The 115,343-nt window shown below is 42.0% G+C and carries 102 protein-coding genes, 1 pseudogene and 1 riboswitch (1 of these 104 running past the window's edge); of the genes and pseudogenes, 39 read left to right on the forward strand and 64 right to left on the reverse strand.

Going from position 1 to position 115,343, the window contains the following annotated elements; all coding sequences use genetic code 11:
* Positions 1–10: 10 nt before the first annotated feature.
* Both AC1DQW_RS00730 and AC1DQW_RS00735 read left to right on the forward strand, forming a co-directional pair.
* The gene (locus tag AC1DQW_RS00730; RefSeq protein WP_477452386.1) at positions 11–1,003 is read left to right on the forward strand and encodes an L-histidine N(alpha)-methyltransferase; all 993 of its coding nucleotides are present in this window, start codon (positions 11–13) and stop codon (positions 1,001–1,003) included.
* Between the two features lie 555 nt (positions 1,004–1,558).
* Positions 1,559–3,013: a family 43 glycosylhydrolase gene (locus AC1DQW_RS00735; RefSeq protein ID WP_477452387.1), complete on the forward strand. Its 1,455-nt coding sequence runs from the start codon at positions 1,559–1,561 to the stop codon at positions 3,011–3,013.
* A gap of 77 nt (positions 3,014–3,090) precedes the next feature.
* On the opposite strand, the gene AC1DQW_RS00740 is transcribed toward AC1DQW_RS00735, so the two are convergent.
* Positions 3,091–3,912: a phytanoyl-CoA dioxygenase family protein gene (locus tag AC1DQW_RS00740; RefSeq protein WP_477400372.1), complete on the reverse strand. Its 822-nt coding sequence runs from the start codon at positions 3,910–3,912 to the stop codon at positions 3,091–3,093.
* A 124-nt stretch (positions 3,913–4,036) separates the two neighbouring features.
* Here AC1DQW_RS00740 and AC1DQW_RS00745 point away from each other — a divergent pair, with 124 nt between their 5' ends.
* Positions 4,037–4,933: an AraC family transcriptional regulator gene (locus AC1DQW_RS00745; protein ID WP_477400371.1), complete on the forward strand. Its 897-nt coding sequence runs from the start codon at positions 4,037–4,039 to the stop codon at positions 4,931–4,933.
* Positions 4,934–4,936: 3 nt separating this feature from the next.
* On the opposite strand, the gene AC1DQW_RS00750 is transcribed toward AC1DQW_RS00745, so the two are convergent.
* From AC1DQW_RS00750 to AC1DQW_RS00810, 13 genes are all read right to left on the reverse strand, one after another.
* Positions 4,937–5,593 carry a response regulator transcription factor gene (locus tag AC1DQW_RS00750; protein ID WP_477413061.1) on the reverse strand — a complete coding sequence of 219 codons (657 nt, stop codon included), beginning with the start codon at positions 5,591–5,593 and terminating at the stop codon, positions 4,937–4,939.
* A gap of 43 nt (positions 5,594–5,636) precedes the next feature.
* Positions 5,637–6,311 (reverse strand): sensor histidine kinase, encoded by a 675-nt coding sequence (locus AC1DQW_RS00755; RefSeq protein ID WP_477452388.1) that lies wholly within the window; start codon positions 6,309–6,311, stop codon positions 5,637–5,639.
* A gap of 137 nt (positions 6,312–6,448) precedes the next feature.
* Positions 6,449–7,096: a hypothetical protein gene (locus tag AC1DQW_RS00760; RefSeq protein WP_477452389.1), complete on the reverse strand. Its 648-nt coding sequence runs from the start codon at positions 7,094–7,096 to the stop codon at positions 6,449–6,451.
* Between the two features lie 18 nt (positions 7,097–7,114).
* The gene (locus tag AC1DQW_RS00765) at positions 7,115–7,612 is read right to left on the reverse strand and encodes a hypothetical protein (RefSeq protein WP_477452390.1); all 498 of its coding nucleotides are present in this window, start codon (positions 7,610–7,612) and stop codon (positions 7,115–7,117) included.
* 410 nt (positions 7,613–8,022) lie between these two features.
* Positions 8,023–8,979, reverse strand: coding sequence for a methylenetetrahydrofolate reductase [NAD(P)H] (metF, locus tag AC1DQW_RS00770; RefSeq protein ID WP_477400366.1), 957 nt, complete (start codon positions 8,977–8,979; stop codon positions 8,023–8,025).
* A gap of 132 nt (positions 8,980–9,111) precedes the next feature.
* Positions 9,112–12,801 (reverse strand): methionine synthase, encoded by a 3,690-nt coding sequence (gene metH, locus AC1DQW_RS00775; protein WP_477452391.1) that lies wholly within the window; start codon positions 12,799–12,801, stop codon positions 9,112–9,114.
* Positions 12,802–12,960: 159 nt separating this feature from the next.
* Positions 12,961–13,071, reverse strand: a riboswitch (SAM riboswitch).
* Between the two features lie 133 nt (positions 13,072–13,204).
* On the reverse strand, positions 13,205–13,936 hold the full coding sequence (locus AC1DQW_RS00780) for a Bax inhibitor-1/YccA family protein (RefSeq protein WP_477452392.1): 732 nt from the start codon (positions 13,934–13,936) through the stop codon (positions 13,205–13,207).
* A gap of 178 nt (positions 13,937–14,114) precedes the next feature.
* Positions 14,115–15,107, reverse strand: a complete 993-nt coding sequence (locus AC1DQW_RS00785; RefSeq protein WP_477452393.1) for a YihY/virulence factor BrkB family protein — start codon at positions 15,105–15,107, stop codon at positions 14,115–14,117.
* Between the two features lie 84 nt (positions 15,108–15,191).
* Positions 15,192–15,875: a M15 family metallopeptidase gene (locus AC1DQW_RS00790; RefSeq protein ID WP_477452394.1), complete on the reverse strand. Its 684-nt coding sequence runs from the start codon at positions 15,873–15,875 to the stop codon at positions 15,192–15,194.
* A gap of 9 nt (positions 15,876–15,884) precedes the next feature.
* Complete coding sequence (locus tag AC1DQW_RS00795) at positions 15,885–17,111, reverse strand: alanine dehydrogenase (protein WP_477413077.1); 1,227 nt, start codon at positions 17,109–17,111, stop codon at positions 15,885–15,887.
* 53 nt (positions 17,112–17,164) lie between these two features.
* On the reverse strand, positions 17,165–17,581 hold the full coding sequence (tsaE, locus tag AC1DQW_RS00800; RefSeq protein ID WP_477413079.1) for a tRNA (adenosine(37)-N6)-threonylcarbamoyltransferase complex ATPase subunit type 1 TsaE: 417 nt from the start codon (positions 17,579–17,581) through the stop codon (positions 17,165–17,167).
* Between the two features lie 211 nt (positions 17,582–17,792).
* Entirely contained in the window at positions 17,793–20,303 is a 2,511-nt protein-coding gene (locus tag AC1DQW_RS00805; protein WP_477452395.1) for a TonB-dependent receptor, read from the reverse strand.
* A 77-nt stretch (positions 20,304–20,380) separates the two neighbouring features.
* Complete coding sequence (locus AC1DQW_RS00810; RefSeq protein WP_477452396.1) at positions 20,381–20,707, reverse strand: hypothetical protein; 327 nt, start codon at positions 20,705–20,707, stop codon at positions 20,381–20,383.
* Positions 20,708–20,884: 177 nt separating this feature from the next.
* Here AC1DQW_RS00810 and AC1DQW_RS00815 point away from each other — a divergent pair, with 177 nt between their 5' ends.
* From AC1DQW_RS00815 to AC1DQW_RS00825, 3 genes are all read left to right on the forward strand, one after another.
* The gene (locus AC1DQW_RS00815; RefSeq protein ID WP_477413085.1) at positions 20,885–21,232 is read left to right on the forward strand and encodes a hypothetical protein; all 348 of its coding nucleotides are present in this window, start codon (positions 20,885–20,887) and stop codon (positions 21,230–21,232) included.
* A 244-nt stretch (positions 21,233–21,476) separates the two neighbouring features.
* Positions 21,477–22,193, forward strand: a complete 717-nt coding sequence (locus AC1DQW_RS00820) for a peptidylprolyl isomerase (RefSeq protein WP_477452397.1) — start codon at positions 21,477–21,479, stop codon at positions 22,191–22,193.
* Positions 22,194–22,310: 117 nt separating this feature from the next.
* Entirely contained in the window at positions 22,311–23,078 is a 768-nt protein-coding gene (locus AC1DQW_RS00825) for an exodeoxyribonuclease III (RefSeq protein ID WP_477452398.1), read from the forward strand.
* A 23-nt stretch (positions 23,079–23,101) separates the two neighbouring features.
* Here the strand turns inward: AC1DQW_RS00825 and efp are convergent, their stop codons facing one another.
* The 7 genes from efp to AC1DQW_RS00860 all read right to left on the reverse strand — a co-directional run bounded on the left by efp (position 23,102) and on the right by AC1DQW_RS00860 (position 31,349).
* Positions 23,102–23,665 (reverse strand): elongation factor P, encoded by a 564-nt coding sequence (gene efp / locus AC1DQW_RS00830; RefSeq protein ID WP_477400347.1) that lies wholly within the window; start codon positions 23,663–23,665, stop codon positions 23,102–23,104.
* Positions 23,666–23,898: 233 nt separating this feature from the next.
* Positions 23,899–24,942: an NAD(P)-dependent alcohol dehydrogenase gene (locus tag AC1DQW_RS00835; RefSeq protein WP_477452399.1), complete on the reverse strand. Its 1,044-nt coding sequence runs from the start codon at positions 24,940–24,942 to the stop codon at positions 23,899–23,901.
* Between the two features lie 781 nt (positions 24,943–25,723).
* Complete coding sequence (locus AC1DQW_RS00840) at positions 25,724–26,344, reverse strand: ABC transporter ATP-binding protein (protein WP_477452400.1); 621 nt, start codon at positions 26,342–26,344, stop codon at positions 25,724–25,726.
* A 184-nt stretch (positions 26,345–26,528) separates the two neighbouring features.
* Positions 26,529–27,314, reverse strand: a complete 786-nt coding sequence (lpxA, locus tag AC1DQW_RS00845; RefSeq protein WP_477402182.1) for an acyl-ACP--UDP-N-acetylglucosamine O-acyltransferase — start codon at positions 27,312–27,314, stop codon at positions 26,529–26,531.
* Positions 27,311–28,717 carry a bifunctional UDP-3-O-[3-hydroxymyristoyl] N-acetylglucosamine deacetylase/3-hydroxyacyl-ACP dehydratase gene (locus AC1DQW_RS00850; RefSeq protein WP_477402184.1) on the reverse strand — a complete coding sequence of 469 codons (1,407 nt, stop codon included), beginning with the start codon at positions 28,715–28,717 and terminating at the stop codon, positions 27,311–27,313. The genes lpxA and AC1DQW_RS00850 overlap by 4 nt, the downstream gene beginning before the upstream one ends.
* 86 nt (positions 28,718–28,803) lie before the next feature.
* A complete protein-coding gene (gene lpxD / locus AC1DQW_RS00855) occupies positions 28,804–29,847 on the reverse strand; it encodes a UDP-3-O-(3-hydroxymyristoyl)glucosamine N-acyltransferase (protein ID WP_477452401.1) in 1,044 nt (347 codons plus the stop codon).
* Positions 29,848–30,122: 275 nt separating this feature from the next.
* Positions 30,123–31,349 (reverse strand): HD domain-containing protein, encoded by a 1,227-nt coding sequence (locus AC1DQW_RS00860; RefSeq protein WP_477452402.1) that lies wholly within the window; start codon positions 31,347–31,349, stop codon positions 30,123–30,125.
* 163 nt (positions 31,350–31,512) lie between these two features.
* On the opposite strand from AC1DQW_RS00860, the gene porX reads away from it, so the two are divergent.
* Positions 31,513–33,066, forward strand: a complete 1,554-nt coding sequence (gene porX, locus AC1DQW_RS00865; RefSeq protein ID WP_477413100.1) for a T9SS response regulator signal transducer PorX — start codon at positions 31,513–31,515, stop codon at positions 33,064–33,066.
* A gap of 388 nt (positions 33,067–33,454) precedes the next feature.
* Here the strand turns inward: porX and AC1DQW_RS00870 are convergent, their stop codons facing one another.
* The 8 genes from AC1DQW_RS00870 to AC1DQW_RS00905 form a co-directional block, all read right to left on the reverse strand.
* A complete protein-coding gene (locus tag AC1DQW_RS00870) occupies positions 33,455–34,192 on the reverse strand; it encodes a DUF4197 domain-containing protein (protein ID WP_477452403.1) in 738 nt (245 codons plus the stop codon).
* A 41-nt stretch (positions 34,193–34,233) separates the two neighbouring features.
* Positions 34,234–35,244, reverse strand: a complete 1,011-nt coding sequence (locus AC1DQW_RS00875; protein ID WP_477452404.1) for an inorganic phosphate transporter — start codon at positions 35,242–35,244, stop codon at positions 34,234–34,236.
* Between the two features lie 20 nt (positions 35,245–35,264).
* Positions 35,265–35,915 carry a DUF47 domain-containing protein gene (locus AC1DQW_RS00880; protein WP_477400951.1) on the reverse strand — a complete coding sequence of 217 codons (651 nt, stop codon included), beginning with the start codon at positions 35,913–35,915 and terminating at the stop codon, positions 35,265–35,267.
* 47 nt (positions 35,916–35,962) lie between these two features.
* Positions 35,963–37,027 carry a sensor histidine kinase gene (locus tag AC1DQW_RS00885; RefSeq protein ID WP_477452405.1) on the reverse strand — a complete coding sequence of 355 codons (1,065 nt, stop codon included), beginning with the start codon at positions 37,025–37,027 and terminating at the stop codon, positions 35,963–35,965.
* 9 nt (positions 37,028–37,036) lie between these two features.
* On the reverse strand, positions 37,037–37,735 hold the full coding sequence (locus AC1DQW_RS00890) for a methyltransferase domain-containing protein (protein WP_477452406.1): 699 nt from the start codon (positions 37,733–37,735) through the stop codon (positions 37,037–37,039).
* Between the two features lie 18 nt (positions 37,736–37,753).
* Entirely contained in the window at positions 37,754–38,878 is a 1,125-nt protein-coding gene (locus tag AC1DQW_RS00895; protein WP_477452407.1) for an NAD(P)/FAD-dependent oxidoreductase, read from the reverse strand.
* A gap of 6 nt (positions 38,879–38,884) precedes the next feature.
* Positions 38,885–39,994 (reverse strand): type III polyketide synthase, encoded by a 1,110-nt coding sequence (locus AC1DQW_RS00900; RefSeq protein ID WP_477452408.1) that lies wholly within the window; start codon positions 39,992–39,994, stop codon positions 38,885–38,887.
* A gap of 73 nt (positions 39,995–40,067) precedes the next feature.
* Positions 40,068–40,598, reverse strand: coding sequence for a YceI family protein (locus AC1DQW_RS00905; RefSeq protein WP_477452409.1), 531 nt, complete (start codon positions 40,596–40,598; stop codon positions 40,068–40,070).
* 142 nt (positions 40,599–40,740) lie between these two features.
* Here AC1DQW_RS00905 and AC1DQW_RS00910 point away from each other — a divergent pair, with 142 nt between their 5' ends.
* Complete coding sequence (locus AC1DQW_RS00910; RefSeq protein WP_477452410.1) at positions 40,741–41,625, forward strand: UbiA family prenyltransferase; 885 nt, start codon at positions 40,741–40,743, stop codon at positions 41,623–41,625.
* 13 nt (positions 41,626–41,638) lie between these two features.
* The gene (locus AC1DQW_RS00915) at positions 41,639–42,121 is read left to right on the forward strand and encodes a hypothetical protein (RefSeq protein WP_477452411.1); all 483 of its coding nucleotides are present in this window, start codon (positions 41,639–41,641) and stop codon (positions 42,119–42,121) included.
* On the opposite strand, the gene AC1DQW_RS00920 is transcribed toward AC1DQW_RS00915, so the two are convergent.
* From AC1DQW_RS00920 to AC1DQW_RS00935, 4 genes are all read right to left on the reverse strand, one after another.
* Complete coding sequence (locus tag AC1DQW_RS00920) at positions 42,118–43,428, reverse strand: carbohydrate porin (protein WP_477452412.1); 1,311 nt, start codon at positions 43,426–43,428, stop codon at positions 42,118–42,120. The two genes, AC1DQW_RS00915 and AC1DQW_RS00920, sit on opposite strands and share 4 nt — an antisense overlap.
* A gap of 35 nt (positions 43,429–43,463) precedes the next feature.
* Positions 43,464–44,111: an HD domain-containing protein gene (locus AC1DQW_RS00925; RefSeq protein ID WP_477452413.1), complete on the reverse strand. Its 648-nt coding sequence runs from the start codon at positions 44,109–44,111 to the stop codon at positions 43,464–43,466.
* A 51-nt stretch (positions 44,112–44,162) separates the two neighbouring features.
* Positions 44,163–44,405 (reverse strand): helix-turn-helix domain-containing protein, encoded by a 243-nt coding sequence (locus AC1DQW_RS00930; protein WP_477452414.1) that lies wholly within the window; start codon positions 44,403–44,405, stop codon positions 44,163–44,165.
* 148 nt (positions 44,406–44,553) lie between these two features.
* Positions 44,554–45,672 carry a DUF4407 domain-containing protein gene (locus AC1DQW_RS00935; RefSeq protein WP_477452415.1) on the reverse strand — a complete coding sequence of 373 codons (1,119 nt, stop codon included), beginning with the start codon at positions 45,670–45,672 and terminating at the stop codon, positions 44,554–44,556.
* Between the two features lie 210 nt (positions 45,673–45,882).
* On the opposite strand from AC1DQW_RS00935, the gene AC1DQW_RS00940 reads away from it, so the two are divergent.
* The 4 genes from AC1DQW_RS00940 to AC1DQW_RS00955 all read left to right on the forward strand — a co-directional run bounded on the left by AC1DQW_RS00940 (position 45,883) and on the right by AC1DQW_RS00955 (position 47,717).
* Positions 45,883–46,197: a rhodanese-like domain-containing protein gene (locus AC1DQW_RS00940; RefSeq protein WP_477413129.1), complete on the forward strand. Its 315-nt coding sequence runs from the start codon at positions 45,883–45,885 to the stop codon at positions 46,195–46,197.
* Positions 46,198–46,200: 3 nt separating this feature from the next.
* Entirely contained in the window at positions 46,201–46,389 is a 189-nt protein-coding gene (locus tag AC1DQW_RS00945) for a DUF6358 family protein (RefSeq protein WP_477452416.1), read from the forward strand.
* A gap of 9 nt (positions 46,390–46,398) precedes the next feature.
* A complete protein-coding gene (locus tag AC1DQW_RS00950) occupies positions 46,399–47,304 on the forward strand; it encodes a prohibitin family protein (RefSeq protein WP_477452417.1) in 906 nt (301 codons plus the stop codon).
* 107 nt (positions 47,305–47,411) lie between these two features.
* Positions 47,412–47,717 carry a hypothetical protein gene (locus AC1DQW_RS00955; protein WP_477452418.1) on the forward strand — a complete coding sequence of 102 codons (306 nt, stop codon included), beginning with the start codon at positions 47,412–47,414 and terminating at the stop codon, positions 47,715–47,717.
* A 338-nt stretch (positions 47,718–48,055) separates the two neighbouring features.
* On the opposite strand, the gene pyrH is transcribed toward AC1DQW_RS00955, so the two are convergent.
* From pyrH to rplM, 6 genes are all read right to left on the reverse strand, one after another.
* Positions 48,056–48,760, reverse strand: coding sequence for a UMP kinase (pyrH, locus tag AC1DQW_RS00960; RefSeq protein ID WP_477452419.1), 705 nt, complete (start codon positions 48,758–48,760; stop codon positions 48,056–48,058).
* Positions 48,761–48,885: 125 nt separating this feature from the next.
* Positions 48,886–50,007 carry an N-acetylglucosamine-6-phosphate deacetylase gene (gene nagA / locus AC1DQW_RS00965; RefSeq protein WP_477452420.1) on the reverse strand — a complete coding sequence of 374 codons (1,122 nt, stop codon included), beginning with the start codon at positions 50,005–50,007 and terminating at the stop codon, positions 48,886–48,888.
* A gap of 179 nt (positions 50,008–50,186) precedes the next feature.
* Positions 50,187–51,038 (reverse strand): translation elongation factor Ts, encoded by an 852-nt coding sequence (tsf, locus tag AC1DQW_RS00970; RefSeq protein ID WP_477400926.1) that lies wholly within the window; start codon positions 51,036–51,038, stop codon positions 50,187–50,189.
* 161 nt (positions 51,039–51,199) lie between these two features.
* Positions 51,200–52,066: a 30S ribosomal protein S2 gene (gene rpsB / locus AC1DQW_RS00975; protein WP_477400925.1), complete on the reverse strand. Its 867-nt coding sequence runs from the start codon at positions 52,064–52,066 to the stop codon at positions 51,200–51,202.
* An 18-nt stretch (positions 52,067–52,084) separates the two neighbouring features.
* Complete coding sequence (gene rpsI / locus AC1DQW_RS00980; RefSeq protein ID WP_477413142.1) at positions 52,085–52,471, reverse strand: 30S ribosomal protein S9; 387 nt, start codon at positions 52,469–52,471, stop codon at positions 52,085–52,087.
* A gap of 26 nt (positions 52,472–52,497) precedes the next feature.
* Positions 52,498–52,935 carry a 50S ribosomal protein L13 gene (gene rplM / locus AC1DQW_RS00985; protein WP_290327650.1) on the reverse strand — a complete coding sequence of 146 codons (438 nt, stop codon included), beginning with the start codon at positions 52,933–52,935 and terminating at the stop codon, positions 52,498–52,500.
* 245 nt (positions 52,936–53,180) lie between these two features.
* Between rplM and AC1DQW_RS00990 the strand changes: the two genes are divergently transcribed.
* On the forward strand, positions 53,181–54,467 hold the full coding sequence (locus AC1DQW_RS00990) for a BamA/TamA family outer membrane protein (RefSeq protein WP_477452421.1): 1,287 nt from the start codon (positions 53,181–53,183) through the stop codon (positions 54,465–54,467).
* A 107-nt stretch (positions 54,468–54,574) separates the two neighbouring features.
* Here the strand turns inward: AC1DQW_RS00990 and AC1DQW_RS00995 are convergent, their stop codons facing one another.
* Positions 54,575–54,985 carry an SPW repeat domain-containing protein gene (locus AC1DQW_RS00995; RefSeq protein ID WP_477452422.1) on the reverse strand — a complete coding sequence of 137 codons (411 nt, stop codon included), beginning with the start codon at positions 54,983–54,985 and terminating at the stop codon, positions 54,575–54,577.
* Positions 54,986–55,298: 313 nt separating this feature from the next.
* On the opposite strand from AC1DQW_RS00995, the gene AC1DQW_RS01000 reads away from it, so the two are divergent.
* Complete coding sequence (locus AC1DQW_RS01000; RefSeq protein WP_477400920.1) at positions 55,299–55,430, forward strand: hypothetical protein; 132 nt, start codon at positions 55,299–55,301, stop codon at positions 55,428–55,430.
* A gap of 156 nt (positions 55,431–55,586) precedes the next feature.
* Here the strand turns inward: AC1DQW_RS01000 and AC1DQW_RS01005 are convergent, their stop codons facing one another.
* Positions 55,587–57,230 carry a S8 family serine peptidase gene (locus AC1DQW_RS01005; protein WP_477452423.1) on the reverse strand — a complete coding sequence of 548 codons (1,644 nt, stop codon included), beginning with the start codon at positions 57,228–57,230 and terminating at the stop codon, positions 55,587–55,589.
* A 24-nt stretch (positions 57,231–57,254) separates the two neighbouring features.
* Positions 57,255–58,796 carry an L-piperidine-6-carboxylate dehydrogenase gene (gene amaB / locus AC1DQW_RS01010; RefSeq protein ID WP_477452424.1) on the reverse strand — a complete coding sequence of 514 codons (1,542 nt, stop codon included), beginning with the start codon at positions 58,794–58,796 and terminating at the stop codon, positions 57,255–57,257.
* Positions 58,797–59,036: 240 nt separating this feature from the next.
* Between amaB and AC1DQW_RS01015 the strand changes: the two genes are divergently transcribed.
* Positions 59,037–60,440 (forward strand): tetratricopeptide repeat protein, encoded by a 1,404-nt coding sequence (locus AC1DQW_RS01015; RefSeq protein WP_477452425.1) that lies wholly within the window; start codon positions 59,037–59,039, stop codon positions 60,438–60,440.
* A gap of 430 nt (positions 60,441–60,870) precedes the next feature.
* Here the strand turns inward: AC1DQW_RS01015 and AC1DQW_RS01020 are convergent, their stop codons facing one another.
* Complete coding sequence (locus AC1DQW_RS01020; RefSeq protein ID WP_477452426.1) at positions 60,871–62,784, reverse strand: TonB family protein; 1,914 nt, start codon at positions 62,782–62,784, stop codon at positions 60,871–60,873.
* A gap of 2 nt (positions 62,785–62,786) precedes the next feature.
* Positions 62,787–63,158, reverse strand: a complete 372-nt coding sequence (locus AC1DQW_RS01025) for a BlaI/MecI/CopY family transcriptional regulator (RefSeq protein WP_477400913.1) — start codon at positions 63,156–63,158, stop codon at positions 62,787–62,789.
* Between the two features lie 167 nt (positions 63,159–63,325).
* Here AC1DQW_RS01025 and AC1DQW_RS01030 point away from each other — a divergent pair, with 167 nt between their 5' ends.
* The 3 genes from AC1DQW_RS01030 to AC1DQW_RS01040 are packed head-to-tail and all read left to right on the forward strand — an operon-like array spanning position 63,326 to position 65,733.
* The gene (locus AC1DQW_RS01030; RefSeq protein ID WP_477452427.1) at positions 63,326–64,729 is read left to right on the forward strand and encodes an MBL fold metallo-hydrolase RNA specificity domain-containing protein; all 1,404 of its coding nucleotides are present in this window, start codon (positions 63,326–63,328) and stop codon (positions 64,727–64,729) included.
* Positions 64,730–64,789: 60 nt separating this feature from the next.
* On the forward strand, positions 64,790–65,281 hold the full coding sequence (parS, locus tag AC1DQW_RS01035; protein WP_477452428.1) for a type II RES/Xre toxin-antitoxin system antitoxin: 492 nt from the start codon (positions 64,790–64,792) through the stop codon (positions 65,279–65,281).
* A 2-nt stretch (positions 65,282–65,283) separates the two neighbouring features.
* Complete coding sequence (locus AC1DQW_RS01040; RefSeq protein ID WP_477452429.1) at positions 65,284–65,733, forward strand: RES family NAD+ phosphorylase; 450 nt, start codon at positions 65,284–65,286, stop codon at positions 65,731–65,733.
* Positions 65,734–66,038: 305 nt separating this feature from the next.
* Here the strand turns inward: AC1DQW_RS01040 and AC1DQW_RS01045 are convergent, their stop codons facing one another.
* From AC1DQW_RS01045 to AC1DQW_RS01060, 4 genes are all read right to left on the reverse strand, one after another.
* Positions 66,039–67,601, reverse strand: a complete 1,563-nt coding sequence (locus AC1DQW_RS01045; protein ID WP_477452430.1) for a M28 family metallopeptidase — start codon at positions 67,599–67,601, stop codon at positions 66,039–66,041.
* A gap of 143 nt (positions 67,602–67,744) precedes the next feature.
* Positions 67,745–68,437 carry a response regulator transcription factor gene (locus AC1DQW_RS01050; RefSeq protein WP_477452431.1) on the reverse strand — a complete coding sequence of 231 codons (693 nt, stop codon included), beginning with the start codon at positions 68,435–68,437 and terminating at the stop codon, positions 67,745–67,747.
* Between the two features lie 97 nt (positions 68,438–68,534).
* Positions 68,535–70,334: a sensor histidine kinase gene (locus AC1DQW_RS01055; protein ID WP_477452432.1), complete on the reverse strand. Its 1,800-nt coding sequence runs from the start codon at positions 70,332–70,334 to the stop codon at positions 68,535–68,537.
* A 172-nt stretch (positions 70,335–70,506) separates the two neighbouring features.
* A complete protein-coding gene (locus AC1DQW_RS01060; RefSeq protein WP_477400901.1) occupies positions 70,507–70,872 on the reverse strand; it encodes a DUF3127 domain-containing protein in 366 nt (121 codons plus the stop codon).
* A gap of 82 nt (positions 70,873–70,954) precedes the next feature.
* On the opposite strand from AC1DQW_RS01060, the gene AC1DQW_RS01065 reads away from it, so the two are divergent.
* Both AC1DQW_RS01065 and AC1DQW_RS01070 read left to right on the forward strand, forming a co-directional pair.
* Complete coding sequence (locus AC1DQW_RS01065; RefSeq protein ID WP_477452433.1) at positions 70,955–72,127, forward strand: THUMP domain-containing class I SAM-dependent RNA methyltransferase; 1,173 nt, start codon at positions 70,955–70,957, stop codon at positions 72,125–72,127.
* Positions 72,128–72,142: 15 nt separating this feature from the next.
* A complete protein-coding gene (locus AC1DQW_RS01070) occupies positions 72,143–72,640 on the forward strand; it encodes a hypothetical protein (protein ID WP_477413174.1) in 498 nt (165 codons plus the stop codon).
* Positions 72,641–72,644: 4 nt separating this feature from the next.
* Here the strand turns inward: AC1DQW_RS01070 and cysM are convergent, their stop codons facing one another.
* A complete protein-coding gene (cysM, locus tag AC1DQW_RS01075) occupies positions 72,645–73,517 on the reverse strand; it encodes a cysteine synthase CysM (RefSeq protein WP_477452434.1) in 873 nt (290 codons plus the stop codon).
* A 27-nt stretch (positions 73,518–73,544) separates the two neighbouring features.
* Complete coding sequence (gene epsC / locus AC1DQW_RS01080; RefSeq protein ID WP_477452435.1) at positions 73,545–74,375, reverse strand: serine O-acetyltransferase EpsC; 831 nt, start codon at positions 74,373–74,375, stop codon at positions 73,545–73,547.
* 242 nt (positions 74,376–74,617) lie between these two features.
* Between epsC and AC1DQW_RS01085 the strand changes: the two genes are divergently transcribed.
* The 3 genes from AC1DQW_RS01085 (at position 74,618) to AC1DQW_RS01095 (ending at position 76,956) form a co-directional block, all read left to right on the forward strand.
* Complete coding sequence (locus tag AC1DQW_RS01085; RefSeq protein ID WP_477452436.1) at positions 74,618–75,502, forward strand: sugar phosphate isomerase/epimerase family protein; 885 nt, start codon at positions 74,618–74,620, stop codon at positions 75,500–75,502.
* Positions 75,503–75,617: 115 nt separating this feature from the next.
* Positions 75,618–75,794: a hypothetical protein gene (locus tag AC1DQW_RS01090; protein ID WP_477452437.1), complete on the forward strand. Its 177-nt coding sequence runs from the start codon at positions 75,618–75,620 to the stop codon at positions 75,792–75,794.
* Positions 75,795–75,822: 28 nt separating this feature from the next.
* Entirely contained in the window at positions 75,823–76,956 is a 1,134-nt protein-coding gene (locus AC1DQW_RS01095) for an alpha/beta hydrolase fold domain-containing protein (protein ID WP_477452438.1), read from the forward strand.
* A gap of 134 nt (positions 76,957–77,090) precedes the next feature.
* On the opposite strand, the gene AC1DQW_RS01100 is transcribed toward AC1DQW_RS01095, so the two are convergent.
* The 4 genes from AC1DQW_RS01100 to AC1DQW_RS01115 form a co-directional block, all read right to left on the reverse strand.
* Positions 77,091–78,437 carry an MFS transporter gene (locus AC1DQW_RS01100; RefSeq protein WP_477452439.1) on the reverse strand — a complete coding sequence of 449 codons (1,347 nt, stop codon included), beginning with the start codon at positions 78,435–78,437 and terminating at the stop codon, positions 77,091–77,093.
* 100 nt (positions 78,438–78,537) lie between these two features.
* The gene (locus AC1DQW_RS01105; protein ID WP_477452440.1) at positions 78,538–79,332 is read right to left on the reverse strand and encodes a molybdopterin-dependent oxidoreductase; all 795 of its coding nucleotides are present in this window, start codon (positions 79,330–79,332) and stop codon (positions 78,538–78,540) included.
* Positions 79,313–80,023 carry a cytochrome b/b6 domain-containing protein gene (locus AC1DQW_RS01110; protein WP_477452441.1) on the reverse strand — a complete coding sequence of 237 codons (711 nt, stop codon included), beginning with the start codon at positions 80,021–80,023 and terminating at the stop codon, positions 79,313–79,315. The genes AC1DQW_RS01105 and AC1DQW_RS01110 overlap by 20 nt, the downstream gene beginning before the upstream one ends.
* Before the next feature lie 94 nt (positions 80,024–80,117).
* The gene (locus AC1DQW_RS01115) at positions 80,118–80,915 is read right to left on the reverse strand and encodes a DUF1223 domain-containing protein (RefSeq protein ID WP_477452442.1); all 798 of its coding nucleotides are present in this window, start codon (positions 80,913–80,915) and stop codon (positions 80,118–80,120) included.
* A gap of 256 nt (positions 80,916–81,171) precedes the next feature.
* Here AC1DQW_RS01115 and AC1DQW_RS01120 point away from each other — a divergent pair, with 256 nt between their 5' ends.
* From AC1DQW_RS01120 to AC1DQW_RS01130, 3 genes are all read left to right on the forward strand, one after another.
* Entirely contained in the window at positions 81,172–81,744 is a 573-nt protein-coding gene (locus AC1DQW_RS01120) for a sigma-70 family RNA polymerase sigma factor (protein ID WP_477452443.1), read from the forward strand.
* A 12-nt stretch (positions 81,745–81,756) separates the two neighbouring features.
* Positions 81,757–82,035 carry a hypothetical protein gene (locus tag AC1DQW_RS01125; protein ID WP_477413197.1) on the forward strand — a complete coding sequence of 93 codons (279 nt, stop codon included), beginning with the start codon at positions 81,757–81,759 and terminating at the stop codon, positions 82,033–82,035.
* A gap of 171 nt (positions 82,036–82,206) precedes the next feature.
* Entirely contained in the window at positions 82,207–82,851 is a 645-nt protein-coding gene (locus tag AC1DQW_RS01130) for a DNA-3-methyladenine glycosylase family protein (RefSeq protein ID WP_477452444.1), read from the forward strand.
* 89 nt (positions 82,852–82,940) lie between these two features.
* On the opposite strand, the gene cphA is transcribed toward AC1DQW_RS01130, so the two are convergent.
* Positions 82,941–85,568, reverse strand: coding sequence for a cyanophycin synthetase (gene cphA, locus AC1DQW_RS01135; protein ID WP_477452445.1), 2,628 nt, complete (start codon positions 85,566–85,568; stop codon positions 82,941–82,943).
* Positions 85,569–85,837: 269 nt separating this feature from the next.
* Here cphA and AC1DQW_RS01140 point away from each other — a divergent pair, with 269 nt between their 5' ends.
* The 5 genes from AC1DQW_RS01140 to AC1DQW_RS01160 all read left to right on the forward strand — a co-directional run bounded on the left by AC1DQW_RS01140 (position 85,838) and on the right by AC1DQW_RS01160 (position 91,575).
* A complete protein-coding gene (locus tag AC1DQW_RS01140) occupies positions 85,838–86,758 on the forward strand; it encodes a cyanophycinase (protein WP_477452446.1) in 921 nt (306 codons plus the stop codon).
* Between the two features lie 155 nt (positions 86,759–86,913).
* Entirely contained in the window at positions 86,914–87,756 is an 843-nt protein-coding gene (locus AC1DQW_RS01145) for an isoaspartyl peptidase/L-asparaginase (protein WP_477452447.1), read from the forward strand.
* Positions 87,757–87,910: 154 nt separating this feature from the next.
* Entirely contained in the window at positions 87,911–88,552 is a 642-nt protein-coding gene (locus AC1DQW_RS01150) for a hypothetical protein (protein WP_477452448.1), read from the forward strand.
* A 184-nt stretch (positions 88,553–88,736) separates the two neighbouring features.
* Positions 88,737–90,881, forward strand: coding sequence for a carboxy terminal-processing peptidase (locus AC1DQW_RS01155; RefSeq protein ID WP_477452449.1), 2,145 nt, complete (start codon positions 88,737–88,739; stop codon positions 90,879–90,881).
* 232 nt (positions 90,882–91,113) lie between these two features.
* Entirely contained in the window at positions 91,114–91,575 is a 462-nt protein-coding gene (locus AC1DQW_RS01160; protein WP_477452450.1) for a MaoC family dehydratase, read from the forward strand.
* 196 nt (positions 91,576–91,771) lie between these two features.
* Here AC1DQW_RS01160 and gcvP read toward each other — a convergent pair whose 3' ends face one another.
* A complete protein-coding gene (gene gcvP, locus AC1DQW_RS01165) occupies positions 91,772–94,681 on the reverse strand; it encodes an aminomethyl-transferring glycine dehydrogenase (protein ID WP_477452451.1) in 2,910 nt (969 codons plus the stop codon).
* A gap of 126 nt (positions 94,682–94,807) precedes the next feature.
* Here gcvP and AC1DQW_RS01170 point away from each other — a divergent pair, with 126 nt between their 5' ends.
* Both AC1DQW_RS01170 and AC1DQW_RS01175 read left to right on the forward strand, forming a co-directional pair.
* A complete protein-coding gene (locus AC1DQW_RS01170; RefSeq protein WP_477452452.1) occupies positions 94,808–98,299 on the forward strand; it encodes a T9SS type B sorting domain-containing protein in 3,492 nt (1,163 codons plus the stop codon).
* 19 nt (positions 98,300–98,318) lie between these two features.
* A complete protein-coding gene (locus AC1DQW_RS01175) occupies positions 98,319–101,717 on the forward strand; it encodes a T9SS type B sorting domain-containing protein (protein WP_477452453.1) in 3,399 nt (1,132 codons plus the stop codon).
* Positions 101,718–101,757: 40 nt separating this feature from the next.
* Here AC1DQW_RS01175 and AC1DQW_RS01180 read toward each other — a convergent pair whose 3' ends face one another.
* A complete protein-coding gene (locus tag AC1DQW_RS01180; RefSeq protein WP_477452454.1) occupies positions 101,758–102,483 on the reverse strand; it encodes a pyridoxine 5'-phosphate synthase in 726 nt (241 codons plus the stop codon).
* 128 nt (positions 102,484–102,611) lie between these two features.
* Here AC1DQW_RS01180 and AC1DQW_RS01185 point away from each other — a divergent pair, with 128 nt between their 5' ends.
* The 4 genes from AC1DQW_RS01185 to AC1DQW_RS01200 all read left to right on the forward strand — a co-directional run bounded on the left by AC1DQW_RS01185 (position 102,612) and on the right by AC1DQW_RS01200 (position 105,293).
* Complete coding sequence (locus AC1DQW_RS01185; protein ID WP_477452455.1) at positions 102,612–102,947, forward strand: tRNA-binding protein; 336 nt, start codon at positions 102,612–102,614, stop codon at positions 102,945–102,947.
* Positions 102,948–103,430, forward strand: coding sequence for a nucleoside deaminase (locus AC1DQW_RS01190; protein ID WP_477452456.1), 483 nt, complete (start codon positions 102,948–102,950; stop codon positions 103,428–103,430). It abuts the gene before it with no gap.
* Positions 103,431–103,587: 157 nt separating this feature from the next.
* Positions 103,588–104,199 carry a superoxide dismutase gene (locus tag AC1DQW_RS01195; protein ID WP_477403239.1) on the forward strand — a complete coding sequence of 204 codons (612 nt, stop codon included), beginning with the start codon at positions 103,588–103,590 and terminating at the stop codon, positions 104,197–104,199.
* A gap of 65 nt (positions 104,200–104,264) precedes the next feature.
* Positions 104,265–105,293 carry a 2Fe-2S iron-sulfur cluster-binding protein gene (locus AC1DQW_RS01200; RefSeq protein ID WP_477452457.1) on the forward strand — a complete coding sequence of 343 codons (1,029 nt, stop codon included), beginning with the start codon at positions 104,265–104,267 and terminating at the stop codon, positions 105,291–105,293.
* Between the two features lie 398 nt (positions 105,294–105,691).
* Here AC1DQW_RS01200 and AC1DQW_RS01205 read toward each other — a convergent pair whose 3' ends face one another.
* The 3 genes and pseudogenes from AC1DQW_RS01205 to AC1DQW_RS01215 all read right to left on the reverse strand — a co-directional run.
* Positions 105,692–106,291 carry a hypothetical protein gene (locus tag AC1DQW_RS01205; protein ID WP_477452458.1) on the reverse strand — a complete coding sequence of 200 codons (600 nt, stop codon included), beginning with the start codon at positions 106,289–106,291 and terminating at the stop codon, positions 105,692–105,694.
* A gap of 83 nt (positions 106,292–106,374) precedes the next feature.
* Positions 106,375–107,169 (reverse strand): ankyrin repeat domain-containing protein, encoded by a 795-nt coding sequence (locus AC1DQW_RS01210; RefSeq protein WP_477452459.1) that lies wholly within the window; start codon positions 107,167–107,169, stop codon positions 106,375–106,377.
* A pseudogene (locus tag AC1DQW_RS01215) lies at positions 107,162–107,593 on the reverse strand (Tle-like phospholipase domain-containing protein); the annotation flags it as partial. The gene AC1DQW_RS01210 and the pseudogene AC1DQW_RS01215, both read right to left, overlap by 8 nt.
* Before the next feature lie 38 nt (positions 107,594–107,631).
* Between AC1DQW_RS01215 and AC1DQW_RS01220 the strand changes: the two are divergent.
* Positions 107,632–107,919 carry a nuclear transport factor 2 family protein gene (locus AC1DQW_RS01220; RefSeq protein WP_477452460.1) on the forward strand — a complete coding sequence of 96 codons (288 nt, stop codon included), beginning with the start codon at positions 107,632–107,634 and terminating at the stop codon, positions 107,917–107,919.
* A 285-nt stretch (positions 107,920–108,204) separates the two neighbouring features.
* On the opposite strand, the gene AC1DQW_RS01225 is transcribed toward AC1DQW_RS01220, so the two are convergent.
* The 4 genes from AC1DQW_RS01225 to AC1DQW_RS01240 form a co-directional block, all read right to left on the reverse strand.
* Positions 108,205–108,375, reverse strand: a complete 171-nt coding sequence (locus AC1DQW_RS01225; protein ID WP_477452461.1) for a hypothetical protein — start codon at positions 108,373–108,375, stop codon at positions 108,205–108,207.
* Positions 108,376–108,765: 390 nt separating this feature from the next.
* Entirely contained in the window at positions 108,766–109,272 is a 507-nt protein-coding gene (locus AC1DQW_RS01230; RefSeq protein WP_477452462.1) for a hypothetical protein, read from the reverse strand.
* A gap of 2 nt (positions 109,273–109,274) precedes the next feature.
* Positions 109,275–113,219 (reverse strand): DUF6443 domain-containing protein, encoded by a 3,945-nt coding sequence (locus tag AC1DQW_RS01235; RefSeq protein WP_477452463.1) that lies wholly within the window; start codon positions 113,217–113,219, stop codon positions 109,275–109,277.
* A gap of 26 nt (positions 113,220–113,245) precedes the next feature.
* Positions 113,246–115,343, reverse strand: partial view of a PKD domain-containing protein gene (locus AC1DQW_RS01240; RefSeq protein WP_477452464.1) — the 3' portion only. Its footprint extends 1,700 nt past the window's final position; 2,098 of the gene's 3,798 nt are visible here — the last part of the coding sequence; the start codon falls outside the window, past its right edge; it ends in the stop codon at positions 113,246–113,248.

A 115,343-nucleotide genomic window follows, 5' to 3' on the forward strand; every position in this document is an offset into this window, starting at 1 on the left:
ACAGGAAGATATGGACTCAACCTTAATTCAAACCGAATTGAACCCAACAACAGGCACTAAAACTGATTTGTTTTATAAAGATGTTATAGCCGGGTTACAATCGTCGCCCAAACGTTTAAATTCAAAGTATTTTTACGATGCCAATGGCGATAAGCTTTTCCAGGAGTTGATGAACTGTGAAGAATACTATCCAACCAATTGCGAACTGGAAATATTTTCTGAAAGTACCGATGAGATCACCAATGCACTCATTGCTTCGGGAGATGCTTTTGACCTGATAGAGCTTGGTGCAGGCGATGCAATGAAGTCGACTTACCTGCTGAAAGATTTGCTGGCTAAAAAAGCCGATTTTACCTATTTGCCTATCGATATATCTGAAAATGTAATATCATATCTTAATATCACCCTGCCGGTAACTTTGCCGGGTTTAAAGATTACCGGGCTTAACGGCGAGTATTTTGATATGCTGAAAAAAGCAGCTTCGATATCGTCAAGACGAAAAGTAGTTTTGTTTTTAGGATCAAATATTGGCAATATGCCGGTGCCAGAGGCAATCGAATTTTGCAGGGAGTTAAGAAATAACTTATCAGAAGGCGACATGGTGCTGATTGGAATGGACCTTAAAAAGGATCCTAAAATAGTGCTGGCTGCGTATAACGACAAAGGCGGGATTACCAAAAGATTCAACCTTAACCTGCTGAAGCGCATCAATCGCGAACTTCGGGCAGATTTTGATCTGACCAAATTTGATCATTACCCAACCTATGACCCCGAAACAGGTGCATGCAAAAGTTACCTCATCAGCCTGGAGGATCAACAGGTGAAGATAAACGGAAAGGAAACGATCACGTTTATGAAAGATGAATACATCTTCATGGAGATCTCTCAAAAATTCACGCTCATGCAAACCGACCAGATAGCCATAAACGCCGGTTTTGCACCGGTAACCCAGTTTTTTGATGGTAAAAAGTGGTTTGTTGATGCGGTTTGGGTAGCGGGGTAAATTTTGGTGAATTGCGAAAGACATAATTTTACAAACGCTTTAGGTTGTCGGTTTTAACTGGCAACCTTTTTTCATGTTAAAGCCTGCCAGTTTGGTTTTTTCGACAATTCAAATCACTCGCAAAAAACAGTTGATTTTTTTTTAGAGAAGCATACGGATATAAATTGCCGGTAAACTTTTGTTCTTAATAAAAGGATTGTGGTCATTTAAATTAATATTTGTTGTTAACACAATTATTAATTATATAATTAAGTTTTATGCCATTACCTATATTATATACTATCTATAAGCCCATCAAACATAAAAAATGTCACTAAATGCCTTTTGCGCTGTTTAACAGGCTATTGTGTGAGATAAATGGTGCCGCTCAAGTGTATTATTTACACTATTTCAAACATCAAAATAATTATTAAAAGTTTTCTTTCTATTAATTATTTAATTATAATTGTTAAATAAACACTAATAATTACTTGCATGTAAGTTTGCAGTTTCTCCAATTATAGACGAAGCCGAAAATCTTAAGAGTAGGCACCAACCAATTTTATCTATTTTTTTATGAAAAGAAATTTTTCACTGGCCGCGCATTGCAAAGTTTTAGCGGTAGTAACAATTATGATGGTACTAAGCTGTAAAAAAAATGAGCGGGTCAAAACCATCGCCGAAGTGGAAACTACGGCAACAAGTAAAACTAAAACTATAAATTCTTTAGCAGGCGCCACTGGTATTCATGATCCTTCAACTATAATTAAACGTAACGGGGTTTATCATGTTTGGGGTACAGGCAACCAAATATATCATCTTACCTCAACTGATTTAATAAAATGGACGGCAGCTTCAACCGTATTCGCTTCGGGAACATGGCCCAGCTGGATAAATTCATATGTATCTGGCTTTGGAGGAAATTTTTGGGCCCCCGAATGTGTATACATGGGAGGCAAATATTATATGTATTACTCTGTTTCGATGGGTGCAAAGCCTTGCGCAATAGGGGTAGCAACCAGTACCGACTTAATTACATGGACAGACCAGGGGATGGTTGTTTACTCTGATAATAACACAGTTTATGGCTCCATTGACCCTGCGGTATTTGCAGATGCCAGTGGAAATTACTGGATGACATTTGGATCGCACTTAACCGGTATCTGGATAGCTCAGATAAATCCTGCTACAGGTAAAAGGCTTAACAGCACTGTTAAAAATATAGCCGGCAGCAGCAGTAGCGAAAATGAAGCATCGTACGTGATCAGGAATGGCAGTTATTATTACCTGTTTTATAATAAGGGCATTTGCTGCAACGGCACCAGCAGCACCTATTACGTTCAAATGGGCAGATCAACCAGCCCTAATGGTACCTATGTAGATAAAAACGGTGTAAACCTGCTTAGCGGCGGTGGTACTACGGTATTAAGTACTTCGGGTAAATATATAGGACCCGGGCAAGTGGGCCTTTATTCCGAAAACGGGTATAATTTTGTCACCTATCATTATTATAGCGGCGATAATAATGGTACGCCGACGTTGGCGGTAGGTAATATGGGTTGGTCTGGCGGCTGGCCTTTTATTACGCAAGACTGGATTGCCGCTGGTCGTTTTAAAATTATAAATAATAACAGTGGTAAGGTTTGGGATGCGTGGGGTTGTACAGGGGCTTCACAACAGGCTATTGCACAAGGCACCAGTAACGGGCTTTTATGCCAGCAATGGGACTTTACAGCACTTGGCAACGGCATTTATAAAATAACATGTGTACAAGGCGGTTTGGCTGCAGATGTTACCAATTGTAATGCGGCAAACGGCGCTCCGTTAGATTTGTATGCCTACCTGAATAATAATTGTCAAAAGTTCAATTTAGAAAGGGCCGCAAATGGCGGTTTGGTATTTACATCGTTAAATGGCAACCGGGTAGTAGAGGTACCCAATGCTTCAACTGCCGATGGCGTTCAGCTGGCATTATATGATTATAATGGCGCCACCTGCCAACAGTGGACATTAGGCACCGCCGGCCAATAAAAACCGCTTATTTAAAAGCGCAATACTGAATACTAAAAAGACTGTACTCTTGATAAGAGACAGTCTTTTTAGTAATACTATAGCAATTTCGGATTAAGTTTTGAATCTATCAGCCCACCAATTGGTTTACCCTTTAGCCATTTATGGTGATCTTTTTTTTGCCATTCGTTTTTATATGGGGTAATGCGCGCTCCATCAGCCACGTAAATAACGGTCATCACCTCGCGCATTTTATTGGAGTTGTTACCGGGCGCGTTGTGTATAGTAAAACCACGGTGCCAGGTGGCATCGCCAGCCTTCATGTTTCTTGCGCGACTTATCGGGAAGTTATTATCTTTCACATAGTCGTCAAATGCAGATTCCGACTCGTCTGAGATTTCATGGTTAAAAACGGCTCCCTTAGTATAAGAGTTTGATGCAAAGGTGAGCATACCCATATCTGCATCAATATCAACCAGCGGCATCCACATGGTTACCGTATTATTGGTATCAATTGGCCAGTAATATTGATCCTGGTGCCATGGGGTGGGGCCACCCCACGCTTCTTTAAACAGGGCCTGGTCATGATAAATTCTTACATTTTCAACCCCCATGAGGTCGGCGGCAATTTTGGCCAGTCGTTTAGCAAACACAAACCTTTTTACATCGGCATCAAGCGTCCACAGGTTCATGATCTGTAAAAAAGCCTTGCCGTAAGTATCTCTGTCTTCCAGTTTGCGTTTCTCGGTATTATACCTATCGACAGCGCCAACAATTACAGGCCTGTAAGCTTCTATTTCTTCTTTTGAAAGTATGTTTTGAATCAGGGTGTGCCCCTTTTCCCGGAATTCGTGAATGCTTTCTTCCGGTAATTTTATAAAATCGTCCAGCAGTAACAGATCAGAAACCTTGGTATTCATATTTTTTTAGTTTATATTCAAAGTAAGTTTAACTTTAGCCGATAAAAAATGAAAAGAATGGTGTAATTATGGATTATTTTATCCGTAACTTAACATATAAATAAATTCTACGTTAAAATATGCAATGATAAAGGCATCGTACGAAGTTCTTCAGCCCTCAAGTAGTCAATCATTCTTGGTCAGAAAATTTGATAAACTGGCATTTGATGCCCCTTATCACTTTCACGAGGAATATGAGCTAACCTGCATTATAAAAGGAAGCGGCAAGCGATATGTTGGCAGCCACATGGAAGATTTTGTATCTGGCGATGTTGTGTTGCTTGGCCCAAACCTGCCGCATTGCTGGAAACTGGAAGCAGGTGATTCAATAGCAGCCGAAGCGGGAGCAATAGTGATCCAGTTTAATGATGCTTTTTTAGGAGATGATTTTTTTAATAAGTTTGAGTTGCAGCATATCAAAAGGCTTTTTCAACAAAGTGGCTGCGGCATTTCATTCCACTCAGATACCCAGGTTGAGGTTAAGCAGCTTTTGTTGAACCTGGTAGAAGAAAAAAGTAATTTCAGGATACTTATAGGCTTATTGGAAATACTGCAGCGCCTGGCCTCATCAGATGAGTATATTTTGCTCGATCAGCACCGTATTGTAGCCGAGCGCTTATCTGCTGAGCGGGAACGCATACACCCGGTATTTGCTTACTTGGTTGAGAATTTCAGAAAACAGGTATCATTGGATACGGCCGCAGGTATAGCCAACATGACCACAAATGCTTTTTGCAAATACTTTAAAAAAGTAACCCGTAAAACATTTATGGAAACTATAATTGAATACAGGCTCAATTATGCCATTCAGCAATTGGTACAAACAGACAAACCCATATCAGAAATTTCATATGAAAGCGGCTTTGGCGATGTTTCACATTTTTATAAAATGTTTAAAGCCAAAATGCATCTTAGCCCCCTTAATTACCGTAAAAAGTTTATGCATAACCTAATCAGCAGCGCCAAAAAGTTATCGGCTTAAAAATCAGGTTACATTAATGATGCCGCGTTTAATAGCGTAAATAACCAGGCCAACCAGGTTTTTTGAACCGGTTTTTTCAAATAAGCGGGCGCGGTAGCCTTCAACGGTACGTACACTCAGGAAAATCCTATCGGCTATTTCCTGGTTTGAGCATTCCTGGCAAACCAGTTTCAGCACTTCTATCTCGCGTTCATTAAGGTCGGCTTTATTTTGAGTTACACTTTCGGAGTGATCATTGCCCATCAACTGTTTAATAAGGGTGATGGATAAGTGTTCATTAAAATAAAAACCCTTATTATGTACGGTAGATACTGCTTCGATAATCTCTTCAGGCTCGGCATTTTTAAGCAGATAGCCCGATGCCCCGGCCTTCATCATATCCACAATATACTTATCCTCGTTAAACATGGATAGCGCCAGTATCTTGATGTTTTTATAATGCTGATGAACAGCTGAGGCCGTTTGGATGCCGTCCATCTCGGGCATTTTAATATCCATCAATAGTACATCTGGGGTTTGGGTTGTTAATAAACCCATCAATTCTTTGCCGTTTGATGCTTCAAGTATAAGGTCAAAATCTTCGCAATCTTCAAGTGTGGCTTTTAGTCCATTCCTGAAAATTTTATGGTCATCTACTATACCTAATTTAATTGTACTCATTGATTAACAAATAGTTGGATAAAGATAGATTAAAGATACAAAACTATGTTATTTTTAATTTAATAGTAGTAAGTGTGCCGTTTAACGGTTTGCTGTAAATATTAATTTCGCCGTTAATGAGCTGTACCCGGCTTTCAAGGTTTTTAATTCCAAAGCCTTGCGTTACTCCACCCTGGTTAAAACCTACTCCGTTATCCTTAAATTCCATCACCATATAATTGCCCTCCTTATTTATAGACAGGTAAATAACAGTGGCATCAGAGTGTTTAATGGCGTTGCCAAAAAGCTCCTGCGCTATGCGGTAAAGGGCAAGTTCAATTTCATGTGGAAAGCGCTGATCGGGCATGTTTTTGCTAAACTTCACCTTAATGTGAGTGTTTTGCTCAACCTTACTGCTCAGGGCTTCAACAGCCACAAGTAATCCATAATCGGTAAGTACAGGGGGCAAAACATTGTGAATAATATTGCGAATCTCCTGAATGCATTCATCAGTAAGCCTGCGGGTATCGGCCAGCAGGGGCTGGGTTGTTTCACTGATGCAGTTTTTATCAAGCCTGTGCAAATTAAGTTTTATAGCCGATAATACCTGCCCTACACTATCGTGCAAATCCTCAGCCAGGCGTTTGCGTTCGCTTTCCTGGGTTTCAAAAACAGCAGCCATCAGATCGCTTTGCCTTGCATCATGCAAGGCCCGCAATTCAAGCTGGTTCTTTATCATTTTACGCTGATAAATAATCACGAAGAAAAATAAGCAGGTAATCAAAACAACCACTACCAGCGTACCGATTATTAATATCGGGATTAAACCGTTTTCTGTAGCTGGCAAAATGACCTTACTGATTTTTAATGTCGGACTCAAGTTGTTTTTTGTGGCTTGCAAAGTAATCCTATTGAATATATAACGTTGGCAATGATATTGGTTATACTGAATATAACATAATAGTCAGCCTTATCTTTATCGGGTATCTGGCTAAAAAGCATAAATAGAAAAATATTTACAGAAGAATAAACCAACACTCCAGCATTGACCCAAAATAAACCTTGTTTTTCTATTTGGATAAATTTTTGCGGATTTAGCAGTTGGTAAAAATAAACTAACGACAAAATAATTAGCAAAATACTAGATGCGGTATTTGATATTGTTGGATACTCAAAAATGTTCCTGGTATTATAAAGCACTATTAGCATTACAATTGTCGAAAAAACTAATGTAATTTTCTTAAGTACCGATTTTAAAAACGAGTTATAATATATGACGCCAAAAAACACAATACTTGTAACTACACTAACGTGAAGTAATGGTATTGTGTTTAATGGGGTCTTGCTATTTTGACCAAGATTATAGGCTAACCACATAGTAAAGTCAAAGGCCCCGGATATCAATAAATACAGAGCTAATATTTTCATCAGCTTATCTAAATGCTTATAGTTATAAATTGTAGCGAGTAACGGAAATACAGCCGATAAAACAGAAATATTACTTAATAGCAAACTTATAAGCATGGTTAGCTCAATTATTAATTACGATTGGGTTAACACATTTTGAGGACACCCTGCCGTGCCAGGGCATGGCATAGCCTGCTCTCCAACTAAATAAGTTGAGGAGGACGCTGCTGCCAACTTTAAAGATTTTAATCCAACATGTCCAGATGGTGTTGATATCTTCCCGCTTTTCATATCGGGTAGTTGATCTTCGCCGTCAGCTGTTACCCCTGTGATAATGAAGTGTTTTTGGCCTTTAACATTAGCAAAAACGGATAAAATAAAATTGCTTACCGATACCCAGAATTTTTGCCATCCACTAAGGTTTTCATCATTAGCATAGTAGATACGTATGCCCATGCAGCCATCCTGTTGCAGGATATGGTTAAGGATTTTGTTGCCGAAAAATTGCGAAACAGTGTCATTGGGATGCCTGTGCCGGTGATTTCGTGTCCACTGAGCTGCAAGTTCAAGATCGATTGCGGCTCCTTCTTCGCCGGTGATTGGGCTGGTGTCCCTTGTTGGTTTTGTTTCCATGATTGAATTTAATGAGGGTTAGGAATTAATTTGGATAAAACTAAGATTAATAAGTTATTAATTCAACAGGACAACATGCCTTAGCCGAAATACAAGCCTGGGTTTGCTATTATAAGTTGCTCATTTACAATAATTAGTGTTTTTGATTGCTTGTTTCACCGGGTATATATTGCGTATTTCTACGCAAGCGAAACTGTATTAGTACGTTTTATATACCGAACGATCACAAGCTTATAAAAACAGTAGTAGCAACCTGTTTAAAAAGGCAGCTTTCACCATGGGTTCGTGCTTGATGACCAACAAAAAGTTGAAATCATTATAGAAACAGGAAAAGCATGTATGTTTAAACAAAAAACGATGCACTTATTTAAGAACATCGTTTTTTGTTTATACGGATATTTAAAAACCGATTAAAAAATCGCTTCAGCTATCCTTTTAGTCGGCCCGGCATTGCTCATAGTATAAAAGTGTAGTACGGGTACGCCAAAGGCCATCAGCTCGCGGCATTGGTTTATCATCCACTCCACGCCGATATCCTTTACATCCTTTTCAGACTTGCAGCCATTAACCGCATCGCACAAGTCTTCGGGCATATCAATATGGAAAGTTTTGGCCAGGTTAATCAGCTGCTTTGATGTGGTAACCGGTTTTAAGCCCGGAATAATAGGTACGGTAATGCCATTGGCCCGGCAATTATTTACAAAATCGAAATACTTCTGGTTATCAAAAAACATCTGGGTAACAATAAAATTGGCGCCCATATCCACCTTTTGTTTCAGGTATTTAAAGTCGGTTTTAAGGTTTGGTGCTTCAAAATGTTTTTCAGGATAACCGGCAATACCGATGCAGAAATTGGTTTTCAGGCTCGCATCATTATGCTCGTGGAGGTAAATACCATTGTTCATATTTACCACCTGTTGCAATAGATCAGTAGCGTAGTTGTGTCCGTTTGGAGTTGGCACAAAAGAGGCATCACCACGGCGGGCATCGCCACGAAGTACGAGTACATTCTCGATCCCTAAAAACTGTAGGTCGACTAAGCCATTCTCAGTTTCGTCCCTGGTAAAACCTCCACACAACAAATGCGGTACGGTATCAACCTTATATTTATTCATGATAGCTGCGCAAATAGCAATGGTGCCGGGGCGTTTGCGGTAGCTTAGTTTCTCCAGCAGGCCATTATCATGCTGCTTATATATATAATCCTCGCGCAGCGAAGTAACATCAATAAACGGCGGCTTAAATTCCATCAAAGGGTCGATGGCATCATAGATTCCTTGAATGCTTTGACCTTTTAGTGGCGGGATAAGTTCGAAAGAGAATAGTGTTTTGCCTTTTGCGTTAGCAATATGGTCCGTTATCTTCATTGTTAATTATGGTGCGGGTTTCTTATTATATCCGTCATTGCGAGGCACGAAGCAATCCCCGATTTGCAAGTCCGCTCTGTATAGTTGGGGATTGCTTCGTGCCTCGCAATGACGGTTTGTTGTGTGTTATTATCAATAATTTATATTTGGACCAAGCCAGCGTTCTACGGTTTCAATATCCATATTCTTGCGTACAGCATAATCTTCAATCTGATCCTTGCTTATCTTCCCCAAACCAAAATACCTTGCCTGCGGGTGCGCGAAGTAGAACCCGCTTACCGCCGCAGCCGGGGTCATGGCTAAGCTTTCAGTCAGGTACATTTTAGCATTATCTTCGGCCTTTAACAATTCAAATAAGGCAGTTTTCTCCGTATGATCCGGGCAGGCGGGATAGCCTGGTGCCGGGCGGATACCCTGGTATTCTTCCTTGATCAGTTCGTCGGCATTTAGTTGCTCGCCTTTGCTGTAACCCCAATATTCCTTGCGCACCAATTCATGCATTTTTTCAGCAAAGGCTTCGGCAAGGCGGTCTGCAAGTGCTTTGGCCATAATGCTGTTGTAATCATCATGGTCGGCCTCAAATTCTGCAACCAGTTCGTCGCAACCTATACCTGTAGTCACGGCAAATCCTCCAAAATAATCGGGCACACCGCTTTCTTTTGGTGCGATAAAATCCGACAGTGCATAGTAAGGGTCGCCTTTAACCTTTTCGGCCTGCTGACGAAGCGTATGGATGCGGGTTAATAAAGTAGTACGGCTTTCATCTGTATACAGTTCAATATCATCCCCAACACTATTGGCCGGCCAAAAACCAATCACACCATTGGCGTGTAATAGTTTCTGATCTACAATTTTCTTTAACAGCTCCTGTGCATCATCAAAAAGCTTTTTGGCTTCATCGCCCACAAACTTATCAGCAAATATTTTGGGGTAGCTGCCGCGTAGCTCCCAGGTATGGAAAAACGGTGTCCAATCAATATAGGGAACAAGCTCTTCCAGTGGGTACGATTCAAATACCTTAGTGCCGGTAAAGGTTGGCTTTGGCGCAACATCACCGTCAAGGCTGATCTGGAAACGGGCCTGCCTTGCCTGCCCGATAGTTACAAAACGCTTATCCGACTTTTTATTCAAATGCGCTTCGCGCGATTTGGCATATTCTTCCTTAATGTTCCGGATATAAGCATCTCTGCCCTCTCGATTCATCAGGCTGCTACAAACAGTAACGCTGCGTGATGCATCCAATACGTGGATGGCAGCACCGGAGTAATGAGGATCAACCTTAACTGCCGCATGGATGCGCGAGGTGGTAGCCCCGCCTATGATGAGCGGAATAGTAAAACCTTCACGTTCCATTTCCTTGGCAAAATGCACCATTTCATCCAATGAAGGGGTAATCAGGCCACTCAGGCCGATAATGTCTACGTTTTGTTTTTTTGCTTCCTCGATGATTCTTTGGGCCGGTACCATTACGCCCAGGTCAATTACTTCGAAGTTGTTACAGGCCAAAACTACGCCTACTATATTTTTACCAATATCGTGCACATCGCCTTTTACGGTGGCCATCAATATTTTACCGGCATTGGCACGGCTTCCGCTGGAGTCTTCTCCGGCATCAATAACCCTTTGTTTTTCAAGCTCGATAAATGGCAGCAGGTAAGCCACGGCCTTTTTCATTACCCGGGCTGATTTTACCACCTGTGGCAAAAACATTTTGCCGGCGCCAAACAAATCGCCTACTATGTTCATGCCATCCATCAATGGGCCCTCAATAACCTCCAAAGGTTTATCATAAGCCAGGCGCGCTTCTTCCACATCATGATCCAGGTATTCAATAATGCCTTTTACAAGTGCGTGCGATAAACGCTCCTGTACGGTTCCCTTGCGCCATTCTTCATCGCGCACTACCTCTTTACCTTTGCTTTTAATGGTATCGGCATACTCTACCAGGCGCTCGGTGGAATCATCTCTGCGATTAAGCAATACATCCTCTACCAGTTCGAGCAGGGTTTTATCTATTTCTTCATAAACTTCCAGCATCCCCGCATTCACAATTCCCATATCCATACCTGCTTTAATGGCATGGTACAGAAATGCCGAGTGCATTGCCTCCCGCACTACATTGTTTCCCCTAAACGAGAAGGAAATATTACTAACCCCACCGCTTACTTTGGCGTGTGGGAGGTTCTGTTTTATCCAACGCGTGGCTTCAATAAAATCAACCGCGTAGTTGTTGTGTTCTTCAAGGCCGGTAGCAACAGTTAATATATTAGGGTCGAAAATGATATCCTGCGGAGGGAAACCGACCACGTTAACCAATATATCATAGGAGCGTTTACAAATCTCGGTACGGCGCTGTAATGAATCGGCCTGGCCGGTTTCGTCAAAGGCCATCACTACTGTGGCAGCGCCATAGCTTAATATTTTGCGGGCATATTCAATAAACTTTTCTTCGCCTTCTTTTAGGGAGATAGAGTTTACAATACCCTTACCCTGGATGCATTTTAAGCCAGCTTCGATAACCGTCCATTTAGACGAATCTATCATGATAGGCAGTTTGGCAATATCAGGTTCGGAGGCCACCAGGTTCAGGAATTTTACCATTACCGCTTCCGAATCAATCATACCCTCATCCATATTGATATCTATCACCTGGGCACCGCCCTCCACCTGTTGCAGGGCAACAGCTAATGCGGCTTCATAATCCTCGGCTAAAATAAGTTTCGAGAACTTTGGCGACCCTGTGATATTGGTACGTTCGCCCACATTCACAAAAATACTTTCGGGCTTTATGGTAACGGCTTCTAAACCGCTCAGGCGCAAATCGGGTTCAACTTCAGGAATTCTTCTTGGCGGGTATTTTGCAGCCCGTTCGGCAATACACTTAATATGCTCCGGTGTAGTGCCGCAACAGCCCCCCACAATATTAACCAGCCCGGCTTTAATAAAATCATCAAGCTGATGCGCGGTTTCATGCGCGGTTTCGTCATACTGACCAAACTCATTTGGCAAGCCCGCGTTGGGATAGGCCGAAATAAATACGTCGGCTTTTTCAGAAAGCTCAGCCAGGTGCGGACGCATTTCTTTAGCACCCAAAGCGCAGTTTAATCCTACCGAAAGCAGGTTGGCATGGCGTATCGAGTTCCAGAAAGCTTCAACAGTTTGCCCTGATAAAGTACGACCTGATGCATCAGTAATAGTACCCGAGATCATGACCGGCAAATGCTTACCCGATTCATTCGCATAACGATCTATTGCAAACAGGGCAGCTTTGGCGTTAAGGGTATCAAATATGGTTTCAACCAGTAACAGGTCCGATCCTCCATCAACCAGGCCGCGAACCTGATCGTAATAGGCGTTAGCCAGGTCATCAAAAGTAACGGCACGGTAACCCGGGTCGTTAACATCGGGCGATAAAGACGCGGTACGGTTGGTTGGCCCAACAGCACCAGCAACAAAACGCGGTTTTGATGGATTTTTTTTAGTGTATTCGTTGGCTACTTCGCGGGCAAGGCGTGCGCCTTCGTAGCTCAGCTCATAAGCCAGTTCTTCCAGCTTATAATCGGCAAGCGAAATTATTTGTGTGCTAAAGGTATTGGTCTCGATGATATCTGCGCCGGCATCCAAATATTCGGCATGAATAGCTTTAATGATATCTGGGCGTGTAATGTTCAGCAGGTCATTATTTCCCTGAAGATCGCTGATATGATCTTTAAATCTTTCCCCACGAAAATCCCGCTCGGTAAGCTGGTACCGCTGTATCATGGTACCCATAGCCCCGTCAATTATAAGGATTCGTTTTTCTAATTCTTTTCTAATGTCCATTTTGGTATCAAGTAGCGAGTATCAAGTATCAAGTACGGGAAATTCCGGTGCTTGATTTTAAATTAGCCATAGCACAAAACAAAAATGTCTTGATACCTGATACTAACTACTTGATACTTAAAAAACTTATTTCGAAAAGTCGGGTGTTATATTGACTTTCGCTTATCTTTCCCAGGGCCGTATGGCTTGCTGAGTAGAATGTAGCACCTTGTGAAGCACAGGTTGCTAAGACATCGCAGGGTCTAATCCCTCCGTCTTTCTCCATAAGCAATGCAAAGGTGCATAATAAAGCGGTAAAATGCAATAGTGCATAACCCTTCAATCTGTATGGTGCGTAAATTTATGTGTACAAAAAAAGCCGCCATTGAAGGCAGCTTTTAATAATACATGTTTTGCGGGGTTATTATCTTCTTCTGCCAAATAAACGCAGTATCATCAGGAAAAGGTTGATAAAATCAAGATATAGCGTTAAGCCCCCTAAAAGCGCCATTTTGCCGGCCGAAGCATTGCCATACTCAAGGCCTGCACCAATGCGCTTTAGCTTTTGAACGTCATAAGCAGTTAAGCCTACAAAAACGGCTATACCAATGTAGCTAATAATGTATTCCAGTTGGGTGCTATGCATAAACATATTAAATAACGATGCAACGATAATGCCCACTAGCCCCATAATCATTATTGAACCGAAATTCGTAAGGTCCGTTTTAGTAGTATAACCAGCAACTGCCATAATGCCAAATACAACAGATGTGGTAATAAATACGCCGAGCACAGAACTTGCTGTATAAATTATAAGGATATAGCTTAAGCTAACGCCCATAATTGCCGAAAAAGCAATAAACAGTAATGCAGCTACACCGTAAGATAAGCGATTGAAGCCAAATGAAATAATTAGCACAAAAGCCAGCGGAGCAAACATTACAATAGTGCCTAAACCGGTATTGCGGCCTGTGGCCGGATCCCTGAGCATTTCATATAATGCCTGGTTATGAGAAAACATGAACGCGCAAAAGGCCGAAAGGCCTAAAGCCACAAACATCCATAAAAATACGTTGGCTATAAATTTACGGGATGCATCTTGCTCTGTTAATTGTATTACGTTTTTGTAAACGTATTCAGGATCTTTAGTTTCCATTTTTTATAAATAAATCTTATACGAATTTAGGAATAATAAGTGAATATATTGTGAAGGAAGGTTGCAGGTGGTTTGCAGCAGGTGGCTGTTTTTTTTTAGTTTGCGGACCGCTTACTACATTAAGCTGAAAGCGACGCATAATCAAACCTTTTTTTGTCTTGATAGTAACTACTTGATACTACTTACTGGTTTCTTTCGGCGTTTCCTTCTTCAGATGTCCCTGCAATTGCGGATTTTGCGGGGGAAGTTTTTTAACCTCTCTTTCAACCTCGGTTTGCTGAACAGAAACCGCATAGTCTGCCGGCTCAATGCTGCTGCCAATAGCTTCTGCGTATACCTGGGTAAATTCGGCGCCGATGTATAATATGGCCGATGTATAGTAGATCCAAACCAAAATAACAATAATGGAACCCGCCGCTCCGTAAGCGGAACCCTGGGCTGTGTATTGAATATAAAGGCTGATGATGTACTGGCCAAGCATAAAAAGTAAGGCTGTGAAAAATGCGCCGGATCGCACATCTTTCCATTTGATCTTCACATCGGGTAAAAACTTAAAAATGATACCAAATAAAGTAGTAATCACTATAAGGGTGAGCGCCAGGTTAACTCCTTTCAACAGGAAACCAGTTACAATTGGTATAAAACGTTCAATCTTACCCTTTAAGGCATCAAGTACAAGGTTTATTGTGAGTGTTGCTAATAACAAAAAACCAAGGCTTATAATTAGTGAAAAAGATACAAAGCGGTTTTTTAGCAAGTGAACCCAATCGCGTTTGGGTTTGGCTTTCACCCGCCATATGGTATTTAGTGAGTCCTGTATCTCAATAAAAATACTGCTGGCGCCCAACAGCAAGGTAACTACACCAATTATTACAGCCACGCCCGATTTACCCGAAAGTGCCAGGTGCTTTAATATATCCTGAATTTGTAGGGCAGGTCCGGTACCCACATAATGGGCTATCTGGGGATACAATTTATCGGTAGCAGCATCTCGCCCAAAAACCAGGCTGGCTACCGATATTATTATAATTAGCAAAGGCGCTATGGAAAATACAGTATAGTAAGCTAAAGAGGCGCTTAGTTTTAAACCGTTATCGCTGCCAAACCCTTTAAATGTTGCCACTAATACCTTCCAAAGTTGTTTTAAATAGTCCGTGCTTAAAAATTTCATCCTCATTTTTTAATTGTACTCCTTAAACCCATTTTGCCATGCAATTTTAATGCCTTTAAATCAACTGTAGTTAAAACCTGCTTGCTATAAGGCTGTAAAAGAGATATCAAGCAATTGGTAATTAGGCCATTCGTTAAAATCATAATGCCACCATTCACTTTTTAGTACAGTAAACCCATGTGCCTGCATCATTGTTTTAAGCAACTCCCGGTTAGTCGTTTGTAGCGGGGTAGCCCCGGTGTAATTGGCAGCAGCCTTATGGCTAAAACTATCAAAGCCGGTAGGCATATCCAGGTCTTTCCCTGTTTCCAGGTCAATCAGTGTAAGGTCAATAGCGCAGCCCCGGTTATGCCTGGAGCCAAACCTGGGATTGGCCACAAAATTAGTATCAGGAGTCAGTTCGTAAAATTGTACTGTAACCCAGTAAGGTCGATAGGCATCAAAAATTTTTAACCCTAATCCATGCGCTTGCAGTTCTTGCGCTACCTTTTGCAGGGCTTTAACTACCGGCAGGCGTGCACATGCTTTAGCTTGCCTATACATGCGCCTGTGCATAAAGTTATTGGCCGTAGCATAACGGAGATCCAATTTTATAGCCGGAATATATTTAACGATTTCTACCAGTTGTTTATCCGGATTGTTTTTTACCTGCCTTTTATAATTTGCTATGCCGCATATCCGGTTGCTGTCAATATACTTGTAATGCTGTGCTTTAGCGGCGCTACCTGCTATAAACAGTAATAGCACAATGATAAGGCAACGGTTCATGAAAAAAGCTTAGCGGTTTGATACGATAAGCAAATCAAGATCTTTACACGGGATAGAGAAACGATCGCCGATATGCTTATTGGTGAGGTGCCCCTGGTAAATATAAACAGAGTTACGCACGCCCGATTTTTGCCATATTACATTTTTGATTCCTCCGTGTTCGCCAATATCCAGCAGGATAGGCGCAAAAATATTGGTAAGCGCGTAGGTGGCTGTACGGGCAACCCTTGAAGCTATATTAGGCACACAATAATGGATTACATCATGCTTGCGAAACACAGGGTGAGTATGGTTGGTAACCTCAGATGTTTCAAAGCAGCCTCCCTGGTCAATGCTTACATCTATAATTACCGAATCGCGCTTCATACGGCTAACGGTTGTTTCTGATATAATGCAGGGGCTACGGCCATCTTCTGCGCGCATGGCACCGATAGCAACATCGCAGGTAGTAATTGCTTTTTCCAATACAATGGGTTGCACTACGGATGTAAAAACCCGGCTGCCAATATTGTTTTGCAACCTGCGTAGCTTATATATCGATGGATCAAAAACCTTTACTTCGGCACCTAATGATATGGCGGTACGCGCGGCGTATTCGCCTACTGTACCAGCACCTAATATCACAATCTCTGTAGGCGGAACACCGGTAATGCCGCCCAGCATCAGTCCTTTGCCTTCAAAAACGTTACTTAAATATTCGGCCGCTATCAGTATGGATGTCGCGCCTACAATTTCACTCATGGCCCTCACAACGCTCAGGGATCCGCCCTCATCACGCAAATGCTCAAAGCATAGCGCGGTAATTTTTTTATTCATGAGGGCATGCAGACACTCGGCCTTAAGGGTAGCCATTTGCAGAGCCGAGATCAGGATCTGTCCGGGCTTCATGAGCTCTATCTCCTTCAGCATTGGAGGTGCAATTTTGATAATGATATCCGCCTCGTAAACCGCTTTGGTATCATAAACAATTTGGGCGCCCTGTTCGCTGTAATCCTTGTCGCTAAAATTGGCTGCCTGCCCGGCATTGCTTTCCAGTATTACGTGGTGGCCGTTATTAACCAGCAGCGCTACCGAAAGCGGGGTTAAAGGAATCCTGTTTTCCTGGAAGGATATTTCCTTTGGAATGCCGATATATAGCTTGTTTTTTTTGCTTTTAACCTCCAGCATCGACTCCTGAGGTTGCATCATTGCCTGCTTGGCAACATCCGAAAACCCGCTGTATATCCCTGAACTCATGTATATGTTATTTTCTGGCAGATGAAGATAAGAAAAAAGGACCTATCCTAAAACTAAATATTTTCAATGTTTATCTGCCTTGCCCCATCATCCAAAACCTTTAGGCTAATATTGGCATAATGCGGCGGCAGCAGAGCCGGTATTTTTTCGGGCCACTCAATAAAACAGTAAGCACCATCGTAAAAGTATTCTTCGTAACCCATATCCAATGCTTCGGTTTGATCTTTAAGGCGATAGAAATCAAAATGATATATTTTACCCGTTGCCGTATGATACTCGTTAACAATAGAAAACGTAGGGCTGGTAACGGTATCTGTTGTACCTAAAGTTGCGCATAACTGCTTAATAAGTGTAGTTTTACCGGCACCCATATCCCCATAAAAAAGGAATATTTTGTTGTTGCCTGTATGCTCAAGAATAGCTTCGGCTGCGCCGGGTAAGTTTGATATGGATTGAATGGTTAGTTGCACTATGAAATTTTTATTTAGCTACCATGCCATTGCGAGCGCAGCGTGGCAATCGAAGCTTTTCATAGCGAACCTGCACAGTTCGCGATTGCTTCGTCGTTCCTCCTCGCAATGACATAGTAGAAGATTATCCAAAAATACTCAAAATACTTAAGCCAATAAGAAAGTCCTGCCAGTTATTACCGGCAGGACTTTCTAAACCAAAAGAATTATCTTATGATTTCTTCCCGGTATTAAATCCAAAAGGAACAACTACTTTAAAGCTGATGTTGCGCCCCATATTAAATATACCAGGACGAACGCCGGCTGGTACTGTTGGGTTATCAAAATACTTTAACCTGCTCATGTTTGATTGATAATTAACATTGGCAAGGTTGGTACCCTCAATAAACAATTTAATAACCGGCTGACCTGCTTTGTTTACAATGTTGCCACCAAAACCGGCACTTAACAAGTTATAACCCGGGGTTGCAGTTTCGGTGCCATAAGCTGCAAAATAACGGTTTTGAGCGCTGTAGTGGTCAAGGCCAGCAAAAATGTACAGGTTTTTAAAGTTGCCAAAGCCGCCGTTAAATGTTCCGCGAAGTTCTGAGTGGGTATGTAGCGGCGGAATGAATGGCAGGTATTTCAGACTATCTGCAACGGGGCCGCCGTTGCCTTTGTTTTCGCCGTAGGTTAAGCTAAGGGCGTTTTCAAAGTGTAACCACGGTATTGGGTGCAAATCGACATTAACCTCGCCACCATAAATGCGCGCTTTGCTTTGTACATAAGTAAACGTAGTATAACCCTGGGTATAAACCGGGCTGCCATCAGGATTTAAAACCTGCTGCTGGTATATGTAGTTGGAGATATCATTATTAAACACCTCCACACTGGCCGATATATTTGGCAGTGTTAAAAAAGTGCCAAGGTCTTCCTGTAAGCTAAATTCTGGTTTGAAGTTTTTATCGCCGATGTGGTAGATCTGCGAGCCCGGGTCTGGGCCATTGGCCGAGATCTCGGCAATACTTGGCGCCCTGAAACCGCGTGAAATATTACCCTTTACCAGGAATGCATCGGAGATATTGTAAGTTGCCCCAAAGCTTCCCGAAGCGCCCCTGAAGGTTTTACTGAAAGCATCAAATTGCGAGGTAACATTTGATGTTGTAGTTGGATTAGGGCCCGTATACAATTGTGGAAAGCCGTTTGCGCCCAGGGTATCAACATAAGCAGCACTGCTATTGAACGACCGGTTATCATACCTTGCTCCCAGCGACAGATCAAGCTTGCCATAGCTTTTCTTCACTACAAAGAACGGACCTATATCAAACTGATGATAAGCCGGTATAGGGAAATCGGTAGCATCGCCAATAGTATTATTTTGGTACTGTCCGTTTATGCCGATGCTGGTTTCATAATCATTACCGATGTTAAAGTTGTATTTAACATCATAGGTATAGGTAGTTAAATGCAGATTCAGCCCGGCAATATCCCCAGCTTCGGGATGTGTGTATTCGCGCCTGTGGCTGTATTGATAACCCAGGTTCACGATGAGGTTGCCATCGCCCAGCCTGAAATTACTGTTGTTATAGATGCGGTAAAGCTGTACATGCTGGTGCAGTGTTGGGATCTTATAGGTGTTCAGCATAGATTCGGGAACAATTGGCCTGTAGGCATCATCCTCGGTTATCTGGCGGGTAAACTGGCGGGTAATTGAATCCCGGCTGCCATCGGGGATCGACTGTTCATCGTCAAATACAGATGCATGCAGATATGATGTACCCCATGATTTATTTAAACCCACCATAATGCGGGCGTCCTTTTCTTTATAGTTGGTGCCATAAACGCGACCATCATGCTGATTCTGGTAATTTTTGGCTTCTTTGGCAGATACCACGGTTCCCCATACAAAACCATTTTGATTGCCCTGTAGTCGGAATGATCCATTCAGTAAACCCTGGTTGGTGCCATAAATTCCTTGTACAGAGCCAGCTATTGTACCCTCGGGAACAGGCGATGGTGATATTAAGTTCACAACACCGCCAATAGCATCAGAACCGTAAGTTAAGCTGGCCGGGCCTTTAATTACTTCCACGCGGTCGATAGAGTTTTGATCTACTTCGATGCCGTGTTCGTCCCCCCATTGCTGCCCCTCCTGGCGGATACCATCCATCAGGGTGATTACCCGGTTATAGCCCAGGCCATGTATAAAGGGCTTTGATACGTTTGGCCCGGTAGTAACTGCACTTACGCCCGGCAGGGTGGCTATCTGGTCGATGATATTACCCGAAGCAGCGCGCTGATCCAAATAAGTTTTCCCCACAGCTACCATAGGTACGGGGCTGCGTTTTATTTCGGTGGCCTTACTTACACCGGTGATAATTACCTCGCCCGCTTCAACCGATGAGGTTTGCAGTTTTACATCAAATACGGTAGTTTTAGAAAAATCAACCCTTTGGTTTAATGTTGAATAACCAAGATAACTTACCTGTACAAGGTAAATGCCTTTAGGTATATTAGTAAAAGCATACTTACCATTTGCATCGGTAATAGCACCTTTTCTTAAATCGGGAATAGTAACAGTAGCACCAATAATTGGCTTGCCATCGGCTTTGTCGGTAACTGTACCCGATAGGGTTCCTACAGCTTCACCTGGCGTGTTTTCAGGAGTTGTGGTGGCAGCGTCTGCCAAATGAGTAAAACCTATAAACAGTAATATTAAGAAGCTAATCAGCTTTAATTTCATAACGAATAAATTGTAGATCAATAAATACCGCTTATAAAACGGCTTTGTTTGTAAAAAATGATAACAGAATAAGTTTGTTACGAAATTACAGGAGGGGCCCTACCGGAGGCAAGCACAAGCGACATGCTTACAAAATTATAATCACAAGGCTTAAAAATACGCATTACTGCCTGTTGCGGAATTGCATATAAAGGGTTGTCAATTACCGCGAAATTGTGGTGCATGGCATCGCACATATCGCATTTTTCCTTAACGGTTTGCTGCGGATGATTGTTTGTTAATGATGCCGTTTTTGAGATGCCTTTTATAAGCTGGTGCTGGTGCGTATAAACCATATACTGACCTGCAATAAAGCAGATGAGCAACAGCCACGAATAAATAATATTTAATTTATTTTTCTTCACGCCTACAGCCTCTTATAAGGGGCGCCGCAAAAATAAGCAATAAAACGGGATAATTAATGCAACATTGTAACAATATCGGTAAGGCTTCATAGTAGCTTCATGCAATCAGGTCATATCAGGAACATTTTGGCTTGATCTGTGAACCATCAACCATGAACTAACCTTATATTTGCCAATATGAAACCTGCGGAAATTAATTTAAAGTGGAGTGCATTGCAGGACCGCATTGCCGAGGATTTTGATAACGAGAAACCCGATATAAAAGTAATGCTGTTTTTAATTGGCGTGCAGGAACTTGGCCAGGGGCCGCGTAAGTTCAGTAAACGCCAAAAGGAGGAGCTGATGCACATAGCTAATTGCAAGCTGATGAGCATGATGGGGTTTTATGAATTGGAAGGGCTTGACCAGGACGGCTGGCCACACTGGAAACGCATAAAAGTTATACCCAACTATACCCTGCTTGAGCAGGAAATGCTCATGAAATCATTGATCATTAGTTACTTTGAGGAGATGGATGTGATTTAGTACCTGCAACACACCGTTCAATCACCGTTCATGCACCTTTGGGTTGTTTTACATACACCAGCCGTACTCCTTTGGATGCCTTTTCGCATCCGTTGATTTTAGATTAACTCATTGGAAAAAAATGTAAAAAATATCCCATTAAAATTCGTTAGCCAGTCAGGGGAAAATGCAGAAACAGGGTGTAACTATTTTTTAAATAATTCTGCTAATTTTATAATTCGGACTATTCTGATTCTGACTACATATGAAAAAAATCTTTACGCTGAGTTTACTGCTGCTAACCTTTGCAATTGCCTTTGCCAAACCGCCTAAAAACCAGTACGTACGCGTTAGTACCAGCTACGGCAGTGTCATCATACGCCTGTACAATGAAACTCCTTTGCACCGCGATAATTTTATTAAGCTGGCCAAAAAAGGATTTTATAATGGCGTGCTGTTTCACCGGGTGATCCAAAACTTTATGATCCAGGGAGGCGATCCGGATTCTAAAGATCCTGTTAAAGCCAAACCTGGTGTCGAACTGGGCAACGGAGAAGTTGGCTATACCATCCCAGCCGAGTTCAAGGATAGTTTATTCCATAAACGCGGCGTGCTTGCAGCGGCCCGTGATGATAATCCTAAAAAAGCATCAAGCGGGTGCCAGTTTTATATTGTGGAAGGCAAACGCCTTACCGATGCTAAAATGGATTCGTTGGAAAAGGGCCGTTTAAAGGGGTTTAAAATACCTGCCTGGCAGCGCGAATATTATAAAACCGTTGGCGGCACGGCTCAATTAGATCATGGCTATACCGTGTACGGCGAAGTAGTATCAGGCATAGACATGGTTGATCATATTGCAGCCGTTAAAACAGATAAAAATGATCGCCCGTTGCAGGATGTACCAATGACCGTTGATGTACTGAGCAAAAGGGAATGCAAGCAGCTGGATAAGCTTTTGAAACTAAGCCCCCCAGCCCCCTAAAGGGGGAGCGATATGTTTGAGATATAACTCTTCAATTATTACAGATATAATTAATATTGCGCATAAAATATTTTAATAATTTAAATCAAAAATTCCTCCTTTAGGGGGTTAGGGGGCATGAAAATAATCACTTATAACGTTAATGGTATCCGGTCGGCAATCAACAAAAACTGGCTGGCCTGGCTGCAGGCTACCGATGCCGATGTAGTTTGCCTGCAGGAAATTAAAGCTACCCCCGATGTACTTACCGACCTGGGATTGGTAGATCAGCTGGGGTACAAACACTATTGGTTCCCGGCCGAGAAGAAGGGATATAGCGGCACAGCTATCTTCTGTAAACAAGCACCAAAACATATTGAATACGGTTGTGGTATTCCCGATTTTGACCGCGAGGGCCGTTGCATCCGGGTTGATTTTGAGGAGGTATCTATTATGAGCGTATATTTTCCATCCGGCTCAAGCGGCGATGAGCGGCAGATATTTAAATATCGTTTTTTAGATGAGTTTGGCAAATACCTTACCCTGCTAAAAACAGAACATCCTAAATTGGTAGTATGCGGCGATTATAACATTTGCCATCGCCCTATTGATATCCATAATCCAAAATCAAATGCCAATTCATCCGGGTTTTTACCCGAAGAGCGCGAGTGGATGGAGAAATTCATTGAAGGAGGGTTTATTGATACCTTCCGCCACCTGAATAAAGAGCCGCATAATTATACCTGGTGGAGTTTCAGGGCCAATTCAAGGGCCAAAAACTTAGGCTGGCGTATTGATTATACCATGGTTAGTACCGAACTGGAAAACAACATCAAAAGAGCGTCGATATTACCGGAAGCAAGGCATTCCGATCATTGCCCGGTGCTGCTGGAGCTGGAGTTTTAGCCCCCCTTCAGGGGGCCGGGGGGCTACCCTTTTACTCTTTCAACATATGATCCGGTAGTGGTATCAACCTTTACCTTATCACCAATGTTAATGAATAGCGGTACGCGGATTTCAGCGCCGGTTTCAACGGTTGCATTTTTTAGGGCTCCGCTTGAGGTATCACCTTTAACAGCCGGCTCGGTATAGGTAATTTCAAGCTCGGCAGAGCCTGGGATAGAACCCATAATAGGCTCGTCGCTTTCAAAAGCTACTATTACGTTCATCCCCTCTTTCAGGAATTTAACGGCTGGACCAAAAAGGGTTTTGGGTATGTTATGCTGATCGTAAGTGGTGTTATCCATCACTACAAGCGCATCGCCATCCTCATATAAATACTGATAATCGTTGGTTTCAACACGGGCTATATCAACCTCTTCGTCGGTACGGAAACGGTACTCAACCAGCTTTCCCGATTTTACGTTACGCATACGCGCCTGGTAAAATGCACGCAAGTTACCTGGCGTGCGGTGTAAAAATTCTTCTACCTGTACTAACTCGCCGTTAAAGCGAAGCACATTTCCATTTTTAACATCTGATGCTTTGGCCATAAAATAATATTGAGGCGCAAAATTAGGGATTAGATTTGAAATGTGAGAAGTTAGATTTGAGATTTTTGTGGGCAGATATGAGATGTGAGATTTTAGATATGAGACACTTATGGGTCAATATAAAAACCGAAATCACTTAGTTTTTCGTCGTTGCTAACGTTTATAAAATTAGATGTGAGATCAAAAAAGCGGCAAATGCAGCTATCTCAAATCTCACATCTAATATCTCAAATCTACAAAGTAGCTATATCGATTACAAAACGGTACCGTACATCACCTTTTACCATGCGGGCATAAGCGGTATCGATATCTTTTATGTCAATCATTTCAATGTCTGACACTATGTTATGTTCGGCACAAAAATCAAGCATTTCCTGGGTTTCGGCCAAACCACCAATGCCCGATCCGGCAAGGCTTTTACGGCCGCCTAATAAGCTAAAAGCCTGAATGCTGGCTGGTTCTGGCGGCACACCCACACAAATCTGTACACCATTGGTTCTTAACAGCGACAGGTACATGTTAAAATCATGCGGCGCAGATACCGTATCCAGTATAAAATCGAAGGAATTTTTAGCTGCTTCTATCTGTTGCGGATCGCTGGTAACTACAAAATGATGCGCGCCCAATGCTTTGGCATCGGCTTCTTTGCCTGGCGAAGTACTCAACACAGTAACTTCGGCACCAAAGGCTACGCCAAATTTAACGCCCATGTGGCCCAATCCGCCTAATCCTAAAACTGCCAGCTTATGGCCTTTGCCAACTTTCCAGTGTCTAAGCGGCGAATAGGTGGTAATGCCGGCGCACAACAATGGCGCAGTGGCGGCAAGATCAAGCTTATCTGAAATATGAAGCACAAAATCCTCATGCACAACAATACTGTTTGAGTAGCCGCCATAGGTTGGTGTTTTATGGTCCTGCTCTAAACCGTTGTAGGTTTGCGAGTTGCCGTTTAAGCAGTATTGCTCCAGGTCCTCCTTGCAGTTTTCACATACCCTGCATGAGTCAACCAGGCAGCCAGTACCGGCCAGGTCGCCAACCTTAAACTTTTTCACATGGTCGCCAACTTTAACCACGCGGCCAACAATTTCATGGCCAGGTACCATTGGGAAAATTCCCGGGAACCAATCGTTTTTAATCTGGTGCAGATCGCTGTGGCAAACACCACAAAATAAAATATCAAATTGCACATCATGCGGACCCACGTCGCGACGTTCAAAGTCCCATGGCGCAAGGTTAGTGGTAGGCGACTGTGCCGCGTATCCTTTAACTGGTATCATAAGTAGTTTTAATTTTTGATTACCTAAAGGTACGTGAATAGATTTGAGATGCGAGGTATGAGATTTGAGATTTTGCCCGGAAGTTGCTGAATTATGACAATAGCATGCGGGGAATAAGATCAAAATCTTCGACAAGAACCATTTAAACTTCTGTCTCACATCTAATATCTCAGAAGCTGTTTAAATTTGATTTATTAAGTGTTCCATTTGAGTGCAGTGGAACACCCCGAACGCTCTGGAACGCATTATGGCTGATTATCAACAACTTAAGCTTTTTAAAAATCAACAAAGACCGGAACACTTATGCAACTGATAATCAACATTATAAACCCAAATATTAACTTTTGGTTAAAATCAAGCTGGCGGACTGTAATTCAATATCTGAATTTATCTCGCGCAAAGGTGCTAAAACGCAAAGTGATTTACTTCTTTTTTCTTTGTTGGTTAATTTCTATATAGTGTTCCTGTCTTCACTATAAATACACTTTTTTGAAGAAAAATCAATTTATATCGTGATATATAGAGCCAGATTAATTGGAAACTTATCATCCGCCGATCTCACAAATCCGGCAAATTTTAGCCTCAATTTAAGAGGCTATCTAAAAATAAAAAAACAGACCGTCATTGCGAGGTACGAAGCAATCCCCTACTATGCAGATCGGATTTGCAAAGCTACTCTGTAAGGTGGGGATTGCTTCGTACCTCGCAATGACGCATGGATATATGCTTCATTAGAAGTCTAAAAACATTTAATAAATCATTTTTAAACAGCCTCTCACATTTAACTTTTGTAATCCGATATACTCAACCGATGTTTACAAAAACCATATTCGTGTTCCTGGTTTGAGCAAATGATGGTAAGGCGACCTGTTGCAAATTGCTCTACCAGGCTTAAATACCAATCCACACCCTGGCTATCCAGGTTTGAGGTGGGCTCATCAAGCATCAGCATGGGGGTATCGGCACAAAAAGCCAGAATCAGTTTAAGGCGCTGTTTCATGCCAGATGAAAAGTATTTAATAAGCTTGTTTTCGCTTTTGGGCAGGTTCAGCAATCCGATGAGTTGTTTTTTATCAACACCATTTTTATAGTTTTTAAACTTAAAATGGAAATCAACCATTTCACTCAGTGTAAACTCCTCAATCAGTTCAAGGTATGGTGCAGCAAGGCTTAAGTGATGGAATACTTTATCAATCTCGACCTGTTTCTCCTTGAAAACAAAATCTATAGTACCCGCAGATGGCGAAAGGCTGCCATTTAAAATCTGCAGCAAGGTAGATTTTCCCGATCCATTTGGCCCAAGTATGGCGTATGATTCGCCACTGGTAAAAGTATGGCTTATCCCCCTGAAGATCCAGTCGCGGTTAAAGCGGCGGCCAATGTTATTTAGGGTGATGGTCATGACTTGTGTTTCGTGGTTCGTGTTTCGTGGTTCCTGTTGCGTGGTTCGTGTTGATGGGTTCGTGGTTCGTGTTGCCAGATTTATGGTTCCCCTATATCGAATATTTAGTAAAAGGCAGCTTACATTGTTAACCCTGTAACCCGAGCCTCACAACTCGAACCACGAACCACAAAACCAGAACCAATTAAGAATTTCCAAACCCCTTCATGATGCCCCTTTGCGAATTTTGCAGGAAGTTGATGATCTCATCGCGTTCAACGCTTGGGGTAAATTCGGCTTCGATGATATCAAGAGCCTTACTTACATTATATTTTTTGAGGAACAGGATGCGGTAGATCTCCTGGATCTCGTTGATAGTAGCTGCAGAAAATCCCCTGCGACGCAAACCAACCGAGTTGATCCCCACATATGATAACGGCTCGCGACCAGCTTTGGTGAACGGTGGCACATCCTTACGTACCAATGAACCGCCAGAGATCATGCTATGTGCGCCAATTTCAACAAACTGATGAACGGCAGATGATCCGCCGATAAAGGCGTAGTCATAAACATTAATGTGCCCGGCTAATTGTACCGCATTGGCAATAATCACATTATCGCCTATAACACAATCATGTGCCACGTGTACATAGGCCATCAACAGGCAATTGCTGCCAATAGTAGTGGTATTTTTATCCAGAGCAGTTCCGCGGTTAAGTGTTACGCATTCGCGGATGGTTGTATTATCACCAATAGAAACGGTACTTTGTTCACCTTTGTATTTCAAATCCTGTGGCGGCGCAGATATTACTGCACCCGGGAAAATACGGCAATTTTTACCAATCCGGGCACCATCCATAATAACGGAGTTGGAACCGATCCAGGTACCCTCGCCAATTTCAACATCCTTGTGGATGGTTACAAAAGGTTCAATCACCACATTGTCGGCTATTTTAGCCTGTGGGTGTATATATGCTAAAGGCTGGATCATGCTTCTGTTCCTTTTACTTTTACAATTTGTGCCATTAATTCGGCTTCAACAACAACCCTTTCGCCAACCATGCCTACTCCCTTCATTGTGGCAATTCCCCGCCTTATGGGGGCCAGCAGGTCGCAAATATAAATAATGGTGTCGCCGGGTACTACTTTACTTTTAAAACGGGCATTCTCTATCTTTAAAAACAAGGTAAGATAGTTTTCGGGATCGGGAACCGTATTTAAAACCAGGATGCCGCCGGTTTGTACCATACCTTCAATCTGCAGCACACCCGGAAAAATGGGGGCGCCAGGGAAATGTCCTTTAAAAAACTCCTCGTTAATAGTTACATTTTTCATGCCTACAACGTGGTTTTTGGTCAATTCCAATATCTTATCTATCATTAAAAAAGGTTGCCTGTGTGGTAACATGCCCATAATTTCAACCGTATCAAATACAGGCTTCGCATTAGGGTCGTAAACTTTAACCTGCTTACGGCTTTTTTCTTTTTTAATCAGGGTTTTTATTTTTTTAGCGAAGGCCACATTAGCAGCATGGCCGGGGCGGGCCGCCATAATGTGTCCTTTCAGCGGTACACCTACCAGGGCCAGGTCGCCTATCATATCCAGTAATTTATGCCTTGCAGGCTCGTTCTGGTGGCGCAGCTCAATGTTATTAAGTATCCCCTGCGGGGCTACGTTAATATCCTTGCGGTTAAATAGTTTGGCAAGGTGGGCAAGCTCTTCATCATCAACCTCTTTATCAACAACCACAATGGCGTTGTTAAGGTCGCCGCCTTTTATCAGGTCGTGCTTTAACAGCATTTCCAGTTCATGCAAAAAGCAAAAAGTACGGCAGGATGCTATTTCTTTTTTAAACTCGCCAATGGTTGATATACTGGCATGCTGGCTGCCCAGCACCTGCGAGTTATAATCAACCATACAGGTAAAGCGGTAATCATCTAAAGGCATGGCAACCATCTCTACCTTGCGGTCGGGCTCCGAGTAATGAATGTTATAGGGTATGTGATAATATTCGCGGTCGGCTTCCTGTTCAATCAAACCCGTTTCCAGGATAACATCAACAAACTGTATCGAACTGCCATCCATAATGGGCGTTTCGGGGCCGTCCATATCAATAAGTACATTATCAACCTCCAAACCCACCAATGCCGCAAGTACGTGCTCCACGGTGTTTACAGTTGCACCATTTTGTGAAATAGTAGTACCGCGTGAGGTATCCGTAACGTTATCAACATCCGCATCAATTATGGGCGAACCGGGCATATCAACCCTCCTGAATTTGTAGCCATGGTTTTCGGGGGCAGGGTTAAATGTCATGGTTACCCTTTGGCCGGTATGTAAGCCGGTGCCCGAAACCGAAACAGGTGTTTTAATGGTTCTTTGTTTTACATTCATATTATTAGTCATTGGGCATTAGTCATTGGTCATTGGGAAATAGTTCATTATTGCCATCAGAAAACCTAATGACTAATGACCAATGACTATTGACTGCCCCTCTTTAATTCGGTAATTATTTTTTCTAATTCGTTTATTCTTTTTTCCAGTTCGGGCAGGCGGTTTATCACCACGTTTGAACGCATATTGGCACTATAAAGTGTGGCCGGGCTGCCCGCCCATTTTTTACCTTCTTCGGTAATGCTACGGCCAATGCCCGATTGAGCCTGCACCTGGGTACGGTTTGCAATAGTGATATGGCCTACCAAACCAACCTGGCCGCCCAATATCACATTTTCGCCAATCTTGGTGCTGCCCGATATTCCTGTTTGGGCCGCTATAACTGTATTAGCGCCAATCTCTACATTATGGGCAATCTGGACCAGGTTATCCAGCTTTGCACCTTTACGTATAATTGTCGACCCCATTGTCGCCCTGTCAATAGTTGTATTTGAGCCTACCTCCACGTCATCCTCTAAAATCACATTGCCTATTTGCGCTACTTTGGTATAGGTTCCGTCCGCATTGGGTGCAAAGCCAAAACCATCACTGCCTATCACAGCACCTGAATGTACAATAACATTATCGCCTATAACACAATCGAAGTAAACTGTAACGCCCGAAAACAGGGTTACATTGTTGCCTATCGTCACATTATCGGCAATATTAACATTGGGATAAATTTTACAATTGTCGCCAATTTTTGTGTTAAGGCCGATGTAGGCAAATGCACCAATATACGGTTCGGCGCCTATTTGTGCCGAGGGATGGATGAAGCAAGGCTGTTCAATGCCTTTTTTGTTGAGTTTGAAGGTATTATATTTTTCAAGCAGAACCGAAAATGAACTGTACGCATTCTCTACCCTTATTAAGGTAGCGGTAACAGGGCCGGTAAGCTGCAGGTCGTTATTAACAATAACTACCGAAGCGTTTGTAGTATATAAATACTGCTCATATTTTGGGTTGGCCAAAAAAGAAAGGCTGCCTGGAGTGCCTTCTTCTATTTTGGCCAGTTGATGAACGGTTACCGAAGGATCACCTTCAACAGTTCCGTTGAGCAGAAAACTTATATCCTGGGCAGTAAATTGCATCGACAAATTTAAATGTTAAAATTAAAGCAGCAAATTAATTAGTGAGTGGTGAATTGTGAGTGGTGAGTTATTCTTAGTTGTTGATAAACGGTATGACGTATTTTAAAACATCAACTACTCACCATTCACTACTCACCGCTCACTTAAATCAATTCCTTACTATAACAAAGTATGTATTTTTTTACGGTTTTAATTGTGAGTTATTCTTAGTTGTTGATAAACGGTATGACGTATTTTAAAACATCAACTACTCACCATTCACTACTCACCGCTCACTAAATCAATTCCTTACTATAACAAAGTATGTATTTTTTTACGGTTTTAGCTAATGCCTCTAAATTTGAGTTATCGCTTGCGGTTGTAATATCATGTACCTGGCCATCCTTCATCAATATACCAATGTTGCCATCGCCGGCGGTATAGGCATTGTTGCGGATGGATGTGGTGAAAACAAAGTATTCGGCATCCTGCTCGCTTACACCATATTTTTGCATGGCCTTTTTGATAAGCGTGTCTACAAATGCTTTATCGGGCTGCTGATTGCTGATGTCAACATGATAAAGGTTTCGCTGCACCAGGTTTTGTGATAGCTTGGATAAGACAAAATCAGGATGCCCGGCCCAAACTTTTACTGCCGACATGATATCAGCATCATCCAGGCTGGCAAAAGTATCAAGGTGATGGTCTTCATTCATGAAGGCATCCCGGCTGATGCTGTTTTTAATAAAATGCTTCAGGGCGGGAGTAGCAAAAAGGTCTTCGCCTTTTAAAGCAAGCTCACGGCAGCGTTTAAAAACTTTTCCCAGCAATTCCTCGCCGGCAATTACGGTTTTATGCAGGTAAACCTGCCAGTACATGAGGCGGCGTGCTATCAAAAACTTTTCTATCGAATAAATGCCTTTCGCTTCAACCACTATATGGTCGTCTTTAACATTCAGCATTTTAATGATTCGGTCAGAGCTGATCACACCTTCGGATACACCTGTAAAAAAGCTATCGCGGTTCAGGTAATCAAGCCTGTCCATATCTAACTGACTTGATACCAGCTGATGAAGAAATCTGCGGGGGTAGGTATCGTTAAAAATACTGATAGTCATGGCCAGCCGCCCGCCAAATTGCTCGTTAAGCTTATTCATGAGCATAGATGATATATCCTCGTGGTTAATACCTTCAATAATGGTACGCTCCAGCGCGTGCGAGAAAGGGCCATGGCCAACGTCATGCAGTAATATAGCAATGGTAACGGCTTCCTCTTCTTCTTTGCTTATGTTGTGGCCTTTGTACCGCAGGGTTTCAATAGCCATATCCATGAGGTACATAGCGCCCAGTGCATGATGGAAGCGGGTATGGAGCGCGCCCGGGTAAACCAGGTGCGTCATCCCCAATTGCTTGATATACCTTAGTCTTTGAAAGTAAGGGTGTTCAATCAGGTCGAATATCAGCTCTGTGGGGATACTGATGAAGCCGTAAACCGGGTCGTTTATTATTTTMTTTTTATTCAATGGACTCAATAAAGTGCAAAAATGTAAAACAAAGGTAAAATAAGCGCCCGATGTTTKTTAAATTTTGTTAATACCTTTACTCAATCACAACAAAACCGTCTCTTTGGGGTTTACTGACTGAATCAGAATTGTTTCTGATTCAGACTATTTAAGTACAGATACTATGCAAGATACAACCATTTTATGGGCTGATGACGAAATTGACCTGTTACGACCACATATACTTTTCTTAAACGAAAAAGGCTACAAGGTTACAACCGTAACCAACGGTAACGACGCTGTTGATACTTTTAAAAATAACTATTTCGACCTGGTTTTCCTTGATGAGAACATGCCCGGCCTTACCGGCCTGGAAACGCTGCAGCAAATAAAGAACATTAATAACGATGTGCCTATTGTGCTGATCACCAAAAACGAGGAAGAATATTTGATGGAGGATGCCATCGGTTCAAAAATTGATGATTACCTGATAAAACCGGTTCACCCTAAGCAGATCCTGCTTACCATTAAAAAGCTTACAGAAAACAAGCGCCTGGTTACCGAAAAAACCACCATGGCCTACCAAATGGACTTTCGCACACTTGGTATGACGCTTAATGATAACCTGAGCCACCAGGAATGGGTTGATGTTTACAAAAAACTCATTTACTGGGAGCTGGAACTGGAAAAACTGGAAGATGCCGGGATGCACGAGATATTGACCATGCAAAAAGCCGAGGCCAATATGCAGTTTTGTAAGTTTATTGAACGCAACTATTTAAACTGGATCAAAAACCCGGATTTGGCACCTACCAGTTCGCCGCAGCTGTTTAAAAAGAAAGTGTTCCCTAAGATGGATGGCAAGGGCCCATTGTTTTTTATACTGATAGATAACCTGCGGTTCGACCAGTTTAAGATCATTAACCCCATAATATCAGAATATTTCAGGCTGGAAGAAGAGGATACCTATTACAGTATTTTACCTACAGCCACACAATACGCCCGTAACTCCATATTTAGCGGGCTTATGCCTTTGGATATGGAAAAAAGGTATCCGCAAATGTGGCAAAATGATGAGGATGAAGGCGGTAAAAACCTTTTTGAGTCTGAATTTATTGCCGATCATTTAAAACGTGTATTAAAAAGGGACTGCAAGTACTCGTACCATAAGATCCTTAACATCGACGAAGGCCGTGCGCTGAATGAATCGGTAAGTAATTTGATGAATAACGAATTGAATGTGGTTGTATACAACTTTGTTGATATGCTGTCGCATGCACGTACAGATATGCAAATGATCCGTGAACTGGCAAGTGATGATGCGGCTTACCGGTCATTAACCCTGTCGTGGTTTGAACACTCACCGTTGTTTGACCTGCTTAAATTTTTAGCGCAGAAACAGGTAAGAGTAATTATTACTACCGACCATGGTACCATCCGCGTAAAAAACCCAAGCAAAATTGTGGGTGACAGGAATACCAATACCAACCTGCGTTACAAACAAGGTAAAAACCTTAATTATAATGCCAAGGAGGTGTTTCACATTCGTAACCCACACGATGCTATGCTGCCAAAGCTACACCTAAGCTCAAGCTTTGTATTTGCCAAGGAAGACAGCTATTTTGTGTACCCCAACAACTACAACCATTTTGTTAATTTTTATAACGAAACCTTCCAGCATGGCGGCATCTCGTTAGAAGAAATGATTATCCCGGTAGTAACTTACGGGCCGAAGTAATAGCCCCTCTAAATCTTCCCTGAAGGGGAGACTTTAAAATATAAAAGGCCAATCGCAAAACGATTGGCCTTTTATATTTTAAATCCGTCATTGCGAGGTACGAAGCAATCCCCACCTTTACGGGGCGACCTGCATAGTTACTCTGCTTATCGGGGATTGCTTCGTGCCTTATAATGACGTGTTTGTAAGTTACTGACCATCAATATGAAAAATCGTCATTGCGAGGAGGAACGACGAAGCAATCCCCAACTATACAGGGCGAATTTGCAAGCGCACCTGCTTATTGGGGATTGCTTCGTTCCTCGCAATGACGATTCAAAAAATCACGTCATCCCCATTTTTTCCAGGATTATCCTGGTGGTTACTCGCAATGACGCTCTATTATTATCTATTGTCCGCTCTTTTTCTTATCCGCAAAAGCGAATACTTTTTGCAACAATGGCGTAGTACGTGCACCCAGGTTCTGACGGATGTTCAGTTCTTCTTTAGCTATTTCCACAAATAAGCCATCTATAGCTTTTTGAGTTACATAATCGCTGATATCAGGATTGATCTTAGATACAAATGGAACTTTGTTATAGGCCTGTGCAGCATCGGTATAATATTTTGTTGCGCCAACCTTGTTTAAGCTCACCTGGATCACTGGTTTAAACTTGCCGGATAATTGTGCTGTGGTGGTACGTTTAAAATAAAGGGTTGCTGCATCCTGGCTGCCTAATAAAATATTGGTAACGTCCTGCAGGGTCATTTGCTTTATAGCGCCAATAAATATAGGTTTTGCCTGTACTGCGGCGTCTTCTGCCGCATGGTTGAGGGAAGTTATCACATTATCACAAAGGTTGCCTAAACCAATGCTCCTTAGGGTTTTTTCTGCTTTTTGAGCTTCGGGCGGAAAAAGTATCTTAACCTCGGCATTCTTCAAAAAACCATTCACTACCGAAAGTTTGTCTGAGCTTTTACCTGTGCCTATTTCAAGTGCCTGTTTAAGGCCGTTGCCAATTTCAAACGTAGTAGGATTGCCCTGGGGAATTGTTCCGGCAGCCTGGGCTACCTGGTTCAGTGTATCGCAACTGCTAAGTGTTATAAGGAACAATAAAACAGTTATGGAAAATATTTTTGTTTTCATAGTGGTTAAAAATAGCAAAAATGCCGCCAACTGTTAAAAAATTATCCAATGGCCTTTAACAAGGCAAATACACCTGCAGCAATTAAAGCAGAAATAGGAATAGTTATTATCCAGGCCCAAACCAGGTTGATGGTTACTCCCCAGCGCACTGCAGAAACACGCTTGGTTAAGCCAACACCAATAATTGAACCTGTAATTGTATGGGTTGTTGAAACAGGGATACCAAATCTTTCAGTTATAAAAAGGGTAATGGCACCGGCAGTTTCGGCACTTACACCTTCAAGCGGTGTAACCTTGGTGATCTTTGATCCCATAGTTTTAACAATCTTCCATCCGCCAGACATGGTTCCGGCCGCGATAGCAGTATAACAAGCCAGCGGAATCCAATCGGGCATGGGAGCGCCTGCATGAATTACTTTTGCCGCAATTAAACTTACATATAATATACCCATTACCTTTTGGGCATCATTACCACCATGTGCAAAACTCAACGCCGCTGCAGATACCAGTTGTAATCTTTTAAACCAACGCTCGGCAGTAGCCGGTTTTGCCTTTTTACAGATATTTAATATAAGGATGGTTACAACATAAGCCATAAGCAACCCAATAAAAGGGGCCAAAACAATATACGCTACAATAGTAAGTACATACTGCATTTGAATGGCATGCAGCGCGTTTGCTCCCATATATATGGCATTAGTCATGCCGGCGCCCGCAAAGCCGCCTATAAGTGTGTGCGACGAGCTTGAGGGAATTCCAAACCACCAGGTAATTAAGTTCCAGGAAATGGCAGCAACTAAACCTGCAAGTATAACGTGTAGTGTTACATAATGCTCCAATACAATTTTTGCAACTGTATTGGCAACTTTGTGATCCTTAATAAAAAAGTAGGCTGCAAAGTTGAATACAGCAGCCATTAAAACTGCTTGAAAGGGAGTTAAAACCTTGGTTGATACTATGGTAGCAATAGAGTTGGCGGCATCATGAAAACCATTGGTGTAATCAAAAACGAGCGCAAGTAAAACAATAATAACAAGTAGGGAGGTAACCATTTAGCGATGATTAGGTATGCTTAAGCGTTTTTAACTAAAATTGATTCCATTACATTTGCTGCATCCTCGCACATATCGGTTGCTGTTTCGAGGGCGGCAAGTATCTCTTTATATTTTATGAGGCGGATAGCGTCTTTTTCATAAAGAAACAGATCGGCCACGGCGCGGTCAAATACATAATCAGCCTGGTTTTCAACACTGTTTATCCTGATACATGAATCGGCAATGTTGCGTACATTACGTAGATCCTTTAATTCGCGCACAGCTTTTTCCAGGTCGATGCTTGCCTGTAAAATGAGGTCGGATAGTTTACGGATGTGTTCATTAAAATCATCTATCCTGTAAAGACTCATCCGGTTAGCTGCACCTTGTATATAATCGGCCACATCGTCAATAGCAGTAGCTAAGGCATGAATATCCTCACGATCAAAAGGGGTAATGAAATTTTTACCCAATTCAAGATAGATCTGGTGTGTAAGCTCATCGCCCTTGTTCTCGAGCTTGTCAATCTGTTTAAACAACTCCTCGCGGGTAACCGCGTTGTTCGAGTTTACAGCCTCAACCAATATAGTACCCATGGTAACTACGTTGCTTGCCGCCTGCTCAAATAAAGGAAAAAATATTTTTTTATCCTTAGGTACAAAATACTGGAAAATGCTGTTTAGTGACATATTGCTTTAAATTGAGGTAAAGGTACGGTTGCAATGTTAAATTAACGTTAACTTTTTAACACTGGTATATTTGGGAAAGGTAAAGTTTGTTTTGCTCTTTGCAAAGTAAAGCCAAAGGTAGATCCCAAACCCTCTGTACTGCGCACATTTATGGTTTGCTGGTGTGCTTCAATAATATGTTTTACTATGGCCAGCCCCAATCCCGAGCCGCCTATTTGCCTTGAACGGCTGGTATCTGTGCGGTAAAAACGCTCAAACAGGCGTGGAAGGAACTTTTCTTCTATGCCAATACCATCATCGGTAACTTCAACCAAAACCTGGTCGTCAAGTACAAAAAGGCTGAGCGAAGTGCTGCCTTCTTCTTTCCCATATTTAAAAGAATTATCAATCAGGTTAACAAGTACTTGCCGTATTTTTTCACGATCAGCATATACCACAATCCCATCATCATATTTTTGTTTGAATATGAGCTTGATTTTGTACTGTTTACCCTTTATCTCTAATGATTCAAATACCTCTTTTATAAGGTCATTGATCTTAAATTTTGTGTAATTAATAGGAATCTCTCCTGATTCCAGCTTCGAGATCTCATCCAGATCTTTAATAAGATAACTTAGGCGATCAACATTTTTTGATGCTTTCTCCAAAAATTGCCTTGCCATTTCCCGGTCGTCAAAATCATCATCCTGCAAGGCTTCGATGTATCCCTGTATAGCAAAAAGCGGCGTTTTAAACTCGTGGGATATATTTGATAAAAAGTCGCGGCGAAATTTTTCCTGCTTACGCAATTCATCAATTTCAGATTTTTTCTGTTTTGCCCATTCCTTTACTTCCTGTTCAACATCGTCAATAGGGTTTGCTGTAATATGCTCGCCCAGGGCGTCACGCAGGTCGCGGCCTAACTTTAAATTATGGATAAGTTTATAAATAAGTTTAATACGCGAGTAGATGTATTTTTCTATCAGGTAGTAAAATACAAAATAGCTTACGGCAAGGGTAGCCGTAAAAGTAATCATAACATCGTACCACTTATGTTGAAAATAGAAGTTTACAGCCGACAGTGTTATTGCAACACCGGTTGCTGTAACCAAAACCAATACGCGCAAATTCATTGCGTAAAGTTACAATTTATAGATCATTAAGTGCCAGCGGAAAGGCCACTTCCATGTTAAATTAAAGTTATCAATTCCTGCATTTTTAAGCAGGGTTAATAATTCTTGTTTTTTGAACGCCCGCTTTACCGATAGCGGACCATCATACCGTACCATTTTATTGCGGGTTAAAACATTGGTTATAAATATAACGGCGTAGTATAACAACCAATGCCGGTGCAAATCGGTAATGATGATTCCCTTGCGGGCCGATGCATGCATGTTTTTGATCATCTGTATCCAATGTTCATCATCAAAGTGGTGTGTAAACAAGCTGCTGATAATGATGTCATGCTTGCCCAGTAAGTAAATATCGTTTATCACATCGGCTTGTACATAACTGATGTTATTAAAGCCCTTTGATTCTTTGCGTGCAAAATTGATTGCAGCGGGGGCCGCATCAATACCGGTAAGTTTTAGGTGTATTTGCTGTTGTTTAGCCCATTTGGTAATAGCAATCAGGGTATCGCCGCCGCCGCAACCCCAGTCGCAAACAGCGTAACCATTATGTGCCGGGAATTTTTTGAGGGTGTTAATTATACTGTTATGGCCGCCAAACCAGGAGTTTACTTTGCCCAATCCCTCCAAAACCGGGACAATTTCTTCGTCGGGCAAATTGAGATCATCCATGATCTCGGCATCAAAAGCTCGGGTGGTTAAATTGGGCATAATATAAATACATCAACCTTATGAAAAAGGTTTTCCATGGGTTTTACTGATCAAATAACGCGATAAGGATGGCAAACCATTTAGCAGGTGAAGCGTAAGGGCGGTAGTATTGTTATTACCAAATAAACGCTGTAACTGGCGCCCAACCCATAAACGCTGAGCAAATTGCCTATTCCAGCTTTCGGTATAGTCGGCCTCAAGAGCGGCACGGTTACTATCGGTAAAACCACCAGGCTTATAGTGGCAAATGATCTTTTCTGACAGGATCTTAGCCGAGTGGATAGCCATTGTCATGCCATTACCGCAAAGCGGGGCAATCATGCCGGCTGTATCGCCACTCATCAGGATATGGTTATCAACCGGCGCCTTTTTTTCGAACGAGATCTCGTTGATCACCTCGGGCTTATCCAGTAAAAACTCGGCATGGCTAAAAATATCATCGAGGTATGGGTTTTTACGGATGATGTTCTCTTCCAAAGCCTGCAGTGTACCGTACTTTCGAAGATCATCCCGGTGCGCCATATAGCACATGCAATACCTGTCGCCATCTGTTTTGCTTACACCACAGTAGCCATCTTTATAATTATTAAGCTGAATAAGGTCATCCGGAAAATCCATCCGTACATGAAACTTTACTGCCAGGTATGGGCTTCGCTTATAAAAGAATGGCCGTTTTAACTTTTGATCAAGATTTGAGCGCTTGCCAAAGGACCCTATTACCAGCGGGGCTGCCAATACTTCGCCCGGCGTAACAACTTCAAAATAATTATTATTAAACCTTACATCCTCTACCCTGGTGCCGGTTATGAAGTTTACACCTTCTGTTGTTGCCTTATGGTACAGGAAGTTATCAAACGTATACCGGCTCAGCCCAAAACCACCCAGATCGAGCTTTTGTGAAAGCCTGGTGCCCGATGCTGCTGTAACTTCCAGCCGGTTAATGCGGGAAACATTTAATTGATCAAGATCGATATCCAGTTTGGAGAGAAAAGGGATCACTTCATTGGAGATGTATTCGCCGCATACCCGGTGCATGGGGTATGTTTTTTTTTCGATCAGGGTAACCTTTAATCCGGCACGGTTAAGCAGTATTGCATTAAACAATCCTGCCAGGCCGCCGCCAACTATTATTACATCGCTCATTTCGGGTTAATGCATTTCAAGTATCATTCCTTCAACCGTTAAACCGGGCCCAAAAGCAAAGCTCATGATCTTCTGATCAATAAGATTCCCGTCCTTCAGCATTTTCTGCAATACAAAAAGAATAGTGGCAGATGACATGTTTCCATATTCCTGTAATGTTTGGTACGCAAATGCATTGCTTTCTTCCGGAAGCTCCAATGCTTCTTCGACGGCCTCCAGTATCTTGCGCCCTCCGGGATGTACTGCATATGCAGTGATCTGCCCGGCATCAAGCTTTGCTTTTTGCAAAAATCTGCTGGTTAAGGCCTTGATGTTTTTTTTAATCTGCTTAGAGACGCGCGATGTAAGCTTCATTTCGAAACCGGTATTACCAACGTACCAGCCCATATCATCGCGGGCTTCGGTTACAAATTCCGAATAGAAATTCTTTAAAGAAAAATATGTTCCCTTACCCAGGCGCTGCAAAGTATTTTCAACCAATACCGCCGCAGCGCCGTCAGAGAACAGGGAGTTGGCCACCCAATTATCCAGCGTGTTCTCTTTTTGAAAGTGCAGCGTGCAAAGTTCAACGCTTACCACCAATACTTTAGCTTCGGGGTTGGCGCGGCAAATATAGTCGGAAACCTTAAGAGCGTTTATAGCGCCGTAACATCCCATAAAATTGATACAGGTGCGCTCGGTATCACGATTCAGGCTAAGCTTTTCTACCAGTTCAATATCAATACCGGGAGCATGCATACCGGTACAGCTAACGGTTATCAGGTGGGTTATTTGTTGTAAAATACCGTCTTCAAAGCCCGACAGGCAATTTTTTACCGCATTAATAGCAATATCTATAGCCTCCTGCTCATAAAACTTCAATCGTTTTTGCGTGTCTGGAAAAGGTTCAAAACTTCCGGATTGATCAAAAAAAGTATAATTGGATGGATCGCTTTCACCAAAATCAGGAATTACCGAATAACGATGATCGATCCCCGAGTTATCGTAGATGCTTTTGAGCCTCGCCGCATTGGTTTTATCCAACCCAAAAGCGTTCACCATAAAATGGTAAATATCCTGCTGGGCAATACGGTTATGGGGATTTGCTATCCCGATGGCACTAATGCAACTCTCCATTTTATGCTGACCTTAAAGCTTAAGGCCCAAAGCCCGAAGCAAAGTATTTTGATATCTCCGATACAAATTTATTTCAATTACTTACCTCGGTTTCTACCGAGATATTGGCTTCATTTGATAAGATGACGTTTTTGCCCCCAATACCAAAGTCTGTTCTTAATACCTGGAAATCACCCTTAAATACAGCGGAGTTACCCGTTTCAATATACGTAAAAGGTATTTCAATCAGCTTTGTTTTATCTTTAATGGTTACGTTAAAATTACCTGTAAAGTTGTTTCCGCTTTTGTGTTTAAAAGAAACCGATTTTAAGGTGATCTTAGGATATCTGGCTACATCAAAGTAATCCTCGCTCTTCAGGTGGCTATCCCTGCTTTCGCTATCCGTATTAACAGTGTTTGAAGCAACCGAAGCTTCAATTGAGCTGGTGGCGAGGCTGGAGGGCTTAAAATTAATATCGGCGCTAAAGCCCCCATAAGTACCTGCTACGTTAAAGCCCAGGTTTTTAATTTTAAAGGTAACTGCCGACCGGGTTACTTTGCTTTGCGCGAAAGATGTTGCTGCTAAAAAAAATAAAATCGCGATGGTAAATACTTTCTTAATCATGTTACTGCAAACGTGGATTTCAAACATAATGATTTATCTGTAACTAATTTTTACATTAGTAAGATTAGGCAACCCGTTGTAGGTTTAATACGTTTCAACAAATAGTATTGGTTGCCTTTACCTGTTAAAATACTGTTTCTGTATGAACTTAAAACAAATTATACCTACTTCATCGGCCTGGGCGCATATGCGTTTCGTATTCTCGGTTTTTTTGCTGCCGGTATATTTGTTTGCTTTTAGCCAGGTGCCCTTTATTGATCCGGGTAATGCTATACTTGTGTTTTTAATCTGGCATCTTCTTGCATTCCCGGCGAGTAATGGCTATAACAGTTATTTTGATAAGGATGAAGATAGTATTGGTCTTTTAGAAAAGCCGCCTGAAGTAGATATCAGTTTGTATTATTTTTCAATACTGCTGGAGGCTTTAGCTTTCTTATTGGGATTTTTGATTAGCTGGGAATTTGCTTTTGCTGTGTTGTTATATGGCATCATGTCGAAACTTTATAGCCACCCTGCAACGCGGTTAAAAAAATACCCTGTCATTAGTTTTCTTACCGTTTTCTTTTTCCAGGGAGCGTTTGTTTATTATGTTACTTTTTCGGCATTAAGCGGTTTAAGTTTATTCAGGCATTGGGATACCGGCTTTATAGTAGCCGGGGCAATTTGCTCCTGCCTGATAGGGGCATCGTACCCGTTAACGCAGGTTTACCAGCATCAGGAAGATAGCCGCCGCGGGGACAGGACCATCAGCCTGGTGCTGGGCTATAAAGGATCGTTTATTTTATCGGGTGCTTTATTTGCATCAGGCATTGCCTGCTCTTTTTATTACTGGCATGCAGCAGGTAAAATGTTTAACTTCTATTTTTTCCTGGTGTGCGCGCTGCCTATATTTTTATTTTTTAATTACTGGTTTTATAAGGTGGGCAAATCAACAGAAAACGCCAATTTTAAAAATGCCATGCGTATGAATTTTTTAAGCTCGGGTTGTATGCTGGTTTATTTTGGGGTACTGGTATTTATGGGATAACCTGCTTAGAGATATGGACAGAACAAGAGTTTATAAATACAATCCATATTTTATTTTTCCAATGGTACTTTTTGGCCTTTTATTGGCGCAGCCGGTTTATTCGATATTTACAAAGCTGATTGCTGATAAAGATTATTCCAGTGCCATCATAGTGGTGCTGGTTATTGATTATTTCCTGATATTTTTTGTTAAACACACTTATTACGTGATAAAGGGAATCCCTGCTATAGTAATAACCCCCGATTTTATTTTTATTCAGAAAAAGGGCTGTGCCATTGCCTGGCGGGATATAGAGAGCATAGATAAAGGGCGGGGGTTAAGAATGTCGTTGAGAAAGACATGGAAAAATTGGGGCGAAATAAAGAACCCGGTAATTAGGGCATATTACTGGGTTCTTGCAAACGATGTTTCAGTGGCAGGTATTTTAATAGCCGGCGATACCGAACAAATGAGCATCACCATAAGGGATTATTATTTTAAATACCGGTACAATTAAAACTCCACATGCGCCCTCATCGAAAACACATTTACCGGGCCGCGATCTTTATTGTAAGCCGGGTTTAGTATAAACTGGTAATCGGGTGTCAGCCAGAATTTTTTTTGATAGGCGTTTATTTTATAATACAGTTCGGCTATCAATTCATGACTGTAATTCAACTTGCCGTCACCAATAATAAAGCCATAGCCGCCGGCTGCCAGGTAATCACTATGGGGTTTGGATAGGCCGTTTGCCACAAATGCCAATGCTAACTCGTCATCGCCGCGTTTCCATGAACTGCCTTTCAGTACGCCTCCAAAACTTAATGACCTGTCTATTTCAGTAAAATACCAGGTTTCGGTATGACCATTATTATAGCTTAGCTTGGCAAATACCCCAAAGTCTTTGCTTAGGTATTGGTCAGCGCTAATGCCAAAACCGTATTTATGCTTGCCATAAACTAAATTGGTATCCACAACCGGGTTAACCTTGTTAATGGCCAGTGCCTGGCGATAATCGCCCATTTTGCCATTGTTACGAAAACCTAAAACCCTTAGCGTTCCTTTATTGCCGTTAAGTGTGTAGCGTCTTTCGTACTCCAGGGTTTGGGTATTGGCCTTCCCTATTTTTGCATCCCAGATAGCGCCGTTAGCGGTGGTTGTCGACATGGTGAAGGCAAACCTTAACGTCCAGTTGGGCATTCCTAATTCGGTATGTATACCCATGGCATAGCCCCGGGTATTGGCCGGGTAATCCCAGGCGCCATTATCCATTAGTGACCAGTTCATGAACTGTGAGCGTGGGTCGTGGCTAAATTCGTTACCATCATAAAAATCGGCCATGCCAAATTTACCTGCGGTTACCGAGAAATAGCGTTTGCTTTTTAAGCCAGCAAGCTGGTTAGCATCATCCTGTATAGTGTCTTTATCTTTTCCCCATTCAAAATTCTGGGTAAAGTACAGGCGGGCTATATAGATCTTGGGATCTGAACCACCAACCCTAAATGTTTCACCATTTGGGAAACCGGCTACACCCAGGGTCTTGCTCAAGCCCGATCCCCCAGACATTTCGGGGTTAAAATAGGCCGAGGCTCCTTTCCATAGCCTGGCACCGCCAAAAAAAGTAGTAGTTATTGAGCTTTGTGTTTCTGATTTGGTAAGCAAGCTGTTATCGCCAGTATAATCCGCTCCAAACGATGGTTTATACTGGGTTATAATAGTTTGTTGAAAATGAAAGTTAAAGCGCTGCTGTTTAAGCGTATCCTGAGCTTTTGCGGCGAGAGAGATACCTAACAGGGAAATTATAAAAGGGAAAGTTTTTTTCATGGGTAATAGTTAAATGCTGAAACGATTATTGAAACCTATGGCTTACACTCGAGGTAGAATTGCTGCAAATAGGTTTCCATGAACGCGTGGCGTTGATCGGCCATTTTACGGCCGGTTGCGGTGTTCATTTTATCTTTCAATAGTAATAGTTTTTCGTAAAAGTGGTTAATTGAGGGCGCCGGGGAATTTTTATATTCCTCTTTGTTCATATTTAAATTGGGTTCAACCTCCGGATTATAAATTTCCCTGCCTTTAAAGCCGCCGTAGTTAAAAGCCCTTGCTATCCCAATTGCGCCAATGGCATCAAGCCTGTCGGCATCCTGTACTATAGCCAGTTCGGGCGAGTAAAAAGTTGCTTTATCAAAGCTCGATTTAAACGATATATGCCTGATGATCTGTTGTACATGCTCAATCACCTCCGCTTCAACATTTACACTTTGCAGGTATTTGCCGGCAGTAAACGGTCCAATTTCTTCATCGCCATTATGAAATTTGCTATCGGCTATATCATGAAGCAGGGCGGCAAGTTCAACGGTAAGCAGATCGGCTTTTTCTGTTTTTGCAATCAATTTGGCGTTGGTCCATACGCGGTGTATGTGCCACCAGTCGTGGCCGCCTTCAGCATTTTTAAGGGTATCACGTACAAATTGTACTGTGCTACTGATCAGATTTGCGTTTTCCATCCGGTTGCAAAGATATTATTGCCCGGGATGAAACAGCGGATAATTTTTAAATTACTGCGCAACAGATGGTTTTTCTGTATCTATCAGGCTATGGATATCTACTTCTAATACGGCAGCTATCTGAAAAAGCCTTTCAACGGTTATTTTGGTATAACCTAACTCAATTTTGCTATAGGCGTTTTGCGATATATTCAATTTTGCAGCAAGGTACTCCTGTGTATAGTTTAACTGTTCGCGCGTTTTCCTGATATTTACTGCAATCGCCCTGACTTTGTAATTCAGCGTTTCTTTCATCCCAATGTATTATGTATTAAATGATAATATAAACGGGATTTATAAAAGCTTGGATTTACATTTTTTATTTTTAAGATTTTTTTGAAAGTTGAGATACGCTTTTAGGGGGAAATTAACGGCTAAATTGGATAGCCCCTATCCAATTGCTTCAATCATAATTATGGCGCTCAAAATCATAGTCGGATTGGGTTGAGATGATCTTCTTGCGCCGCTGGACATCGGTATCCAGGTTATGGTCGTAAATATTATCAGTAACCGTCATGTCCCGGTCCTTTTCTTTATCGGCCATATAAAGGTTGGCTTCGGCCGTTTTCCCAATCGCTGCATCATATGGCCCCCTGGGCGACATCAGCTTTACAAATACGGGCAGGCACTCAAATAAAATAAACAGGTAGCCAATAAATGAAATGGCCATATAGGTATCAAGGTCCCGGGTGCCGTTTTCGTTGAAGGATAGCTGCCCAAGCGCCCAGTTACGATCAGCAAAGCCGGCTATGTTGGCCAGGCTGTCCAGCTGATGATCATTAAATAACCTGGCATTGTTTAAACCTTCAAATTCTTTGCGCCGGCTCAGGTATTGGTCCATCTCGCCAAGGTTGCCGGTTACTGTTTTCAGGCGATTTTCTTTTTCCTCTAATACACTTTGTTTTTGTTTGGCGTAAGTGCCATACCCGGTGATGCCCGATGTTTGGTTGGTTTTATCGCCAAATACTTCCTGGTTCAGCAGGAAACGGGTGCGGTTGATATCTTTTTCGAGAGAGTCTTTCTCCTTTTTCAGGTCGCTATTCTTACCCATTTCCATCGCATACTTTTGGTTGTATGTTTTTTCCAGGGTATCGATTTTACGGTGCTGGCCTTTAAGGTAGGAGGATTTTAATTTTTGGCGAATCTCTTTATCAAATATCTTCAACTCCAACGGGCGGGATATAACTATACCTATCATAATAGCCAGCAGAATACGCGGGGAGGCCTGCAGGATCTGCTGGTTGGTTGTACCTTCTTTATTAATGCTGGATACAATATAGCGATCCATGTTAAAAATAGCCGTTCCCCACAACAGGCCGAACAAAATAGCAAAGCCTACTGCAAAGGCATCGCCATTAAAAACAAAATACATGGCATAGCCGCCAGATAGGGAGGCAAACAGGGCGGTAAAAAATATAGTAGCTCCAATACCTACATATTTATTATGCTCGATAGGGTATTTTTTTAACGTATCTATATGTGCTCCTGAACAAAACCAGAAAAAGCGGGTAACTTTTTTCATCTATATGATCTGTTTAAATTTAATGCCGGTTTAATATTTGTGTAAAATTATCAGATCGGCATTGCTGATTTACTGCCTTTTGTTGCTCAAAATAACGTATTGCTAAGTAAACCATATAATAAACGCTCCCGGGCATTGATTGTTACAAAAATATCGTGTAATTATTTGCAATAGAAAAAAAGCTACCTTTGAGTATTAATTTATTTTATCATGAACGAGATAACCGTACAGGAACTAAAAGAGAAAATTGACAAAGGTGAAGATTTTCAGCTGATTGACGTTAGGGAAGATTTTGAATACGAAACATCAAACCTTGGTGGGCAGTTAATACCCCTTGGTGGCATATTAATAGAGGCCGAAAAGATTAATAAAGATAAGCCCGTAGTGGTAATGTGCCGCAGTGGTAAACGCAGCGCGGCCGCCATTATGCAGTTGGAGCAGCGTGGTTTTACCAACTTATATAACTTAAACGGCGGTATTTTAGCCTGGGCCGCAGAAATTGACCCTACACTTAATGTTTATTAGTATATGGGCTTTAAATTAGTGCTCAATGTATTATATACCATAGGTGCAGTATTGTGCGCTTTTGTGGCATATCAATCATTCATGGCCAAAAATTATCTGTATTTGGGCGTTGCCGTGTTTGTTTGTCTGGTTGTTATTTTCTTAAAAATAAGACTGTTAAAAGACGTAAGAAACTCACAGAAAAAGGTGTAACTTCATTGCATGTTTATAGCAATATTAGGAGTTATTGTACTCGTGGTGGGTATAGTGCTCAAACGCTCGCCCCAGCCCGCAAATCATTTTAGTAACACCGTAAGTATAGTTGGTGGAGTAATGGTAGCCGTAGGCCTGATACTATCCATGTTTAAGGTTATTGAACCGGGCCATGCAGGTGTGCAGTCCCTTTTTGGTAAGGTGCAGGATAATGTGTTAGAAAGCGGTTTGCATATAATTAACCCCGCTGTGGAGATAACTGTTTTTGATACCCGGACGCAAACTTATACCATGAGTGCAGTTAGTAGCGAGGGCCAAAAAGAAGGTGACGATGCTATTAGGGTATTATCATCTGATGGATTAGAGGTTAGCATCGATCTCTCGGTACAATATAAAGTAAGCCCTGATAAGGCACCGTTCATCCTTCAAAATATTGGTGTAGATTACCTGGAAAAAATCGTTCGCCCTGTATCGCGTACCGCTATACGAGACAACGCTGTAAATTATGCCGCCGTTGATCTGTATTCAACCAAAAGGCAGGAATTTCAGGATAAAATAAACCGTTATATAACAGCAAACTTTGTAAAAAGGGGCCTGGAGCTTCAGCAGATCCTTGTTCGTAACATCACCTTGCCTGCGTCTGTAAGAGCGAGTATCGAATCAAAGATCAACGCCGAGCAGGACGCTCAAAAAATGCAGTTTGTTTTGCAAAAGGAGAAACAGGAGGCGGAACGTAAGCGTGTAGAAGCACAGGGTATAGCCGACTATCAAAAGATACTATCCACAGGATTGTCTGACAAGCAATTACAATACGAAACCATTAAGGCACAAATGGCTATCGCTACGTCGCCAAATGCCAAAGTAATCATTATTGGCGGCGGTAGGGGAAACCCGATAATGCTGAGTGATAAATAGATAAAGGACTAATTTCACGCATTATTTCGAATTTCACGAATGACAAGACCGGCCTGCAAAGTTTTAAACCCTTGTGGGCCTTTTACTTTTAAAGCCTATTTTAGAGAATGAATAATCCAACAGATGAACTGGAAAGTAAATGGCAGCCAATTATTATGTTTTATGGATTCGCCATCCTACTTATTATTGTTGGTGCCACCATTTCGCCCACCAATTTAGCTGGGGCAGGAATTGACTTGTTGTTCATCCTGATTGCTACCGTCGGTAATATTGTTTTGCTTTTCAGATCGATATTTAAACTGATTAAGCAAGGCAAAGCTTTTCGGATGGCTGTAGCAATTCATGCCGTAATATTTATGCTGTGGTTCGGGACAATCATGTTTACTATCATCTATGCTGCTATAACAAAATAAAACCAGGCATCGGGCGGCTATTTTAAGTAGCTGGAAAAAAGTAATGACATAATTGTAAATGGGGATTCTTGTAGAGGCGCATCACATGCGTCTCCCGCCAAACAGGCCGATTTACCAAGGTTCGATTTGCATGTGGAAGACACATGTGATGTGCCTCTACATAAAAATAATGCAAAAAAAACATCGATAATCAATTGCTTTCAATTACGTCATTATAAGGAACGAAGCAATCCCAAGGATGCAAAGCAAATATGCATACTTCGTGATTGCTTTGTTCGCAATAACATAAAAGACTTGTCCCTCCTTCGTCAGGATAACAAAATAAAAGGATTGTCGCTTTACTTCACCAGTGTACCAATGGCTTCACCATTGGCAATCTTCATAAAGTTGCCTTCTTTGTTCATATCAAATACAATAATAGGCAGCTTATTTTCCTGGCAAAGGGTAATGGCTGTCATATCCATTACATTTAGGCCTTTATCGTATACTTCCTGGAACGAGATCTCGTCATAACGGGTAGCGCTGGGATCCTTTTCCGGATCGGCGGTGTAAATACCATCAACACGGGTGCCTTTCAGTACAACATCGGCTTTAATTTCAATAGCGCGTAATGATGCCGCGGTATCTGTAGTAAAATACGGGTTTCCTGTACCGGCACCAAAGATTACTATTTTGCCAACTTCTAAATGATGCATCGCGCGGCGGCGGATGTAAGGCTCACAAATCTGCTCCATTTTAATGGCCGATTGCAGGCGGGTTTCCACGCCAATACTTTCCAGCGCGTTTTGCAGTGCCATGCAGTTGATCACAGTAGCCAGCATCCCCATATAATCGGCCTGCGCACGCTCCATGCCCGATTTTTCGGCACTCAGGCCCCTGAAAATATTACCGCCACCAACAACGATCGCTATTTCCATACCGGTATCATACACGTTTTTTATATCCTGGGCATATTGCAAAACCTGGGCATTGTCGATGCCATATTGCCTGCTGCCCATTAACGATTCGCCCGAAAGTTTCAGTAAAATTCTTTTGTATTTCATTTGGTGTGATTTGTTAATAATAGAAATAGATGGAACTTGCTTTTGTGGATATCATGAATTGATAAAGCTTTGTTCATATGTGCGTAGTTCGCCAAAAATAAAGAATAAAAATCAGTGTTAAAATTTTATGTTGTCTTTGTTAAAAAATCGCCTTGTAAAATGGTGCTTTCTACCTCAAAATCAGCATTAAACATAACCAGGTCGGCATCAAAACCTTTTTCAACTTTGCCCTTTTTTAGTTGTTTTGCCAGTTGTGCCGGGTATAACGAGGCCATATTAACAGCTTCGGCCAGGGAAATACCAACCTCTTTTACACAATTTTCCACAGCCTTTAGCATAGTAAGGCATGAGCCCGAGAGTGTTCCATCGGGCATGGTATACCTGTCGCCCCTTAGCTCATGTTGATAAGTGCCCTCCTTGGTAGAAGTTACCGCATCGGTAATCAAAAATAATTTATCACCCAACTCGCGCTTGGCAAGGCGGATCATCGCAAAATCAACATGGATACCATCGGCCACGATACTGGTAAAGGGGCATTCCTCAAAAATAGCAGGAATATAGCCTGGTTCGCGGTGGTGCATCTGCGGCATGGCATTAAATAAATGCGTAACCGCCTGTATGGGTTTGTTTAAAAACGCTTTACCCTCGGCATAAGTAGCATTGCTATGGCCTGATGAAATGATAATGCCCTGGCTGTACAGGTAATCAATCACTTCCTGGTCCTGCAGCTCGGGTGCTATGGTGATCATTTTTATTTCGCCTTCGGCGCGCTCCACCCAGCCCTTAACTTCTGCAAGGGTTGCTTTTTTGATATATTTTTCGGGATGAGCGCCCCTTTTTGCAGGGTTTAAATACGGCCCCTCCAGGTGCAGGCCCCAGAATGCGCCCCTCGCCTTTTTGCGGTATAATTTAGCAGCCTCGATTCCTGCCTCTACAATTTCATTGGTATTGGTGCCTATGGTTGCAAAAACGCCTATAGTTCCCTGGTTTAACAGATCGTTCTCTAAGCGTTCCAGTGCTTCAACAGTTGGCGTGCCGGCAAAAAGCTTTCCTCCGCTGCCATAGATCTGCAGATCGATGAAACCGGGAGCAAGATATGAGCCATTAAGATCCTTCTTTTCTGCATCAGCAGGCATGGCGGTTTCATCAATAACATCGATGATCGATCCGTTTGAAATTAAAACGGCTTTACCATGGGCAATTTGCCCGTTTGAAATGAGTTGGAGGTTGTGAAGTGCTGTTATCATGATTCCTGAAGGTTTTACCAACATGTCATTGCGAGCGCAGCGCGGCAATCGCGAACTGTGCATCTTCGCTCTGTATAGTTTGCTATTGTTTCGTCGTTTCTCCCCGAAATAACATTAGAGTTATCAAAACAATATCGCAAAAAAAATCCCCCTCGTTTTATACGAGGGGGATAAAATATTTAAGCTCCTAAAGCTACCCGCTTAAAGGCGGTTACTGTAAGGCCTTTTTCAACGGTGGCCAGGAACTGGGCAACGCTTTTTGATGAATCTTTTACAAACTCCTGGTTTAACAGGGTTGAGTCTTTATAGAATTTGTTCAGTTTACCTAAGCTAATCTTTTCAACCATTTCTTCTGGTTTACCTTCAGCACGGATCACATCTTTAGCAATTTCCAGCTCACGCTCAATTACAGAAGCATCAACGCCATCTTTATCAACCGCGATAGGGTTCATAGCAGCAATTTGCATTGCAACATCTTTACCTGCTTCATCAGCACCTGCCGGGTTTGAGTTTAAAGCTACCAATACACCTAAACGGAAGTTACCGTGTACATAAGCAATAACTTTTTCGCCGGTGATGATCTCTAATTTAGATACACCGATTTTTTCGCCGATTTTACCGGTTTTGTCGATAATAGCGTCACCAATAGTAATAGTGGTGTTTTCGGTATCAATTGAAATAGCGTAAAGCTCTTCGATGCTTTTTGGTTGGTTTTCAACGGCTTTGTTAGCAATTTCGTTAGCGAAAGCAACAAACTCAGCGTTTTTAGCCACGAAATCAGTTTCGCAGTTAAGTTCGATGATAACACCGGTTTTGCCATCAGCAGAAGTGCGTGAAATAACAACGCCTTCGTTTGATTCCCTGTCCTGACGGCTTGCTGCAACCTTAGCACCTTTTTTTCTTAAAAAATCGATAGCTGCTTCAAAATCACCGTTAGTTTCGGTTAGTGCTTTTTTGCAATCCATCATACCGGCACCTGTTTGTTGGCGCAGTTTATTTACGTCGGCTGCAGATATTTGTACTGTAGACATTTTTTTTGAGTTTTAAGTTGTTTGTTATAAGTTGTAAGTTAAAGGCAAAATTAATTGGCTATTATAACTTGCAACTGTTTTTAATATTAAAACTATGGGTTGTAAATTGTAGATTATAAAAAACTTATAACTCACAACCTACAACCCACAACTAAATTCGATTACTCTTCTGTTTCGGCAGCAGGAGTTTCAGTTTCAGCGTCGGCTACAACGTCTGCAACTTCGGCAGTTTTCCTGGTTCTTTTACCGCCTTCGTTTTCACTGCGGTCTTTTACTTCAGGAGCATCAGCTTTAGCTTTCGCGGTAGCTGCTTCTTTTTCTGCTTCGTCTTCTTTCTCGCGTTTGCGTTCATCCAAACCTTCTTCAATAGCTTTGATGATAATGCTGGTGATCAATGAAATTGATTTTGTAGCATCGTCATTCGCCGGAATAGGGAAATCGATGTTTGAAGGATCGGAGTTGGTATCAACCATAGCAAATGTAGGGATGTTCAACTTCAAAGCTTCTGAAACTGCGATATGCTCTTTCTTAACGTCGATAAGGAATAATGCTGCAGGTAAACGGTTCAGATCAGAGATACCTCCTAAAAGGGTTTCTAATTTGATACGCTCACGTTGTATCATCAGCCTTTCTTTTTTAGAAAGGTTGCTGTAAGTACCGTCTTTAGTCAATTTATCGATGTTTGACATCTTTTTGATCGACTTACGTACGGTTGCAAAGTTGGTTAACATACCACCCAACCAACGCTCGGTGATGTAGGGCATGTTTACGCTTTTTGCATAGTCGGCAACGATATCTTTCGCTTGTTTCTTTGTAGCTACGAATAATACCTTACGGCCTGATTTTACAATTTGTTTGATAGCTGCAGCAGCTTCTTCAACCTTAGTTAAGGTTTTATTTAAATCGATAATGTGGATGCCGTTACGCTCCATGAAAATGTACTGTGACATTTTCGGATCCCATTTACGGGTAAGGTGACCAAAGTGTACACCTGCATCCAGTAAATCCTGATATGTTGTTCTTGCCATTGTGTTGTCCTCCTGTGATTAACGTTTACTGAATTGGAATCTCTTACGTGCTTTTTTACGACCTGGTTTCTTACGCTCAACCATACGGTCATCGCGGGTCATGATACCTTTAGCGCGTAGTGAAGGTTTCTTTTCAGGATCCAGTTCAACAATGGCTTTCGCAATAGCTAAACGAACGGCTTCTGCCTGTCCTTTTACACCACCACCTGCAACATTTACTTTAACATCAAATTTTCCGGCTGAACCAGAAACCTCAGTGCTCTGAGTTACGATGTATTGTAATGGCAATGTTGGGAAGTACTCTTTGTAATCTTTACCGTTAACGATGATCGCACCATTTCCTTCTGAAAGGTAGATGCGGGCAACGGCTGTTTTTCTTCTGCCTGAAGTGTTAGTTGTTGGCATTTTTTTTCTCCTTTAAAATTAAAAAGTTAAATGGTTGTTGGGTTTTGTGCTGCATGAGGATGCTCAGAACCTGCATATACATACAGGTTACCAAATAACGCCTTGCCCAAACGACTTTTAGGTAACATACCACGCACGGCTTTTTCAATTACGCGTGTTGGATGTTTTGCCATTAACTCCTTAGGAGAAATGAAACGCTGACCACCTGGATAACCAGTGTACGAAACATAAGTTTTGTCACTGAATTTGTTTCCGGTCAACTTTACCTTGTCTGCATTGATAACTATTACATTATCACCGCAGTCTACGTTCGGGGTGAAATCTGGCTTGGTTTTACCACGAATGATCATTGCGATCTTAGTGGACAAGCGCCCCAAAATCTCGCCTTGTGCGTCAACAACAACCCATTGTTTGTTAACGGTTTTTTTGTTGGCTGAGACAGTTTTGTAACTTAACGTATTCACTTGCTTTAAATTAAATTGTTTAAACGTTTATTATACCCCGCATTTTCGGGACTGCAAAGATACAGCTATTTGTGTTATTAGCAAATAGTTTTACGGAAAATTTATGCATGCAGAGATAACGATGCGAAAAGCTATTTGGGGCAACAGTTTGAACAATATTTAAAAACTTTTGCCTCCCGACTCTTTTTAATTATCAAACCGATGACATATATTAGCGCTGAACTCTAATTAATTACCCTAAATTGATGTCACCCATCTGCAGGTTTGCGCTTGGCGTATGTGTTTTTGCTTTAAACTCAATTGCGCTATCTGCTCAAACCCAGGTAAGTTTAGATGATTCTTTAAAAACGCAAAGAGATGCCAACGGGTATTTAAATTCAATTTTCAGCAGTAAAAAACCAGAGGAAGCCGATACAAGCCTCGACGAAAAGAATTTCTTTTGGGCTGTGCTACCCTCGGCAGCTTATAATCCAAGCGTAGGCTTTGCAGTCGGCGCAACCTCGGCAGCAGGTAAATACTTTGGCGACAGGCATAATACCATTCTCTCGGTAATGAACGCGGGTGCGTACATTTCAACCAATGGCCTTTCAACACTCGAATTTAAACACAATGCGTTCACCTCAAAAAATATATGGAACCTGCAGGGTACCTTACAGGTAGGTAAAACCATAGCCAAAGATAATGGCCTGGGTACCGGCAGGCGCAGTGTTGGTGATGGCCCATTCCACATGGGTGAACTGCATTTTAGCGATAACCCCAATGAGTTTCCGATAAGATATACCTACCTGAAAATAAACGAACGCATTTACCGCAAAATAACCGACCATATTTATGTGGGCGCGGGCCTCAGCTTTAACTTTTATAATAACATTGATGATAACCGGAAAAATATCCCGGAGGAGGATACGCATAATTACAGGTACAGCATTCGCAAGGGGTATAATCCTTTTAAATATAATGCCAATGGGGTTTTAATAAACTTTCAATACAACAGCCGCGATCAGCCAAACCGCGCGTTTAAAGGCATTTACGCCGATGTTATTTTACGGGCTAACCAAACCTGGCTGGGCAGCAATCATGCCGCGGTGCAAATAAAAGCCGAATTGAGGAAATACTGGAGCCTGAGCGACACCGACCCCGAAAATGTTTTTGCCATTTGGCACTGGGCCAATTACCTGCTTAAAGGATCGTTACCGTACCTTGAACTGCCGGGTACCGCCAGCGATGCCTATGGTCGCATAGGTCGCGCCTTTATTATCGGCAGGTTTAAAGGGCCATCTTTTGTATATAATGAGGCAGAATACCGGTTTCCGCTAACGGCTAATAAGTTGTTGAGCGGGGTTGCTTTTGTAAATGTAGAATCGGCCAATAACCAGCGGGATATTAAACTGTTCAGGTATTGGGAGCCGGGAGCCGGCTTTGGCTTAAGGTTGTTGTTTAATAAATATACCCGATCCAATATGTGTTTTGATTATGCCCGGGGCAGCTATGGCTCCGGCGGCTTTTTTTTAGGGCTCAACGAGGTGTTTTAAAAATAGCCTGTTATCACGCAGTATTTTATCATAAAAGCCGGGGCAAAAACAAAAGAGGCGCAAAAATTTTGCGCCTCTTTTGTTTTGTTTTATATCATGTAAAACGATTATATTGAATCTGTTGAAGTAAACCCACCTTCTTGAAGCGGTTCCTGGTGTCTTTTAAGCAAAGGCGATCCCTCGGTGAAAATACCCATGATGAATAGCAGGCCACCAAAAAGAACCTGTGGTATCCATAATTTTGAACTAAAATCATAAATCCACGGAGTACACATCAGGAATGAACCCATAATTACATCATTTATATTATGCATGCTCATTGGAAACACTTTAATAAAGCCCAGCTTGTTATCGGCAAAAATAGCCATGATCAACTGTAACCAGCCTACAATTAGTGGCAGGAATAAAGCCGCGCCGCCAATATGTAATGTATCAAACGTCCAAAGTGTTGAAATCAGTAACAAGGCTACTGCATAGTTTAAAAATGCATAAAAGGTTGTTGGAATAAAGCTTTTCATTTTTTAGCGAATTGTTGTAATGTATCTATTATTTATATACGTGTATCAAAAAAACGTTGCAAAGCTAAGCATTTATACAGGTTTTCGATATTTAAAATCACCTTGAATGCTTTTTATAGCTTAAAACAATTACCTTTAATTAATTGCTGTAATAATTGGCCAAAGATAGGCGTTTTTAAAATTAAAGCAATCCATTTTCTTCCTAAAAACCGGCACTACAAAAGAGGGCCTGTTAATCATCCGCAAATACAATATAATACCCGGGCTGCAATACCAGCAAGCCGGCATAATTAACATCTAAAACTATAAGATCATGAGCAAGGACAGACAAGCCGTAAAAGAAAAAAAGAAGCCAGCAGCCGAAGGAAGCAAAAAAGCGCCATCTGATTACCAATCCGGTAAAAAAGACGCCGTAAAACCCATTGGCGGCGATAAGAAAAAGTAATTTTTGGGACGAAGGACGTTCGGACAAAGGATTTTCGGACGTTCAGACAAAGGACGAGGGACTTTTGGATAAAGGACAAAAGATATAAAGCTATTTAAAGTCCTTTATCTTTTGTCCTTCTGTCTTTTGTCCGAAAGTCCTTGTTCCAAAAAAAATCTATTTCCTTTCTCCCCGCATTGTTGAGGCAATTTGCAGCGCTTTATATGCATTTACAATGCCGCCGGTTTTGCTCAGGGTAGTAAAGTCAACCTTTTCGGTTTTGGAGCCTGGTTTGTAAACCATAGTGCCGGTTAATGGTGTAGCCGATGCCAGGATAACCTGTTTTAATTGTTTTGAACTTAACGCTGGATAATATTCAAGCACCAAAGCCGCAATACCCGCGGTTATTGGCGATGAAAAGCTTGTGCCATCCTCAGTATTAAATTCGGCATCGGTGTCAATAGTAGTTACTTTAACACCAGGTGCAAAAACATCCACCATTTTTTTACCATAGTTACTGAAATCTCCTGCAAGGTGGTCGCCCAAATGTGAACCCGAAGCGCCAACATTAATCAGGTTATCAGCATCGGTAGCTGATCCGTCAAGAAAAAGATCGTTGGGATAATCAGTCTCCATATCCATATCGTCGTTATCATTCCCGGCGGCTAATACCAGCAATACATCTTTTGAAGCGGCGTACTTTAAAGCCTCATCAACCCATTCTTTATGCGGCGATATTTTTTTACCAAAACTCATGTTAATGATCTTTGCGCCATTATCTACCGCGTAATGTATGGCATTGGCAACATCCTTATCATACTCATCGCCATTAGGTACAGCTTTAATCGCCATAATCCTTACATTATCAGCAACGCCGTTTATACCATAATTATTCCCGCGTACAGCACCAATTAATCCGGCTACCCCTGTACCGTGTGACGCGTCAGCAAACTTTAAAAGGTTGTTGCCATAAGGTTTATGATCCAAGCTATCTACATTATCACCAACTATTCTTTTGCGCGATTCCAGGTCGGGCGATAAGTTGTTATTGAGCTTCTCCAGGTATTCGCTTAAATCTTTAATAATGGCAGCATTTGTTTTGTTGCCACCCTCCTGCGAAAATATAGTAGCCCATACATATTTACTTTGGCTTAAGGTATCGTTTGTTGTTTTGATCCTTACAAGGTCGGCTTCTTTAAAAGTGCCGTTTGCGCCTATACTGAGCGATTTTTTGATGTATCCGCTGGTTGCCATCAAGGCGTTCATGATGGGCTGTAGCTGTGCAGTTTCTGTTTGCGATTTATTTATGGTAGTATCATAAACGGTTTTAACGCGCTGCCAGTAAGCAAATGCGTTTTTATCTGTTGCGGTAGTGTCGGTGATACCAGCATATTTGCCTTTAAGTTTGTTGTACTCGCGTACTTCTTCGGTAGTTTCATTAAAATCTGCTTTACCGCCTGCGCCGCCTAAAAAATTCCAGCCATGTACATCGTCAATATAACCGTTATGGTCATCATCTATGCCGTTGCCCGGAATTTCTTTTGTATTTACCCATAAAATGCTTTTCAGGTCATTTTGCAGGGTATCCACTCCGCTATCAATGGTAGCTACTACAACAGTTTTGCTTTTTTTACCTTTTACATAAAGATAGGCAGGTTTTAAGCTGATGCCGAAGTAACCATCTTCCTTAAGGTCCATTAGTTGCCAGTGCCTTGGCGGGTCGGGTTCGGGCTTAGGCATTACCTGCGCCGATACCGGTTGATCAATTGTTAATGCTGCGAATAAAAAAGTGCAGGTAATGTATGAGCGGAAATTAAACATGTATAAATATTAGTAATAAAAATTTTAGAGATCGAACTTGATCCCCTGGGCTAATGGCAACGTTTTTGAATAATTAATAGTATTGGTTTGTCGCCTCATATAAACTTTCCATGCATCAGAACCAGATTCGCGGCCACCGCCGGTTTCCTTTTCGCCGCCAAAAGCGCCGCCTATTTCTGCGCCCGATGTACCGATGTTTACGTTGGCAATTCCACAGTCAGAACCAGCATAGGATAAAAATTGTTCTGCCTCGCGCAAATTATTAGTCATTATGGCCGATGACAGGCCCTGCGGTACACTATTCTGCAAATCGATAGCCTCTTCAAGCGTGGTATATTTAATGAGATAGAGGATAGGCGCAAAGGTTTCGTGCTGTACAATTTTAAAGTGATTTTCCACCTCGGCAATACACGGTTTCACATAGCATCCGGATGCATAAGCATTACCTTCCAGCTTACCGCCTTCAACTACAAATTTGCCGCCTTCGGCCTTGCATTTTTCTATTGAATCCAGGTAAAGCGCCACCGCATCATGATCAATCAGCGGCCCCATGTGGTTTTGCTCATCCAGCGGGTTACCTATCCGTATCTGTCCGTAAGCGCTCACCAGTTTTTGTTTAAAAGCTTCGTAAACACTTTCGTGTATAATAAGTCTGCGGGTACTGGTACAACGCTGCCCGGCGGTGCCTACAGCGCCAAATACCGCGCCAATGAGCGACATGTCCAGGTCGGCATTTTCGCTGATGATAATGGCATTATTGCCGCCAAGCTCCAGCAGGCTTTTGCCTAAACGGGCGCCTACAGCCGCGCTAACTGCCTTGCCCATGCGGGTTGAACCAGTGGCCGAAATGAGTGGCACGCGTGTATCATTAGCCATCAGCTCGCCAATATTACGATCGCCGATGATGAGGTTTGATACCCCTTCTTCAATATTGTTTCTTTTAAAAACCTCCTGCGCAATATGCTGGCAGGCAATGGCGGTTAAAGGTGTTTTTTCTGATGGTTTCCAGATGCAAACATCGCCGCAAACCCATGCCAGCAGGGCATTCCAGCTCCATACTGCAACCGGGAAGTTAAAGGCCGAAATAATGCCGACAATACCCAGTGGATGGTATTGCTCATACATACGGTGCTCCGGTCTTTCTGAATGCATGGTTAAACCATACAGCTGCCTGCTTAATCCTACCGCGAAATCGGCTATATCTATCATTTCCTGTACTTCGCCCAGGCCTTCCTGCAGACTTTTACCCATTTCATAGGATACCAGTGTACCCAGGTCATGCTTATTGGCACGCAGGGCCTCGCCTATCTGGCGTACAATTTCGCCGCGCTTTGGGGCAGGGGTTTGGCGCCAGGTTTTAAATGCTTTGGCAGCTTGCTCAATTACCTGGTTATAATCGCTTTCGGTAGCAAATTTAACCGATGCTATCTTTTGGCCGTCAACGGGCGATGTAACATTTTTTATGGCTGCATCGCTACTGCTGCCCCAGCTGCTCCCGGTACTAAAAGCATCATTAATATCGTTTATATGTAAACGTTTTAAAATATCTGTAATATCAAGGCTCATAATCGTTACTTTTGTCAAAGGTAAAAATCTTTAAGGCAATTTTTGGTTCACCCGTCCATTGCCGTTTAATTGATTGTCATTAATTATCAAGGCTTTGTAATTAACATCTGTTAAAAATGTGCGAATGTTGAAAACTAAATTGTCGATTGGACGCTTTATTGTCGTATTTTCAACTTAATAAGTCTTTACAAAGCAATATTTATTGTTAACCTAAAGCGGATGTTCTGCAAACAAAATTGAATGGAAGAAGAATTTGAATTTGGTTTTACCGAAGATCCAAAGTTTTCGGTAGAGCGGTACGAGGAGATGATCCGCAATCACGACCAGTACTTTTTTGATGCCCAGGCGTTTGAGAACATTATCGACTATTACATCGAAAAGAATGATCCGGCCAAAGCACTGCAGGTGGCAGAGTACGCACGTAACCAACACCCATTTGCAGCAGTTTTTTTAATTAAACAGGCCCAGTTGCTTGTAGTAAGCAACAAAGTTCCCGAAGCCTTTGCCGCACTTGAAAAGGCCGCTATGCTTGAGGCCTCTGATGCCGATATTTATATTATACGGGGCAACCTGTATGAAAGCATGGAACGGTTTGGTGAAGCTTTGGAAAATTATGAAAAAGCCCTTGGCCTTGCCGAAGAAACAGATGAGATATTACTGCACATTGCCTACGTTTATCAAAACATGGGCGATTACGATACTGCCATAAGCTACCTTAAGCTTTGCCTTAAGCAAAATATGGAAAACCAGGATGCCCTGTACGAACTGGCTTTTTGCTATGATGTAATGGACAACCAGCAGGAGAGCGTGCAGTTTTATCAGCAATATATTGATAACGAACCTTACAGCTACGCGGCATGGTACAACCTTGGCAACGCTTATACTAAGCTAAGTTTGTTTGAGAAAGCAATTGATGCTTATGATTATGCCATCCTGATAAAAGACAGCTTTGCATCAGCCTATTTTAACAAAGGTAACGCATTGGTTAACCTGGAGAAATATGCCGAAGCAATTGAAGTATACCGCCACACCTTTGAGTATGAGCAACCTAATGCTGATACTTATTGCGCGATCGGCGAATGCTACGAAAAGCTGGAGCAAATGGATGATGCCCGCGCTTTTTATAAAAAATCGGTTAAAATGGATCCTAAACTGGCTGATGCCTGGTTTGGGATAGGTGTTACGCTTGATTTTGAGGAACGTTATTTCGAGGCCCTGCACTTTTACAAAAAAGCGCTCGATCTTGATATTGCCAATGCCGATTATTGGTTTGCCATTGCCGATGCTGAATATAAGCTGGGCCACATGACCGAAGCTGAACAGGCTTATGAAAAGGTGGTTGAGCTAAACCCGCTGGATATTGATGCCTGGCTTGATTATTCGTCTATATTATACGAACAGCAAAGACTGGTGGGCGCTATCGAGATCATCTCGCAGGCGATAAAGAATAACCCCGAAGCGGCAGAGCTTTATTATAGAATGGTGGCTTATCTGTTTGCCAAAGGCGAATATAATGAAGCGCTTAACTACCTGGAAATGGCATTGACATCCGATCCGGAGAAACATTATATCCTGTTTGACTATCTGCCTCAGCTACAAAAGAACAAGGTAATAGTTGATATCATTAACAGGTATACGAAGTAGAAAGATGTGCAGATTTCAAATGATAGCTGCAACGATTTGATATTTAAATGAAAAAGCAGAGGAAAATTAATTTTCCTCTGCTTTTTTTATGACCACCACAACCGCCTCGTGATCGTCATTGCGAGTATCCACCAGGTAAGCTGAAAAAACAGTAATACATGTATGGATACCACAAACGCCCCGTGATCGTCATTGCGAGGAGGTACGACGAAGCAATCCCCAAAATACAGAGCGGATTTGCACAGCTACTCGGTAAATCGGGGATTGCTTCGTTCCTCGCAATGACGGGCAAGACGTCCATGTGCAAATACATACTGGCAATCAACAGCTTACAATCATGTCATTATAAGAAGGTACCACTCGCAATGACGCGGGGTTATGTGCTTCATTAGAAGCATAAAATATTAATAAATCAAATTTAAACAGCTTCTTAGCTCTTGTTGTTCTTTGTGGTTATTACAATCACGCCGTTTTTTCCTTTATCACCATAGAGGGCCGTGGCGCTTTTGTCCTTTAAAACGTTGATGCTTTTAATGGTATTTGGATCCATCAGCTTAAGCTGCAGGTCGGTTATGGGGTTGTTGTTGAGCACATACAGCGGTTTGGAACCGGTAGTAAAATTATTGCAGATAAGCGATTCTTTGTAAGTAGCAGCAGTATCCCGCACACTACCCATTTTGTTTTCTGTTGATTTTGCCGGCTTTTTATCGCCGGTAAGTGTAAAGCTAATTGGTATGCTATATTGCACCCTTACTTCCGTATTATCTTGCTTACCGGGAGTCCAGTTTGGCGAGAGTTTGAGTACCCTAACCGCTTCTTCATCCAAATCGGCACTAACACCCCTTAAGATTGCTATATTAGATAATGAGCCATCGGCTTCTACAACAAAGCCACATAGTACGGTTCCCTCTATCCCTTTTTCCCTCGCGCTTTTAGGATACCTGATGTTGGTGCTTAAAAATTTGCCAAGCGCCTCAATACCGCCCGGAAAAGCAGGGAGTTCCTGTACCGAGCTATAAACCTTGTTCGCTACCGGTGTTTGTGCCGCTTCGTCTAATTTAATGCTATCAACATCTAAAGTGAAACTTATAGGAACAGTATACTGTGTTCGTACTTTTATTCCGTTTTGTACACCGGGTTTCCATTTAGGTGAAAGCTTAAGCACACGAACCGATTCGGCATCTATATCTGCACTAACACCTCTTAAAATTTTGATGTGTGATAAAGCTCCATTATCTTCAACAATAAAGGAACAAATTACCCGGCCTTGTATTTTCTTTTCCCTTGCGTCCTGAGGGTACCTGATGTTAACACCTAAAAACCTCCCGAAACCTTGAACACCTCCCGGAAATTCAGGCAATTCCTCTACCGAAGAAAATACCTTGCCGGTATCAGGCTTATCGCTTGTTTTAATAGCCGTAATCGGTTTATTGTTGCCGGGCAGTACAGCAGAAAGGTCTGTTTGCAACGCCGGTGTTATAAATATTTCCTGCGCCTTATCATTAATTGCTGTAAAAGTTTTACTGTTATTAATAGTTGCCGATGATAAAATAAGCATTAGTATAAATAACGGGGCCGAAAGGCCGTATTTGATAAGCGAGATTCGCTGCGATTTATTTTTTTGTAACATGATAATACGTTGTTTTAACAAACTGTGGTTAAAAAACGGATTTACCAGCCGGTGGGCCGGCGCATTAAATGTTTGCTTCAATAGCAGCAGTGCATAATCGGCTTTACTGGTACCGGCCTGCACAGCCTGCCTGTCGGCAATGTATTCGTGAATGTGTTTGATAGAAAACCGGTACAGGTAAACTATCGGATTAAACCAGTTGATGATCATCACCATTTCAATCAACAATACATCGGCCGAGTGCCATTGCTGCGCATGTACCTGCTCATGCGCTTCAATTACTGCATTATCGGGATTGCTTTCATCCAGTTTTATTTGCTTAAAAAATGAGTATGGTACAGCTGCTTTGGGCATCCGCATCACCTTACGGAGTTTGTATAACTGCCAGGTAAGCTTTGCCGATAAAACCAATATTCCGCTTAAATACAAAATGACAAATATTTCGCCCATATTAATATGCCTGTCGTCTATGGGCTTAAAATGGTATTCCATTACCGGGATGCTATAAATAGTATACTTTACCTGTTGTGTAATAAAAAGGTTTTGTACCCAGTTTGCCTGGATAACCGGTATAATAAACGACAATAGTGCTGCCGTTACCAGGTAAACGCGGTTAAGCTGAAAGAAGGTTTCCTTTCGCAGCAATAAAACATAAAACACATAAAACAGCACCAGGTAAATATTTACCAATAATAAATATTGCCACCAATTCATAATTACTTGTCTTTAAGTTTTTCAATCAGTTTCATGATCTCATCTGCCTCTTTCAGGTCGATCTTTTCTTTTTTTACAAAAAACGAAAGCATGCGGTTTACAGAATTATCAAAATAGCCGCTCAGCAGTTTATCCGAAGCAAAATCCTGGTATTGGTCTTTACTTACCACCGGATGATATTGATGGCTTTTTCCAAATGCCGTATGCCCCACAAATCCTTTTGTTTCAAGAATCCTGATAATGGTTGATACGGTATTATAGGCTGGCTTTGGCTCGGGTAATACGTCAATCACATCCTTTACATAGGCCTTTTCCAGTTGCCATAATACCTGCATAATTTGTTCTTCGGCGCGGGTTAATTCTTTAATTTCCATGTGCTTTGTAATAAATATTATTGATGCTTATTTAAAATCACATCAATTATCCAATTGGTTAAACTAAGGTAAATACTATAAACTAAAATAACAACTAAAAACTTAGTTTTATTAACGTTAAACTTTTAATCCTCATCTTCGTTAAGCTATTTCATACTAAATTATCAATGAATATAACCTTTCATGGCGCCGCCCGTAACGTTACCGGCAGCAAGCATCTCATCAGCTTAAAGGATGGTACCAGTATATTATTGGATTGCGGGATGTTCCAGGGCATGGGCGAAGAATCTGATGACCTGAACGAACATTTTGGATTCAATCCACAAAAGGTTGATCATATGGTGCTATCTCATGCGCATATTGATCACTGCGGATTAATTCCGCGTTTAGTTGCCCAAGGCTATAATGGCCCTATTTATTGCACGTCGGCTACAATGGATCTGGCGCGAATTCTGTTGATGGATTCGGCGCATATCCAGATGCAGGATGTTGCCTATATCAACAAGCGCCGGGCGCGTAAAGGTCAACCGTTATTGGAGCCGCTGTATACAGATGAGCAGGCGATGGATGCGCTTAGGCTATTTAAAATTGTTGAATATAAGGAGGAGTTTGAGATTACCCCCCGGGTAAAGCTAAAGTTTACTGATGCCGGCCACATATTAGGCAGCGCGGTAGTGCATTTATCCATATTGGAAGATGGTAAGCCAACCCATATTACTTTTAGCGGCGATGTTGGACGATATGATGACATGCTGTTAAATGATCCGGAGGTATTTGATCAGTCTGATTATATTTTGCTGGAATCAACCTATGGCGATTCGCTGCACAAGGATATCGGGCCTATTGAGGATGCCTTATTGGAGATTATTAAAGAAACCTGCGAGGTTAAGCGGGGTAAAGTGATTATCCCGGCATTTAGTGTTGGGCGAACACAGGAGTTGCTATATGCTTTAAATGCCCTGGAGTTGAGAGGTGTATTGCCCGATCTGCCTTATTTTGTTGATAGTCCGCTATCAGAAAAAGCCACCCAGGTAATCATGGGCCACCCTGAGGTTTATAATAAAGCAGTGAAAGCCGTATTAAAAACCGACCCAAACCCTTTTGGATTTAAAGGACTCCGGTTTATTCAATCAACCGAAGAATCCATTGCCCTGAATGATAACCCAGGCCCATGTGTTATCATTTCCGCATCGGGCATGGCCGAAGCAGGCCGGGTAAAACATCATATTAAAAAAAATATCGGCAATAATAAAAACACTATTTTAATGGTAGGCTACTGTGAGCCCAGCTCATTGGGTGGGCGTTTGCTTAACGGGGATAAGGAAGTTAACATTTTTGGCGAACCATACACAGTTAATGCTGAGGTAAGGTCCATCAGATCGATGAGCGCCCATGGCGATTACGAGGACCTGCTGCATTTTATGGCTTGCCAGGATCCTGAAAAGGTAAAAAGCATTTTTCTTGTTCACGGCGAGTATGAGGTACAACAGTATTTTAGTGGAAAGCTAAAAGAGAAAGGGTTTAAACATATAGAGATACCCTACCAGCATCAGCGGATAGAATTACAATAAATGGAAAAATTTCTTTTATTTATGGAAAAATTTCTATATTTGTTGTAGAGGATAAAACCAATGGCAAAGGTAAAAAAACAAGCAACCCTTAAAAAATCCCCTGTGATTTATAAGGATTTTGAAAAAGTAAGTTATGTTTCTGATTTTGAAGGCGTATATAACCGTCAGCCAAAATACACAGATGCTATCGGCTTGTTAAACCGGTCAAAAAGTGGCTTGGATGCAAAAACCGCGCTTGATTTTTTATCATTATCGGGTTTTACCCAGGATGAATTCCAGGAAACATTTAAAACCACGGTTAAAACTATTCAAAACCATGTTAGCCGCGATTTAAAACTGGATGCCGCCTTAAGCGAAAAACTGCTTAAATCATTTGCGCTATTTGATACCGGTATAGAAATATTCGGCTCGGGCCAGGCATTTCATCAGTGGCTTAATACGCCGGCTTATGGCCTTGGCAACAGGCTGCCTTTTGATATAATGGATACCATAACAGGTATTCAGCTCATCGAAGAAGAGTTGATCCGTATACAATTTGGCGATCTGGCTTAACGATGCTTGTATACCGTATTGCGCTTGCAAAATATTCGGGTAAACTGATAGCATCGGGTAGGGCCGCCAGGTGGAACCCTAATGATGTGGAGATGATATATACGGCGTCATCGCGGTCATTAGCCTGTCTTGAAAACGTTGTTCACCGTAACCAGGTTGGCCTCAACCTCGCTTTTAATGTTATGACCATTGAGGTGCCGGATACCTTACCGGTCATCAGTATTAAAAAGGAAGACCTGCCGCCAGACTGGCAGGAATATGACCGGATGTTGTTTACTCAAAACCTGGGCAATAAATGGATAGCAGACAAGCAGTCGGCTGTATTAGCAGTTCCATCCTCCATTATTGACGAAGAGGTCAACTACCTGATCGACCCTAAGCATGATGATTTTAAATCCATCCGCTTAATTAAAACAGAACCATTTGTATTTGATAAAAGAATAAAGCAATAAAAAAGCGATGCCAAAACAACATCGCTTTTTTTATTGAATTTTTCTTTATAATTCTCAATTTTTCCCGTTTTTTCTTTACTTTTTTTAAATACTTTCCTATCAAATAATCTAATATAATTGATAATCAAAGTATTGATTTTTGCTTTGTTTACGGCTTTTTCGTTTATGGAAATGGTTGAAAATCAGCCATTATAGTGTTCCGTCTTTGTTTTAAACTTTATCTAAATCATTGACAGTCAAACAGAAAGGTGTTCCACCCGTTCCGGTGCGTTCCAGCGTTCCGGTGGAACACTTTAAAATGATACTTAGCGTGCCGGTTGCTGCTTAGGCAACTCTTTACGTGGTATCATTTCGGCACGTTGTGAGGTATTATAAACAAACGAGGCAATAATGGTAGCGGCCTGTTTGAGGTCGTCCTCAATCAGGCGATCGTAAGTATCCTGGTTGCTATGGTGGGTGCGCGAACCATAATCAACAGCATCCTGGATAAACTGGAAGCCCGGGATCCCCACGGCGTCAAACGATTGGTGATCTGTACCGCCTGTGTTACTGATGGTTACCGTTGTAGCGCCCAAATCTTTAAAGGGCTCCAGCCAGGTTTTAAATATTGGCCCTGCAGCCGAATCGCCTTGCAAATAGATCCCCCTTATTTTACCTGTACCGTTATCTAAATTGTAGTATGCCGAAAGCTTCGCCTGCTCTGGTTTTAGCTGCATAGTTTTAGGATCGCCAAAGTGGTTTAACACATAGCCGCGTGAGCCAAATAAGCCCTGCTCCTCTGAACTCCAGAGCGCAATACGAATGGTGCGTTTTGGTTTAAATCCGATAGCTTTTAGTATACGCATAGCCTCCAGCATTACCGCGCTACCGGCGGCATTATCGGTAGCGCCGGTTCCTGCATGCCATGAATCAAGGTGGCCGCCAAGCATAACAACCTGGTCTTTTAACTTTTTATCTGTGCCGGGTATTTCGCCAACTACGTCATAACCCTGCATATCGTCTGTAAAAAACTGTGTTTTTATGTCGGCCTCAACCTGTACCGGTTTACCTGCATTCACCAGGCGTAAAATGCGCTGATAGTCTTCGCTGCTGGTTTCCAGTTCTGGCGCAACCGCTTTAGCTGTATCGGCGTATGAAGCACCGTTTGTGGTAAATACAGTGCCATCTGTGCCTCTTCCCTGGCTTAAAACCAAAGCAACCTTTTCCTGTAACAGAAACTCACCTAAAGACGCCCTGAATGCACGTAGTTTACGCATAGCAGCAAACTGGGGGGAGTTTGGATCAAACGCCCGGCGATCGCGTGCAGGGGGCATAGTTGCCTTTTCCATGGTGGCCAGTTCTTCATCGGTATAACGGGCTGCATCAGATTTAAAAGTACGTTCGGTAAGTGGTTTGGTGTCAAATATCACAACCTTGCCTTGCAGCTTGCCCTTGTATTTTTCCAAATCAATAGCAGAATCGACTTTTACAACCATCACATCACCTTTGATCAATCCGCCGGTGCCAGGTGTCCAGGCTTTGGGGATAGCAATAATAGCGTGATAGTAAGGGACCGTAATAGCGGCATAGTTTTTTTGAACTTCCCAGCCTTTACCAAATTTGCCCCATGGCTCTAATTTGGCGTTTACCATACCCCAGGTTTTCAATTGCTCAACAGCCCAGTTTTGCGCGCGTTTTAATCCCGGAGAATTAGCCAAACGGGGGCCGGATACATCGGTTAGGTAAAAAGCGGTTTCCATCACTTTGGAGTAATTTAAACCCTCGTCACGAATTTTTTGAACTATTGCCGGATCAACGGTTTCCTGTGCAAACAGTTGAGCACTTATGCCCGCAGATAAGAGGCACGAAAAAAGTAGTTTTAGTTTCATAGTTAATAGATAATGAGATCAGTCGATAACAAACCTATTTATTAATCAGCATAAAACCATAACTGTGGCTTAACAAATTTGTTACATGTAAAAGTTTTTGATGGTAACATTATCCATCTTGGGGAAGATATATCCGGCAAGGATTAATTGATAAGCAATTTATAACCCCGGCCATGCACGTTAATGATCTCTACATTAGGGTCATCCTTTAGGTACTTACGGATCTTACTTAAAAACACATCCATGCTGCGGCCATTAAAATAGTTATCATCATGCCAGATGTTAAGGAGTGCTTCTTCGCGGGTAAGTACCTCGTTTTTACGCATGCACAGCAGGCGAAGCAGTTCGGCCTCTTTAGTTGATAATTTCTGATTCGATTCGCCTATGGTGATGATCTGCGAGGTATAATCAAACGAATAACGGCCTATTTTGAAGCTGGTTTGTTTTTCTTCTTCAGATTTTTCGGTTCCGCCGGTACGTTTAAGGAGGGCATTTATGCGCAGTAACAACTCTTCTATACGGAAAGGTTTGGTTATGTAATCATCACCGCCAAGGTTAAAAGCCTGTGTTTTATCCTCTATCATGCTTTTTGCTGTGGCGAAAATGATAGGAACATTAGGATTTATCTTCCTGATATCTTTACCTAAAGTAAAACCATCCTTTTTGGGCATCATTACATCAAGTATCAATAAGTCGTACATCTGTTTGGTGAAAGCACGCAGGCCTTCTTCTCCATCCTTGCACAAAACAACATCGAACTTACCTTTCAGCTGCAGGTAATCCTGCAACAGTAAACCCAAATTGGCATCGTCCTCAACCAGTAGTATTTTCTTCATGTTTTTTTGCCCGGAAGTCCGATATTCGGAAGGTCCGGAAGATTTTATTTCAATTATTTACTTCCGGATTTTACTGTCTCCCGGACTTTCCGACTCCCTACGCCAACCCAAATTTCAATTCAAATTCCGACCCTTTTTCCTTTTCGGATCTTACGCTTATGGTACCATTCAAGCGTTTAACTATGGTGTTTACATAGCTTAAGCCAAGGCCGAAACCTTTTACATCATGAAGGTTTCCTGTTGGAATTCGATAAAACTGTTCAAATATTTTTGTCTGCTGATCGCGGCTCATCCCGATACCTTTATCAGCAACTTTTATAACAACCTGCCCATTCCTGTTAACTGTGCTGATGGTGATTTCCGGATGGTCAACGCTATATTTTATGGCATTGTCAATAAGGTTATACAGCACGTTTGAAAAATGCAGCTCATCAGCTATGATAACGGCATGCTCTGCATCCAGCTCAAGTGTTGTTTTGGCATTGCATTTATGCAGTTTAAGCGTCATGCTATCCAATACAACGGCTATCATATCGTTTACATCAAGTGGTTTTTTGTCGAGCTTAAAATCATTCTTTTCTATACGGGCAATATTAAGTACCCTTTCTATATGGCTTCCTAAACGTTCGTTCTCTTCAAAAATTATGTTGGCAAGGCGCGATACCCGGCTTTGGTCGCTTGTAATTTCGGTATCTTTTAAAGCCTCGCTTGCTATCATGATGGTTGATACAGGGGTTTTAAACTCGTGGGTCATGTTGTTGATGAAGTCTATTTTCATCTCCGATACTTTTTTTTGTTTTAGGATAGAAAATATAGTGTACCCAAAGCAAAAAATCAGCACCAGCAGCAAACCGCCTGTGGTACCCATTGTAGCCGTCATATGGCTTAATATGAGTGAGTTTTTTTGAGGGAATGTAAGCTTTATTTTGCCTGGATCATTGATCACATCCTTACTAAAAATAGGGGTTTGGTAGGTGTTTGCCGCTATAAATACAGGCTTGTTACCTTCCAGATCATTGGCGCTTGAAAATATAAGCGAATCATTATTGGCTGTTGAAACTTCATAGCTAAAAGGCAGGTACACTCCTTTATTATGGAGTTCGAACCGGAGTAGGGAATCAATCCAAAACCGACTTAGGCGTTTGGTTAGCGGCTGCCCGGATTTCCGATAATCTTCTGCCAGATTTTCGATAACGCTAATTTTGCTATTATTTAAATTTTGGAGGGAATCGGTCTCCAGCATTTTTTTGATCTGGTAAACTTGCTTTTCCTTTTGTTTGCGTCTTTGCTCGCGCTCCCAAAGGGGGTTGGGTATAAGTTGCAGTGTCAACTGCTTGCCTATCATTGGGTCCTGGTAAAAATACCTTAGCGTATCATATTTATGTAGCTTTTTGGGTATTTTAATTTTTGTTATGCGTGTTCTTACAGCTTGCGGGGTAAACCTTACATGCACAACCCCAAATTCATCTGTTTGCTCTTCAACGCTGAAATCAATAGTACCCTCCTGCATTAATAAATTGCTCAACTCATCATCCAGCTTTTTGTGCATGATCATTCGTTCAAGGCTATCACGCAAAAGTGCAATCCTTCGTTGTTTATAAGTTGCCTTGTTCTTTGAGTTTAAGTCATATGCCTTGTTTGAATTACTTTTAACAATTTTAATTCCCCCTTCATCTACATCCGTAACTTTATTTTGAGCTCTGGAGCTTAAAAAATTATTGGCATCCTGTTTGGTTACTTTTGATACCACGTTATTGAGCGCCTCGTTAACAGAACGGTCAAATAGTTCGGATTGCATTTGATACGATTGCCTTAAAAAGTATAATTGCATGGCCATTACACCTAAAAGTGCAAGTCCCATTAGTCCAATAATCAATCCTATGCTTCTTTTCTTCATTTGTTAACAAACAAAATTATTTTAAATAACCCAACAAACGGGGGCATTTAACAAAATTTAACAATTGTTAATATACAATAACGATTTGAAGAATAGGGTATTGCTGTTTTATATGTAACAAAAAAAGCCCCTTTAACAAAAGGAGCTTTTAAATATCTAATGAGCAACCCGATTAAAACGGAAGGTCGTCATCATCACTTGATGAGCTGATATCAGCTGCCGGCGCTGCATATTCTGGGGTTGAGGCGGCACCTGCACCCGACAAAACGTTAATTTTCCATAACTGCAATGAGTTGAAATAGCTTTTCTTGCCTGTTTTATCAGTCCATGGACGGCCTTTCAGGTTAAAGAAAACTTCAACGTCGTCACCAATTTTTACGTTGTCCATTAACGCGCAACGATCCTGTATGGCTTCAAACTTTAAATATTCGGGATACTGTGGATTCTCAACATACTCAATTATCAGTTCACGCTTTTTTAGTGACTCTGTTACCTGCTGTGTTGGCGACACCTCATGTACTTTACCTTTAACTTCCATAATCTTAAAAAATTTAAAATGTAAAGTTAATGCTTAGGAAATTAAAATAGGGGCTTTTTAATTCATAAATTCGCAAAATATTATGCAAGTTTTCCACAACGAGAGTAAAATAATAATTACCTGTAATAAAAGGCTGTCGGGCTACCTTCAGCAGGAAGTAGAGGAATTGGGCTATACGCCAACCCGCGTTTTTCAAACCGGGGTTGAGCTCAAGGGCACAGTAACTGATACTATAGCCCTTAATTTAAACCTGCGCTGCGCAAGCCAGGTGCTTTACCTTATAAAAAGCTTTAAGGCCGATGACCCTAAGCAGCTATATGATGAACTGGTAACCATTGAATGGGAGATGTTAATAGATTTTAGCGGATATTTTTCTGTAACATCAAACGTTAATAACGAGCATATACTTACGCCATTGTTTGCCAATGTGAAAGTAAAGGATGCCATTGTTGACAGAATTAAATCTGTAAAAGACATCAGGCCAAATTCTGGCTCGGAGGCAAATAAGACGCTGGTACACCTTTACTGGCAGGATAGTGATGCGGATATTTTTATGGATACATCGGGCGAAACACTTGCCAAGCATAGTTACCGTAAAATACCGGGTAAGGCTCCTATGCTGGAAGCTTTAGCCACATCAACCATAATGGCCACCAATTGGGATAGGAAGAGTACTTTCATTAACCCCATGTGCGGATCTGGCACACTGGCTATTGAAGCAGCCTTGCTGGCTACAGATAAACATCCGGGCTTATTTAGGATGAACTATGGTTTTATGCATATTATGGGTTATGACGAGACCGTGTTTTTTGCCGAACGCCGCAAATTAAAAGATAAGGCAAAAAAAGAAACCGGCTTTAAAATTATAGCTACCGATATATCTGAAGACGCGATTGATATCGCACAAAAAAATGCAAAAACAGCTGGTGTAGAACATTTGATTGATTTTGCTGTTTGTGACTTCGAAGACACTGAAGTGCCCGGGGATGCTGGTGTTGTAATGTTTAACCCGGAATATGGTGAGCGTTTAGGCGTACACAGCAAACTGGAGGTTACCTACAAAAGAATGGGTGATTTCCTGAAAAAGAAATGCCTGGGATATAGGGGATATGTTTTTACCGGCAATCCCGACCTGGCGAAAAAGATAGGTTTGCGCCCGTCAAGAAGAATAGAATTTTACAATGGCAAGCTGGATTGCCGCTTATTTGAGTATGAGCTGTATGAAGGAAGCAAAAGAGAACCCAAAGAAGAATAACCAAAAAAAGAATAAATGAAAAAGATCATATTAATTGTCGCCGCCGTTTTATCTTCAGTTTATAGTATGGCTCAAACAGAGCAGGTATTCCCTTTCCAGGGAGGAGCTCCGGTAATGACCTCCTTTTTCAGGGATAGCCTGAAAGTATCGCCCGAGATAGTTAGCAAGAAGGCAACCGGAACAGCCGTTTTTAAATTTACAGCTGATGAAAAGGGTACTATTAAAAGAATTGTTGTTTATTATGCTGATGATTACATATTAACTACTCCGGTTATTGAAGCGCTTAAAAAATCCAATCATAAATGGATCATTCCCGATCATGAAAAAGCACATGATTTTGTGATCCCGTTTTCGATAGGATTTAATCAGCCGCCTATCCCAAGTAAAGCTTTGTTGAAAGAGGTTTATGAATTTTATGCTAAACGCAAGCCTATCTTATCAACCAACCAGGTGCCTATGGATAATGCTACCTTGCTGCCAACAGTGGTTATCAATTACGATTTAGGTAAGTAATAAACTACCCGAAAAGCTCGCTGCTTAAATACCGGTCGCCGCGATCACAGCAGATAAACACAATTACGCCTTCTTTTAATTCAGTAGCTAATTTTATGGCTGCTGATAAGGCGCCGCCACTGCTCATGCCCGCGAACACACCTTCAACCTTAGCCAGTTTACGGGCCATTTGGGTAGCCTCTTCTTCAGAGATATCCATCACCCTGTCAACTCTTGAAGCATCAAATATTTTTGGCAGGTAAGCAGCCGACCACCTGCGGATTCCCGGGATAGATGAGCCTTCAGTAGGTTGGCAGCCCACTATCTGTATACTGGGGTTTTGTTTTTTAAGGTATATGGAGCAGCCCATAATGGTGCCTGTTGTACCCATTGCGCTTACAAAATGGGTTATTTTGCCTTCAGTGTCCCGCCAAATCTCGGGTCCCGTAGTTTTAATATGAGCTCCGTAATTATCTGGATTTGCAAACTGGTTTACTAAATAGAATTCACCGGTAGCTGCTTTTTCTTCGGCATAATCACGGCAAAGTTCAATGCCTTCCAGCAAGGTTACTTTAGCTCCAAAAGCCTCCATAGTAAGCGTTCGTTCGCGGGTGGAATTTGATGGCATTACCAGCTCAATTTCCAGGTCAAACAGGCGGGCTATCATAGCCAGTGCAATACCGGTATTGCCGCTGGTAGCTTCAATAAGCTTAGTGCCCGGCTTAATATCGCCACGTTCAATAGCACTGCGGATCATGTTGAGGGATGCACGGTCCTTAACACTGCCGCCGGGATTATTGCCCTCCAGCTTGGCAAATATTTGTACGTTGGGATTAGGGTTTAGCTTTTTTATTTCAACCATAGGCGTATTGCCTATCAGATCAATCAGTGCAGCCATAATTTGTTTCGTTGTAGGAGATGTAATTTATCTATTTTCTCCAAAGATCCGCCTGCTTAACTTTTTAAGTATGCGGATGTTTGGTGTGTGGTATACCCTTGAGTTAGGGGGAAGGCTTTTGGTAAGCCAAACATTGCCCCCAATTATACTATTATTGCCAATAACCGTTTCACCACCCAGTATAGTAGCTCCCGAGTATATAACTACATTATCCTCAACCGTAGGATGACGTTTAGTGAATGCCATACTTTTATCAACACTTAAAGCACCAAGGGTAACACCCTGGTATAATTTTACGTGTGAGCCGATACTGCAACTTTCGCCTATGACAATTCCAGTACCATGATCTATATAAAAATACTCGCCGATAACTGCCGCCGGATGTATATCAATACCTGTTTTGGAGTGGCCATATTCGGTTAATATCCTCGGGATTAAGGGAACATCACTTACATATAAACGATGCGCCAGCCGATACAGCGAAATAGCAAAAAAGCCAGGATAGGTTCTGATAACCTCAAACTCGCTGCGTGCAGCCGGGTCTCCATTAAATATGGCCTGGATATCTGTGTTGAGTACCTGGTAAAGTTGCGGCAGTTGTTCAAAAAAAACAGCAGCACGCTTCTTATTATCACAATCGCCGCAGGCTTTTGTGGCCTCCATGATACTGTAAAGTTCGGCCTCCAGTAAAACAAACTCCGCCTTCAACTCATCAACAGTTGCAAACATTTTTGCGGTTTGTTCAGGGTACAATAAATGAATGACCCGTAGCGCCCACCTGGTAATTTCCTTATTTGAAGGGATATACTCAAGTTTTTGCTGCTTGTTAAAAATTTGCTGATAAAACTCCGGACTCATGTTTTACGACTGGGTGTTTATGATAAACAACTATTTACACTGCAAGTTTATGGAAAAGAATCTTGTTTATATGTAAAAAGGTCTACTTAATTGATGGATATAATAATACAGGAATACTATTTATACCGAAATGGTAACAATTATTATATATTCTTCTAAACCATTCAAATTATTTCAAGTCTTTGGTTTTGGTACGGCTAATACGCTATATTTACAGTAACCAATTACTAAAACGAAAAACAATGACTACCAGACGCTCATTTCTCAAAACTTCGGCGGTGTTTACAGCCGGGCTTTTAGCAGCGCCCCGCTTATTTGCTTACGACAAAAAACAAATAGGCTTGCAGCTTTATACAGTACGCGATGCAATGGCAAAAGACCCAATAGCCGCATTGGCTAAAGTAGCCAAATTAGGGTTTACCTCTGTTGAGGGGGCTACTTATACAGGCTCCCAATTATTTTATGGCATGAACGCCAAAGGATTTTTAAGTGTTTTAAACCAGGAAGGCCTGATCATGCCAAGTGCGCATTATCGCCTTGGTGAGGAACTGGTTAACGGTGAATCGCAAAAAGGCACTATTTTAAACGACTGGAAAAAAGCCGTTGACGATGCCGCTGCGGTAGGCGTTAAATATATGGTATGCGCTTATTTATCCCAATCGGAGCGTGGTGACCTTGATCATTATAAAAATATAGCCAATATGCTTGATGTTGCAGGTGATACCTGTAAAAGTGCGGGGATACAGCTATGCTACCACAACCATGATTTTGAATTTGTGCAGCAGGATGGAAAATATCCTTATGAGATATTATTGACCAACACCGACCCCAACCTGGTAAAAATGGAAATGGACCTGTACTGGACAACCAAAGCAGGGCAAGACCCCATAGCATTGTTCAATAAATATCCTGGTCGTTTCCCACTGTTGCATGTTAAGGATATGGACAAAACTCCTGAAAAGAAGTTTACAGAAGTAGGCAATGGTGTTATCGATTTTAAAAAGATTTTGGCACAATCAAAAAAAGCAGGCATGAAATACTTTTTTGTTGAGCAGGATGTATGCCCCGGCGATCCGTTTGACAGTATTGCGCAAAGTATTGGCTACATTAAAAAGAACCTGGTATAAAAATTTTGTTATAAGCGTAAAATATAGGCCATCACATACCCAAACAGTGTGATGGCTCTTTTATTTTTACCTGGGTTAAAATCGCTTGCAATCAAAATTTTTGTACATTATAGAGATGAACACCACCATAATAAAATATTTGCTCATTATTCTGGCTGTTTCGTTCCTATTTTCGTGCGTGGCACAGGCCCAAACAGATAAAGAATTATTAGCAGGCAATTCTTTGCCAGATGCCAAAGCCTGGAAAATGGTAACGGGCAGGGCTAAAACAATGGTAACGTGTGGATCGTAAGCGAATATTTATTTCATAAAAAAGCCGCATGATCCGTTTTATAATCTGCATTTTACTATTGCTCATATCGTCACTTACTATTTTAAAAGCATTCGAATTACATATATGGATGCTTGCCATTATTGCAACCGAGTTTTGCTGGATATTTATCATACTTACTTTGATAACCCTGTTAGCCGGTTTTTACACCTCAAAACACCAGCTCGCCGGTACCATCGCCGGTATTATAGCCTTGGTGTTATTTACGTCTCCAATAGTAAGCGCTTACCATTTAGCAGGCAGTTTAAAACAAAATTTCCAGGCTGCGTTTGGGCCTGGCAGCACTGTTATTGATGGGATTGATACCCAGCCTCCGTACAGTTTCTGGAATATGTTTAAGAGCAATAAAGAGGTTGCAGGCAGGACTATCATTTATAACAGCTCCCCGGGCTTAAACTTGCATATGGATTATTTTCCATCTCAAAGAGTTGGCAACAGGCCCTGCGTTGTAATAGTTCACGGAGGCTCCTGGAGTAAAGGAGATAGTAAGCAATTACCAGAGCTAAACAGCTACCTGGCCGTAGCGGGCTATAATGTGGCCGCCATAACCTATCGCCTTGCACCTAAATATCAAACCCCTGCTCCTGTAGAGGACGTTCGCAACGCAATAGCCTACTTGCGCAAGCATGCGGCCGAATTAAATATTGATACCAATAATTTTGTGTTACTGGGCCGTTCGGCCGGGGCGCAGATAGCTTTACTGGCTGCTTATACATTGCATGAGCCGGGTTTAAAAGCTGTGATTGACTATTATGGCCCGGCCGACATGGTTTGGGGATATTCCATACCAACAAGTCCACTGATTATGGATTCACGTAAGGTGATGCGTGATTATATCGGCGGCAGCTACCAGGAGGTTCCTCATAAATTTGCAGCTTGCTCGCCGCTTGAATTTGTGAGCAGGCATTCTTTGCCTACTTTAATTATCCATGGAGATAACGATGTACTTGTATCGCCCGAGCATAGCCGCCGATTGAATTTAAAGCTTGAACAAAACGGCATCAGGCATTTTTTACTGAAGCTGCCCTGGGCTACCCATGGCTTTGATTATAATTTAAACGGCCCGGGCGGTCAGCTGGCTACCTATACTGTTGAGCGCTTTTTAAATACGGTGACCAAATAAATATATTGAACGGCCTTTGATGAAAAGCTCACCCGCAAATGGAACCCTTGCCTGCACGGTTGCGGGGCGGGTTTCGAAAGGTCAGCGTATAAGGCATTTGGTATATACAATACTAATTCACTTAATAAACCCAATCAACCCTTTACCCTTGCCTCTTTAAACCTGCTAAAAAATACAATAGCCAGCAGGCATAGTACACAGCCACAGATACCGTTAAGGCGCAGACCATAATCATGTCCAGGGTCTTTTCCGTACACTGTTAAAAATGCAAACAGGGCTATTCCCAGTGTTTGCCCTAATTTTACAAACAGGTATTTTACTGCAAAAAACATCCCTTCGCTGTTTTCGCCGGTTCGTTCAGCATCGCTCTGGGCTATTTCGGCAAGTATTGCATTGGGTAATATGCCCAGCGAGGCCAGCGGGAAAGAAGCGCTTAGCACCAGCATATAAATTTGCGCGGTTGGCGATATCGGAAATTTACCCAGGAAAAATATCGCCACAAAAATGAGGCTCAGCAGGCCAAAGGAAAAAAGCACAATGGGTTTTTTTCCTATTTTTTTTGACAGGTAATTAATGAACGGATAAAATACAAGCGAAAATAATACCATAGATCCCATCAGTATGCCCCCCATAGATTCTGGCAGGTGTAGTAATACTGTCAGGAAGAACAATAATCCACTTGATATGATACTCAATGACATATAGTACGAGAAATCCGAGATCAGGTAGTATTTAAAATTACGGTTGCCGAAGGTTTTCCCGATAGCTGCCAGCAAAGGCAAATGAGAGGGAGTAATGTTTGAATACTTTTTTTCCTCAATAGCTAAAACCGGGATTAGCATAATCAGGCCTGCAAAGCCACATAACCCCCAAATAGTATGCTGCACAGCTGAATTGCGATCTGTTACATGAAAAATGTGTTGCACCAAATCGGCAAAGTTATTCACCAATGCCGATATAATGATACCTATAACAAAACCTACCTGTTGCAGGGATGAAAGTTTTACCTTTTCGGCAGCGGTATTTGTAAGCTCGGGCAATAAGGCATTATAGGGGATAATGTAGCTGGTGGCGGCCATAAAAAAGCATACAAGCGTGAACGAGATCCAGGCTGCATTGTCTATACTTTCGGCCTTTACAAGGGGGCAAAACGTTAGCGCGCAAAAAACAACAGCCGGTAAAATTGTCCATTTCATAAATGGTATTCTACGGCCCCTGGGGTTGGTGCTTTTATCGCTCAATGAGGCAATTAAGGGGTCAAAAACTGCATCAACAAACCGACCCGAAGCCGCAATGATCGACATGATGTTAAGCACGCCAAATACCAGCAATTGCGGTACAAGCGGAATTAATCCCGAGTTGGAGGGAGGCAGATAAAAATACGGCAGCATCACAATTATTATATTGGTCATGATACTCCAGCCTATCATCCCGCAGGCATAAGCAAGCTGTTTTGAAAGAGGGAATTTGGCAACCAGCATTTTGTGCAATATGCAAATATTAACTCAATAGCGGCAATAAACTTCTTTACAAGGCCCTATTTTATTCACATTTACTTAGCTGGTAAAGCCCGGCAGGTAGTTACAATCCCGAGTAATAATCGTAACCCCGCTCGGCCCAATAGTCGTGGGGGCGCTTATCGCTAAAAGAGATGCTGCCTATACGTTTCAGGTTTTTTATGCCGTATTTAACCGGGATTATAAGTCTTAATGGTGCGCCATGTTTTGGTTGCAATGGTTTTTCATTCATCTCGTAAGCCAGCATTGTTTGTGGGTGCAAGGCACTGGGCATATCAATACCAACGTAGTATCCGTTATCCGGAGTTTCCATCCCAACATATTCCAGCCTGGTTTGATCATCCAGTTTAAAATGAGCTATAAAATCGCTGAACTTAACACCACCCCAATGCGAGATCTGGTCCCAGCCTTCAACGCATTTAAAATCAAAAATGATATCGGTTTTGGGCAGGGCTTTAATATCATCCAGGCTGATGTTCAGCACCTCGCCGGATTGTTTTTTTACCTGCAGTCTCCAGGTTGCTATATCTATTTTCCCTCCCGATCCTATGTCGCTGTTATGGCGCACATTTTTGGCGGCCATTTCTTTTGGATAGGTTTTTACCAGGTGATTATTACTGAAAAAATTACGGAAAACCAGCTCGGTTTTATTCAAAGCCCTTCGTAAAGGTTTATGTGCGCCTGTGGTAATGCCTGTAGCTTCATTGGGCGAGTTATATAGCCATTTCCAGCCACCATAAGCAGCTCCCGATAGTACGATGAAACTGCCAAATGATATAAAATTACGCCTCGTGATCTTTTGCTCAACCGTAAGCGTTTTTTTGGGAGCTTTATTTTTTTTACTGAATGGGTTTTTCATCGGTTGGAGTTGGGGTTTCACTAATTGGTTTGGGATCAGGCTCATTTACCACTTCAAACCCGGATATAACCGATCTGAAATTGTTCCACCCTGCAAGCAGCACCTGTACTATGTGGATCAAAAAGAAAAACACATAGCCGATGGTAAGGGCGAAATGCAGGATGCGTGCAAAATGATATCCGCCGCAAATCCAGGTTAAATAATAAAACTGAACGGGTTTATAAATGGCCAGCCCGGTTATTAACGAGCCAAAGCCCATCACTATAATTGCTGTATATGCAATGCGCTGGGCTGCGTTATACTTATTTTGGGGCGGGGCCATTTTCCTGATGTGCAGGTCGTGAAGCAATACCAGCCATGCCTCTTTAAACGATTTTTTTTGCGGAACAAGCTCACGCCACTCGCCCGATATAATGGTGTATAGTATATACACTAAACCGTTAAGGGCAAAGGCCCACATAAACAGGAAATGAAAGGCCATACCTTCGGCCAGGCGATGCGGTATGTTAAAAGTTTTATAAAACCCCGCCGGGAAAAAGCTAAAAAATGTATGCCCGAACAATGTTATTTTATACTCGTCGTTGGCCCAGTAAATTAGCATCCCGCTCCATATCATAATGGTGAGTATCGGGAAGTTTACCCAATGTGTCCACCGCATGGCTAAAGGATGTTTTTCTTTTATTACTTTCATTTAAAGAGGAGTTTTGGTTGGTAAAAATACCTGTAACCGGTTAATTTAAACAGGTACAGGCCACATTAATAAAGTGAAAACAAACAACAATACATTATTTACCCGCGCTATTAGTATCAAATGATGATTTGGCCGCAGCTGAAATTGCACCGTTACCTGTATTTTGTACAAAGCCGATCACTTCAAATCCCTGCAGGTTAAAACCTTCGGGCAGGGCAATGGTAGCGTAACCCTTTCCGCCGGCACTTATTGGCAAACTTTGCATTTTGCGAACAATTTGTACATGCGATAATGTTCGGCCTCCGTTTTCACCGCGTTGTACTTTTGTTTGCGCAGCTTTTTGTACAAGAGCCAAAAACAGGATAGTATTCTTTTCTGCCCCTTCGGTATGGTACTGTATGGTAACATGATCCTGGTTTTTTTGAGCATTAAGGGTTAGTGTACCGGTTGGGGCTGTACGCAAGCCAGCGGTGATAGCATTGCGTAGTATGCCTTCCTGCGATCCTACAAATTCTTTTTTGCCATTAACCACAATCTGTGGTGTATAAACCGATTGTAGCTTTAACCAGCTGGCATACTTATTTTGTCTTTTTGAATAATCGGCACTGCTAAAAACATCTTTCCAGCCCAGGCGGTTCCAATAATCAACATGATAGGCCAGTATATAAACCTGCTTGTCGCTGGCTTCTTTCTGTATTCGTGCCAATAGTTCATCAGCCGCCGGGCAGCTGGAGCAGCCTTCTGATGTAAACAGTTCAATTACCGCAAAACCATTACCTGCTTTTTCAACCACACTTTTTTTAATATCGCTTTTATGATTGATAAATGCCACCGACACCAAAATTACAATTGCAAGGCAGGTGGTAAGGGCAAATATTTTGATTGATCTCATATTTTAATAATTTGATATACGTTTTTATGGCTTAGTCGGGTTGCTGTTCACAACCTTACAAAAAAATAATTTTTTGTGCCCGATCAAGGGGCCGGGCATAACCGTCTATGTTTAAATAAATTATAATCAGTTAGATATATGTAAATTTAACAACAAATCCCCATTGTATCGGCGAACAAAAAAAATGAAAATTTATCGTAAGGGTTTGCCATTGTTACCGACTAATGGAATAAAACATTCATGAATAAATGTGTTAATGGCTACTGAAAAGCAATTATTAGATCCCCGGCATTGGGTTGAAGCGTACGCCGATTATCTATATGGCTATGCACTGCCACGCTTAAATGATGAAGAGGAGGCTAAAGACCTGGTCCAGGAAACGTTTTTAGCTGCCCTTGAAAGGAAAGAGAAATTTGAAGGTAAAAGTTCTGAACGTACCTGGCTAACCGCCATACTGAAAAACAAGATAATTGACGTTTACCGAAAAAGATCATCGTGTTTAAAACTGACAGCTGTTAAAGAGGCCGAAGGGGAACTGCAGGATTTTTTTAATGCTGATGACGGGCACTGGAATAAAACTCACACACCCCAACCCTTTGGCATAGAAAATCAGGATCCCTTACAGAGTAAGGAGTTTAACGGCATCTTTCAAAAATGTATGCAAAAGCTGCCAGCCTTATGGATGGCCGTTTTTACCATGAAACATATTGATGATGCGGCTACTGATATTATTTGCAGCGAGCTTAAAATTTCGCAGGCCAACTTTTGGGTGATCATTCACCGGGCCAAATTGAACCTGAGGGCGTGTTTACAAAGAAACTGGATCTAAAAATTTAGCTATATGAACCCACTGAAAAAAATACAATATAACTGCAGGCAGGCTACTTTTCTGATCGAGAAAAAACAGCTCAAAAAGTTAAGCTTTCGCGAGGTTATTGAATTAAGGATCCACCAGGCGGGGTGCTCGGCTTGCAGATTGTATGATACTCAAAGCAGGTTTATTCAACAGATGGCGCAAAAGCTTTTTCATGATTCAGTGCATTCATCGGCATCACCACTTGATGACGGTTTTAAGCAAGAGCTGCAGGGGCGGATTGAAGAAGAACTCAATAAAAAATAAAATATCTTGTTGCCCCCGGCAAGATTAAGGGCGAAATGCTAAGTGGTTTTTGTTTTTTGATTGCTGGAGAACGGTAATTGTCTCCTTTTTTTATGTGACTTTTAAACGGGGCTTCCTATATTTACCATTAACCTGGATAAAATAATTGTAAAACAGGCTGATTAGTTTACCATGTTTAAGCAGTTTAACCACGCCAACTACCATGCTATTTGTGATGAACTTGCCTCGGCCGATCCCGACCTGGCTGCTATCATCGATACCTATGGCTATCCGCCACTATGGTCGAGGCCCAACACATTTGAAACGCTGGTGCATATTATCCTGGAGCAGCAGGTATCGCTTGCGTCGGCACTATCTGCATTAAATAAACTGCGGGAGCGTGTGCAGGAAATAACCCCGGCGAGGGTGTTGTTATTAACCGACGAAGAATTTAAAGCCAGCTATTTTAGCCGGCAGAAAACTACCTATACCAAATACCTGGCCGAGGCCATCATCAGCGGGCAGATTAATTTAACAGAACTGGAACAACTGCCCGATGAGGTAGTCCGCGCCAAACTAATTGCCCTCAAAGGCATTGGCAACTGGACTGCCGATGTTTATTTGATGTTTGTATTACAGCATACAGATATATTTCCTATTGGTGACCTTGCAGCGGTGAATGCGCTAAAAAGAGTGAAAAAACTACCAAAGGAAATTTCAAGGGACGAAATGATAGCAATAGCAGAACAATGGGCGCCTTATAAAACTATTGCAAGCATGTTGTTGTGGCATTATTATTTAGCCTCACCCAAACCCTCTCCAAAAGAGAGGGCTTAAAAAAAAAGCCACTTTGCAATCTGCAAAATGGCTTCGAAAATTAAATGTGGGTATCAGAACCGTCATCTTTGGAGGGGCAGGGTGAGGCCCTATACATTAAACAGCCCATTCCTTTCCTGTTCCTGGTAATTTTGTACAGTTTCAATAGCATTATTAATCACATCGCTTAAGGCAGTAATGAAAGTGCCGGGTTTGGCAAGGCTCATGGCGTGTTTGATTGCATCAATTTCTTTAGGCACTATCTCAAATTTCTTTTCAGGATTAAATGAGCGAATACCCTCAATAAGCAGTGTCAATATATTTTCTTCGGTACGGCCGCGCAGGTGTTTTTCCTGGCGCAGAATGATATAATCGAACATTTCGGCGGCTATTTTGCCCAACTCACGGATGTCTTCATCCCGTCTGTCGCCGGTGCCGGCAATGATTCCTATTTTCAGCGGTGAATCTATATGTCTTAAAAACTCCCTGATGCCACTAAAACCATCGGGGTTGTGGGCAAAATCAATCATGAAACGGAAATCCCTGAACTCAAAAATGTTCATGCGGCCCGGCGTTTGCGCTGCCGAAGGTATAAAAGTTTCCAATGACATTTTAATGTCTTCGGTTTTGAAACCCCATAAAAACGTAGCCAAAGTTGCAGCCAGCACATTCTCGATCATGAATGGAACCGTACCGCCAAAGGTTAGTGGAATCAAAATAGTGCGCTGTACCCTTATCTTCCAGTCGCCTTTTTGTATGGTTATAAAACCATTCTCGCAAATGGCGGCTATCCCTCCCTTACGGCAATGCGATTTAATGACCGGGTTATTCTCGTCCCTGCTAAAGTAACCGATGTTACAATCTGCCCTGTTGCCAATGCGTACGCAATACTTATTATCAGCATTTAAAACGCCCCAGCCACCCTTTTTAACCGAATTGAGCACCACACTTTTCACCCTTGTCAAATCATCAAGTGTATGAATATCCGAAAGGCCTAAGTGATCTTCCTGGATATTGGTAATCACACCAATATCGCAAAAGCCAAAGCCCAGGCCCGAACGCAGGATGCCGCCGCGGGCGGTTTCCAACACGGCAAAATCAACGGTCGGGTCTTTCAAAATAAACTCCGTGCTTACCGGGCCGGTGGTATCGCCTTTTAGCAACATCGTATTCTGCACATAAATACCATCGGATGTGGTGAAGCCTACCCTGTGACCATTATTTTTAACAATATGTGCTATTAAACGGGTAGTAGTAGTTTTACCATTGGTGCCGGTAATAGCAATAATAGGGATCCGTGCCGATTTACCTGCCGGGTAAAGCATATCAAGCACATTCCCGGCAACGTTGCGCGGCAGGCCTTCGCTTGGGGCGATATGCATCCTGAAACCGGGCGCCGCGTTAACCTCTAATATCACACCTCCATTTTCGGTAAGGGGCTCATGCAGATTTTCGGCCATGATATCAATACCGCAAATATCAAGACCAATTATTTTCGAAATCCGCTCGCAAATAAAAATATTTTGCGGGTGCACATGGTCGGTAACATCAACAGATGTACCACCTGTACTAAGGTTGGCGGTCGATTTTACAAATACTTTTTCGTCGCGGGCGGGTATCGTGTCCAGCGTATAGCCTTTCTTTTCCAGCAGGTCAATAGTATCGCGGTCAATACCTATAAGGGTAAGTACATTTTCATGACCAAATCCACGGCGCGGATCGGTATTCTCTTTATCGATAAGTTGTTGGATGGTAGATATCCCATCACCGTTAACATGGGCTGGGTCGCGTAAGGCGGCGGCCACCATTTTGTTATCAATTACCAGCACACGGAAATCATATCCAGTAATAAAACGCTCAACAATAACCTTACGGGATATACTGGCAGCGTGCTCGTAGGCGGCTATCGCCGCTTCTTCGGTTTTTATATTGATAGAGATACCCCGGCCATGATTGCCATCCAAAGGTTTAAACACCAATGGGAACCCAACCTTGCGGATTGCCTCGGCCACCCCTTCAACCGACGAAATGGTAATACCTTTGGCAACGGGAATGGCCTGTTCCTGCAGCATGCGCTTGGTTTCATCTTTATTGCTGGCTATATCAACTGCTATGCTGCTGGTTCTCTCGGTCATGGTGGCACGAAAACGCACCTGGTTTTTGCCGTAGCCTAACTGTACCAATGATTGGTTGTTAAGCCTGATCCAGGGGATATCCCTGGCTATGGCCTCTTCCACTATCGACCCTGTGCTTGGTCCCAGGCGGGTATACTCCCTAATCTCGCGCATTTCCTGTATATCGGCATCCAGGTTATACTCTTCACCTTTGATTAAAGCCCTGGCAATGCGTACTGCCGATTCGGCCGCAAAAACGCCTACTTTTTCTTCTACATATGCAAACACAACGTTGTAAACACCTTTGGTTTTGGTTTCGCGGGTGCGGCCAAAGCCTGTATCCATACCCGCAAGGGTTTGAATTTCGAGGGCGATATGCTCAATAACATGGCCCATCCAGGTGCCGGCAACAACCCGCTGAAAAAAACCTCCCGGAACACCAGGCGAACAGCGGTGTTCATATAAGGATGGTAATAGCTCTTGCAGGCGTTCATAAAATCCGTCAATTTCGTTAGTGGGCTTATGCTCCATCTCCTGCAGGTCAAGCCGCATTTGTATTAATTTTTTGCGACGGATGCTCCAGATGTTCGGTCCGCGCAGTACTTGTATATTCTCGATCTTCATACGTATGTTACGAAATTTGTAAACGGCTTAATTTCTTTAAAACTATAAAACTTAATAGGGTATTTAAAATTTTTAAGGCTAAAAAGGCATTATTTGTTTATAACAGACTGTGTTTTTGATCCATTTTATCGTAATTTGTATTGTAGAATCATTTGATTAGTTAAATTAGGTTGATTTAGTGAGTGGTTATCCGGCAAAAAATTAAAATTCAGGGTAACTCACCAACTTAGTCGCCTCAATCAACTTAATCAACCAAACAATAAAGAAGCATGATTGTCCCGAAAGGAAAACTAATAATTATTGGTGGCGCAGTTGATATGGGGAGTAACGTAACCATACAGGAACACATTTTACAGCCAGATTATATTAAATTTTTTGAACAGGGCATTTTAAAGCGGATCGTTACCGAATCAGCTAAGCACGAAGGTTCGTTGGTTGAAGTTATTACTACTGCCTCCCAGATTCCAGAGTTGGTGGGCCAGGAATATATTAAGGCATTTGGGCAGCTAAATGTTACCAATGTTAATGTACTGCATATTAAAAACCGTGAAGATGCAGCTGATAAAGAATACCTTGAACGCATTCGTAAAGCAGATGTGGTAATGTTTAGTGGCGGCGACCAGCTTAGGCTGACCGCTATTTTTGGTGGCACTGAATTTTTGCAGATACTGAAACAACGTTTTAGGAATGAAGATTTTGTAATAGCCGGTACATCGGCCGGGGCGGCGGCAGCCTCAACCCACATGATCTATCGCGGACAAAGCAATGAGGCACTCATCAAAGGTGAGGTGCAAATTACCGCCGGACTTGGCTTTATTGATTCGGTTATAGTTGATACGCACTTTGTACAGCGCGGCCGTATAGGCAGGCTAATGTACGCCGTAGCAACCAATCCCGGTATTTTAGGTATTGGTTTGGGCGAGGATGCCGGTTTGCTTGTAACCGAAGGCAATATAATGGAAGCCATAGGCTCCGGGTTGATCATTTTGGTTGACGGCAGGAATATTGTAGCCACCAATATATACGATGTAGAGATAGGCTCACCGGTTTCTATCGAAAGTTTGAAAGTACATGTAATGTCTATATTTGATAAATATGACCTTACAGAACATCGGTTACTCATTAAAAAAACAGTTAAGGTAGAAGAGGGTGTTTTTATTAATGCACCGGATAACGACCTTTTAAAATAAATACGCCTACTCCTCAGTTATATAAAAATGTTATCCCGAACTTGTTTCAGGGTCTCACATGCTTAGTATAAACCTGTGAATTTACTTGCCTTGTGGGATGCCGGAATAAATTGGCATGACGAACGATATTTTTTGAATCAATTAAACAGTTCAAAATGAAGATCATCATACACGGCGGTTTTTTCAGCGAATCGCAAACCAATCTTGAAATAAAACAAGCCAAACAACAAGCTTTAAGCGATATTGTGCAAGCAGGGTATAAATACCTGCAAAACCATACCGCTCTTCAAACGGCGGTATACACAGTTTGCCTCCTGGAAGATTGTGATCTGTTTAATGCCGGTACCGGTTCGCAAATACAAAGCGATGGTAAAATACGGCTTAGCGCATCACTGATGGACGGCAAAACTCAAAAATTCTCCGGGGTGATCAATATCGAGGATGTAAAAAACCCCATTTGTATTGCCGATAAACTGATGGGCTATGATGATCGTGTTTTAAGCGGCAAAGGAGCAAAAGAGTTTGCCACCAATAATGGGGCAGCTTATTACAATCCCGAAACACCCCATCGTCGCCATGAGTACGAAAAAAAGTTAAGTGACTCCATCAGGCTGGGTACAGTAGGCTGTGTTGCGCTTGATATTTATGGCAACCTGGCGGCCGCAACATCAACCGGAGGCAAAGGTTTTGAAATTCCCGGCCGGGTGAGCGACTCGGCAACAACGGCAGGTAATTATGCAAATGCTCACGCGGGTATTTCATGTACCGGTGTTGGAGAGGATATTGTAAGCGGGTCTGTAGCTTCAAAAATTGTTACCCGGGTTACCGATGGCATGCCAATATCTGCTGCTACCGAAAAAACACTTGATGAGTTGAAGCCTTTTGACGGCTTTGCCGGGATAGTTGGAATATCAGCAGATGGTAAAATTTATCATGCTGATACACATCCATATATGGTTTGGGCGCTGCATGATGGTGATGTTGAAGTTTTTGAATAAAACCAACATAACATTATGTGCTTTTCTTCCGTTTAATTCACTTATTAATAAAGTTCAGCAATTGATTTGCCTGGCTATGATTATTGATTAGCTGGTTATTATAGTTATATTTGTTTATCTGATTAATTTATTAAACCCAGACAAAAAAAATTAAATGAGATATTGTTTACTTATTATCTTATGTTCAGTTAGCATATCAGCGTCTGCGCAATGGTGGCAAAGGCCAATAAATACCATCGGTAATGTGTTTAAAAAGCATGAGCGCTTTCCGCAGATTGCCGGGTTAAAGGATAACTCCGTAAAAAAACTGCCTGCAGCTCAAATTGCCAAACGTAAAATTGCGCCAACCATTATCGAACGTGCTCCATATGCGCTTTATCTCGAAGAAATGTCGGTAATGAAAACGGCTCAGCATAATATGCGTTTTAGGGTATACAGCGCCGCAAGCTATAACTTTAGCGACCTGGCGCAGATGTACCTGAAACAGAACCGCTTATCTGAAGCAAAATGGTATTTATTGCAAAGTCTCCAGATTTCGCGCCAGCAAAACGACGACCGGCATACCATTACTAATTTAATAGGATTAGCAACAGTAAAGGCCGGTTATGGCGACTATGTACAAGCCATGCAGGACCTTACCGAAGCCCGTGTACTTGCTACTTCGCGCGGCCTTGCTACGGATATTACCGCTATAAACAAACAGGCGCGCTACCTACAGGACAATAAATCGAACCCTAAAGCGGAGATCCGCTATGCAGAAACCGCCGATTTGGATCAGAAAAAGGTAATAAAATAAATTTTTTATGTAACAATAGCGTAAAATGCCATTGCTTGTATACTACAAGTAAAACATTATCGTATAATTGTTATTGTTATTAAGAGACAGCATTTTGACTGTCTTTTTTTTTACATTAGTGATTATATATTAGGCACAAGTATTGATGTTTTACACAACCCCCGATTTAACTAGAGTGAAAGATATGTTTAAGAAAGGATATTTATTATTGATGATGGCCGCTGCACTTGCATGCAAGGCAGCGCCATCAAAGCCCATTAAAGTAAGTACAACCGACCTGCAGCCCGATGAACAACAGGTTATAGTTTGCAAAAAAATTGCCGAGCTTATTACTAATTACAATTATAAAAAGGTTGATTTGAACGATTCTATATCCACCGTGATATTTAACCGTTATATAAAATCGCTCGACGAAAACCACAGCTATTTTTTAGCATCTGATATCAAGGATTTTGAAAAGTACAAGACCGTGCTTGACGATGATATTAAGGATGGTAACCTGAACGATGCTTTTTACATTTTTAATGTATTTCAAAAAAGATACATCGAGCATGTAAATTACTCACTGGCCCGTTTAAACAAAAGTTTTGATTTTGATAAAAAAGAAACATTTGTTTATGATCGCGATAAACTGCCATGGCCCGCTTCGCAAACCGAAATGGATGACATGTGGGGACAGCGGGTGAAATACGACTTGCTGAATTTAAAAATAGCCAGCCCCGATATGGCTAAAAATAAAGAAACATTAAAAAAACGCTACACGAATTTATTATCGCAAGCCAATAAATTATCAAACCAGGATGTTTTTCAGTATTTTATGGACGCCTTTACCGAGGCAATAGACCCGCACACCAATTACTTTAACCCATCAAACGCGGCTAATTTCAATATTGAAATGTCGCGTCAGCTGGAAGGTATCGGTGCATCGCTTTTGGTTGAAAATGAATATGTAACTATAAAATCTATAGTAGCCGGCGGCCCTGCTGATAAAAGTAAACAAATCAGTATTGACGACCGCATTGTTGGTGTAGCCCAGGGCAAAGCAGGCGAATTTCAGAATGTTGTTGGCTGGAGAGTTGAAAACGCCATTGCATTAATTCGTGGTACAAAAGGTACTGTTGTAAGGCTGGAGATATTACCTGCCGGAACAAGCGCCGGTGGTAAGCCAAAAGTTGTGGAGATGGTACGGGAAAAGATCATTTTAAAGGATCAATCAGCTAAAAAGGAGATCCGTACGTACAATAATAACGGGAAGACTGTTAAAATTGGCGTTATATCTATCCCTGCATTTTACATTGATTACAATGATTATAAAGCAGGTAACCCCAACTATAAAAGCACCACCCATGATGTTAAAATATTATTGGATAGCCTGAAACAGGAAAACATTGATGGTGTAGTGATCGACCTGCGCGAGAATGGTGGCGGTTCATTAATGGAGGCCATTGAGCTTACCGGCTTATTTGTAAAAAGTGGCCCGGTAGTGCAGGTGCGCGATACTAAAAACCAGGTTGATGTAGAGAAAGATGATGACCCGGGAATTACTTATGCTGGTCCGTTAGGTGTACTGGTTGATCGTTTCAGTGCCTCTGCGTCCGAAATTTTTTCAGGAGCTATCCAGGATTATGGTCGCGGTATCATATTGGGTACACAAACCTATGGTAAAGGTTCTGTTCAAAACGCAATTGACCTTGACAGGATCTTAGGTTCGCCAATTAAGGATAAAATTAATCAGCTGGCAAATAAAGTAGCAGCTGGCGGTAAAACAAGGGTATCAACAGGCAGCCAGAGCACTTATGGGCAGCTTAATTTAACCATAGCTAAGTTTTATCGCATTAGCGGCAGCTCAACCCAGCACAAGGGTGTAACGCCCGATATTCAGTTCCCTTCATTAATTCCTTTAGATAAATATGGTGAGGATACTGAACCGTCTGCTATGCCTTTTGATATTATTCAGAAAAGTGATTTCATCAAAGCGGGTGATTTTACTTCTGTGCTGCCTCAATTAACAAAACTGCATGATCAGCGTATGGCTACCAGCGATAGTTATAAATACATGATGGAAGATATTGCCGACTTTAAAAAGCACGAAACCGAAAACAGTGTTACCTTAAACGAGGCTGAGTTGAAAAAACAACGTGATGCTGATGAGCAAAAAGCCTTAGAGCGCAATAATCTGCGCCGCGTAGCTTTAGGTTTGCCGGCCCTTAAAAAAGGGGATAAAAAACCTAAAGATGAAGACCTGGATTTTGTAAAACGCGAAGCAGGCCAGATCATGACTGATTATATCAGTTTAGGATCGAAGTTTACAAGCATATCAACACAGTAACGCCCGCCCCTTGAAGGGGGAGTATAAAAGTATATTTTAAGCCGCCTGTTAAACGGGCGGCTTTTTTTGTTAGCCTAATAGTCATTCACTATACGGGCAAAAGCTTGTTAAGTTGGGTACCAACTATACCATGCCATTGTTATTTTTACAACCTCCGAGAGATAAGAATAAAAATTCAGATTTTGGAAATTTGTAATTACTTTGCCGGTTGAAAGCAATAAACCAGATATAAATGTTAGTTATAAATAACTTTAACGAATTTGAGGCACAAATAGGGAATGACCTTGGTGTTTCATCATGGTATAAAATTACCCAGGAGCAGATCAATAAATTTGCTGATGCCACATTAGATCATCAATGGATCCATACTGATCCTGAAAGGGCAAAAACCGAAAGCCAGTTTGGAACAACCATTGCCCACGGCTATCTCACTTTATCACTGATCCCATATTTATGGAAGGAAATTGTAAAAGTTGAAAACCTGAAAATGGAGATCAATTATGGTATTGAAAGTTTTCGTTTTGGGCAAGCTGTATTGGTTGATTCTGAGGTAAGGCTAAAAGTAAAACTCGGGGGCCTGGTAAATCTGCGCGGACCAATTAAAGCCACCATGATAACCACCCTTGAAATTAAAGATCAAAAGAAACCCGCCTTTAGCGGCGATATAGTTTTTGTTTATCACTTTAATTCTTAGAGCAAAGAGTAAGGATTTTCGGACAAAGGACTTTCGGAAAATAGGCTTTCAGAGCCCTGGATAAAAGAGGTCAAATGTCAAAGACTCATCCGGTTAACTTTATTGACTTGCAAGTCCTCCACAAAAATATAAACAGAAAAGACCGCCACTTTTGATGACGGTCTTTTCTGTTTGGATGAAATAGTTATTTAAAATCTCACGTTCCGTATTCCGGGGTAGTTACTTCGCTTTCTTCAAACTCGTAATCGGTTAATGGCGGACATGAACAGATCAGCGTTCTATCACCATAGGTATCATTTACCCGGCCTACTGATGGCCAGAATTTAAAGGCAGCTACATAAGGTAGCGGGAATGCTGCTTTCTGGCGGGTATATGGATGCTCCCACTCGTTACCGGTAATTACCGATACTGTATGAGGTGCATTTTTTAACGGGTTATCTGTCTTATCTGATATTCCGGTGGCTATATCAGCAATTTCATGACGGATAGCGATCATTGCATCACAAAAGCGATCAAGCTCATGTTTAGGCTCTGATTCTGTTGGTTCAACCATAACCGTACCCGCAACCGGGAATGATACAGTTGGCGCGTGGAAGCCATAATCCATCAGGCGTTTGGCAATGTCTGTAACCTCGATACCGAGTGATTTAAATGAGCGGCAATCCAATATCATTTCGTGGGCACAGCGGCCATTGGCGCCCGTGTATAATACCGGGAAATGATCCTGCAACCTTGTTTTAATATAATTGGCGTTCAGTATAGCGTAACGTGTAGCATTGGTCAGTCCATCGCCGCCCATCATAGCTATATAAGCATGAGAAATAATGAGGATAGAAGCCGAGCCCCAGGGAGCTGCAGATACCGCGTGGATTGATTTACCCCTTTCAATATCAACCACAGCATGCCCAGGTAAATAAGGAACCAGGTGCTTAGCCACGCCAATAGGGCCCATACCCGGACCACCGCCGCCATGCGGAATGCAAAAGGTTTTATGCAGGTTTAAGTGGCAAACATCGGCGCCTATATTAGCAGGGCTGGTTAAGCCTACCTGGGCATTCATGTTGGCGCCATCCATATAAACCTGGCCGCCATTCTGATGAATAATATCACAGATCTCGATGATCGACTCTTCAAATACGCCGTGAGTTGATGGATAGGTAACCATTAAGCACGATAGCTCGTTTTTATATTGCTCTGCTTTGGCGCGCATATCGGCAACATCAATGTTGCCATTGTCATCGCACTTAACAACCACAATCTTCATACCGGCCATAGCTGCTGATGCAGGGTTGGTGCCGTGTGCAGATGATGGGATTAAAGCGATATTACGATGGGTATCTCCCCTGTCATGATGATAGGCGCGGATAACCATTAAGCCCGCATATTCACCCTGCGCGCCTGCATTTGGCTGTAAGCTCATTGCTGCAAAGCCGGTGATCTCGCTCAGCCAGTTGTTGATCTCATCAAACAGTTGCATGTAGCCACCCACCTGGTCGGTAGGTGCAAACGGGTGAATTTTGCTGAAATGATTCCAGGTAACCGGTACCATTTCGGTTGTCGCGTTCAGCTTCATGGTGCATGAACCTAAGGCGATCATAGAATGGCAAAGCGAAAGATCTTTTGCTTCCAGCGATTTGATGTAACGCAGCATTTCATGCTCCGAATGATGCGTATTGAACAGGCCATGCGTTAAATAAGCAGATGTGCGCTGCAATACAGCAGGGATAACAGTTTGCAGATCGGCTTTCAGTTCATCAAAATTCACATCGTGAATGGTTTTGCCTATTACTTTTGCAAAAAACCTTACGATAGTTTTAATATCCTCGGGCGATGTAGTTTCGTCAACAGAAATGGTAACAACCGTACCTTCATAGTTCAGGTTCATTTCGTTGTTTAATGCCTCTGAATGGATAGGGCCGGCCAAATGAGCAACATCAAACTTCAAAGTATCAAAATACGATTCGTTTAGCTGTTTATAACCTAATTCACCAAGGGCCTTGGCCAATAGTACAGTTAGCCCGTGGATTCTTTCGGCAATTAGTTTAACACCTTGCGGGCCATGGTACACGGCATACATACCGGCCATAATAGCCAGTAATGCCTGCGCGGTACAAATATTTGAAGTGGCTTTATCCCTGCGGATGTGCTGCTCGCGGGTTTGCAGGGCCATGCGCAAAGCATAGTTACCGGCACTATCAATAGTTACACCAATGATGCGGCCTGGGATTGATCGTTTATATTCTTCTTTCGTAGCAAAAAACGCAGCATGCGGTCCGCCGAAGCCCATGGGTACACCAAAGCGCTGGGTTGAACCAACTACGATATCAGCCCCCCACTCGCCCGGAGGGGTTAACAGTACCAGGCTCATGATATCGGCAACAACGGTTAGTTTAATGCCTTTTTCGTGTCCTTTGGCAGCAAAATCAGTATAATTATATACGGACCCCTTACCTGCCGGGTACTGTACAATGGCGCCAAACATGTTGTCGGTTAATTCAACAGTGCGATGATCGCCTATTTGCAGCTCGATACCATATGGTTCGGAGCGTGTTTTTAAAATATCGATGGTTTGCGGAAACAGTTCTTCGGATACGAAGAAAACATTGGCACTGCTGTTTTTACGCAGGCTATATTGCATAAACATAGCCTCGGCAGCGGCGGTACCTTCGTCCAGTAAGGATGCATTGGCAATTTCCATACCGGTTAAATCAATAACCATGGTTTGAAAGTTGAGCAAGGCTTGCAAACGGCCCTGCGCAATTTCGGCCTGGTACGGTGTATATTGGGTATACCAGCCTGGGTTTTCCAGTATATTACGCTGAATAACACCTGGTACAATTACATCATAATAACCCTTGCCGATGAACGACTTAAATACCTTGTTTTTTAATGATGTTTGCTTAAGTGTAGTAAGGTAATCAAACTCACTTTTCGCAGGCGGCAAATTGAGTGGTTTTTTAAGCCTGATCCTGTCAGGAATGGTTTGTGCTATCAATTCATCCAGTGAACTAACACCGATGGTTTTTAACATTTTTGCCGTATCGGCCTCATTTGGAGCTATGTGTCTCGATTGAAATCTCTCCTGGTAATCTGCGTTCAGCTTCATGAAGTGGTCGTCCCCTTAAATTTACCGCAAAGGTACAATTTTACAATATGAGTAACAATTGCGTAATATCAAGTTGACAAAGCATTTACACAGAAAATTTATATCTTTAACAGGCTAAACTTTATCATGTTTGTTAAGAATTTTTTACTATCGCTTGTCTTTTTGTTTTTATTTAGCAGCATTTCCTTTTCTGCTGTCATTATTGTATCCAGTAACGCCGATACCGGGCCTGGTACCCTTCGTGAGGCACTCACTATAGCAGCCGGGAATGGCACTACAACCGCCGATGTCATTCAGTTCAATTTACCGGGTAGCTTAGTGTCCGATCGTATCATCAGGTTAAAAAGCCAGTTGCCCTTTATAACTTCCAACGTAACTATTGATGGTACTACGCAACCGGGCATAGCATTTGGTGTATCAGATGCCAGGGTGATTATTGAGCCGGAAACTTCTCCTGTTTATTTTAATGCTTTAAATATAAATGGTGAGGTTAACACCGGGGGTACGCCTGCAAAACAAATTGCAATATATGGGTTATACATTCGCAATTTTGCTAAAATTACCAGCTTAGCAAATGTAGATATTAACCAGGGATCGGGGTTAATGATCCAGGGCGATGCAAGCGGGATTATTATAGGCGCACCGGGCAAAGGAAATGTTTTTTGCGGCAATATTAATGGTATCTATAATATCTCGTATTACTATTCTGCAGGTATTTCAGATATCCAGATACAAAGTAATATTATCGGGCTGCTTGATGATGGTTTTACTGCTGCCAGCAATTATACAGGTATTAATATTACCCTGGATAAAGATGGGCTTATAGGCGGGGCAGATGCCAATATGGGCAATGTTATAACTGCAAATGTAACAGGTATTAATATTTCCCGTAACAATAATTTTGGTTTGCCAAACTCATTAACCATACAAAATAATAAAATTGGTACCGATTATACAGGCAAAGTTGATTTTAAAAACATCCCTCTCCTGCAGCAAAGCGCCTTTATTAAGGCCTATGGCATTAATGTTAACGCTTCAAATACAACGGTAAACATCGTATCTAATCTTATATCGGGGCAGCGTTATTGCGGTATTTATATTGAGAACTCCTCCTTTAAAATAACAGCAAATAAAATTGGTACCGATATTACCGGAACAAAAGACCTGGGAAATGGCGAGGGTATCCACGCGGGTACAAGTTCATCCGGAACCATTGGTGGTACGGCCGGTGCTGATAAAAATTATATAGGCTTTAACAATTATGGTATCGAGGCTTTAAACAGTTCGCATACGCTCATTACGCGCAACAGCATTTTTTGTAATAGCGATTATGGCATAAGTGCTTTAAGTAATTATTACCAGGTGCCATTTGTACAGGTACTTAATTTTAGCGGGACGGCAGCTTCTGGTATTGCCACGCCCAATTGCAGCATCGAGCTGTTTTTGTCTGATGATTGTGGCAATATTTGCCAGGGAAAAACCTATATAGCCACTGTACAGTCAAACGGAGGCGGCCTATGGAGCTACTCGGGAAATCTTAGCAAGGCGGTTATAGCTACCGCCACCGATGCCAGTAATAACACATCGCCCTTTTCATCGTTGGTGATACAGGATAATGACGCGGTTGTTAAAAATTATACCTGTGCATACCAGGGCAGCGTAACCATACAGCAAAACCGTACCGGACTTTTATTTCACTGGGATAAAAAAGAAACAAATGGAAGATTAACACCTATCGGCGACAATCAGAATATTAATAATCTGCTACCAGGTACCTACCAGTTAACTGTTCAATATCCCGGCGGATGCCAAAAGATAACGCAACTATTTGAGATAAAAGATCTAAGGATTAAAATACAGAACGTTGTTAAACCTACACCCGATTGCCGCCAAAAACTTTTCCCATTTGATGTGAATTTTACAGGCGGTACCGGTAATGTAACTTTTGCCTGGAAGGATAAAAACGGCCAGATCAAGTCGACCGACAAAGCTGCGTATTTGCCCGAAGGCACTTATACAGTAACCATTTATGACGAGGCCGGCTGTGCGGTTACCTCAGCCCCGGCTATAACTATTAAGGCAAAGCCCGGACCCGATTATGATCTTTCGACCATAATTACTAAACCCGCCCGGTGCGGCGTAGCCGACGGCGGCATAAGCAACATTACAACATACGTAGGCATTGGCACTTTAACTTACAAATGGACAGATGAAAACGGGAAAGTAGTTAGTGCTTCGAAAGATCTGAAAGGTGTTAAAGGAGGTTATTACACGCTAACCTTATATGATCAAAGCGAATGCAGCCCATATTCAACACCTGCATTATACATTCCGGAAACTAATTCGGTAAATATTGGCGATGGCTACTTAACACCGGCCAAATGTGGTAATAATGATGGATCGATAACAGGAGTATATGTTCAAAATGCAAACCAGTTTCAATGGTACGATCCGCAGGGAAATCCTATCCCCACCGATCAGACCAATTTAAATATCTATAACCTTACCGACGGCAATTACCACCTCAACGCTTTAAATACGGTTACCCAATGCAGTAACGACAAATATTTTGCTGTTAACAGGTTGATTCCGCAGGTATTTACTATAAAATCCCTCGTGGCTACCCCAACTACCTGCGGCCTTGATAACGGAGCTATTGACCTTACATTTGATGGCACAATAAAACCCAGTTCTTACCAATGGTTAAAATCCGATGGGTCGTTAGCCGGTTATACCCCCAGTATTAACAATTTGGCGGCAGGGCTTTATACATTAAATGTAACCGATATAAATGGCTGCCCATCTGTATTGATCGCTAATTATGAGATAAAAGCAACCCCATTGCTGCAATTTGCAGCTACAAACAATCCCTCTGTGACCGCAGATCAGTGCAATCAGTTATTGGGCAGCATTACCGGCATTGAACTAACCGGAGGCGTGCCACCGTATAAATACGCCTGGACAAATATGGATAATAATGCCAATGCCGGGTTTGATAAAGACCTGAAAAATGTTGGCAAGGGTAATTATTCGCTGGTGGTTACCGATAATACCTCCTGCGCCATCCCGCTTACAATTCAACGGAATGTTGATAATAACGAATTTGCACCCGATCAGCCCATAATTAACAATCAAAGGATCTGCGATCCGGAAACTGTTGCTATCAATGTACTAAATCCGGTTAACGGCACTTATAAATTGTATGCCGATGCAACATCGCTACAACCACTATACACCAACCTTACGGGAAAATTCAGTCTGCCGGTTGCAGAAACCAGCGATTTTTATATTTCATATAGTATTGGCACATGTGAAAGTAACCGAACCCAAACGCATATCGAGGTGGTGCATGTAGACGTTAAAAGACCCAACACATTTACACCCAATGGAGATGGCACAAATGATTACTGGAAAATTGAAGGTCTCGAAAAATTCCCCGGTTCGTTGGTGCAGGTGTTTAGCCGTTATGGGCAAAAAGTATTTGAATCTAAAGATTATTCAACCCCATTCACCGGAAGTTTTAACGGAAAGCCGGTGGCCGAGGGAGTTTATTATTATATAATAAATTTAAACACACCATGCAGCCTGCTTTCGGGCAGCTTAACCATTATCAGGTAATGTTGATTGATCTTTAGCGATGGGTTACAGGTTATTTTTAATTCTTTTATTACTTGTATTACTTTCGGATACTTCTATTGCCGCGGTGTTTGTGATAACCAGCAATGCCGATAGCGGCCCAGGCACTTTGCGCGAGGCTTTAACAAAAGCTGCTGCCAATGGCAGTGCAGAGAAGGATTATATTAATTTTAATTTGCCGGATTTGAGTGAGGCTGGGAGGACGATAACAATTGAGAGTCAACTGCCAGGGGTGTCGTCAAATATAGCAATTGACGGCAGTACCCAACCAGGAAATAAGTTTGGGCCAAGCGATGCCAAAATTGCCATAACGGCAAATATTTACGCTTTTGCAAACAAAATATTGTCTGGCACCTATGCTTTTTATATTTATGAAGTTAGTGATGTAGAGCTTTACGGGCTTTTTATAACTAAGTTTTATGGCCTAAGCGCGGTAGGATCATCAGATATGGCCGTAAATATTCTTAATTCAAAAAATATACGAATAGGAGCAGCCGGAAAAGGTAATTGGATAAATAGCTGTGGTTACTATATAGTAGTTAACAGCTACAATAACCTAACGCCGTATACTGAAAGCTCAGATATCAATATACAAGCAAATTATTTAGGCTACGACATTACTCCGACGTCTTTTGCGACTGAGGGTGTTAACATACGGGCAACAAATGTTGTTATAGGGGGCGATCTCGCAGTTAATGGGAACCACATAGCTACGCCTTTAGCTACCAATGGAGATCACATTAAAATCTCTCATAATACAATAGGGATAGATGGCAACGGTGATGAATCAAAATACTTTTTGCCCCAATTGGAATGCGATAATGGGAACGATTTGGAGGTGAGCTATAATACATCGGTTTTGCTGAGGTTAAACCTCCAAAAGATTACAAACTTTAATGTGTACGCCAATCTTGATATGTCAACATATCCAAAGTTCTCTTTAACTTCGATAGGTATGTTTCAATGTACAAACGGGATTATTGGATCAGAAGATGAAAGCTTGCAAAACCGGTTTGTAACAAACACTGGCATTACCAATTATACCGATGTAACCATAGCGAATGTATCATCAAAAAATATTCAAGTATTAAAAAACGAAATTATTTGCGCCCAACGGGCTTATTTAATTCATTTGGAAACAGGTGACAATATTAGCATACCTAACATAAAGGTATTAATAAACAATCCTAATGAATATTCGGGCACCGCCTCACCATTGTCTGATATATATGTATATTATGACGACTCGGATTGCCCTGTTTGCAGCCCTCTTAAATTCTATACAAAAATTAAGACCGATCCCTCTGGTGCATGGAAGATAACCGGAAACTTTGCCGGTAAAAAATGGGTATCCAGCGCATTGCTTTTACAAAACTCTTCAGAGTTTACGCAGCCCCTTTTCGATAATCAGAGCACTTATTATAAAAAAAGCAATCCCTCTTGCGGCAAGCAAAATGGGGCTATCGAATTGTTGGAATCAGGCTATAAAAATATTTTGAACTTTACGTGGTACAATTCAAAAAATGAGAAGATTGGCGAAGGGCCTATCTTAAAAGACATAGGCCCGGGAACGTACTACGTTAACGGTTATAATGGCGGGTGTTTTACGCGTAGCGAGGATATTTATTTGGCAGACATTAGCCCAACAATAGCTGATGTGGATATAAAAAAGACAAATCCTGTATGTGGTAATGACGGTGGTATAACAGGTTTGGTACTTATACCTGGATCAAATAACCAGCTGGCTTTAAGTTGGGTAGATGAAAAAAATAAACAGGTAGGAAATCAGCTGGAAATACATGGTCTGAACGCAGGCGTTTATACGTTAATAGTCACCGATCAGGTTACGGGTTGTGATGCTAAATATGGCCCTATTGTATTAAAAAGCACCGGAGGCTTAATCATTAACGATGACGCACCCAAAGTACAAAGCACCAATTGCGATCAATCGAATGGCTCAATTAAAAACATCATTGTTTCAGGCGGTACGGGTACCCGGCACTTTACCTGGAAAAACAACCAGCAACAAGAAGTATCCTACACCCAGGATTTAACAAGCCAGCCCGCCGGCAAATACACACTGCAGGTAACCGATGATAGCCAATGCGCGCCCGTTTTTAGCAAGTCCATGGAGATATTGGAAGTTAACGGCATAACCATTATGGAGTCGCCCACGCCTGCAACACCGGCCAGTTGTGGTAAAGCTAACGGCTCGGTAACCGGCGTTACAGCAAGAGGTGGAACTAAATATGAATGGCGCGATGCCAATGGTAATTTATCAGGTGGCGGCCTTGATTTAAAAAATGTCCCTGCCGGGGCTTACCAGCTCACCGTTTCAAATGATTATTGTCAGAAGCAATCGCAGGTTTACCATGTTTTGGAGGCTCCCGGCACGGTTTATCCATCAACTTATACTATAAAAAACACGCAGGCCTGTTATGCCAACGCCAACGGATCATTATCGTTAACTGCCGATGCCCTGGTAAAATCGTACGGATGGGAAAATGACAAACAGCAAAACGTTGGTACAAACACCGATGCTTTAAATTTGCCCCCGGGCAGTTATAAGCTTTACTTAACCGACCAAAACGGCTGCAAGAGTTATTACAATACCTACCAGGTAACAGAATTGCCCCAATTTAAGATAGTTGATTACGGGCAAAAAGCAGATGATCGGTGCGGCTTAAAAACGGGTTCTGTAAAAGGTGTAATCATAACAGGTGGTTTACCCCCTTATACTTATAAATGGATAAATGATGCAGGCCAGCCAATTGGCAATACCAATAGCATAGAAAACCTTGCGGCGGGCAATTACAAGTTAAGTGTGCTTGATGCCCGTTGCGGCGATGTGGAAATCAATTTTAATATCGCGCTTATCTCAACTGATGTTGGGCCGCCGTCCTTATCAGATACCCAGGTATGTACGCCCGGGGATGCTTTCCTTTTTGTAAATGATGTGGCTCCGGGCTTTACATACCGTTTATATGATATGGCAGATAGCGCCACCCCGTTAGATGAACAGGCAAATGGACGGTTTAAAATTTCAGCAACATCAAACCGGAGCTTTTTTGTAAGCAGGGTTAGCGGTAGCTGCGAAGGTGCACGTGTTGAAGTAAAGGTAAGCGTAGGTTTATCCCCACTCAACATCGCCAACACCTTTACCCCCAACGGCGATGGTCATAATGATTACTGGAAGATTAACGGCATCGAAAATTACCCACAGGCGTTGGTTCAGGTATTTAACCGTAACGGGCAAAAGCTATTTGAATCAAGGGGGTATGCAACACCTTTTAACGGTACTTACAACGGCAAAGCTTTACCTGAGGGCACTTACTATTATATTATCAACCTCAATAAAAACTGCAACCTGCTATCGGGAAGCTTAACTATTTTGAGGTAAGGTGATATTGGGTGCTAAGGTTGGAAGCAAAGACTTCGGACTAACGACTTACTGCTAATTGCCTTAAATACATTTGTATGGTATTTTCCAGCCCGTAATATAAGGCATCACTGATGAGCGCGTGGCCGATGCTCACCTCGTCCAAAGCAGGAATGTTTTCTGCAAAGTATTTCAGGTTATGTAAATCAAGATCGTGGCCTGCATTAATGCCAAGCCCCGCATCGTGCGCTATTTTAGCGGCTTCAATATATGGAGCTATTGCCAGCTCCTTGCCCTGATGATAATGCGTGGCATAGGCTTCCGTGTATAGTTCAATGCGATCTGTCCCTGTTTTGGCGGCACCTTCAACCATTTGGGCAATGGGGTCAACAAATATTGATACCCGGATCCCGGCATCCTTAAAAACGGCTATCATATCCCTTAGGTAATGATAATTGGTAATGGTGTCCCAGCCATGGTTTGAGGTGATCTGGCCCAGCACATCGGGTACCAAAGTAACCTGCTCGGGTTTGTTGGCCAGTACCAGGTCTATAAATTTTTGCTCCTGGCAGTTGCCTTCAATATTAAATTCGGTAGTAACTATTTTCTTCAAGTCAAAAACATCCTGGTAGCGGATATGCCTTTCGTCGGGCCGCGGGTGCACGGTTATACCTTGCGCGCCAAAACGTTCACAATCTTTGGCAACCTGTACCAGGTCGGGGTTATTACCACCGCGCGAGTTACGCAGGGTGGCTATTTTATTGATGTTGACAGATAGACGGGCCATTGTTCTTACTTAATTTACAGGGCAAATATCACTATTTACCTTACTAACATCTAAAACAATTTTATGATTGATTTATTTGCAATAATCAGGAAGCTATTTAAATCTTCTTCAATTGTATCTTTGCGGTTATGGAAACCATCACCTGGCATGATTTTGAGCAAGTAGAGTTGAGGGTAGGCACTATACTGGAGGCCGCCGATTTCCCCCAGGCACGTAAACCCGCGTACAAGGTAAGGGTTGATTTTGGAGAGTTTGGCACCAAATGGTCAAGCGCGCAGATCACCAAACATTATACTAAAGAAGAATTAGTAGGCATGCAGATTGTTGGAGTAATCAATTTTCCTAAAAAGCAGATCGGCAATTTTATGTCGGAGTTCCTGGTTACCGGTTTTGCCGATAACAACGGCGATATAGTTTTAGCTGCAGTTGATAAACCCGTGCCAAATGGCAGTAAACTGATTTAAATGAGATATATAAACTTTGAGGAGGAGCCAGCCATTTCTCCTGATGATTTTTTTATGGGCGAAGCTTTAAAAGAAGCCCGCTACGCCCAGGAAGAGGACGAGATCCCCATTGGAGCTATAGTAACTTATGGCGGCAAGATCATCGGCCGGGGGCATAACCTTACCGAACGACTGACTGATGTATCTGCTCATGCAGAAATGCAGGCCCTTACAGCTGCGGCCAACTCCATGGGGGGTAAGTACCTGCAGGGCTGTACACTATACGTAACCATGGAACCCTGTGTAATGTGCGCCGGTGCATCCTACTGGTTCCAGGTGAGCCGGATAGTTTTTGGCGCTTATGATACCAAGCTGGGTTTCGGCCGGCTTAATCAAAAAATAACCCACCCCAAAACAGTTATCACCGGGGGCATCCGTGAAAATGAGTGCGCCGAACTGGTAAAGAACTTTTTTAAGGCGAAGAGGAAGCAGGGTGGGCAGTAATCAGTAGTCAATGGTCAAAATAACCTTACCCGTCGTTACGATGGAGTATGGACCATCGACTATGGACTTAAAGAAACATGACAATAATTTAGAACAAAAAGTAAAATCTACTCTTATATTTGTTTCATCACAATCATTAAACTTTAAAATTGTAATTATGGCATTTACACTACCGGCGTTATCCTACGCTACCGATGCATTGGAACCGCACATTGATAAACTTACCATGGAAATTCACCATGGCAAACATCACCAGGCTTACGTTACTAATTTAAATAAGGCCCTTGAAGGTAAACCCGAAGCCGATAGCAGCATCGAGGATATCATCAAAAACATCTCAAAATTTCCGCCTGCAGTACGCAATAATGGTGGTGGTCATTTTAACCATACTATGTTCTGGACTTTGCTTTCTCCAAACGGCGGCGGCGAGCCTACAGGTGCTTTAGCGGCTGCTATTACCAGCACTTTTGGTTCAATTGCCGATCTTAAATCAAAAGTTAACGAAGCCGGTGCAACCCGTTTCGGTTCGGGCTGGGCATGGTTAATTGTTACTGCTGATAAAAAGCTGGTTGTATCATCTACCCCTAACCAGGACAATCCATTGATGGATATTGCCGAAGTAAAAGGAACTCCTATATTAGGGATTGATGTTTGGGAACATGCTTATTACCTGAAATATCAAAACCGTCGTCCTGATTATTTAGCAGGCATCTGGAGTGTGATCAACTGGGCGCACGTTGCCGAACTTTACGCCAAAGCAATCGCTTAATTTAAATTAAGCTTATAAATTTGAAGCGGCAGAATTTAAACCATTCTGCCGCTTTTTTGTAGAACATGACCGAGGATATCTTAAAATTAAAGGTTGAACAAATTAAATGGGAAACACCGGATACGGCTACGTTTTACCTGTGCAATATATCGGGTGAGGCTGTTGCCTACAAAGCCGGGCAGTTTCTTACTTTAATATTTAACCACCGGAGCGAAGAGATCCGCCGGTCATATTCCCTAAGCTCATCGCCGGATGAGCCAAGACTGTCCATCACCATAAAGCGGATCACCAACGGCGAGATCTCCCGCTTTATGCTTGCCAAAATGAAGGTGGGCGACGTATTAAATGCCTTAGCCCCGGCTGGCCGGTTCATAATAAATAGCTATGAGCAGGAGAAAGATATTTTACTGTTTGCAGGAGGCAGTGGCATCACGCCCATATTTTCGCAGGTAAAATATGTATTGAACCGCCCCGGTAAAAGCAAGCTTACACTTATTTACAGTAACCAGGATGCCAGCTCTATTTTATTTAAAGAGGAGTTAAGCCAACTGGCTGCACAACACCCCGAAAGATTCCGGATCATTACGTTTTTGAGTAGCGAGGCCAATCGTTTGAATGCCGATAAGGTTGAAGAACTTGCCCGCCAACTAACTCCTGCTGGTTTATACAAAGCAGCATTCTACCTCTGCGGGCCGTTCCCCTACATGCGCATGATCCGTTTCGCGCTGGTGTATATGGGTATCGAGCCTAAACAGATTCGCCGGGAGAATTTTGTTTTAGAGACCGTTGCCGTAACCGGTACAGCCATTAACTTCCCGCCGCGTAATATCAGGATTAAATTCAAGGGCGAACTGCACAACCTTGTGGTGGGCGAAAACCAATCTATCCTGCAGGCCGCCCTGCAAAACAACGTACCTTTACCCTACAGTTGCCGCAACGGAGTATGCTCCACCTGCACCGCCAAATGCAGCGGGGGCAAGGTAGAAATGATTAAAAACGACGTGCTTACCGAGGCAGATATGGCCGAGGGCTGGATTCTTACCTGTACCGGCCACCCGGTGAGCGATGATGTAGTGATTGAATTTGGAGCGTAGGTGTTATGCCTGGGTTTGAATGTGCAGGAAAGGGAAATTGAACGTCTAAATATTCTTATTCAGCCGCTGATCGGTGTTATCAGGCCGACCGGGAATTCAAAATTCAACAGTAAAGTATTTGGACAGGTATCGGAGACAGATTGCCTTTATGCGATTCTCAGGGGGGCGTACCCCTGCTGGTAGAAGCAGGGTCAGGCTTTCTGTTCATACGCCTTCAAGGCATTAGGCGCGAGGCCTGTATCCACGCCAATCCTTTACGCAACATTTGGGTGCAAAAAAAAACCGAATGAAAACTAACATCCGGGATTTGCATATTCAATACTTAGCATGCGGGCCACAAGGCTGGAGCCTTAAGACGGCGAAGGGGTACGCGCGGTACGCTCGCACCAGCACAGGAACTACTTGACATTAATTTCCGGAACCGGGTATGCTGCCAGTTTGTTTATGATTTCTGGTCGGTATTTCTTTAACTTCTTTAAGAAAATATTTGTTTCATTTGCGTATGCCCGGCGGCTTACGCCAAAGAGTAATACCCCCTTGTGGCCATTCTTATCTATATAAGATTTATAATGGTAAGCATTCCATTCTGTAATATCAATACGGTCATCATTGCCTTCACCCATAACAAAATCGAGAATATATTCTCCTGTTTGCTGATTTTTTACTACTTCATAATTGCATATCTTGTCCGTCTGCTTTCGTTCTAAAAGACTCTTTATTTGTGTGCCGACAACATCCTTAACCGTTAATTCAGTAATCAGAAAATCAATAATCATCATGTCGTTGTAATGCTCAGCATTTTGACCATTGGCCACGTACTCTTGTTTATAATAAAAATCATTGGGGTGCGTACTCCAGGAAAGTTTATAGCTAAGCTGGTTAAATGTCAGTTCTGTTGGGATGCCATAATAATTTATGGTATCCTTATCCTGTTGATAATCTGCCTTTAAAACAAATAGAACGGGCAGTAAATACGTAACAATAAAAAATTTGTACATTTCAATTGATATAAGTATGTTAATATTTTTCTAAATACGCTTTGGAATAGTTATCAAAGTCTTCTTCTGGTATTTTTGTTGCTCTATAATCCATTCCTTTTCAGGAAGTCAACAATTTGCATTTTCTTTTTATATTCTGCTGAACCCAATTCAAAATGCCAATATCGCATACCATCCGTAATATATTTATTTTGGCCATCTATGGTCTTATAAAGCACTTTCTTGAATCCGGCTCCTTTATTTATCAAATAAAGGACGATCTCCGGACGTCTGTATATACCAGCTGCGTCAACTGCAAATTCTAACGGACTACTCCCGTACTCATTTACAGTATCCACTTTTGCCCCTGCATCAACTAATAATTTCATATAGTTCAGATCACCTTTTTCACAGGCAATCATCAAAGGCGAATGCCTTGTCTTCCTCAGTCCGTTTTGCGTCGCATTGGGGTCGCCACCATATTTCAATAACAATTTCAGAAACCTTGGGTCTGAACCAGAAACCGGATTTTCTAACTTTGCAGCCTCCATTAACGGAGAATCACCGTAGGTCGAGTCCTGTAAATTGGGATCGGCGCCTAATTCAAGAAGAGTTTTGGCCGAAGGGTAATTCATATTTAATACCGCAAGCATGAGCAATGTCTTGCCTAAACGCGGTTCCCTGAAATTAATAAGATCTTTTTTTCTTTGTATCTCCTCTTTTATTTTGACCGTATCACCATCCTGCACCGCCTTGGCAAGTTCCCAGGCAGGTGTTTCCTGAAAAAGGCGGTAATCAACACCTAACAGTGTGCTTTTATCAACCGGTGAATCGCGACTGGTACATCCAACAACAAGCAATATAAGCCCCAAAATACATAAATTCATTTTTTTATTCATAATGCCAATAATGATCGAAACTGTCGATGAAATTTTTTATACTGTGCCCATTGTAAACGCCACTCCATGTTACAGGAGTGAAAAATACCTTTTTTCCTTGAGCCCGATTGAGTAATGGCTGAATGGATTGAAATTTATCCAGGGGATCAGTCCTCATGATGTATGCATCAACATGAGAGTTCCAGTCAAACTTTAATGCTTTCATTCCACCAAACTTTAGTATTGTAGCATATGACAGTCCAGCGGCATTAAAGGTCATTGCGTGGAGACCTGTTACCATGGCATTAACTGCAGCCATTCCTCCTCCAAGAGAATGCCCGGTAAAACTCAACTTATTTCCCAGTTTTTTTTGTAACACTCTTGCATTCGCAACTGATTGATCATATTGTTTAGCTACCGCGGCTTGCTGTTCAACGTTGGCGAGCCAATCTTTCCAGCTCCCCTTGGCTGGTGCACCAGCGGATGGAGTTTTATAACGATGGCAAGGGCCTTACCGGTTACGAAGGCACCATGGCCGGTTTTAAAGGCATTTTTGAAAACAAGCAGGCCGCCGACCTGCGCCGCGACCTGCTGCCCGAAAGCCTGGAAGTATACCCGATGCCCGGCTTTGGCGCTATTGAAATGGGAACCCACCGCTTTACCCATACCGAAAACGGCCAGCCGGTAATAGGTATCATGAAATTTGTACACATATGGCAATATAAAAATGGCCAATGGAAAGTAACACGGGTAGTAAGCGTTGGGCATTAATAGGCTGGTGTTGGGCTGCCAGTACCGGCCCGCATTCTGGCCATAAAGCTTTATTTGGCGTATCCCCCGCTGGTAGAAGCGGGGGCCAGGCTATCCACTCATACTGCGCGAGGCATTAGCCACTTTGGCCGGTATCCGTTTCTATCCTTTACGCAACATTTGGGTACAAAAAAATCCCGAATGAAATTAACATCCGGGATTTGCAAATTCAATACCTTGCATGGCGTTCACCTGTCAGTGGGGTACGCGCGACACGCGTGCACCAGCGGAAGGGAGGGAAAAATTTCAATTTGTTACTCTGACCGAATTCAAAATCGCTGCAGCCTGCTTCTCTTTATCTACTTTCAGCAAGCTCGGGAAAGCATAGTCGGCTATCAACAATTTGCCAGAAATAGTGGTAACAAACACATAATTATAAACCAACGCTTTAGAAGTGTTCAATGTTTCAAACTTCATTAGAAAAAATAGTTTGTGATTTATTAGAATGAAATTGCTGCCAATAAAATCATGAACGGAATTTTTATAATTTCTTTCGAAATAGGTCTTTATTTGGGGCAAATCCTTATCCTGTGCCGGGGTCGACCCATAGTTTATGGAAAATTTGGTCAGATCATTCTTATTTTCATAAACATAACTTGGCCTTTGACTTTGGATCGGATACTCTGCAACTAATTCATCCTCACTTATCGGCTTCAAATTAACTGGTAATGAAAGTATTAATTTACCAGAAATTAATTTTAAAACATTATTATCCCGCTTCTCAATTTGTGGCTGAAATGAAAGTGAAAAAAATAAAAATAAAAGACCTATCAATCTCATGTTAATAAAAATTAAGAACCTATTATGTTAAGTCAACAATCTTTGTAACTCTCCGTCGAGTTCTTTAGCAAATAAACCAGATATTATGTATACAAATCCGTTTTCGTTAGTTAATTGCCAAACCGGAATATTCAAATCATAAACAGCCTTTACGGGATATGAAATTTTTCTGTGGCTAAAATGACCGACTTTAAATTTCAATTCTACCGATGGTTTATTAATCCAAAATAATACTTTAAAAGGAGTTGTTTTAATCATTATTTCATTATCAATAATGCTAACCTCCGTTGCTGTTCTGCTTATGGTTAACCCTGTTGAAACCGATTTTGAACGGTCAATCCATGCTATTATAATTACCAAGAAGATTTGGGCAATAATATAAGCAGAATCAACAATTTTATCTAACGCATAATACAACAGGATGGAAAACACTATTATAATTAATAAATTGATAAAAAAATTCTTAATTAAGTTATTTTTTACTGGGTTTATTAAATAATACAAACTATCTGACGCATCAAAATTCACTGACATGATTAATGTGGGTTAACAAAATAATTATAATAATACCCTAATGTGTAAGAATCCGAAAATGCGCCTGCAACTGCAGAGGTCGCGTCTACCGCAGGCGAAGACCAATTCGTATGAGTCAAAGCCATGGTAGCTGCATCATTTGCTATACCGAATGCAGTTTGAAAGCGACCTGCCTTATTTGCATCGACATGCCCAAAATCATTATCTATTATTTTTCCAACTAACGCTCCCATATTGCTTGGAGTAACATCTGAGTCATTTTTACGACCGGAAAGATACCCATATAATCTCATTCCGTTAAGAATGGCCCTGGTACCTCCATCACCAACCGCAAAAATTCCAACGCCAGATTCTATAGTCAACGCGCCGACAGCGACTTCGGCAATCCCTCCTACCATTCCAAAAAAAGCATTAGTTGCTCCGCCCCAATCAATGGATTCGCGCTGTTGATCGTCTGCGTTTCTTCCTAATAAAGAATTTGCATCCTGATCCGTCAAATTTACATATTTATCGTAAGTATTGGGTGCATTTACCGGATCACTTGCGTAACCTAACCGATATTGGTCCTTAGACGCACCTGATACGTTGGCAGTTGAAATAATTTTACCATTTACAATAGTATAAATACGATAGTTTGCCGTTAATGCCTTAAACGCCGCTTTAGCGTCATTTCCATAAAATGTTGTTCCATAACGTTGCCCCAGCTCCAATAAAGCGATCGTGCTACCGTTGCGCGCTTCGGTAATAAGCTGGTTGTATGCCGAAAAGTCGGATGGGCCTCCTGCGCCCCCACTACCGCCGCCACCTAAATCTCCTTCATATGCGTCTCTGAATGGGTCAAGTCCCCCGCCCGCCTGTTGATAATCTCCAAGTGGATCATTATAAACAATAGGATTATTTTGACCGTATTGGTATATAGTTAAGCTTTCCGACAACTCCGCCTTAGGATCCACCCCAATAAATCGCCCTAATGCCGCATCATAGTTGCGGTAAAATGTTTGATAATAATCGGGTAAGTTGCCGTAATCCTTCTGCCATTCGCTTCCACCATTGTAAAGCAATTTATTATCCGAAACAGGAGTAGTCACCGGGCTGCCAGGCATTACTAAGCCAAATCCATAATAGCTATTTTCTTGTTTAACTATGGCTAACCCCGGCATAGTTGAACTCTCTTCAAAGCTAATACGGGCATTCCCTTGCTGATCGTTTATTATATACTCGGTTTTTAAAGTAACTGCGCTACCTGTTGCTGTGTTGCGCACTCGGCCTTCCGGCATCCCGAAATAACTAATAACACCGTTTATGTAAACAAAACCGTCAATATAATCGGTAGACGTTTGGATAACGCTATTATTATATTGTTGTTTACGGATAAGCTGCCCCGCGGCGTTATAAGTGTAATTGATGTATTGCCCGGTACCTGACGTTAAGGTTATCTTATCGGTCCGGTTTAAAATATTGTAAGCAATAATAAGTGATTTATACGGATCAGTAGTTAAATTACCACTGGCGGGATCATAAATATATGTTCCGGTGGTGGTTCCAGAAATATTACGGAAGCCATATCCCGTATAGTTGCTGCCGGTTCCGTCGGTTACGGTTTTAAGTTGATTTGGGTTATTGGAATCATAACCATAGGTCAGATTATCAAATTCAACCGGCGGTGTACTTGCTCCTATGGTTGATGCATTTCTCTTAAGACCTGAAATGTTGCCTCCATCATCGTAGCTGATGTTGTACTCATCAAAACCGTTAGGATTAATATTAAAAGCCGCAGTTGCTGTTGGCGACCGCTCTGCGTAAGTGCTTGCCGAATAGCGATCAACGGCGTCATAGTTGTATTTATAGCTCCTTTCGTTGGTCAGCACCCCATTTACATCCCTGGTCATCCATTTTACAGCAGACAGTTTTCCGTTAAACCATGGCGTGTTACCCAAATTACCATCAATCTGATCGTACAAGAACTGCATGCCAAGAAGATCGTTACTGTTATCATTGGTATTCAGGGTACCGCTATCGTCATTAAGTTTACTATTATTAATACTCGTTAGCTGACCACGGATATTGTACCGAAAATCTATAGATTGTAAGGCGTTTGGGGTAATTACAGCGCTAAATGCGGATCCGGCTACTGCCGAAAAGTTAGGAGTTAATATAATTTGATTAGTTGCAACAACATTTAGGGTTCCACCGCTGTTTATGCTATTACTCCCATCAAGTGTTACATTAGCAGCTGCCTGGTTAGATCCCGGCTGCAGATTTTTTTTCACCAACTGGCCAAGTTCATTGTAATTATAAGAAGCAATATGGATCACAGCACCGCTATTGTTATAAGTCTGATCTATTGCAGAAATCCGGTGCATGTGATCATAACTCATTGAAGTAAGCACAGTATTGGTATTTGTTGTGCCTGTTCCGGTAACTTTTAAGACCTTTGTTTGAACAGCAACTCCCGTAAAGTCTAAGCCAGAAGTTGAATAATCAGTAATTACTCCATCTGTAAAATTTAGCTGGTTATTACTTTGCGTTTGTATTAAATGACCATATTTGTCATAAAACAGAGCCTTTACAAGCCATATGTTTGTTAAGCCGGATCCAACAGTTCGGGTACGAATAATAGTTGGTACCCCCTTAATGTTGGCAGCAATCACTGCCGGTTCATTATTAATGTATTGTAAAGAATATGCATAGTTCGCGGTACCATTTCCATCAATATCGTAATCATCAAAATAGCAGTAAGCCAGAGGCGTTATTGCAGAAGTGGAGGTTGGAAAAACCGAATTTGTATAATATCCATTTGATGCCGAGGTCGAGCGGCTTTCATACCATGTGGTGTTGTAAGCTGCAATTCCGCTTACAAATACCTGCATATTCGCCTGGCCAATATTCGCAGGTGTGTTATCCACATATATTCCCTGGCTTATCGGATGGTTTTTAGAATCGTATTTAATGTAATTCCATTGGTTTAATTTTCTTAAGTTGCCATCCTGCACCAGCACCGGCCGGTTCAAGGGGTCATAAATGATGTAAACATCACCAGATCCGGGAATTCTTTTTTGCACCAGGCGTCCCCTCGCGTCATAAATATATTTAAAAATCAGCGCGCTTAATGCGGTTTGGTTAGGATCATAATTTGACAAACTCACCATTTTTTTTAATGCTACAGGGGGAATCACATAACTGATATTTCCAGCATTGTTATAAATATAATAGGTGTCAATATTTAAGGTGCCGTTTTTTTGTCTTTTTAATACAACCTGTCCGCTACGGGTACTAAAAATAAGATTTTCACGACCATCTTCATCAGTTAGGTCGGTTACAGATAGCGCATTATCTGCATAATTACCTTGGTTAATACCGCTGGCATCCCATAGTATAACATTACCGTCTTTGGTACCAACATTAGCCCTGTAAATAATTGTTTTGTAATGCTGGGTACCAGTAGCCCCGGCTGGCTGATAACCCGCTCCAACAAAACCAGAACTTAATATTCGTTGTAATGGGCTATTTTCAAAAACTTTTTGACTAAAAGGAGAAGTGTCATCCGTCACCTTGTCGGCAGTACCGTTACTGTAAAAAGCCATCTGGTCATTTGCTGCATTTGCGCGAAAGGATCCCCCACCGTCTGCTCCAACATAGGGGAGCAAGTTTGTATTTTGTTGGCCAAGATTATTGTAAATTAAAGGTTGGATAATGTCTTTTCGAGACGGACTTGCCTGAACGGCAACTGTCTGTATAGGCCTGCCCAAACCATCGTTATAAGTAATAGTGGTTTGTTTTGCATATGGGTCAAGCGCGTAGGTTTGATCATCTGTAGTAATGCCGGGAATTTTGATAATCTCATCCTGGATGAAGTTTTTACCCTGAGCAAGAACCCTACCTGAAAAAGAAGATAAAGTTAGCGTAATTAAGAGACACGCAAACTTTTTTTGACTTATTAAATTCATATTCTGTTTTCTTTTGGCTTTAAATTTTATTGACATTCCTGAACATCGAAAAACGCGCTGATAGAAGTCCCGGTTTGCCCAACCGAAGAGGTTACCACGCACCGGATGCGATATTTCTGGTTCTTGGGAGCACAATTCTTAGTGAATTGATTAGAATCTGTGCCGTCGTTAACCCAGGTTACGCCATTATCATAACTAAGTTGCCACTGGTAATGCAGTGCTCCATAACCGCTTCCTCCAACGGAACTTATACTGTAATAGCTATGCGTGGCATCATTTGCATTAGGTGGGCATGATTCCTGATTCAACGATTTATGATAACAGTTATCCCATATGGTTACTCCCGATTGACACATCATTGGAATAAGTGGAGGATATTGTACATTAATTACTGCAGAGCCTACTGTTGAAGTGCCATATATAGGGTGAGACGTGCTAAGCGTAACAGTATAATTCCCCGTGCTTGCATAAGTGTGTGTCTGATTAAATCCATTTATTACTGTCGCGCTGGTACCATCACCAAAATTCCATGAATATGTAATGCCTGTTTTACAAGGGTACTGACTTCCGAACAAATTTGCCGGAGAATTAATCATAGCAGGCGTAGGGCTATACCAGATAATGGGGGTAAATAGCCCTGCCGTTACATCGTCGGTACTTATATAAGTTCTTTTCTCTACAATGTTTCTGTCCTGATCGAGGCGAAATAGTAGCCTTCCCCAAGGGTCTAAATTATAATAAGTCGAGACACCATTAGTGTTTGTTTCTGCTATTTTAAAATAAGTAACCGGATCATAGGCGTATGTTTCAACCTCGGAATCCCGCGGATAAAACAGTACATCATCAATGTAGATAGTAACGCTTGTTCCCAAACTAATGGTAAATGATGAGGTCATTCCACTAACCGGCACCTGCCATTCAAAATATTTTGAAGCGCCGCCTGTATTGGTAAACGTCTTGGAAATAGGAGTTGTCGTGCCGCTGCTATTGGTCAATGTGATATTTATTGTTCCTGCCGCCGTGCTACTTAACCATGCAGACAAAATGTAACTATTTGCACCATTTTTTTTAATCATGGCTTTCGAAAGGGATTGTCCGGTTAACAACTGGTATGCATTACCAGAATGGCTGTTAGTAGGTCCGATACCAATTGGATAGGATAGTATGAAATTTGATCCTGCCGGCAGATTACTGTCGAAATCATTGAATCCGATTTCCGCGAATGCGGCGTTTTTGAATATCGCGACTGGATGGAAGGAAAGATGGTCGGTAACCACTGTATTCGAGTTCTTGTTTCCATCATCTGAGGTTTGCGGAAAGCCGGAATTATCGTACGAGGTATAATTTTTTACAGGAAAATATTTCGGGTCATAGCTTGCTGCACCTGCGCTGATAAAAAATGGCGTAAATGATGCACCATCAGCCGCAGTCATTTTAAGAGACTGGAAAGGCAAATATGCGTATGTATTACCGGGAAATTGCACCGTTTTAAACTTGCTTAACTGCGAGCTCGTAGTTGTAGTAACCCCTCCCCTTGTTACCTGGATATAGTTTTCTACCGGGACGTTGATGTTTTGCTTCTGAAGGTGATATATAGCATTAACTGTAGAATCTGAGCTTGTACTGCTAATAGTATAATCTTTGCTGTAAGTTGTGTTAACCGTTGTAATGCTATTATCGCTATTTGTTGTTTGCTGTTTTATCAGCTTGTTGTATGTATTGTTGTATGTATTGTTGGTTATAGTAGTAAGTGCCTGGGTAAGGGTTGAAGAATCGTAAACTTTATCAGTAACCTGACTTGTAAGTTCGCCAGACGCATAATATATTTTAAATTTTGCATACCCAACCACTCCATTATTATTTTCATACCTGAATCCGGTAACCGTTGCAGGCGTAGCTGAACGCTGGTATGTGTAGCTCGTCTCCTTTACTAATTGATTCGCATCGTTATAATCACTTTGCTTTTGCAACAACCCTCTTTCAAAATCGTAATTTATATTTGAGGCAAACGGGTAGCTGTCGATGTCATTTCTGGTCGATCCATATGATGCGCAGGTTGTCCTTGCCGAGTAGTCGACCGTTGGACTCCAGTCAGGCGAACAGCCACTACAAGCCGGGGATGAT

It is taken from the genome of Mucilaginibacter sp. P5_A4, from assembly GCF_056400605.1.

Excerpts from the sequence above, each read along its gene's own strand:
- AC1DQW_RS00905 (WP_477452409.1), bottom strand. The coding sequence starts at position 40,598 with ATGATTAAGAAAGTATTTACCATCGCGATTTTATTTTTTTTAGCAGCA.
- AC1DQW_RS00900 (WP_477452408.1), bottom strand. The coding sequence starts at position 39,994 with ATGGAGAGTTGCATTAGTGCCATCGGGATAGCAAATCCCCATAACCGT.
- AC1DQW_RS00815 (WP_477413085.1), top strand. The coding sequence starts at position 20,885 with ATGAAACCTGCGGAAATTAATTTAAAGTGGAGTGCATTGCAGGACCGC.
- AC1DQW_RS01235 (WP_477452463.1), bottom strand. The coding sequence starts at position 113,219 with ATGAATTTAATAAGTCAAAAAAAGTTTGCGTGTCTCTTAATTACGCTA.
- epsC (WP_477452435.1), bottom strand. The coding sequence starts at position 74,375 with ATGAGTCCGGAGTTTTATCAGCAAATTTTTAACAAGCAGCAAAAACTT.
- AC1DQW_RS01085 (WP_477452436.1), top strand. The coding sequence starts at position 74,618 with ATGACTACCAGACGCTCATTTCTCAAAACTTCGGCGGTGTTTACAGCC.
- AC1DQW_RS00825 (WP_477452398.1), top strand. The coding sequence starts at position 22,311 with ATGAAAATAATCACTTATAACGTTAATGGTATCCGGTCGGCAATCAAC.
- AC1DQW_RS01195 (WP_477403239.1), top strand. The coding sequence starts at position 103,588 with ATGGCATTTACACTACCGGCGTTATCCTACGCTACCGATGCATTGGAA.
- AC1DQW_RS00820 (WP_477452397.1), top strand. The coding sequence starts at position 21,477 with ATGAAAAAAATCTTTACGCTGAGTTTACTGCTGCTAACCTTTGCAATT.
- AC1DQW_RS00760 (WP_477452389.1), bottom strand. The coding sequence starts at position 7,096 with ATGCTTATAAGTTTGCTATTAAGTAATATTTCTGTTTTATCGGCTGTA.
- AC1DQW_RS00795 (WP_477413077.1), bottom strand. The coding sequence starts at position 17,111 with ATGAGTTCAGGGATATACAGCGGGTTTTCGGATGTTGCCAAGCAGGCA.
- AC1DQW_RS00880 (WP_477400951.1), bottom strand. The coding sequence starts at position 35,915 with ATGTCACTAAACAGCATTTTCCAGTATTTTGTACCTAAGGATAAAAAA.
- lpxA (WP_477402182.1), bottom strand. The coding sequence starts at position 27,314 with ATGATCCAGCCTTTAGCATATATACACCCACAGGCTAAAATAGCCGAC.
- AC1DQW_RS01040 (WP_477452429.1), top strand. The coding sequence starts at position 65,284 with ATGCTTGTATACCGTATTGCGCTTGCAAAATATTCGGGTAAACTGATA.
- AC1DQW_RS00930 (WP_477452414.1), bottom strand. The coding sequence starts at position 44,405 with ATGAAAGAAACGCTGAATTACAAAGTCAGGGCGATTGCAGTAAATATC.
- gcvP (WP_477452451.1), bottom strand. The coding sequence starts at position 94,681 with ATGAAGCTGAACGCAGATTACCAGGAGAGATTTCAATCGAGACACATA.
- AC1DQW_RS01160 (WP_477452450.1), top strand. The coding sequence starts at position 91,114 with ATGTTAGTTATAAATAACTTTAACGAATTTGAGGCACAAATAGGGAAT.
- AC1DQW_RS01105 (WP_477452440.1), bottom strand. The coding sequence starts at position 79,332 with ATGAAAAACCCATTCAGTAAAAAAAATAAAGCTCCCAAAAAAACGCTT.
- AC1DQW_RS01020 (WP_477452426.1), bottom strand. The coding sequence starts at position 62,784 with ATGAATTGGTGGCAATATTTATTATTGGTAAATATTTACCTGGTGCTG.
- AC1DQW_RS01130 (WP_477452444.1), top strand. The coding sequence starts at position 82,207 with ATGTTTAAGCAGTTTAACCACGCCAACTACCATGCTATTTGTGATGAA.
- AC1DQW_RS00735 (WP_477452387.1), top strand. The coding sequence starts at position 1,559 with ATGAAAAGAAATTTTTCACTGGCCGCGCATTGCAAAGTTTTAGCGGTA.
- cphA (WP_477452445.1), bottom strand. The coding sequence starts at position 85,568 with ATGAAGATCGAGAATATACAAGTACTGCGCGGACCGAACATCTGGAGC.
- AC1DQW_RS01000 (WP_477400920.1), top strand. The coding sequence starts at position 55,299 with ATGAGCAAGGACAGACAAGCCGTAAAAGAAAAAAAGAAGCCAGCAGCC.
- metH (WP_477452391.1), bottom strand. The coding sequence starts at position 12,801 with ATGGACATTAGAAAAGAATTAGAAAAACGAATCCTTATAATTGACGGG.
- AC1DQW_RS01070 (WP_477413174.1), top strand. The coding sequence starts at position 72,143 with ATGAAAAAGATCATATTAATTGTCGCCGCCGTTTTATCTTCAGTTTAT.
- porX (WP_477413100.1), top strand. The coding sequence starts at position 31,513 with ATGCAAGATACAACCATTTTATGGGCTGATGACGAAATTGACCTGTTA.
- AC1DQW_RS00915 (WP_477452411.1), top strand. The coding sequence starts at position 41,639 with ATGGACAGAACAAGAGTTTATAAATACAATCCATATTTTATTTTTCCA.
- AC1DQW_RS00790 (WP_477452394.1), bottom strand. The coding sequence starts at position 15,875 with ATGAACCGTTGCCTTATCATTGTGCTATTACTGTTTATAGCAGGTAGC.
- AC1DQW_RS01110 (WP_477452441.1), bottom strand. The coding sequence starts at position 80,023 with ATGAAAGTAATAAAAGAAAAACATCCTTTAGCCATGCGGTGGACACAT.
- AC1DQW_RS00835 (WP_477452399.1), bottom strand. The coding sequence starts at position 24,942 with ATGATACCAGTTAAAGGATACGCGGCACAGTCGCCTACCACTAACCTT.
- AC1DQW_RS01005 (WP_477452423.1), bottom strand. The coding sequence starts at position 57,230 with ATGTTTAATTTCCGCTCATACATTACCTGCACTTTTTTATTCGCAGCA.
- amaB (WP_477452424.1), bottom strand. The coding sequence starts at position 58,796 with ATGAGCCTTGATATTACAGATATTTTAAAACGTTTACATATAAACGAT.
- AC1DQW_RS00780 (WP_477452392.1), bottom strand. The coding sequence starts at position 13,936 with ATGGAAACTAAAGATCCTGAATACGTTTACAAAAACGTAATACAATTA.
- AC1DQW_RS00935 (WP_477452415.1), bottom strand. The coding sequence starts at position 45,672 with ATGAAAAAAGTTACCCGCTTTTTCTGGTTTTGTTCAGGAGCACATATA.
- AC1DQW_RS01230 (WP_477452462.1), bottom strand. The coding sequence starts at position 109,272 with ATGTCAGTGAATTTTGATGCGTCAGATAGTTTGTATTATTTAATAAAC.
- AC1DQW_RS01060 (WP_477400901.1), bottom strand. The coding sequence starts at position 70,872 with ATGGAAGTTAAAGGTAAAGTACATGAGGTGTCGCCAACACAGCAGGTA.
- AC1DQW_RS01155 (WP_477452449.1), top strand. The coding sequence starts at position 88,737 with ATGTTTAAGAAAGGATATTTATTATTGATGATGGCCGCTGCACTTGCA.
- AC1DQW_RS01025 (WP_477400913.1), bottom strand. The coding sequence starts at position 63,158 with ATGGAAATTAAAGAATTAACCCGCGCCGAAGAACAAATTATGCAGGTA.
- AC1DQW_RS00740 (WP_477400372.1), bottom strand. The coding sequence starts at position 3,912 with ATGAATACCAAGGTTTCTGATCTGTTACTGCTGGACGATTTTATAAAA.
- AC1DQW_RS01220 (WP_477452460.1), top strand. The coding sequence starts at position 107,632 with ATGGAGTTTTATAACGATGGCAAGGGCCTTACCGGTTACGAAGGCACC.
- AC1DQW_RS00995 (WP_477452422.1), bottom strand. The coding sequence starts at position 54,985 with ATGAAAAGCTTTATTCCAACAACCTTTTATGCATTTTTAAACTATGCA.
- AC1DQW_RS00990 (WP_477452421.1), top strand. The coding sequence starts at position 53,181 with ATGTCACCCATCTGCAGGTTTGCGCTTGGCGTATGTGTTTTTGCTTTA.
- AC1DQW_RS01145 (WP_477452447.1), top strand. The coding sequence starts at position 86,914 with ATGAAGATCATCATACACGGCGGTTTTTTCAGCGAATCGCAAACCAAT.
- AC1DQW_RS00745 (WP_477400371.1), top strand. The coding sequence starts at position 4,037 with ATGATAAAGGCATCGTACGAAGTTCTTCAGCCCTCAAGTAGTCAATCA.
- AC1DQW_RS01180 (WP_477452454.1), bottom strand. The coding sequence starts at position 102,483 with ATGGCCCGTCTATCTGTCAACATCAATAAAATAGCCACCCTGCGTAAC.
- AC1DQW_RS01030 (WP_477452427.1), top strand. The coding sequence starts at position 63,326 with ATGAATATAACCTTTCATGGCGCCGCCCGTAACGTTACCGGCAGCAAG.
- AC1DQW_RS00730 (WP_477452386.1), top strand. The coding sequence starts at position 11 with ATGGACTCAACCTTAATTCAAACCGAATTGAACCCAACAACAGGCACT.
- AC1DQW_RS00870 (WP_477452403.1), bottom strand. The coding sequence starts at position 34,192 with ATGAAAACAAAAATATTTTCCATAACTGTTTTATTGTTCCTTATAACA.
- AC1DQW_RS00750 (WP_477413061.1), bottom strand. The coding sequence starts at position 5,593 with ATGAGTACAATTAAATTAGGTATAGTAGATGACCATAAAATTTTCAGG.
- AC1DQW_RS01190 (WP_477452456.1), top strand. The coding sequence starts at position 102,948 with ATGAGATATATAAACTTTGAGGAGGAGCCAGCCATTTCTCCTGATGAT.
- AC1DQW_RS00895 (WP_477452407.1), bottom strand. The coding sequence starts at position 38,878 with ATGAGCGATGTAATAATAGTTGGCGGCGGCCTGGCAGGATTGTTTAAT.
- AC1DQW_RS01210 (WP_477452459.1), bottom strand. The coding sequence starts at position 107,169 with ATGAATAAAAAAATGAATTTATGTATTTTGGGGCTTATATTGCTTGTT.
- AC1DQW_RS00755 (WP_477452388.1), bottom strand. The coding sequence starts at position 6,311 with ATGATAAAGAACCAGCTTGAATTGCGGGCCTTGCATGATGCAAGGCAA.
- AC1DQW_RS01115 (WP_477452442.1), bottom strand. The coding sequence starts at position 80,915 with ATGAGATCAATCAAAATATTTGCCCTTACCACCTGCCTTGCAATTGTA.
- AC1DQW_RS01150 (WP_477452448.1), top strand. The coding sequence starts at position 87,911 with ATGAGATATTGTTTACTTATTATCTTATGTTCAGTTAGCATATCAGCG.
- tsf (WP_477400926.1), bottom strand. The coding sequence starts at position 51,038 with ATGTCTACAGTACAAATATCTGCAGCCGACGTAAATAAACTGCGCCAA.
- AC1DQW_RS00925 (WP_477452413.1), bottom strand. The coding sequence starts at position 44,111 with ATGGAAAACGCAAATCTGATCAGTAGCACAGTACAATTTGTACGTGAT.
- rpsB (WP_477400925.1), bottom strand. The coding sequence starts at position 52,066 with ATGGCAAGAACAACATATCAGGATTTACTGGATGCAGGTGTACACTTT.
- AC1DQW_RS01050 (WP_477452431.1), bottom strand. The coding sequence starts at position 68,437 with ATGAAGAAAATACTACTGGTTGAGGACGATGCCAATTTGGGTTTACTG.
- AC1DQW_RS01170 (WP_477452452.1), top strand. The coding sequence starts at position 94,808 with ATGTTTGTTAAGAATTTTTTACTATCGCTTGTCTTTTTGTTTTTATTT.
- AC1DQW_RS01090 (WP_477452437.1), top strand. The coding sequence starts at position 75,618 with ATGAACACCACCATAATAAAATATTTGCTCATTATTCTGGCTGTTTCG.
- AC1DQW_RS00850 (WP_477402184.1), bottom strand. The coding sequence starts at position 28,717 with ATGAATGTAAAACAAAGAACCATTAAAACACCTGTTTCGGTTTCGGGC.
- AC1DQW_RS00885 (WP_477452405.1), bottom strand. The coding sequence starts at position 37,027 with ATGAATTTGCGCGTATTGGTTTTGGTTACAGCAACCGGTGTTGCAATA.
- AC1DQW_RS00940 (WP_477413129.1), top strand. The coding sequence starts at position 45,883 with ATGAACGAGATAACCGTACAGGAACTAAAAGAGAAAATTGACAAAGGT.
- AC1DQW_RS00840 (WP_477452400.1), bottom strand. The coding sequence starts at position 26,344 with ATGACCATCACCCTAAATAACATTGGCCGCCGCTTTAACCGCGACTGG.
- AC1DQW_RS00910 (WP_477452410.1), top strand. The coding sequence starts at position 40,741 with ATGAACTTAAAACAAATTATACCTACTTCATCGGCCTGGGCGCATATG.
- AC1DQW_RS01200 (WP_477452457.1), top strand. The coding sequence starts at position 104,265 with ATGACCGAGGATATCTTAAAATTAAAGGTTGAACAAATTAAATGGGAA.
- metF (WP_477400366.1), bottom strand. The coding sequence starts at position 8,979 with ATGAAGATAACGGACCATATTGCTAACGCAAAAGGCAAAACACTATTC.
- AC1DQW_RS01125 (WP_477413197.1), top strand. The coding sequence starts at position 81,757 with ATGAACCCACTGAAAAAAATACAATATAACTGCAGGCAGGCTACTTTT.
- AC1DQW_RS01095 (WP_477452438.1), top strand. The coding sequence starts at position 75,823 with ATGATCCGTTTTATAATCTGCATTTTACTATTGCTCATATCGTCACTT.
- AC1DQW_RS01120 (WP_477452443.1), top strand. The coding sequence starts at position 81,172 with ATGGCTACTGAAAAGCAATTATTAGATCCCCGGCATTGGGTTGAAGCG.
- AC1DQW_RS01055 (WP_477452432.1), bottom strand. The coding sequence starts at position 70,334 with ATGAAGAAAAGAAGCATAGGATTGATTATTGGACTAATGGGACTTGCA.
- AC1DQW_RS00920 (WP_477452412.1), bottom strand. The coding sequence starts at position 43,428 with ATGAAAAAAACTTTCCCTTTTATAATTTCCCTGTTAGGTATCTCTCTC.
- AC1DQW_RS01175 (WP_477452453.1), top strand. The coding sequence starts at position 98,319 with ATGGGTTACAGGTTATTTTTAATTCTTTTATTACTTGTATTACTTTCG.
- AC1DQW_RS01065 (WP_477452433.1), top strand. The coding sequence starts at position 70,955 with ATGCAAGTTTTCCACAACGAGAGTAAAATAATAATTACCTGTAATAAA.
- rpsI (WP_477413142.1), bottom strand. The coding sequence starts at position 52,471 with ATGCCAACAACTAACACTTCAGGCAGAAGAAAAACAGCCGTTGCCCGC.
- AC1DQW_RS00950 (WP_477452417.1), top strand. The coding sequence starts at position 46,399 with ATGTTTATAGCAATATTAGGAGTTATTGTACTCGTGGTGGGTATAGTG.
- AC1DQW_RS01225 (WP_477452461.1), bottom strand. The coding sequence starts at position 108,375 with ATGAAGTTTGAAACATTGAACACTTCTAAAGCGTTGGTTTATAATTAT.
- AC1DQW_RS00785 (WP_477452393.1), bottom strand. The coding sequence starts at position 15,107 with ATGAAATTTTTAAGCACGGACTATTTAAAACAACTTTGGAAGGTATTA.
- AC1DQW_RS00890 (WP_477452406.1), bottom strand. The coding sequence starts at position 37,735 with ATGCCCAATTTAACCACCCGAGCTTTTGATGCCGAGATCATGGATGAT.
- AC1DQW_RS01045 (WP_477452430.1), bottom strand. The coding sequence starts at position 67,601 with ATGAAACTAAAACTACTTTTTTCGTGCCTCTTATCTGCGGGCATAAGT.
- pyrH (WP_477452419.1), bottom strand. The coding sequence starts at position 48,760 with ATGAAATACAAAAGAATTTTACTGAAACTTTCGGGCGAATCGTTAATG.
- AC1DQW_RS01185 (WP_477452455.1), top strand. The coding sequence starts at position 102,612 with ATGGAAACCATCACCTGGCATGATTTTGAGCAAGTAGAGTTGAGGGTA.
- AC1DQW_RS00875 (WP_477452404.1), bottom strand. The coding sequence starts at position 35,244 with ATGGTTACCTCCCTACTTGTTATTATTGTTTTACTTGCGCTCGTTTTT.
- efp (WP_477400347.1), bottom strand. The coding sequence starts at position 23,665 with ATGGCCAAAGCATCAGATGTTAAAAATGGAAATGTGCTTCGCTTTAAC.
- lpxD (WP_477452401.1), bottom strand. The coding sequence starts at position 29,847 with ATGCAATTTACTGCCCAGGATATAAGTTTTCTGCTCAACGGAACTGTT.
- AC1DQW_RS00945 (WP_477452416.1), top strand. The coding sequence starts at position 46,201 with ATGGGCTTTAAATTAGTGCTCAATGTATTATATACCATAGGTGCAGTA.
- AC1DQW_RS00805 (WP_477452395.1), bottom strand. The coding sequence starts at position 20,303 with ATGAAATTAAAGCTGATTAGCTTCTTAATATTACTGTTTATAGGTTTT.
- nagA (WP_477452420.1), bottom strand. The coding sequence starts at position 50,007 with ATGATAACAGCACTTCACAACCTCCAACTCATTTCAAACGGGCAAATT.
- parS (WP_477452428.1), top strand. The coding sequence starts at position 64,790 with ATGGCAAAGGTAAAAAAACAAGCAACCCTTAAAAAATCCCCTGTGATT.
- AC1DQW_RS01205 (WP_477452458.1), bottom strand. The coding sequence starts at position 106,291 with ATGTACAAATTTTTTATTGTTACGTATTTACTGCCCGTTCTATTTGTT.
- AC1DQW_RS01100 (WP_477452439.1), bottom strand. The coding sequence starts at position 78,437 with ATGCTGGTTGCCAAATTCCCTCTTTCAAAACAGCTTGCTTATGCCTGC.
- AC1DQW_RS00765 (WP_477452390.1), bottom strand. The coding sequence starts at position 7,612 with ATGGAAACAAAACCAACAAGGGACACCAGCCCAATCACCGGCGAAGAA.
- AC1DQW_RS01015 (WP_477452425.1), top strand. The coding sequence starts at position 59,037 with ATGGAAGAAGAATTTGAATTTGGTTTTACCGAAGATCCAAAGTTTTCG.
- cysM (WP_477452434.1), bottom strand. The coding sequence starts at position 73,517 with ATGGCTGCACTGATTGATCTGATAGGCAATACGCCTATGGTTGAAATA.
- AC1DQW_RS01140 (WP_477452446.1), top strand. The coding sequence starts at position 85,838 with ATGATTGTCCCGAAAGGAAAACTAATAATTATTGGTGGCGCAGTTGAT.
- AC1DQW_RS00955 (WP_477452418.1), top strand. The coding sequence starts at position 47,412 with ATGAATAATCCAACAGATGAACTGGAAAGTAAATGGCAGCCAATTATT.